Below are 115,343 nucleotides of genomic sequence, written 5' to 3'. Positions count from 1 at the left end.
CGACGGCCTCCTGATGGGGACCTTCACCGAGTACGGCGGCCAGCGCGGACACCGCCTGCAGTCGGCGGTCGGCGCTCACCGAGTGCGTGGGGGGACGTCCGGCACCGGGCTTCGGGCCGAGCACGGCCAGGAACGACGGGTAGGTGTGCCGCAGCCGTCGCCGGGTGATCTGCAGTTCGGTGGCTGTCTCGGGATCGGTCGCCTGCCCGGATCGGGCCAGGTGGCCGAGGACCTCCTGGGCCTGTTCGAAGCGGCCGTGCCAGAGCAGCGCCCGGGCCAGCGTGAGCGCGTCGGCACCGCGCAGACAGCCCTTGCGCATGGCGTCGACGAGTTCGCCGAGCCGGCCGGTGGACACACCGGGGTTGATGCTCCACTCGGCCCGGATCAGGGCGGCGGTGATGCGTGCCCGCCGGAGCGGGTCCACGCAGACGAGCCGGGCCAGCCGGAGGCAGTCCACCGCGCGGTCGGCCGCGGCTCCGCGCAGGGCGTGCGCCGCGGCGTCCTCAAGGGCGGGAAGCGCCCACGGCTCCTGCAGCACGCCGTCGTCGGCCGGCGCACCGGCGTGGAGCAGGTGTCCGGCGATCACCGCGGTGCCGGCGCCGCGCTCGTGGGCGAGGACCGCCGCGCGGGCGTGGAGCCGGGCGAGCTCGTCGGCGTCGATGGCGCCGGCCACCGCCTCGCGGGCCGTCTCGTGCCGGAATCCGTCGGTGGTGAGCAGTCCGCCGGCGATCAGCTCGCGCACCGCCTCCGTGGTCCGCGCCGGACTCAGGTCCAGAAGTCGGTCCAGGTTGTCGGGCCCGCCGAGCACCACGTAGCCGCTCAGCACCCGGATCATCTCCGGGCGGTGGCGGCGCAGGCAGGACAGTACGGCCTCGCGGTAGCGCGGTCCCGCCTCGCCACCGCCCAGGTGGTCGCGGACCAGTGCTTCGACGAGCAGGGGGTTGCCCCCGCTGTAGGCGTGCCAGTCCGTGGCCCGCTCGTCGGCGGTCCCCTTGCCCAGATGCTGGGCCGTCAGCTGCCACACTCCCGTGGCGGAGAGCTGCGTCACCTCGACACGGTGGCAGTTGGGCTGTCGCATCAGGTCGGCGCCGAAGCGGAACCCGGTGTCGCACCCGTGCCCGCCGTGGGTGAACGCGGCGAGCACCCGGGCGCTGTTCAGGCGCCTGGCCAGGTAGGCCAGGCATGTCAGCGAGGCCTGGTCGGCCTGTTCCACGTCGTCGACGGCGATGTACAGCGGGCAGCGTTCGGCCAGTTCCAGGAACACGGTGCAGAGCCCGTGCACGATGTCGTCGTCCGGCTGTCCGCCGGTGTCCCGGCGCTGGGCGGCGCGCACGCCCTCCTCGATGAGTGCCACGGCCCGCGCCCGGTCCCCGGAGTCCAGCGGCGCGTCGTCCACCAGCTGCCGCACCACCCCCAGGGTCAGGTGCCGCTCGTCCTTGGATCCCAGCGCCGACAACGGAAGCATTCCCAGACTCAGGGCGCGATCGGCGAAGTGGTGCACCAGTACGCTCTTGCCCGCCGCCACCGGTCCGTGGACCAGCACGGCACGTCCGTGTCCGTCCCGCGCCTGTTCGGCCAGCGCGGTCAGTAGCGCCAACGGTGCTTCGCGCTCCACCAGTTCCACCGCGAACTCCTCCATGGGTCGGTGCGAAAGAGGGAAATCCGTTCCTCGGCCAGGCCGTAGGTCGCATGCGTGCCACGCCGTCAGCGCATGCGTCTCCGCTTCGCGCCCCCGCCGTCGAACCGCGGGGGCCGGGAGAAGTACCGGTCGCCGTCGAAGGAGTCCCGCGCCGTTCGGTCGCGTGCCCCGTCGAGGGCCTGCGCGGTGGTCGTCATCTCGCCTCATGCCGTCAACACCCGCGGACCGGGCGTTCCGGTCGCCGACGTGACCCATGTTTCACGGCCTGCTCATCGACCGGCTATCAGCGCGCTATCGGTCGCCGCGGGAGGCGGCTGTCCGCCGTGGTGCGGGCGCGTACGGAAGGAATGCGGAACGACCGGCGTCGGGTGGTGGATTCCCGGCGGGAGTCAGCCGCCGACGAGGCGGGGAATCCGGGGGCGTTCGCGGAGAGGGTGTTCCGGGCGGCGTCGGCCCTGCCTTGGGGCGGGGCCCGCCGGCGCGGTGCGGGCGGGCGCGGAACGCGGCCAGGGATCACACGGCCCGGCCGCGTGATCCCTGGCTGTTCCTGGGCCGATGCGTCAGCCGGCCTGGCGCATCGCCTCGACGAGGCTCTTGGGGCGCATGTCGACCCAGTGTTCGTTGACGTAGTCCAGGCACGCCTGCCGGGTCGTACTCGGCAGGGCGACGGTCCAGCCGGCCGGGACCTCTGCGAAATCCGGCCACAATGAATACTGCTCTTCCGCATTGATCAGAACGCGGTATGAGGAATTCTCGTCCTCGAACGGATTACTCATGAGCCGACGCACTCCTTTGTTCCTGCCGAGATTGAGCTGCCCGCATTCTTGTAGCACGGCAAACTCCTGACAACCCCTACATGCCCGTACGCGATGCCGTCTCCCCCCGGCACCGCGTGGCGTTCACCGCACGCTCATCGAGGTGAGGACCGCGTCGACCGCGGCGACGCCCTTGTCCAGGTCGTCGAGACCGACCGTGAGTGCCGGGCGGAACCGTACGGCGCGTGGCCCGCCGGGAAGCAGCAGCACCCGGTGGGAGCGGCGCAGGCGGCCCAGGACCTCGTTGCGCAGCGCCGTGTCCGGCAGGTCGAAGGCCCACATCAGCCCCAGACCGCGGACGTCGCTCACCAGCGCCGGGTGGGCCGCGGCCAGTTCGTCGAGCAGCCGGCCGAGGTGCCGGCCCTTGGTCTCGGCCGCGTCCATCAGGCCGTCCCGCTCGATGATCTCCAGGATCCGGGTGGCCCGCACCATGTCCGCGGTGTTGCCGCCCCAGGTGGATCCGAGCCGGTCCGGCACGGCCAGTGCGCCCTCGGGCACCTCGTCGACCCGGCCGCCCGCCATCAGACCGCACACCTGGGTCTTCTTGCCGAAGGCCACCACGTCCGGTTCGAGCCCGAGCCGCTGGTAGGTCCACGGCGCGCCGGACAGGCCGCAGCCGGTCTGCACCTCGTCGAGCACGAACAGCACGTCGTACCGGTGGCACAGGTCCTGCATGCGCAGCAGGAACTCCCTGCCGAGATGCCGGTCGCCGCCGGCTCCCTGGACGGGCTCGGCGATGAAGCAGGCGATCCGGTCTCCGCGCTCGGCCAGGTGCCGTCGCGCGGCCTCGACCGCCTCTCGTTCGCCGCCGGGCCCGGGCACCGGAACGCGCGGCCACGTCCACGCCGGGTACCGGGCGGTCACCGTGGGCGAGGTGTTCGTCAGACTCAGCGTGTAGCCGCTGCGGCCGTGGAAGGCGCCCTCCATGTGCAGGACTTCGAGGGGGGCGGGGTCGGGTCCCCGTCTCTGCGCGCGCCAGTCGAAGGCCACTTTGAGGGCGTTCTCCACGGCCAGGGCGCCGCCGTCGATGAAGAAGAGGTGCGGCAGCCTCGGGTCGCCCAGGACCCTGCGGAACGCCTCCGTGAACCGCGCGTACTGCACGGTGTAGATGTCGGAGTTGGTCACCTTGTGCAGTGCGGCCCGGGTGAGTTCGGCGAGGAACTCCGGGTCGTCGGCCATGCCGGGGTGGTTCATGCCCAGGGGCAGCGAGCCGTAGAACGTGAGGAGGTCGAGGTACTCCTCACCGCCGCGCGCGTCGACCAGCGTGCTGCCGCGGCTGCGCTCCAGGTCCAGTACGAGGTCGAGGCCGTCCATGAGGACGTGCCGGGACAGTTCCTCCAGGGCGTTGTCCGCCGTGATCTCCATGTCACACCTCGCTACGCCGATAGTGCCGCAGGTCCAGCTCGTCGAGACTGGGCAGTACCGCGTCGGCCCCGGCCAGCTCGGCCGCCCCGGCCGGCTCCCAGGGCACGGCCACGCAGCGGAGACCGGCGGCGCGGGCTGCGCGGACCCCTCTCGGGGAGTCCTCGACGGCCAGCGCGCCGTCGGCCTCCACCCCGGCGCGTTCCAGCGCGAGCAGGTAGAGGTCCGGTTCGGGTTTGTGCCGGTCGGTGTCGTCGCCGGTCACCAGGAAGGCGAAGTGCCGGCGCAGCCCGAGCCGCCGCAGGTGCTCCTCCACCCAGGCGGCCGGGCTGCTGGACACGATCGCGGACGCCTCGGCGGTGCGCAGCAGCCGTTCGACGCCGGGCCGGGCCGGTGCGGTGGCGCACCGGGCGGCCCTGCGCTGTCGCTGCCAGGCCCACTCGTGGTCCCCGACCGGCCGGCCCAGCCGGGTGGCCAGGTCGTCCAGTGCGACCCTGGCTCCGGCCGAGTTGCCCAGCATCCCGGCCCGTGTCCCGGGGGTGAGGGGCACTTCGAGCCGGTCGTAGAGGTCCTGCCAGGCCAGCAGCGCGGCCCGTTCGGTGTCGCACACGACACCGTCGAAGTCCAGCAGCAGGAACGGCTCGGGCATCAGTGGTTCACCGGCCCTCGGTCCCCCGCGGTGAGCAGGGCGCAGTACCGGGCGAGGGCGTCGGTCCAGTGGGGCATGGCGTGGACGAAGGCGGCCGCGCGGGTGCTGTCCAGGCGGGAGTCGCGTGGTCTGCCGCCGACGAAACCGGCTTCGGCCATGGACATCGGCACCGGGTGGGCGGTGCCGAGGCGCTCGGCGAGGGCCATGCCCACCTGGTACCAGCTCGCCCGGCCCCGGTTGGCGATGTGCAGCAGGCCGCGGACGGCCAGTGCGCCGGGCAGCAGCCGTACCAGCGCGGACGCCAGGTCGGGGAGGTAGGTCGGGCTGCTGAACTGGTCGTCGATCAGTCGCGGCCTGCCGCCGTCGAGGAACTCCTGAGCGGCGGCGAGCACCTGGTCCAGACGCGGGTCGGTTCCGCCGTACAGCCAGGACGTGCGGACCACGAGGTGGTCGGGCACGGCCTCGACGATCCGCTCGCCGCCCAGTTTGCTCAGGCCGTACACGCTGACCGGGGCGGGTAGGTCGCTCTCGTTGTACCCGGCCGGCCCGGGTGCCCGGCCGTCGAAGACGTAGTCGCTGGAGATGTAGATCAGCCGGCTGCCGTGGCGTCGGCAGGCTTCCGCGACGTGATGGGTGCCGCCCACGTTGACGCGCAGGGCCGGCGCCGGGTCGCGTTCGCAGGAGTCCACCACCGCGTTCGCGGCGGTGTGCACCACGACGTCGGGCCGGAAGGCGTCGATCGAGTCCCGGACGGCGGTCTCGTCGCCGATGTCGAAGTCGGCGAGGGACACTCCGAGGACGGGCCAGTCGGCGGTCTCCGGCCGCGTCGCGAGCTCCTGGCGCAGTGCGGTGCCCAGCATCCCGTCCGCGCCGGTGAGGTAGACGCGCATCACAGGTGTCCGAACTCGGCGATCAGTTCGGGGACCGAGAGGCCGGAGCTGATCTTCTCGCGGATCACCCGTTCCCTGCTGATGTTCATCTTCGTGTGGGCGAGTACGGTCTCGGCCTCGTCCTGCGGTACGACCGCGATGCCGTTCTCGTCGGCGACCACGATGTCCCCCGGGTTGATCACCTGGCCGTCGATGATCACCGGCACGTTCACCTGGACCGGCTCGGTGCGGTCGTGCACGGCGGTCGGCGAGGGCCTCGGGACGGTGCTGCGGTACCAGACCGGGAAGTCGAGGTCGCGGATCTCGTCGACATCGCGGATGGCTCCGTCGACGATGCCGGCGGCCACACCGATCTGCCGCGAGAGGGTGGACATCAGGCCGCCCCACATCGCGGTGCGGGTGGTGCCGTGGCAGGCGACCACGATCACGTCGCCCGGCTGCGCCTGGGCCAGCACCGGCATGCAGTCGACCAGGTCGTCGATCGAGAGGTTGACGGTGAGGGCCGGTCCGGCGATCTTGTGGTGGTGCTTCACCGGCAGCAGCCCGCCGATCGCGCCGACCCGTCGCCGCGCGTCGGTGACCAGGCAGCTCGGGCTGTACTCGGCGAGGACCGCGCGGAAGCCCTCGACGGTCTCCAGGGGCGGGCGGTTCAGTTCGTTGCGGACAGTTTCCACGATGCTTCTCCCGTCGGTTGGGTGGTGAGGGTGCGGCCCAGGACGTCCGCGCCGATCTGGCGGGCCAGGTGCGCCGCGTCCATGCCGTGTGCGGCGAGCACCTCCGCGTCGGTGCCGCAGCGCGGCACCTCGGTGAGGCCGATGCCGCGGAAGGCGATCCCGTCCCCGGCGCCCGTCTCCAGCAGGTGGCGGGCGATCAGGTCGGCCTGCCCCCCGCTGCCGTACTGGTGCTCGACCACGAAGACGTGCCCGATGCCGGTCAGCAGCTCGCCCAGCCAGGCCGGGTCGATCCGGTTGTGCCAGGGCAGGTCGACCACGGTCAGCTCGATGTCCTGTGCGGCGAGCAGGTCGGCGGCGCCCAGCAGTTGCGCGAGGACCACCGGGCCGGCGCCGAACGCGACCGCCCGGCCGCCGGTACGCAGTACCTGTCCCCGGCCGACCACCAGGGGGGCCGGCGGCAGCGCGGCGAGTTCCTCGGGGACCGGTTGGCTGGAGAGCCTCAGATAGACGCTGTCCGAGGTGGATCGGCAGTGGCTCAGGGCGGCGGCGAGCTGGGCGGGGTGGGACGGTTCCAGGACGGTCAGACCGGGGACGGCGCTCAGCGCCGACACGTCGCGGACCGCCTGGTGCGAGTGACCGGGGCCGGCGGGCAGCAGCCCGGCGAGCGAGCCGACGTAGACCACCGGCCGCCCTTCGGTGGCGTTGTTGTAGATGTGCTCGTTGGGCCGCGCGTGCAGGAAGCAGGAGAAGGAGTGCACGAACGGCCGCAGACCGCCCGCGGCCAGTCCGCCCGCCGTCGAGACCATGTCCTGCTCGGCGATGCCGCACTCGACGAACCGGTCCGGGTGGGCCTCGCGGAACGGGATCAGGCCCGTGTCCAGCACCAGGTCGCCGTCGAGCGCGACGATCCTCGGGTCCTCGTGCGCCGCCTCGGTGAGCAGCCGGCCGTACAGCTCGGGCAGCCGTACCCCGGACGGTTTCACCGGCAGGTCCACGGTGCTCACGACCGGCCGGAGCGGCCGCAGGCCGCGCCCGCGGAGTATCTCGTCGGCGGTGTCGAGCAGCTCCCGGTGGGCGGAGTCGTGGTCCTGCGGGCTCGGGGCGCCGCTGTGGTGGCGGTAGCGCCATTCGCCGGGTGCCATCGAGGTGGCGGCGAACGTGGGGCAGCCGCCGCCCTTCACCGTGTCCGCGATGATCACCACGGGCCGGTCCGGGTGCTCCGCGGCGCGGAGGGCGAAGGCCTGCTCCAGCTGCTTGGGGGTGTGCCCGTCGCACCGCAGCACGCCCCAGCCGGCCGCGGTGAACTTGCCCGCCAGGTCACCGAGGTCGCTGACGTCGGTGACGAAGGTGTCGGACTGGAGGCCGTTGTGGTCGACCACGACGGTGAGCTCGCCCATGCCGTAGCGCGCGGCGCTGGGCAGTGCCTCCCAGTTCTGGCCCTCCTGCAGTTCGCCGTCCCCGGTCATCACCACGACCCGGGAGGTCCGGCCGGCCAGGCGATGGGCGAGGATCAGGCCCTTCGCCTTGGAGATGCCCATGCCCAGGGAACCGGTGTTGAAGGGCATTCCGGGGGTGCCGACGTCGGGGTGTCCGGGCAGTCCGTCGATCCGCCGCAGCCGGTGCAGCAGGTCCTCGTCGAGGTGCCCGAGCGCGATCATCGCGGCGTACAGTCCGGGCGCGTCGTGTCCCTTCGAGGAGAAGTACACGTCTCCGTCGGGTTCGAACGGCCGGTCGAGCTCCTCCAGCAGCAGCCAGCCGACCACGTCGGCGGCGCTGAAGCTGGAACCGATGTGTCCCGAGCCGGCACGCGCGATCATGTAGAGGGTGTTGATCCGGGTCATCGCCCCGAAGGCGAGGGCTCTTTCGTGCGGATCGACGACTTCGTCCAGGACGCGCGCGAATTCCGCGCGCGGTATCCAGGCCAGGGACCTGTCCATGGCTTCTCCTCGTGGAGGGGTCGGTGTCACCAACAGCCGAACCCGCCGTCCACGGCGAGTTCGGTCCCGGTGACATAGCGGCTCAGGTCGGACGCGAGGAACAGCAGCGGGCCGGTCAGATCCTCGGTGCGGGCCATCCGCCGCAGGGGGACGCGGGCGTCGAACTTCGCCCGGAAGACCGGGTCCTGCGCGCCCAGTACGCCGCCCGGCGACAAGGTGTTGACCCGCACCCCGGACGGACCCCACAGTGCCGCGAGGTACCGGGTGAGGGAGGCGACGCCGGCCTTGGACATGCCGTACGCGGGCGGTTTCAGGAACGGCGGTTCCATCGGCAGGTGCTCGTACATCCGGGGGTCGGGTGCGAGGCCGCCGTACATCGAGCCGATGTTGACGATGGATCCGCCGCCGTTGTGGACCATCCTCGACCCGAACACCTGGCACATCCGCAGCGTCCCCTGGGCGTTGACCGCGAGGACGCCGCCGGACACCTCGTCCGGGATGTCCTCGAAGCGCCAGCCGGCGCCGTCGGCCGACGGTGGACTGTCGATGCCGGCGTTGTTGACGAGTACGGTCGGCTCTCCGGCCCGTTCGAGGCAGTCGTCGAGCGCGCGGCGCAGGCTGTCGGTGTCGGTGATGTCCGCGACCAGCGGCAGGAACCGCTTGGGGTCGTGCCCGTCCAGCACCGCCCGGAGCTCCGGCCCGACGGTGTCCCGTACGTCCAGGCCCACCACATCGGCGCCGGCGCCCAGCAGGGCTTCCACCCACACCGCCCCGAGCCGTCCGCAGACGCCGGTGACGACGGCGACCGATCCGGTCAGATCAATCGCGGCCGGCATCGCCGTCCACCAGGTCGTCCAGGGTGATGTCGGCGTCGGCGGCCAGCGGCCGGGAGAGGCGGCGGCCCACGACGTCGGCGAGGCGGTCGGGAGTGAGCCCGTCGCCCGGGGACTTGATCGCCACGTCCTCCAGGGTGAGGCGGTGCCCCGCCGGCAGGTCCCCCTGGGTGACCAGCTTCTTGCCCATCTTGTTCATCGCGGGCCGTTCCGCCGGCAGGACCCGCTTCTCGTCGCTGCCCAGCGAGCGCCGTACCCGGCGCAGTCCGTCGACCAGTTCGGCGATGTCCGCCTGCTCCAGCGAGAACTTGTGGTCGCTGCCGGGCCGGGTGCGGTCGAGGGTGACGTGCTTCTCCACCACCCGGGCGCCGAGAGCGTACGCGGTCCAGGCGGCCCACGGGCCGATGTCGTGCCCGGAGTAGCCGATGACCGTGTCCGGGAACTCGGCCCGGTAGGTGCCCAGCACCGCCAGGTTCAACTCCTCCGGCTCGGTCGGGTACGTCGCCGTGCACTGCAGCAGCGCGAGGTCCGGGTTGATCGGCAGGACGGTGCCGCAGGCGCGCCGCACCGACTCCATGTCGGCGCCGCCGGTGCTCACGATCAGGGGCTTGCCGACCTTCGCCGCGTAGGCGAGGAGCGGTGTGTTCCTGATGTCGCCGGAGGCTATCTTGATCGCCGGCACGCCGAGCTCGGCGAGGAAGTCCACGCTGGCGAAGTCGAAGGCGGTGGCGATGAAGTCCACGCCCAGTTCGGCGGACAGCTGCTGGAGATGGGTGTACTCGTGCGTCCCGAACTCGAGGAACTCGCGGTGCGCTCCGTACGTCGGGCCGTAGCTGTTGCGCCCGGTGTAGGGGGAGTCGTACATCGCCTTGGTGTACAGCGAGCGGTTGTTCCGCTTCTGCAGTTTGACCGCGCTGGCTCCGGCCGCGGCGGCCTGGCGTACCAGCTCCTCCGCCTTGCCCAGGTCACCCTCGTGGTTGTGGCCGATCTCCGCGATCACATAGGCGTCGGTGTCGTCCGAGACGATCCGCTCGTTTACGGTCAGAGCTCTCATGGTTGTCAGGTCCTCTCCAGAAGGTCGGTCACCAGCGAAGCGAACCGGTCCAGACCGAGGTCGATCTTCTCCGGCGTGAGCGAGCTGCAGGACAGTCGCAACTGCCGCACTCCGCCCCCCGCCGCGTAGAAGTGGTGCATCGGCGTCCAGATGACCTTGTGCCGCTTGGCCGAGTAGGCGAGCAGGTCGTCGTCGGCGACGAACGGCACCGTGACGACCAGGAAGAATCCGCCGTCCGGTCGGTTCCAGGTCACCGGCGACGTCGTGGGGAACCGCGCCGCCAGCCCGTCGAGCAGGTGGCGCAGCCGCTGTCCGTACCGCGCGGTGGCGTCCTTGTTCGCCTCGCGCAGTGCGAAATCGCTCTCCAGCAACTTGCCGCCGATGACCGCCTGGGCGATCGGCGGGGTGTTGACCGTGATCATGCTCTTGATCTTCGAGAGCTCGTCGGCGAGGGTGCCGACGGTCTCCCCCGCCCGGACGACCGGTTGATCGGCCACCACGTAGCCGATCCGGGCGCCGGGCAGGGCGGTCTTGGCGTACGAGCCGAGGTAGACGACCCGATGGCCCTCGTCCAGTGACTTGAGCGTCGGTTTCGGGGGCGCGCCGTCGCCGAAGAAGCCGTACGGGTTGTCCTCGATGATCAGGATGTCCAGCTCGGCGGCCAGATCCAGCAGCCGGCGGCGGGTCGGCACATCGAGGCTGAGCCCGGTCGGATTGGCGAAGTCGGGCACCAGGTAGCACGCCCGGGGCCGCAGACCGGCCTCGCGCGCGCCCCGCACCTTGGCCGCCAGGTCGTCCAGGTCGATGCCCCCGGCCCCGCTGTCGACCGGCACCACCGGCATGTCGACCAGGCGGGCCGCACCGGTGATGCCCACATAGGCCGGTGACGTGGCGAGGAGCACGTCGTGCTCGCCGGCGCGCAGCGCGCGCAGCACCAGAACCATGGCCTCCTGGCAGCCGACGGTGACCAGGATCGACTCGGGGTCGACATGGATGTTCTCGTCGGTCGCGAGGTTGCGGGCCACCAGATCCTGGATCACCCCCTTCGTCCTGCCGTACTGGTAGAGCCGGTTGCGGGCCGTCTCGGCGCCCCGGGCCGTGCCGTCGGTGACGTGTTCGGTCCAGGTGCGCAGGTACCGGTGGACGTCCTCGACCGCGAAGCCGCCGGGGTCGGGCCGTCCGGGCGCGAAGGAGATCGCGTCCGGGTACTGGTCGGACACCTCGTTCAGCAGGTTCATCGAGAGCAGCGCCGGATCGGACAGCGACCCGTGCAGCTCGGCCAGGTCCAGCACCGTCCCCGGCCGTGCGGTCGAGGCGTGGGACGCCTCGGTCATGGCTCCTCCCGTTCATTGGTTCCGGGCGCCCAGCGCACGCCGAGCCGCCCGGCCGCGGCCACGTCCGGCACGCCGGCGAGGGCCATCGACACCTCGAGTTCGGTGCGCAGCAGTTCCAGCGCACCGGTCACACCGGGCTCTCCGCCGGAGGCCAGTCCCCACAGGACCGGCCGGCCGAGCAGCACCCCGGAGGCGCCGAGGGCCAGCGCGCGCAGCACGTCCGTGCCGCTGCGCACACCGCTGTCCAGCAGGACCTCGCAGGCGTCCCCGACCTCCTCGCGGATCGCGGGCAGGGCCAGGAGGCTGGGTACGGCGCCGTCCAGTTGCCGGCCGCCGTGGTTGGACACCACCAGGCCGTCCGCGCCGAGGTCCACCGCGCGCCGGGCGTCCGCCGGGTCGAGAACTCCCTTGAGCACCAGGGGCAGTCGCGTCCGCCGGCGCACCTGTTCCAGGTCGGACCAGGACAGGGTGGGGTCGATCACCGCGGCGGCGTGCCCGCCGACGCTCTGCCCGACACCGCGTTGCGCGTCGGCCAGGTTCACCGGTGCGGCGTGTGCCGGCACGGCGAACCCGTTGCGCAGATCGCGCAGCCTCCGGCCCATGAACGGAACGTCCACGGTGATGATCAGGGCGCGGGCGCCGAGGCGTTCGGCCTCGTCGATCAGCCACTCGGTGCGGGCCCGGTCGCGCAGCCAGTACAGCTGGAGGAACAGGTCGCCGTCGGCGCCGGCCAGCTCGTCCAGCGGTCGGCCGGCCAGGGTCGACGCCGTGAAGGGCACGCCGGCCGTGGCCGCCGCGCGGGCCACCGCCGGTTCGCCGGCCGGGTGCACCATCGAGTGGAACGCCATGGGCGCCACCGCGACGGGCATCGACGCGGGGACCCCCAGCAAGGTGGTCGTGGTGTCGGCGGTGTCCACCCCGGACAGGACCCGAGGGACGAGGTGACACCGGTCGAACGCGGTCCGGTTGGCGTTCAGCGTCGTCTCGCCGCCGCTTCCGCCGGCCACGAAGTCGTACACCTCGGGCGACAGCACGGCGCGGGCGCGCTCCTCGACGTCGGCGAGGCTGAGCGGATCCGGCGCCAGGACGCCCGGTCCGCTCGTCACGCCTGGTCCTGTCGTTCGACCGCCTCGTAGAGCTTGCGGATGTTGTTGCTGCCGAACGTGGTCGCGCCGCGACGTTCGATGATCTCCATGAAGTGGGTACGGCGCGGGTGCTCGGACCGGGTGAAGATCTGGAACAGCTCACCGTCGTGGTCCCGGTCGGCGAGCACGTTGTGCCTCCGCAGTTCCTCCACCGCGTAGCCGGACGACCCGAGCCGCTCCTCGAGGTCCTCGTAGTAGGAGTCGGGAGTGGCCAGGAACCGCACGCCGCGGCTGCCGAGGTCGGCCACCGCCTCCACGATGCCCGGCACCGCGAAGGCGAGGTGCTGCACACCGCCGCCGCCGTGCTTCTTCAGGAAGTCGTCGATCTGGCCCGGGACGGCGCCGCTCATGGGCTGCAGCAGGGTCAGCGTCACCAGCGTGTTCGGGCTCTGCACCACCTTGGACTGCATGGCCTGGGCACCGACGTGGATGTCCTCCTCGAACACCACCTGCCAGCCCAGTTCCCGCCGGTAGAACTCGACGGTGCCGTCCAGTTCGCCGGTCTCCAGGCAGACCGCGATGTGGTCGACGCGGAGCAGGTGGCGCCCGGCCGGCTCCGCGGTCTCCGCGGTCGCCTCGGTGGGCACCGGTTCGATGCCGGGCAGCGACCAGGGTTCACCGGCGGTCCGGCTCACGAAGGTGTGCGTCACGTCGCCGAAGGCTTCGAGCGCCGGGCGGTCCGACTCCGCCACCCGCAGCGCGATGTCGCTCACGCCGTCGCCGTGCCGGGCCGTGAACAGGGTGGCGGGGTGGTCGTCGGTGCGGCCCTCCAGGAGCAGGAGGACGACGTCGCGCTGTCCCACCGCCACGGCGGTGAACTCCGGAGTCTCGCCGGCGGCTATGACCTCGAAGCCGTAGCGGTCGACGAACTCGGCCGCACGGGCGTGGGCGTCACCGACGGAAAGTGTGATGTGGTCGATCCCGGCGTCGACGGCGGGCTGATTTCTGGTCTGGGGCGTGAACGACATGAATCCCCCAAGGCTCGGTAATCGGTTTCCACGGCGGGAATCAAGAATTGCCAGTTCCCGGTACCGCGACGGAAAAACGCTACGGACGGGCGGAGAAGAATGTCAATGCGCTCCGCCGCCGACCGCCGAACAGTGCGGAACAGGCCTTCCCGCACTTGGGTGTCGGGGTCTCCGCTATGGGGTTCATAGGGGTTGCGCAGGTCATCGTGACAGGTGAGTATGCGTGCGATCGAAGCTGCGGACAAGGAGCGGTACGTGCTGATTCATCAGGCACTCGACGAGCGCGCGGCTGAATATGGCGGCCACATTGCGCTGATTGACGACAACGGCCCGGTCACCTATTCCCAACTTGTTTCGACGGCCGATTCCTATGCCGCGGCACTCGTCGAGGCAGGGGTGGGACCGGGATGCCTCGTGCCGGTACGCATCACCCGCTCGGCCCGGATGGTGACCCTCCTCCTGGCCGTGCTGAAGACGGGTGCGGCGTACTGCCCCATCGATGTGAAGTGGCCGGACGAGCGGGTACGGGAACTGCTGCGCCTGCTGAGGGCGCCGCTGTTCATCACGGACACCCCGCTCGCCGGCGCTCCGTGCTGGACGCCACCGGCCACGCCCGCACCCGGGCACGGTCCGGTCCCGGCGGACATCGGGCCGGACGACCCGGCCTGTGTCTTCTTCACCTCCGGCAGCACGGGCACCCCCAAGGGGGTGGTGACTCCGCACCGGGCGGTGCTGCGGCTCTTCGACAGCGGCCCTCTGGCGGCCTTCGCCCCCGGGCGGGTGCTGCCGCAGCTCGCCCCGGTCGGGTGGGACGCCTGTGGGCTGGAACTGTGGGGCATGCTGTCCCGGGGCGGCACCGTGGTGCTGCCGGACGACGAGCACCTGCTGCCGGACACCCTGCGCGAGCTGGTCGAACGACACGGCGTGAACACCCTCGTCCTGGTCGCGTCCGTGGTGAACCTGCTGGTCCGGCTGGATCCGGACTGCTTCCGCGGGATCGACCTGATGTTCATCGGCGGTGAACGGCTGGCGCCCGAGCCGGTGCGCACGCTGCTGCTGAGCCACCCGGACACGACCGTCCACAACTGCTACGGCCCGGTGGAGAGTTTCGCCTTCGCCACCATGCACCACATCCGGCCCGAGGACTGCGACCGGCCGCACGGTGTGCCCATCGGGCGGCCGGTGCCGGGCACCGAGGTCCACCTGATCGACGGCGAACTGTGTGTCGCGGGAGCGGGTTTGGCCCAGGGATACCTGCACGACCCGGAACGCACCGCCGAGCGGTTCGTCACGGTCGACGTCCAGGGGGCGCCGACGCGGGTCTACCGCACCGGTGACCGCGCGGAACGCGACGCCGAGGGGGTACTGCACTTCCTGGGACGCGCGGACCGGCAGGTGAAGATCCGCGGCTACCGGGTGGAGCTGGGCGAGGTGGAGAGCCACGCCGCGGACCGCGCCGGCGTGCGCGACTGCGTGGCGGTGGCCCTGCCCGGCCGCGGCGGCGCCCACGAGCGCCTGGCACTGGCCTTCACCGGCGAAGCGGACCCGGACCGGGTGCGTGCGGAACTGCGCGAGCGGCTCCCCGGCCATCTGGTGCCCGATCTGGTACGCCGCCTCGACGAACTCCCCCACAACGCCAACGGCAAGGTCGACCACCGAGCCGTGACCGAACTTCTGCGCGTCCCGGCCCAGGAAAGGGGCAGACGATGACCACGAACACCGATACCACCGATACCGCTTGCGTCGAGACCACCGACAGGATCGTGCGGGACTACCTCACGCTCGTCGACGACAGCATGGTCGCGGTCCTGCCGCACGCCTTGCGCATCGCCGTCGAACTCGGCGTCGCCGACGTGATGGACTTCTCGACCGCACAGCCCGTGGCGATCACCGCGGACCTCATCGACGCCGACCCCGACGCCCTGAGCCGGCTGCTGTCCGCCCTCGCCACGGCCGGGTTCTTCGCCGGCGACCCGGGTACCGGCTTCCGGCTCACCGCTCTCGGCGCGCGGCTGCGCCGCGACGACCCCCGCAGCCTCTCCGCCTCGCTGGTCAACGCCGAGAGCCAGCTGGCCTGGCTGCGCGCCACGGACACCTTCCGTACCGGCGCGGCGTCCTTCGACGGCGGCGACGGCGGCTTCTTCGGGGTCAAGAACACCCGGCGCGGCGCGAACGTCGCGTTCCTGCGCCGGATGCGGGAACGTACCGGCCGGCTGTACCGGCAGGCGGCCGAGGCCGTCGACTGGTCCCGGTCGGAGACCATCCTCGACATCGGCGGCGCCGACGGCTTCCTCCTCGGCGAGATCCTCTCGGTGGCCCCGCACGCGGGCGGCATCCTGTTCGACCGCCCCTCGGTGATCGACGAGGTGAATCTCCGCGGCGGTGTCCCCGGTTGCCGTGCGGTGCCCGGTGACTTCTTCGCCGCCGTGCCCACCGGCGCGGACACCCACCTGCTGTGTAGCGTCCTGCACGACTGGACCGACGAGCAGGCGGTGGACATCCTGCGGTCGAGCCGGCGGGCGCTGGCGGCCGGCGGCCGGCTGCTGGTGATCGAGATGCTGGTGCCGGAGGACGGCACCCAGCACGTCAGCCACTGGAGCGACCTAGGGATGATGGTCCTCACCGGTGGACGGGAGCGCGACCGGGCCGGGTTCACCCGGATCCTGGAGGCGGCCGGCTACCGCACGCACCAGGTCCTGGCCATCCCGGAGTCCCCGTTCTCCGTGATCGAGGCTCGCTGACCGGCGATGGACATCGACCTGCTCGCACCGGACGTCTTCTCCGGATACCGGTACCTCGACCAGCTGGCGGAGCTGCGTACCCGTCCCGGGCTCACCCGGCATCCGGAACCGCACGGTCCTGGGTTCTGGGTGGCCTCCCGCTACGACGACGTCCTGGCGGTCCTGGGTGATCCTGCGACGTTCAGTTCCCGCGCCGGCATCAGGCTCGGCGGGTCCGGAGAGGCGGCCGACCTGGTCGCCGACCGGATGATGGTGGTCAGCGACCCGCCGCGGCACGGCCGCATCCGCCGTGTGGTGGGTGCGCCGTTCACCCCGGCGGCGCTGCGTCTCTGGCACGACCGGATCGTCGCCGGGGTCACCGACCTCGTGGACGAGGTCGTCGGGGCGGACGGCGGCGGGCCGGCGGACGGGTCCCTGGTCCGGGACGCCGTGGGTGATCTGGCCGAGCGACTGCCCAACCAGGTCATCTGCGCCATGATGGACCTGCCCCGGGCCGACTGGCCGTTGATCGGCCGGCTCACCACCGACGGCCTGGACTCCCCCGACCCGATCGACCGGCTGGACGCCAACGCGGAGATCTTCGGCTACTTCGCCGATCTGATCGACCGGCGCCGCGCCCGCCCCGGCGACGACCTGATCAGCGCCCTGCTCGCGGCCGGCGGCGACCTCACCGACGACGAGCTGATCCTCAACTGCAGCGGCGTGCTGACCGGCGCGAGCGAGACCGTCCGGTACTCGGCGGCCGGAGCGCTGCTGGTCTTCGGCGACCGGCCCGATCTGTGGTCGGAGCTGCGCGCGTCGCCGGAACTGCTGCCCACCACCGTCGAGGAGATCCTGCGCTGGACCAGCCCCGGCCTGCACGCGCTGCGCACGGTGACCCGTCCGGTGACGGTCTCCGGCACCGAGCTGCTCCCCGGCGAGCGGGTGACCGCCTGGATCTGCTCGGCCAACCGCGACCCGGCCGTCTTCGCCGACCCGGACGTCTTCCGGCCCGACCGCACGCCCAACCGGCATCTCGCGTTCGGCTGGGGGCCCCATGTCTGTGTCGGGTCCCGGGTCGCCCGGCTGGAACTGACCGCGCTGCTGACCGCGCTCGTCCGGCGGGTGCGCACGATCGCCCCGGCCGGCGAGCCGGTGTGGAGCACCGGCAACTTCATTCATGGACTGACACGTCTGCCGGTGCGGCTGAGCCCGGCGTGAGCCCGTCAAGGAGCTGATGGACGATGGACACCACCGCAGTCGCCGAGATCTGGCAGGAGGTTCTGGGCGTCCCGGTCAAGGACGACGACGACTTCTTCGCCCTGGGCGGTCAGTCGCTGGCCGCCATGGAGGTGGTGGCCGCGGTGCGCCGACGCCTCGGCATCACGGTCCGGGTCAGGGTCCTGCTGGAGCATCCCGTCCTGGCGGACTTCACCGAGCGGCTCGCCGCGGCCGGGGCGGCACCGGGTCGACCCTGAGACGCCGAACCACAGGACGGCGGGAGCGGATTCCTCGCTCCCGCCGTCCTGTGCGTGTGCCCGCCCGGCCCCACCGGTGTCCCGTGGAGGAGCCGCAGGTCGAGGACGCCACCGCCCGGGGCGGATCGGCCCGGAGGCGCCGAGCCGTCCGGGCCGGATCGGCCCGTGGAAGCCGTCGTACGTGCCGGGCCGATCGGCCCGGCACGTACGACACCGCCCGACTCCGATCGGCCCCGGGCCCACGACGTCGCCGCCCCCGCCCGGTACTCGGCGCGGGCGAGCCGGCCGTCCGCGTGGACCGGGCAGGGGCGACGCCGCGTCACGAGCGGACGAGCCGCTCCAGAACTCCGCGCAGGCTCTCCGCCAGCGTGGTCAGATGGGGCTGCTGCAGCATGGTGTGGTGGTCACCGGGGACCGTGTGGAGTTCGAACCCGTCCCGGGCGAGGAGGCGCCACGGACGCGTCTTCGGCCTGCGGGGCTGCTGCCGCGCCGACAGCAGCACCAGGCGGCCGTCGACCGGGCCCGGGCGATGGCGCAGCAGGGCGCGGGTGTTGGCCTCGAAGACCCCTATCCGTTCCCGCATGTCGTCACGGATGCCTTCGGGGACGAGGGCCGCGCGCTCCAGAAGGTCCAGCAGTGCCTCGTCCTGGCGGTCCGGTGACAGGCCCCTCAGCGCGACCCGGTCGTAGGCGGGTGCCGGGACGCCCGCCAGGCCGGCCAGGTCGTGGACGAATCCGCCGAGGAGATCGGCGCGGTCCGGCAGTTCCTTCCCCAGGTACGGCGGCATTCCCGTGTCCAGCATGACGACCAGCGCCACCTGTTCGCCCGCGGCGGTCAGCTGACCGGCCATCTCGGCGGCAACCACACCGCCCAGGGACCAGCCGCCCAGGTGGTAGGGGCCGTGCGGCTGGACGACGCGGATCGCGTCGACGTACTTCGCGGCCAGCGCGGTCAGCGAGGTGGTGACCGGGCCGCCGTCGAGCCCCGGGTCCTCCAGGCCGTACAACGGCTGCTCGGGGTCGATCAGTCGGGCCAGCGGCAGGTACGGCACCACGGATCCGCCGACGGCGTGGACGAGGAAGAGCGGCGGCCGGCCGCCGGTGGGTTTGATCGGCACCAGCGGCGACGGCTGGGGGCGGGTCCGGTGGGACGGTTCGAGCAGCATGGCGGTCATCTCCACGGTCGGAGCCGAGTACAGGTCGCGCATGTCCAGTTCGACGCCGAGCTGTCGCCGGATCTCGGCGCGCAGCCGGGTGAGGTCGAGGGACGTGCCGCCCAGGTCGAAGAAGCTGTCGTGGACGCCGATCCTGTCGATGCCCAGGAGACCGGACCAGACCCGGGCGACGGCGTGCTCGGTGGCGTCGCGCGGTGCGACGAACTCGCCGGCGCGGCTGGGCTCCGGTGCGGGCAGCGCGCCCCGGTCCACCTTGCCGTTGCGGGTCAGCGCGATGCGTTCCACGGACACCAGCGCGGAGGGCACCATGTAGTCGGGCAGGCGGGCCGCCAGGTGGGCGCGGATCCCGCCGAGGTCGCCCGTCTCCCCGGTCACCACATAGCCGACGAGACGGTCGTCCCGGACGGTCACGCACGCGTCGTCGACGCGGGGGTGCGCGGCGAGCACGGCTTCGATCTCGCCGAGTTCGATCCGGAACCCGCGGATCTTGACCTGCTGGTCGATGCGGCCCAGGTACTCCAGGCCGCCGTCGGCACGGCGCCGGGCGAGGTCGCCGGAGCGGTAGAGCCGGGCGCCGGGTGCGCCGCCGAATCGGTCGGCGACGAACCGCCGTGCGCTCAGGTCGGGCCGGTGCAGGTATCCCCAGGACAGACCGGCGCCGCCGACGAGGAGTTCGCCCGGCACGCCGATGGGTGCCGGCTGCCCGGCGCGGTCGACGACCCAGAGCGACAGGTCGGGTATCGGTTCGCCGATGGGGCTCGCGTTGTCCCGCAGGAGTTCCCGGGTCAGCGGGCAGTACGTGACGTGGACCGTGGTCTCGGTGATCCCGTACATGTTGATGAGCCGGGGGTGCTCCTCGCCGTGCCGGTCGAACCAGCGGCGTACCGAGTCGATGTCCAGCGCGTCACCGCCGAAGATCACGTACCGCAGGGAGAGTTCCTCCGGGTGCTCCTCGTCGACGGCGACCAGTTGTCGGAACGCGGCCGGGGTCTGGTTGAGGACCGTGACACCCTCCCGTGCCAGCAGCCGCCGGAAGTCCTCGGGCGAGCGGGTCTGCCAGGCCGGCACCACGACCAGCCGGCCGCCGTGGGCGAGGGCGCCCCACAGTTCCCAGACGGAGAAGTCGAAGGCGAACGAGTGGAACAGGGTCCACACATCGCGCTCGTCGAACCGGTACCAGTCCTGGGTGGCCCGCAGCAGCCGGACGACCTGCGCGTGCGGGACCGTGACGGCCTTGGGTTCCCCGGTCGAGCCCGAGGTGTAGATCAGGTAGGCCAGATCGGCGGCGGTCACGGTCAGGTCCGGCACCGGGAGGTCCCCGTCGGTGTCGGCGTCGAGCGGCAGCGCGGTCGCGGGGACCTCGGTCCCCCGCTGGGTGACCACGACCGACAGGCCCGCGTCGGCGGCCATGAAGGACAGCCGCTGCGCCGGGTGGTCGGGATCCAGCGGTACGTACGCGGCCCCGGCCCGCAGAATGCCCAGGATCCCGACGACGAGGTCGGTGTCCCGGCGTGTGCACAGGCCGACCAGGTCTCCCCGGGTGACGCCTCGGGCGGCCAGCCGGGCGGCCAGTCGCTCGGCGCGCCGGGCGAGCTCGCGGTAGGTCGTCCGTTCCTCGTCGGCGACCACCGCCACCGTGTCGGGGCGCAGCCGGACCTGTTCGGCGAACAGGTCCCACAGGGAGGCGTCGGCCGGGACCTCGCGCCGGGCGGCGCTCCATCGGTGCAGCAGCGCCGCCTCCTCCGGCCCGGGGAGGACGAACTCGCCCACGGTGGCGTCCGGGACCGTCACCGCGTGGGTGAGGACGCGGCCCAGGTGTTCCAGGAGGCGGGTGATCCGGTCGGTGTCGAACAGGTCGGTGGCGTACTCGGCCTGCAGCCTCAGTCCGCCGTCGGCGGTGACGGTGGCGTGCGCGGCCAGGTCGAAGCGGGCGACCGCGCCGGCCACCGGCAGCGGTTCGACGGTGACCGGGCCGAAGGCGGGCGCTGCCGTCGAGCCCTCGTCGGCGTGCAGGGTGAGGCTGATCTGGAAGAGGGGGTTGCGGCCCGGTTCACGGGCCGGGCGCAGCTCCTCGACCAGGGTGCTGAACGGGAGGTCCTGGTGTTCGGTGGCACCCTGGACGGCCAGTTCGCAGCGGCGTGTCAGTTCGCGGAAGGTCGGGTTGCCGGCGACGTCGGCGCGCAGCACGACCGTGTTGGCGAAGTAGCCGACGAGCGGTTCGAGTTCGGGGCGGTTGCGGCCGTAGAACACCGAGCCGATGCCGATGTCGTCCTGCCCGGTGTGCCGGGAGAGCACCACCAGGTACGCGGCCATCAGCACGGACAGCAGTGATCCGCGTTCGGTGTCGGCCAGTCGGCGCAGGGACGCGCCGAGACCGTCCTGGAGGTGGAGTTCCGCGGTGGCTCCGGGGTGTCCGGCGGCGGTGCCGCGCGGGCGGTCGGTCGGGAAGTCCAGCTGCGGCAGCGCGTGGAGCTGTTCGCGCCAGTAGCCGAGCTGTTTGTCCAGCTCGTCGTCGGCGAGCCGGGTGCGCTGCCAGACGGCGTGGTCGGCGGGCTGGATGTCCAGTGCCGGGAGGGTGCCGCCGGGATCGGTGTACAGGGTGGACAGTTCGTCGAGCAGGACGCCGACCGACCATCCGTCGGCGACGATGTGGTGGGCGCACAGCACGAGGACGTGCTCGGTCGGGCCGAGGCGCAGCAGTTCCGTGCGCAGGAGCCGGTCGGCGGCCAGGTCGAACGGGCGGGTGGCGGCCGCGGCGAGTGCCTCCGGCACCTCGTCCGGGTGTGTCGCGGTGACCGTGAGCGGCCAGGACGGCGGTGCGGGATCGGCCACCTGGACGGGTACGCCGTCCGCCGCGACGAACCGGGTGCGCAGGCTCTCGTGGCGGCCGACCAGTCGGCCCAGGGCGTGCGAGAGCCGGTCCACGTCGAGGCGGCCGCGGAGCCGCAGCGCGAGCGGCACGTTGTAGACCGGGGAGGCGGGGTCGAGCTGGTGCAGGAACCACAGGCCTTCCTGCTGGTGCGACAGCGGCAGCCCGGCGGCCCGGGCGGTCGCGGGGATCCGTCGGGTGCCGCCCGGTTCGAGGAGCCGGGTGGCGAGTTCGGCGACGGTGGGCGCCTGGAAGAGGGTCGCCACGCCGAGGTCCGCGCCGAAGGTGGTGCGGATCCTGTTGACGAGGCGGATCGCGAGCAGCGAGTGGCCGCCGAGGGTGAAGAAGCCGTCGTGCACGCCGACCCGCGGTACCTGGAGCACCTCGGCGAACAGGGCGCACAGGGCGCGTTCCCGGTCGTCGCGGGGTGCCACGTGGTCCGTGCCGGAGTCGGCCCGTTCGGGTGCCGGCAGCAGCCGCCGGTCGATCTTGCCGTTCGGGGTGAGCGGCAGCTGCTCGAGCAGGACCAGGGCGGAGGGCACCATGTAGGGCGGCAGCACCGAGGCGGCCGCGGCGCGGATGCCGGGGAGGTCCGGCTTCGGTTCGGCGGGCACCAGGTATCCGACGAGACGCTTGTCCCCGGGCCGGTCCTCGCGGGCGTGGACATGGGCCTGGGCCACGTGCGGGTGGCGGACCAGCACGCTCTCCACCTCGCCGGGTTCGACCCGGAAGCCGCGGATCTTCACCTGGGTGTCGGCCCGGCCGGCGAACTCGAGGGTCCCGTCGGTGCGCCACCGGGCGAGGTCGCCGGTGCGGTACATCCGGGTGCCGGGCTCACCGAACGGGTCGGCGACGAAGCGTTCGGAGCTCTGCCCGGCGCGGCCGGCGTAGCCGCGCGCCAGTCCGGCACCGGCCGCGTAGAGCTCGCCGATCACCCCGACCGGGACCGGCCTCAGCCGGTCGTCGAGGACGTAGACGTCGGTGTTGTCCATGGGTCGGCCCATCGGCACGCTGTCGGGCACCGTGTCCGGGTCGTGCAGGGACATCTGCACCGAGCACATGGTCAGTTCGGTGGGTCCGTACGTGGCGCGGACCCGCAGGCCGGGATGGCGGCGCAGGACCGCGCGGACCGCGGCGGGGCTGATCACGTCGCCGCCGGTCATCACCTCGCGGAGTCCGGCGAAGCAGTCGGGGTCCTCCTCCGCGATGACCTGGAAGAGGCCCGAGACCAGCAGGACGTCGGTGAGGCCGGCGGCCCGGACGACGGCGCCGTCGACATCGCCGACCGGGGCCACGACGACCTCTCCGCCGGAGAGCAGGGGCACCCAGATCTCACAGGTCGACGCGTCGAAGGCGTGCGGTGAGTGCAGCAGGGCGCGGCGGGGGCGTTCGTCCTGCCAGCACCGGTCGCGGGCGAAGGCGAGTACGCCGCGCTGGGTGGTGACGACCCCCTTGGGCGCGCCGGTCGAGCCGGAGGTGTACATGATGTACGCGGCCTGCTCGGGGTGCGCGTCGCCGGTCGGTACGGCGGCGTGGTCGGCCGCCGTGGCCCGGAAGCCGGTCACCGTCAGGGTGTCCACCTCCGTGCCGGTCGCGAGGTCGTGGTCGCGCAGCGCGTCGTCGACGAGGAGCAGGGCCGCCCCGGCCTGGTCCAGCATGTCGTGCAGCCGGTCGACGGGAGCGGTCAGCGGCAGCGGTACGAAGCAGCCGCCGGCCTTGAGCACCGCGAGCATCGACACGACGAGGTCGGCGGAGCGCTGCTGGAGGATCGCGACGCGGGTCTCCCCCGTGACGCCCAGCCGGCCGAGGCGGCCGGCGAGCAGGTCGCTCCGCCGGTCGAGGTCGGCGTAGCTCAGCGTGCCGTCGGCGTCGGACACGGCGGGCGCGGCGGGAGTGCGGGCGGCCTGCCGGGTGAACGCCCGGGCGAGTCCGACCGGTTGTTCCGGTCGGGTCGTGCCGTTCCACTCGTGCAGCAGGGTGTCGCGTTCCCCGGCGCTCAGCAGGTCGATGTCGCCCAGGGCCCGGTCCGGGTCGTCCACCACTTCTTCGAGCAGCCGCACCAGGCGGTGCGCGAACGCGGTGACCGTGTCCCGGTCGAAGAGTTCGGTGCGGTGGACGAGCTGCGCCGACAGTCCGAGGGGCGTTCCGTCCTCGGCGTACCGGTCGGTGAAGCTGACCGAGAGGTCGAAGTGGGCCGCGACGGTCTCGTTCCGCAGCTCCGTCACGGTCAGTCCGTCCAGGGTGTACTGCGCGGCGGCGTTGTTCTGCAGCACCAGCGCGACCTGGAAGAGCGGGTGCCGGTTGAGCGCCCGGCTCGGGTTGAGCGCCTCGACGAGCCGGTCGAAGGGCAGCTCGGGGTGGGCGAGGGCGGCGAGGTCGGTCTCCCGCGCCCGTGCGAGCAGCTGCCGGAACGTCGGGTCCCCGCTCGTGTCCAGCCTCAGCACCAGGGTGTTCACGAAGAACCCGATCAGGTCCTCCAGGTCCTCCTCGGCGCGCCCCGCGTCCATCGTGCCGAGCGGAATGTCGGTGCCGGCGCCCAGCCGGGTCAGCAGGCCCGCGAGGGCCGCGTGCACGACCATGAACAGCGAGGCGTCGGCGTCGCGCGCGAGGTGCAGCAGTCGTGCGTGCAGGGCGGCCGGGAGGTCCAGCAGGACCTCGCCGCCGTCGTCGCCGGAGACCTCGGGCCGGGGCCGGTCCAGGGGCAGGGGCAGCTCGTCGGGAAGGTCGGCGAGCCGTCCGGTCCAGTGGGCGAGGAGATCCTCGCCGTCCGGGCCCTCCAGGAGTTCCCGCTGCCACAGCGCGTAGTCGGCGTACTGAACGGGCAGCGGCTCCCAGTCCGGTGCGGCGCCGGCCCGGCGGGCGGCGTAGGCGGTGCACAGGTCGCGGCCGAGCAGCGCCGTCGACCAGCCGTCGCCGACGATGTGGTGGAGCACGATGTAGAGCGTGTGGGTCCGCTCGTCGGAGCGCAGCAGCCACACCTTCAGCGGCAGGTCCGCCGTCAGGTCGAAGGCGTGCCGGGCCAGCCGGTCCAGGGTCGTGGGCAGTCCGGCCGCCGGGACGTCGAGTTCGGTGAGGAACTCGATGACGTCCACGGTGTCGCGGACCCGCTGCCGCGGCTCGCCGTCGACCTCGGGGAAGACGGTACGGAGGCTCTCGTGCCGGGCCACCAGGTCGCCCAGGGCGGAGCGCAGGGCCTCTCGGTGGAGGGGCCCCTCCAACCGCAGGGCGAGCGGCAGGTTGTAGGTCCAGGATCCGGTGCCGAGGCGGTTGAGGAACCAGAGGCGTTGCTGCGCGAAAGACAACGGGAACACAGATCCTCCTGCGCCTGCGAGACATCGTCGGTCGTCGGCCGCACACGATAGGACGGTTCGTCGTCGAGCAACGTCGCCGCCTGCGAAAAGGCGGTGTCCCAAGGGGTTCCGGCGCCCTCTTTTAGGGGTTGTCGCACAACTTTTCGTCCGCCCATCATGGGCCAGCCCGCCTGGGACCACCGGCACACATCGATCATGGAGAGAGCCGCGATGCCGTTTTCGCCGGAGCGCCTGCCGACAGCCGATATCGAATCGCCCGAGTCCTTGCACGGTCTGGTGGCGCGGCACGCGGCGAGTCGCGGTGACGCGCCGGCGCTGCGCTGCGGCCGGGTCGAGTCGAGCTACGCCGAACTGGACGCCGCCGCGAACCGGTTGGCGCATGTACTGCGCGCTCGCGGGATCGGCGCCGAGGACGTGGTGGCGCTGGCGCTGCCCCGCTCGGCCGAGCTGATCGTCGCCATGCTCGCGGTCGGGAAGGCCGGCGGCGCGTTCCTGCCGGTCGACATCCATCACCCTGCCGAGCGCATCGCCTTCATGTGCGCCGACAGCGCGCCCCGCGTCCTGCTGACCACCGAGGCGGTACGGCCCGGACTGCCCGACACACCGGGCACCACTCAGTTGTCGCTGCCGGAGCTCCTGGCCGAGGCGGCGACGGCGCCGGTGACCGCCCCCGACCGGGTGGACCGTCCGCTGTCCCTGGCGTACGTCATCTACACGTCGGGCTCGACGGGCCGGCCCAAGGGCGTCGCGGTGCCGCACCGGGGAGTGCCGCCGTTCGCCGCCGACCTGATGGACCGGATGGCGACGGACTCCGACTGCGTGGTGTCGCAGCTCGCCTCGCCCAGTTTCGACGCCATGATCATCGAGGTGCTGATGGCGTTCACGCCGGGCGGCACCCTGGTCGTCTCGCCGCCCGAGACGCTGGCCGGCGAGGACCTGGCCGCGTTCCTCGCGGACCACGGCATCACCCACGCCTTCGTGCCGCCGTCGGTACTGGCGACCGTACCGGCGACCGAACTGCCGTCGCTGCGGGCCCTGATGGTCGGCGGCGAGGCCTGCGGCGCGCGCCTCGTGGACACCTGGGGCCGTGACCGCCGGATGGTCAACGGCTACGGGCCCACCGAGACCACCATGGCCATCACCCTGTCCGACCCGCTCGCGCCCGGGCCGGACGCGCCGCCGATCGGCTCCCGGTCCGGTGACACCCGTCTGTACGTCCTGGACGAGGCGCTGCGCCCGACGCCCCCCGGCGAGATCGGCGAGCTGTACAGCGGAGGCGGTGGTGTGAGCCGCGGGTACGTCGACCGCGCCGGTCTCACCGCACAGCGCTACGTCGCCGACCCCTTCGGGGCGCCCGGGACCCGGATGTACCGCACCGGCGACCTGGTACGGCAGCTGCCGGACGGCCAGCTCGCGTACTGCGGCCGGGCCGACGACCAGGTCAAGATCCGCGGACTGCGGATCGAGCCGGGCGAGATCGAGGCGGTCCTGGCCGGGCACCCGGCGGTGGAGCAGGCCCGGGTCCAGGTGCACGAGGACCCGCGCGGCGAGAAGCGGCTCGCCGCCTATCTCGTCGCCGTACAGGCACCGGAGTCCGAGGACGGCAACGCCGAGCGGCACGTGGACGAGTGGCAGCAGATCTACGAGACGTTCTACGACGAGTCCGACAGAGCGGCCTTCGGAGCCGACTTCACCGGCTGGAACTCCACGTACACCGGTGAGGGGATCCCGGTCGAGGAGATGGCCCGCTGGCGGGAGGCGATCGTCACCCGCGTACGGGACTTCGCGCCGCGGCGCGTCCTGGAGGTCGGCGTCGGATCCGGTCTGATCCTCACGCCCCTGGTCGGCGGGGTCGACGAGTACTGGGGCACCGACTACTCGGCGTCCGCGATCGAGGGGCTGCGCGACCGGCTCGCCGGCGAGGCGGAGACGATCGGGAAGGTCACCCTGCGCGTCCAGGCCGCCGACGTCACCACCGGCCTGCCCCGGGCCCACTTCGACACGATCGTCATCAACTCGGTCGTGCAGTACTTCCCCCATGAGCGCTATCTGCGGGACGTGCTGGTCAAGCTGCTCGACCTGCTCGCTCCGGGGGGCCGGCTGATCGTCGGCGACGTGCGGTGCCTGCCGCTCGTGGACAGCATGTGGACCGGCGTCCGGCTCGGGCAGCTCGACCACGATCCGGGGCCCGAGGTGCTGCGTCGCGAGATCGAGCAGGCGGTGATCCTGGAGAAGGAGCTCCTGATCGACCCGGGCTTCTTCGGCACCGTCGGGGCCGGCGCGGTCGACGTGCGGCTCAAGCGCGGCGCGGACCACAACGAACTGACCAAGCACCGTTACGACGTGGTGCTGCACAAGAACGGCACCGAGGCGCAGAACATGTCGGTGGTCCCGGCGCTGAGCTGGGGGACCGACGTACGGGGTCCCGAGGAGCTGGCCGCGCGCCTGGCCGCCGGCACCGCGCTGCGGCTCACCGGGGTGTGCAACGCCCGGGTCGCCGGTGAGGTCGCGGCCCTGCGGGCGGTGCGGGCGGGCGCGCCGGTGGAGACCGCGCGCGGCGCGCTCGAGGGACCGGGTGACCGGATCGACCCGGAGTACTGGCACGCGCTCGCCGCGGAGCACGGACGCGGCGCCGTGGTCACCTGGTCCGCGGACGCCCCGGACCTGCTCGACGTCCTCTTCCCGGCCACCGACGGCGCGCGGGCGCTGGACGGCGTGTATCTGCCCCGGACCACCGGCACCACCGGCCCGGCAGGCACCACCGACACCACCGACACCACCGGATCCGCCGCCAGCACGGCCGCCACCGGCACCGGCACCACTGCCGGCTTCACCAACGACCCCATCGCCACCCGCCGTCGCGGGCTGCTCGTCGCGGCGCTGCGCGACTGGGCCAAGGAGCGGCTCCCCTCCTACCTGGTGCCCTCCGCGTTCATGGTGCTCGACGCGCTGCCCCTGACGGCGAGCGGCAAGCTGGACCGGCGTGCGCTGCCCGAACCCGACTTCCGCGGCGACGTGTCCGGCCGGGCACCTCGGGACGCCCGGGAGAAGCTGCTCTGCGAACTCGCCGCCGAACTGCTCGACCGGGCCTGGATCAGCATCGACGACGACTTCTTCGACCTCGGGGGCCACTCGCTCCTCGCCGCACGTCTGCTCAACCGGATCCGGGGCGCCTTCGGGGTACGGCTCGGGCTCGACGCGCTGTTCGCCACGCCCACCGTCGCGGGTCTCGCGGCCACCCTCGCCGGGACCGCGGGACAGGAGGCGCCGGCCCTGGTCGCGGCTCCCCGGCCCGAGCGCGTCCCGCTGTCCTGGGCCCAGCAGCGCCTGTGGTTCGTCAACCGGATGGATCCGCTCGGCTGGACCTACAACCTCCCCGTGGTCCTGCGCCTGACCGGCACCATGGACCGGGCCGCGCTGGTCGCCGCGGTCGAGGACCTGATGGCGCGGCACGAGTCGCTGCGCACCGTCTTCGACGAGCGGGACGGACAGCCGTACCAGCGCGTGCTCGCCCGGGTACCGGCGGACGACCTGGTCCGGGTGCTCGACGTGGCCGAGCCCGAGCTGGAGCAGGCGGTCCGGACCGCCTGCCGCCGGCCCTTCGACATCACCGCGGAACCGCCGGTGCGGGTGTGGCTGCTGAGCAGCGCGCCGGACCGGCACACGCTGGTGCTCGTCCTGCATCACATCGCCGGCGACGGCTGGTCGATGCAGCCGCTGGCACGGGACCTGGCGACCGCGTACGCGGCACGGGTCGCCGGCCGCACACCGGACTGGCGGCCGCTGCCCGTCCAGTACGCCGACTACGCGCTGTGGCAGCGCGACCTGCTCACGACGGCGTACCAGGAGCAGATGACCGGATTCTGGCGGGACTACCTGGCGGAGCTCCCGGAGGAGCTGGCCCTGCCGTACGACCGGCCCCGCCCCGGCGGCGCCGACCACGCCGGCGAGCTGCTCCCGATGCGGATACCCGCCTCGCTCCACGCCGGCCTGGTGGCCCTGGCGCAGCAGAGCCGGACCACGCTCTTCATGGTGCTGCACGCCGCCCTGGCCACGCTCTACACCCGGCTCGGCGCGGGCACCGACATCCCGATCGGCACCGTGGTCGCCGGGCGCGGCGACGACAAGCTCGACCATCTGGTCGGCTTCTTCGTCAACAACCTGGTGCTGCGCACCGACACCTCGGGCGACCCGACCTTCCGTGAGCTCCTGGAGCGGACCCGGACCGACGACGTGGCCGCGCTCAGCCACCAGGAGCTGCCCTTCGACCGTATCGTCGAGGCGCTCAACCCGGCTCGCGCGCTCAGCCGGCACCCGCTCTTCCAGACCATGCTGGTCCTGCAGAACAACGCCGACGCCGACTTCGGTCTGACCGGTCTGGACGTCGAGGTGGTCCGGTCGACGCCGTCCGCCGCCCAGCTCGACCTCTTCGTCAACCTGACCGACACCTACCGGCGGGACGGCGCCGCCGACGGTGTCGTCGGCGAGATCGTCTACCGCACCGGGCTCTTCGACCCGGACACGGTGCGGTCGCTGGCCGACCGGTTCGTCCGCGTCCTCCGGGCCGTGGTCACCGACCCCGACCAGCGGCTGGGCCGGCTCGACGTCCTCGACGGCGAGGAACGCGACACCATCCTCCGGTCCTGGAACGACACCTCGCGGCCGCTGCCCGCCCTGTCGATTCCGGAGCTGTTCACCGCGCGCGCCGCGGCGACCCCCGACGCGGTGGCGGTCGACGGGCCGGTCTCCCTCACGTACGCCGAACTGGACCGGCGCGCCAACCACCTGGCGCACCGGCTGGTCGCGGCCGGCGCGGTCCAGGACCGGCCGGTGGCACTGCTCCAGGGACGGTCGGCCGAGCTGATCGTGTCCATGCTCGCGGTGCTCAAGGCCGGTGCCGCGTACCTGCCGCTGCCTTCGCCCGCTCCCGCGGACCGACTGCGCCGGATGGCCGAACAGGCCGGTGCCACCCTGCTCGTCGCCGGCGGGCCGCACGATCTGACGGGCATGACCGTGCTGGCGCCGGAGGAAGGCGAGGCCTCCGAGCCGCCCCGCGCGGCACCGCACCCGGACCAGGCCGCCTACGTGATGTTCACCAGCGGCTCGACCGGTACACCCAAGGCTGTCGTCCTGACGCACCGGAACGCGGCCGGGTTCGTCCGCGACCGGCTCTGGCGGGCCGGTGGCACGGTGCTGATGCACTCCGCCACGGGATTCGACGCCTCGGTGCACGAGATCTGGACCCCCCTGCTGACCGGCGGCACGGTCGTGGTGGCTCCGGAGGAGATCCTCGACGACGCCGGCCTCGCCCGCGCGGTCTCCACGTCCGGGGTGGACCGGCTCTGGCTCACCTCCGGTCTGTTCGCGGCCCTCGCGGAGAACCCGGACTGCTTCGCGGGGGTCCGCGAGATCCTGACCGGTGGCGACGTGGTTCCGCCCGCGGCGGTGACACGGCTTCTGGACCGGCACCCCGGACTGACGGTCCGGGCCCTGTACGGTCCGACCGAGACCACCACCTGCTCCTCCCGGTTCTCGATGTCCGGCGCGGAGTCCGTCCCCGGCCGGGTGCCGATCGGCGGTCCCATGGACAACACCCGCCTGTACGTGCTCGACGGACAGCTCCAGCCGGTGCCGGCCGGGGTGCCGGGCGAGCTCTACATCGCCGGTTCCGGGGTGTCGCGCGGGTACGCCGGACAGTCCGGCCTGACCGCCGAACGGTTCACCGCCGATCCGTGGGGACCGCCCGGCGGCCGGATGTACCGCACCGGTGACATCACCCGGTGGCGCGCCGACGGCACCCTGGACTTCGTCGGACGGGCCGACGCCCAGGTGAAGATCCGCGGCTTCCGCGTCGAACCCGCCGAGGTCGAGTCCGCGCTCACCTCGCTTGCGGAGGTCGGCCAGGCCTTCGTCACCGCCCATGTGGACCGCGGCGGCGAGCGCAGGCTGGTCGCCTATCTGGTGCCCGAGGGCGCGGCCCTGGACGTCGCCGCCGTACGGGACGAGGTCGCCGCCACACTGCCCGACTACATGGTGCCCAGTGCCCACATCGTCCTCGACCGGCTGCCGCTCACCGGCAACGGCAAGGTCGACCGGCGGGCCCTGCCGGAGCCCGAGTTCGAGACCGGCACCGGATACACCGCGCCGCGCACCCCCACCGAGGAGATCCTCGTCGAGCTCATGGGCGAGCTGCTCGGCAGGTCCCGGGTCGGCGCCCACGACAACTTCTTCGACCTCGGCGGCCATTCGCTCCTCGCCACCCGCCTGGTCAACCGGATCCGTACCCATCTGGGGGCGGACCTCGGCGTCGCCGACCTGTTCGAGGCCCCGACGGCGGCGGCGCTCGCCGCACGGATCGCCGCCGGTCTCGGAACGGACCGGGGCCGCAGCGCCCTGCTGCCGGCCGCACGGCCCCGCCCGCTGCCGCTGTCGTACGCCCAGGAACGCCTGTGGTTCCTCTCCCGGTGGAACGGGCTCGGCTGGCCGCTGGTGCTGTGCCTGGACGGAGCCCTGGACACGGAGGGGTTGCGCGCCGCGGTCGGCGACCTGCTGGAGCGGCACGAGACGCTGCGCACCCGTTTCCCCGAGGTCGACGGAGCACCCCGCCAGCAGGTCCTGGACAAGGCCGACCCGGACGAGGTGCTGCGGACGTCAGCGGTGGCCCCGGCCGACCTGGACCGGGAGCTGGCGGCCGCCGCCGGCCACCGGTTCGACCTCACCACCGACCTGCCCCTGCGGCTGCACCTGTTCCGCACCGGCCCGGACCGTCACACGTTGCTGCTGCTGATGCACCACATCGGCGGCGACGGCTGGTCCCTGGCCCCGCTGACCCACGACCTCGCGCAGGCGTACGCCGCCCGGGTCCGCGGCGACGCGCCGGCCTGGAGCCCGCTGCCGGTGCAGTACGCCGACTACACGCTGTGGCAGCGGGACCTGCTGGAAGGTCCGGCCGGGGAAAGGCTCTCGGCGTACTGGTCCGGGCAACTCGCCGGGCTCCCCCAGGAACTGGCCCTGCCCTACGACCGGCCCCGGCCGGACTCGTCGGACCTGCGGGGCGCCCTGCTCCCGGTCGCTCTGCCCGCTCCCCTGCACACCGCTCTGCTGGATCTGGCCCGACGCACCCACACCACCCTGTTCATGGTGCTGCACGCCGCACTCGCGACGCTCTACACCCGGCTCGGCGCGGGCACCGACATCCCCATCGGCACCACGGTCGCCGGGCGCAGCGACGACGGCCTCGACCATCTGATCGGCTGCTTCGTCAACAGTCTGGTCCTGCGGACCGACACCGCGGGGGATCCGAGCTTCCGCGAGCTGCTGGGCCGTGTGCGGGACCTGGACCTGGCCGCCTACGCCCACCAGGAGCTGCCGTTCGACCGGACCGTCAACGCGCTCAACCCGGCCCGCTCGCTGAGCCGGCACCCGCTCTTCCAGACGATGCTGGTCCTGCAGAACAACGCCGAGTCCGCTTTCGCCCTGCCCGGCGTGGACGTCTCGCCGGCGCCGGTCGAGGGCGCGCTGGAGGCGATCCGGGTCGGTCCGGTGGACTTCGACCTCAATCTGAGCTTCGTCGAGCACCACGGGGACGGCCGGGTGCCCGAGGGCATCACCGGCGAGGTGCGCTACCGCACCGACCTGTTCGACCGGGAGACCGTGGCCGCCCTGGTGGACCGGCTGCTGCGGGTGCTGGGCGCGGCCGTCGCCGATCCGGACGTACCGATCGGCCGGATCGACCTGCTCTCCGAGGCCGAACGGCGGTCCGCGCTGGAGGGCCGGCGGGACACCGCGCGGCCGGTCGTCGACGAGGACCTCGCCGTGCTGTTCACGCGGCGGGCCTCCGCGGCCCCGGACGCGATCGCCGCGGTCGAGGGCGACCGGTCGATCGGCTACCGGGAGCTCGACCGGCGCGCCAACCATCTGGCGCACGCCCTGGTGGCGGCGGGCTGCGGTCCCGACGATCCGGTGGCGGTGCATCAGCCGCGCGGTATCGACTACCTCGTGACCGTGCTGGCCGTCGTCAAGGCCGGTGGCGGCTATCTGCCCCTGCCCCGGTCCGCGCCGCTCGCCCGGCAGCAGCGGATGGTCGACCACATGAAGGCCCGCCTGCTCGTCACCGACGGCCCCACGGAGCTGACCGGGGTGACGGTCGTCGCGCCCTCCCCCGGCACCGAGGAGTGCGGCCCCAGGACGGTCACGCACCCGGACCGCACCGCGTACACGATGTTCACCAGCGGCTCGACCGGTACGCCCAAGGCGGTCAGTGTCTCGCACCGCAGTGTCGCCGAGTTCGTCACCGACCGTGCCTGGGAACGACTGCGCCCCGCAGACGCGCTGATGCACTCGCCGACGTCGTTCGACCCGTCCACGTTCGAGATCTGGCTGCCGCTGCTGACCGGCGGCCGGGTGGTGATCGCGCCCGAGGGCGAGCTGGACACCGAGGTGCTGGCCCGCACCATCGTCGACGGGAGGGCCACGACCGCGGTCTTCACCTCCGCGCTGTTCAATCTGATGGTGGCCGAGGCCGCACCGGCCCTGGCCGCGCTGGATCTCGTGTGGATGGCCGGTGACGTGGTGTCGCCCGCGTCGGTCGCGGAGCTGGTGGCCGGCGCGCCGGACACCGCGGTCGCGGCCGCCTGGGGCACCACGGAGACCACCGTCATCTCCTCCTGGTACCCGATCACCACGGTGCCCGCCCGTACGGTGCCGATCGGCCGGGCGATGGACAACACCTGGCTGTATCTGCTCGACGAGCGGCTGCGGCCGGTGCCGCCGGGGGTGTCGGGTGAGGTGTACGTGACCGGTACCGGCCTGGCCCGGGGGTACGCGCATCAGCCGGACGTGACGGCCGCCCGGTTCGTGGCCGACCCGTACGGTCCGCCCGGCGGGCGCATGTACCGCACGGGCGACCTCGCCCGCCACCGTGCCGACGGAGTGCTCGAGTTCGACGGCCGCGTCGACGCGCAGATGAAGGTCCGCGGGTACCGGATCGAACCGGCCGAGGTCGAAGCGGCCCTGACCGGACACCCGGACGTGGCCCACGCGACGGTCACCGGGGACGGCGAACGGCTGGTCGGCTACCTCGTGCCGGCGGATGTGGACGTGGCCGCCGTGCGGGCGCACGTCGCGGCGACGCTCCCGGACTACATGGTGCCGAGCACGTTCGTGACGCTGGACCGACTGCCGCTGACCGGCAACGGCAAGGTCGACCGGAAGGCACTGCCGGCACCCGGCCCGAGCACCTCCGAGACGGCCTACGTGGCACCTCGGGACGAGCGCGAAGCCGCGCTGTGCGCGATGTTCGCCGAGGTCCTGAAGGCGTCCCGGGTCGGCGTCCACGACAACTTCTTCGACCTCGGCGGCCACTCGCTGCTCGCCACACGTCTGCTCAACCGTGTGCGCACCCGGTTCGACGCGAGCCTCAGCGTGGCCGCGCTCTTCGAGTCCCCGACGGTCGCCGCGCTCGCCGAACGCCTCGGCCGGACGGCGAACCGCACGCGGCCGAAGCTTCGGCGGCGCACCGGCCCGGCGGGTCCCGCCGCCACGGCCGGACCCGGAGGGCCCGGCGGCTCAGGCGGCTCCGGCGGCTCAGGCGGCTCCGGCGGCGAGGAAGTGGATTCCCGGTGAGACCACGGACGGACATCCCGCGTGTCCGTGCGCACCGGAGCGGTCGGCACGCCCATCGACCCACCGGCGTGCCGGCCGGCGCGGCCCGCGACGGACCCGACCGGTTCGCGCTGCCGAAACCCCCCTCCCCCGGCACCCGTTGAAGGGTGACTCGTGGGAGGGGACCTCAGACCGGCGCGGCGCCGACGGCGCCGTGCCCGCCGGCCGGGAACCGTACCGGCCCGGCACCGTGGAACTCGAGATGATCGTCGAAATGGAGTGGGAGAGCGCGATGTCACACATCAGCACCCCTGAGACCGCAGCCGATCTCGCCGCCGTCGCCGCCCTGCTGGAGATGGCCGACCGGCTGGGCATCGTCCCGCTGCTGGAGCGCGGCGAGCCGGTCACCGTGACCGAGCTGGCCGTGGCCGCGGACGTGCCGGAGGAGGGCATGGGCCGTTTCCTGGGCGCACTGGTCGCCGCGGCGCTGCTGGAGCCGACCGGCGTCAAGGAGTTCCGGATCGCGGACGACTTCGCGGACAGGATCCACCAGTCCGGCTATCTCATCTGGTCGTTGCGGGCCAACCAGCCGTACGTCCAGCACCCGGCGGAGTTCCTGCGCGACCCGGTCGGCTCCGCCGCGCAGTACCGGCGGGACGGCCGTGAGGTGGCGGTCAGTTCCCGGTGGATCGGCAGCCAGGGCTTCTACCCCGCCGCGACCGAGGCGATCCTCGCCGTGCGGCCGAAGAGGATCGTCGACCTCGGCGCCGGTGCCGCCGGTCTGCTGATCGACCTGCTCGGGCGGCTGCCGGAGAGCACCGGCGTGGCCCTGGACATGAGTGGCGGCGCATGCCAGGAGGCGTCCCGCGCGGCGCACGCGGCGGGCGTCGGCGACCGTCTCACGGTGGTGGAGCGGCCGATCCAGTCCGTCGCGGACGACCCCTCGCCGGTGGCCGGTGCCGATGTGATCCACGCCGGATTCGTCTTCCACGACATCGTGCAGGAGGGCGACGTCTTCGACCGGGTGCTGCGCAGGTGCCGGGAGGCGCTGCGCCCGGGCGGCATCATGGCGATCACCGACGCCGTTCCGTTCGCGTCGGCGGAGCGCGAGCGCAGGTTCAGCTCGCTGTTCACCTATCTGCACGCCGAGTTCATGGAGGTGTCGCTGCCTCCGGAGGAGGACTGGCTCGCCCGTTTCCGGCAGGCCGGCTTCGACCGGGCCCGCTGCGTGCCGCACCGGTTCCCCGGCGGCAGGCTGTTCATCGCGGCCAAGTAGGCCGCGCCCGGCGGCTGACGGTCGCGCCGCCGCGGCCACGAGGCGCTGACGCCCCGCCCCGAGCCGCCCCACCACGGGCCTCACCACCATCCGCCCGGCATCCGTCCCAGCGCGGGCGGCCCCACGCAGCACATCACCAGAGGCTTCACCACGGGCCGCCCTCTCACGGGCCGCCGCGCCACGAGCCGGTCCGTACCCGGTCGATCCGGTGCACCGTCGAAACGGTGCACCGGATCCGTGCGTTCACCCCCGATCGGCGGGCGCGGACCCGCGCCCACTGACCGGACAGGAGCGCCTCCCGCCCCCGTCGGTGTGGCTAGGCCGGCTCCCCCGGGGGCTCCTTGGGCGCCCAGAACATCAGCAGGAACTCGACCGGCACGACGGCGTTCTCCTCGTCGTCGGGTCGGTTGAACTCTTCCATCAGCGCGGACAGGCGGGACCGGAACTCGCTCGCCCGCTCCGGCGACAGCCGGCGGTCCAGCGCCACGACCATCGGGCCGAGCGGATCCGGCTTCTCCGCGGCCTCGGGCTCCGACTCCGGCTGGAAGCGGCCGCTGATGATGTCCCGTACGAGCCGGTCGCGGAAGTCGTTCAGCGTCACGGCGAACGCGTCGGCGAGGTCGCCCGCGTTGCCGGGCGCCGCCAGCAGGTCACGGCTGAGCCGCAGCGCGAACTGCGCCACCTGGTACTGGCTCTCCTGGATCCCGGAGACCATCCGGGTCTGCGCCACCTTGATCAGGCCCGCCGCCTCGAGCACCTTGATGTGCCGGTAGAGCCGGGTGGGCGGCTGGTCCAGAAGCCGGGCGATGTCCTTCACCCTGTGCGGCGCACGCACATCGCTCATCATCGTGCGCAGAATCGCCAGTCTCAGCGGGTCGGACAGGGCCTTCAGCGTCTCCACGTCGTCCACCTCCCGGACGACCGTCACCGCGTCGGCATCGTCAGCCATGAACCCAACTCCGTTTCCTCGTAGCGAACCATTCACGTGCATGCTACCTTTCACGCATGAGTGAACGCTTACGTCAGAGTGATAGCGCGACTCTCGCCACGTCAGTCCCCCTGCGCCGTAACCGGCGCTTCCAAATTCTGTGGATCGGGGCGGCCTCGGCCAACCTCGGCCTCGAAACCGTGGAGGTCGCCTATCCCCTGCTGATCATGTCCCTGACCGGTTCACCGGCGCTGGCCGGACTCTTCGGCTTCGCCCAGATCGGCACCGCCCTCCTGGTCGGACTGCCGGCCGGCGCGGTCGTCGACCGGTGGGACCGCCGCCGCATCCTGTTGATCTCCGAAGCGGTCCGCGCACTCACTCTCCTGTTCATCGTGCTCAGTCTGATGGCAGACCGGGCGAACTTCGGCCTACTGATCCTCGCCGCGATCGTCCTGGGCGCCGGTACGGCCTTCGGCGCACCGGCCCGCATGCTCCTGATCCGCGCCGTCGTGCCGGACCATCAGCTCACCGCGGCGCTCAGCCAGGACGAGGCGCGCAGCGGAGCCGCCGCCCTCGCCGGACCGCCGCTCGGCGGCGCGCTCTACCTGGTCTCCCGTACGTTCCCCTTCGTCGCGGCGATCGTCGGCTTCGTGATCTCGTTCGTCTGCGCCCTGGTGATCCGCGTACCGAAGGCGGAACCGCCCACCGAGCCGGTGGAGAAGGAGCCGAAGAGCGCGCTCGGGCCGCTGGCCAACGCCTTCTCCGGGGTGATCGAACTCCTCGGCGACCGGCTCCTCCGCTCCGCACTGCTCCTGATCAGCATCTTCTACTTCAGCATCACCGCCGCGATCCTCATGGTGATGGTGACCCTGCGCGACCAGGAACACTCCCCCGGCACCATCGGTCTGGCCCTGTCCGGCACCGCCGTCGGCATGCTCGTCGGCTCGGCACTGGTGCCGCGGCTCAACCGTCTGCTCAGCCCCGGCGCGCTGCTGCTCTCCGCGTCCACGCTGACCACCCTCGCGGTGGCCCTGCTGGCGCTCCCGCTCGGCCCCCTCTGGGTCTTCGCCATGCTCACCCTGGCGGCGCTCGGGCTGCCGGCGCTGAAGATCCTCGTCGACATCATGATCTTCCGGCAGACCCCGGACCACCGGCGGGGCCGCGCCATCGCCGCCACCATCACCCTCATCGGCGCCGGATCCCCGCTCGGTTCCCTGGTCGGCGGCCTGGCCCTGCAGTTCCTCGGCGTCACCGGCGCCATCGTCCTGATCGCCGGAACCCAGGCCGCGATCACGGCGGCCGGGCTCGCGAGCCGGCACGTCAGGTCCGCCCGCTGGCCCGAATGAGAACCCGCCTCCTCACGAAAGCGAGCTCAGCCATGCTCAAGCAGCCCATCTTCATCGTCGGTCACCCCCGTTCCGGTACCAGCCTGGTCCGCAGTCTCATCGAACGCAGCGAGCACGTCTGGAGCATCGGCCGCGAGGGCAAGCCGATCTGGGAACGCGACAGCCTGCACCCCAGCCGGCGCGGCTGGCACTCCAACGCCCTGGACGCCTCCGACGCGACCCCGGAGGTGGCGGCCCGGCTGAACGCCGACCTGCTCGCCGCCGCGCGCAGGCCCGGTGCGGAGTGGTCGGTCGGCGACAAGCTCGACTTCCTCGACTTCATCAGCGCCCAGGGCCTCCAGCCGTACTACTACGACGTGCCGCTCAAGGCCCTCCAGGAGCGCTTCCCCGGCGAGCTGCCCGAAGGGCCGCCCACCACACGGGAGGGCGGCGAACTCGACGAGATCACGCCGTTCTGCTTCCCGCCGCGCGGCCCGCGCCCCACCGAGGCCGAACTCGCCGACGGGATAAGGCTGGTGGAGAAGAGCATCCAGTCCTGCTTCCGGATCCCCTTCCTCCAGGCCCTCTACCCGGACGCCAAGTACGTGTTCGTCGTCCGCGATCCGCGCACCAGCATCGGCTCCCTGATGGACGCCTGGCTCAACCCGCGGATGTTCTTCTCCTACCCGGTGCCGGAGCCGCTGCGCATCAAGGGCTACTCGGACGTGTTCCCGTGGGGCAAGGAGTGGTGGAACCTGAGCCTGCCGCCCGGCTGGCGGAACTGGGTGGACCTGCGCCTGGCCGAGGTCTGCGCCCAGAACTGGCTGGCCCACAACCGGGCCGTCCTGGACGCCGCCCGCAGCCTCGCTCCCACCGGCAACGCGGTACTCGTCCGCTACGAGGACGTCCAGGCCGACCCGGTGTCCACCATGGAGTCCGTGGCCGAGGCGGTGGACCTGCCCTTCGCCGACGCCTGGGGACGCCGCGACCTCCCCGTCGTGATGACCCAGACCGTCCCCGACCCGGACAAGTGGCGCCGTCACGAGTCCGAGATCCGCCAGGTCCTGCCGGTCGTCCGCGAGCTCGCCGAAGAGGCCGGCTATGACGGCATCTGAACGGCCCGGCCCTCGGCCGGCGTCGGCCGACCGTCGTACGATCACCGCCATGAAGGCGATCCAGGCCGGCCGGGCCGGCGGGCCCGAAGTGCTCGAACTCGTCGACCTCCCACGACCGACGCCACGGGCCGGCGAGGCACTGGTACGGCTCGCCGCCGCCGGGGTCAACTACATCGACGTGTACATCCGGTCCGGCCTCTATCCGAGGGAACTGCCGTACGTCCCCGGGCAGGAGGGCGCCGGTACCGTCGTCGAGGTCGGACCCGGGGTCCACGAGGTCGCCGTCGGGGACGTCGTCGCCTGGGCGAACCTGCCGGGCTCCTACGCGGAGTACGCCCTGCTGAGCGCCGACCGGCTGGTGCCGGTGCCGGACGGGCTGGACGCCGAGACGGCGGCCGCCACCCTGCTGCAGGGCATGACCGCGCACTACCTGTGCCACGACACCTACCCGGTGCGGGAGGGCGACACCGTCGTCGTGCACGCCGCCGCGGGCGGCGTGGGCATGCTGCTGACCCAACTGGTGCGGCTGCGCGGCGGAACGGTCATCGGCACCGCCTCGACCGAGGCCAAGGCGGAGGCCGCGCGCGCCGCCGGCGCGGTCGAGGTCGTCGACTACCGCCCGGGAGCACTGCTCGAGGCGGTACGGCGGCACACCGGGGGCCTCGGCGCCGCCGCCGTGTTCGACGGCATCGGCGGCCCGACGTTCGACGAGAGCCTCGCCTCGCTGCGTCCGCGCGGGGTCCTGGCGGTCTACGGGCAGTCCGGCGGCCCGGTGCCGCCGTTCGACCTGCAGCGCCTCAACGCCGCCGGATCCCTGTACGTCACCCGCCCGAATCTGGGGCACCACATCCAGGACCGGGCGGAACTGCTCCGCCGGGGGACGGCCGTACTCCGGCTGGTCCGCGACGGACGTCTGCACGTCAGGATCGGCCGGCGCCTCCCCCTGTCCGCCGCCGCGGCCGCCCATACGGCGCTCGAGGCCCGCACCACGATCGCCAAGACGGTACTCGTCTGCTCCCCGGCGACCCTGTGATCCGCGGCGGCCGTCGTACGACCGCACCGGGGCGCGCCTCGGTCGGGCGGCCACCGCCGCGCCGGGGTGCGGTCGCCGTCACCGGGGTGCGGTCGCCCTCACCGGGGAGCGGTCGCGGCGGCCACGAACATCGGCACGGCCATGAAGAGCCGGTCGGCCTCGGCCCGTGCGCGTTGATCAGCGGTCCAGCCGTCCGCCCGAACACGGGCGACGGCGCCGGAGGAGCAGGCCGCCTCGGCCAGTCCGGTGAGCATGGGCAGCATCGCCGGCCCGGTGAACACGAGGGTGTGCACCGCGACCGTCACGTCGTGGAAGCAGGCGTCCAGCAGCAGGTTGCGGTATCGGCGAGCCGCCCGCGGGCCGACGGTCAGGTCGGCGCGGGCGTGCACGACGGTACGGGTGAGGGCAGGATCGTCGGAGTCGATGACGCAGGTGTCCCAGTCCTGGCCGACCAGCACGATCCGGCCTCCGGGCGCGAGAACCCTGAGCGCCTCGGTCAACGCCCTTTCCGGTTCGGCCAGTTCGTGGAACACCTTGTCGGCCCGGTAGCCGTCCACCGAAGCGTCCGGCAGCGGCAGCCCGTACGCCCCCGCCATCCGGAAGTCCGCTCCCGGCCACCGGCCACGGGCGACGGCGATCATCCGTTCGCTCGGGTCCACGCCGACGGCCTCCACCTCCCGTTCGAGCAGTTCCGCCACGGCGCGTCCGGCTCCGCAGCCCACGTCCACCACACGGGTGCCCGGTCCCGCGCCGAGCATGTCGTAGGACAGATCCCTGAGTTCTTCGGCGCCCGGCAGGCGGTCGGCCTCGTCGAGCCGCGCGACGAGGCCGTCGCTCGGCCGGGGTGCCTCCTCTGTCTTCCTGGTCATGAACGACAGGCTGGGACGTGATGTCGGCATGAAGTCAAGCGAGCACGGGACACCTGTCGGCGGTGAGGGCGGACCGATGAGCATCGGTGTCCTCGCCGGACACTTCGGACTGGCCCCGCACGTCCTGCGTCACTGGGAGACGATGGGGCTCCTCACTCCCGCGCGCGACAGCGCCAATCGCCGCCGCTACCGCGCCGCCGACCTCACCCGCGTCGCCGTCATCCTCCGCGCCAAGGAGGCAGGGCTCCCTCTGGACACCCTTCGCGCGCTGCTCACCACCGCCGGCGCCGAGAGACGACGGAACATCCTGAACCGGGAGGCCAAGGCTCTGCGCTCCCGGATCTCGGCCGCGCGGGCTGCACTCGCGCTCGTCGAATGCGTCCTCGGCTGCGAGCACGAGGACTTCACCCGGTGCGCCCACTTCCGGCTGGTGGCGAACCCCCCGGGCGGCGCCGCGGATACACGGCCCGGCCCAGGCGGCGGCCCACCAGGGCGTAGCCGAGCAGAGCGCCGGTGGTGTTGAGCAGCACGTCGTCGATGTCGAAGGCGCGCCCGGTGATCAGGGCGCCCTGGACCAGTTCGACCAGGAGCATCGTCGCCACCGTCAGCAGGGCGACGTTCACGAACCCACGGCTGCGGCGGGACACGAGGGGCAGCAGCAGGCCGAAGGGCACACCCAGAAGGATGTTGCCGCCGAGCTGCTTGACGGTGTCCCGGAAAGCCGGCTGCCCGAGGTAGGCGCGGATCGAGTCCCCGGGTCTGAGGTTGGCGTGGGTGAGCGTCTCCGAGGCAGGCGACGGCTGGAGGGTCAGCCGGGCGAGGACGACACCGAAGGCCACCATCGCGGCGAGGGCCAGCACGACCACGCCCGCGCGCAGCCAGGGCCCGGGCCCCGTCCCCGAGGACCTCCTCACCTCCTCTTCCTTCCGCTTCTCCTGCCGCTTCTGTCTCTGTCTTTCCCGCCGGCTCTGTTCCTGCTTCCGACTCTGCCTCTCCTGCCGCCTCCGCTGCCACTCGGTCGTGACACGGTGCCATCCGATACGTGACGTCATGGACCCGACTCCGCCCTTCTCGAAGAGGATTGCGGGTGCCCCGGTGAGGGATCGGGGCACCCGTACTGCACATGGATCCCGGTGGCGAGCACGCTAAGAGGCGTACGCGACGGTGACCTGTTCGAAGCCGAGGGCGTGGAGCAGGCCCTGGAGCATCGACGTGGTGTTCCGCTCGGCACGGCTCGTCAGATCGCTCTCCTCGGCGGCGGCGCCGATGCGGTCGGCCGCGAGGATGTGGACCGCGCGCTCGTCGGCCGGGTTGTCGGAGAACAGGTCCCCCAGCCGGTCGACAAGGCCACGCTGCTTCGAGACGGTGTAGGAACCCTTGGGGTCCACGGCCGGCTCGGCGAGCCGCGCGTGCGGCAGTCGCAGGGTGGCCGTGCCGCGCTTCTCGTCGACGGTCACGCTGCCCGTGCCGAGGCCGCCGAAGTCCACGTACGCGGCCACACTGCCGCTCGCGACGAAGAGCGTACGAGTCCCGCGGATCGCGTCGGGCAGGAGCCTGGCGTCCTTCTCCAGGTCGACCACGACCTGGTAGTTGCCGACGGCTCCCTCGTACCGGTGCATGTCCTGGATGGATTTCAGCACCGCCGGGCCGGAGCGGTCGTGCGTGTCGACCCCGAACACGTCGTCAAGGCCCGGCAGGTGCAGGAACCGCCCCAGGAGGAAGAGGATCAGGGACAGTACGGCGCATACGACGAGCACGACGACCGCGGGCCGCCTGCGCCGGACCCGCGCGGGTTCCGTCGTTCCCTGCCGAGGCTGTTCTTCCGTGTCTACTCCCATGGGGCTCTGGTGCCCCGCGAACGGGTCGTCAGTCCCCACCCGTCTCGATCTGTGACGGGTGGGGACCGACGGGACGCATGAGTCCACCGTCGCGGAGGACCGGATCACGCCCGGAGCAGCCTCTCCGTGACCTCACGGTAGGTCCGCAGGGTGAGTCGGAGCTGCTCGGTGTCGGGGCCCGGCCCGTCCGGGCCGCCGTCGCCCTGCCAGCCCGCCCGCAGGGCGGCGCGCCGGTCCCGCAGGGCGGCGACGAGCGTTTCCTCCGCCGCGGCGAGGACCTCGGCCGCCTCCGCGACCGAGTCGTGGGGCGAGTCGACGAACCCCGCGAGCGCGCGGTGCAGGCGCCGGCCGAGAAGGTCGCGGTCGACGTCGTCGAGCAGCTGTCCGGCCGGGCCTCCGCCGTCGGCGCCGGACTCGTGTCCCGTACCGGACCGAGGTCCGCCGTCCAGCAGGCTGCCGTCGTGGTCACCGCGTTCGCCGGGGCCCGGGCCGCGGCCGTCGCCGGAGGCACGGCCCTCGCCCGGCCGGTCCGTCGTGTCCCGCCCGCGCGGCGCGGCGGGGGTCACGGCAGGAGCGTTCGTACGGCTCCCGCCGCTCCGGCCCGTGGCACCGGGGTCTCCGGACGGGACGGCGGGCTGTGCCGCCTGCGGCGGCACCGCCGGGGGCGGGGTGGGCGGCGGGGACGGGACGGGCGGCGGCGCGACGGGGGGTGTCGTGGGGTGGTGGCCGCTGCGCTGGGCGGGCACGGCCACGGAAGGCCCTCCCTGCCGGTCCCGGTTCTCGCGTGCCATCAGGCGCCACTTCCCTTCGGCTTGAGGAGATGCTGGTGGTCACGCCCGGACACCGGGCGTGTTCGGGCGGCTGCGGTGGCGGTCGGACTCCCGGCCGCCGTCAGTTCGTCGAACAGGGCACGTGCGTGGACCAGCGCCTCCCGGAGTTCCTCGGTCGAGGCGGACTCGGAGCGCGCCGCACGGCGTATCGTGCGCAGGCCCTCGACGTGGTGCGGATGGTGCACCGACAGAGCCGCGAGCTGATCCTCGGGCCGGTCGGAGTCCGGGAAGCCCCGGGTCGCCGCGATCCGCGTGAGCAGCTCGTCCGCGTCGGCGACGGACAGCCGCGGGGCGTCCACGAAGCCCTCCTGGAGCATGGTCCACTGGGCCGCGTAGTGCTCCCGGACCGCCGGCTCCAGCGGCAGGGGGCGGATGCCGCCGTGCCGCTCGACCCGCTCCCGCAGGTCGCGCCGGGCGGACTCGCTGTCGCCGCCGTGCAGCGCGACGGTGCGGTCGTACTCGGGGCCGAAGCGCCGCTGGAGGGAGCGTGTGCCACTGCCCGTGCCCTTGCGGGCCCGGAGCAGGACACCGGCCACCAGTAGCGCGGCTACCGCCGCCGCGAGGATGAGAACTACGGTCGTGGTCGACATGACTGCCTTCCTGGACGGTGACTGCTGGTGTGCTGTTCGTCACTGCTTGCTGGGGCGTCCCTGTCGATTCGGCTTGCCGCTTCTCGGAAGGTCAAACCCGAAGCGGGAGCCGGGGTGCCCGGGCGGCGGCGGGGCGGGGGCGGAGGGAGCCGGGAAGCGGGTCCGGCGTCGTAGCCTTGCAGTCTCCGCGGCGATCGGCGCGGCCGGGACGTCAAGGGGGTAGGAGAGCAGCATGGACAGCACCGTCTGGCTCGTCGTGGCCCTGGTTCTCGTACTCGTGGTGGCGGGATACGCCGCCGTTCTGCTCGTGCGCGTCTTCCGGGCGCGCAGACTGCTGAGGGACGCCGGTGTCCCGCTGCAGTCGAAGGCCCTCTTCTGGGCGGCGGTGGTGTACACGGTCTCGCCGGTCGATCTGGTCCCGGACCCGGTCTACCTCGACGACATCGGTGTGCTCCTGATCGCCCTGAAGGCACTGCACGCGGCGGCGGCGAAGGGGGAGAGCCTCAGGAGACTGCCCGCGGACTCGGGAAACCCGGGCGGCGGTGCGGGGAGGTCGTCGCTGGACGGGGCCTCCGGGCCTCGGGACCGGCGGGGACCGAAGTGAGGGGTCGGCCTCGGCTTGCGCGGCGGTGACATCCGTCGGATAGTCCGAACCATGGAGGCGCGCGAGGCGGCGCTCCGGCAGGCGTACAGCCACGCTCTCCGGTGGCTGGCGAGCCTGTCGGAACGCCCGGTTCCCGCCCGCGCTTCGGTCGACGAGATCGTGCGCGCGCTGGGCGTCGCCTTGCCCGACGGCCCCAGCCCGCCCGCCGACGTCGTCGATCTGCTGGCCACGGCCTGCGAGCCGGGGCTCACCGCGTTCCCCGGCAGCCGCTTCTACGGGTTCGTCGTCGGCGGTACCGAGCCCGCCGCGCTGGCCGCCGACTGGCTGGTCAGCGCCTGGGACCAGAACTGTGTGATGCGTGCCGTCTCCCCCGCGTACACGGCGGCGGAGGAGATCGCCGGCGCCTGGTTGCTCGATCTGCTGGGGCTGCCGAGCGACAGTTCCGTGGGTTTCACCACGGGAGCGACCATGGCGAACTTCACGTGCCTCTGCGCCGCGCGTGACGCCGTGCTGCGGGACGCGGGCTGGAACGTCGCGCACGACGGTCTCCAGGGCGGCCCACCGGTGCGGGTCCTCGCCGGAGAGTCCCGGCACATGGCGATCGACCTGGCGCTTCGGTACCTCGGGCTCGGCAGCCCCGATCTGGTGGCAGCGGACGATCAGGGGCGCATGCGTCCCGAGGCACTGCGGAACGCGCTGCCCGCCGGCGGGCGGGTGCCCACCCTGGTGGTCCTGCAGGCCGGCGACATCCATTCCGGGGCCTTCGATCCCTTCGACGAGTGCGTCCGTGCCGCGCGCGAGGCGGGCGCCTGGGTGCACGTCGACGGCGCCTTCGGACTGTGGGCGGCCGCCTCGCCGCGCTACGACCGCCTGACGGCGGGTTGCGCGGAAGCGGACTCCTGGGCGACGGACGCCCACAAGACGCTCAATGTCCCCTACGACTGCGGACTCGCGATCGTGCGTGACGGCTCCGCGCTCCGGGCGGCGATGGGACAGCGGGGCGACTACCTCATCCAGCACGAACACGGCGACCCCATCGACAAGGTGCCCGAGCTCTCCCGCCGGGGCAGAGCCTTCACCGTGTGGGCCGCCCTCAGGTCACTCGGCCGTTCCGGCGTCGCCGGGCTCGTCGAGCGGCTGTGCCGCCATGCCTCCGCGTTCGCCACCGGCATCGCCGCGATCGAGGGCGCGACGATACTCAACGACGTGGCGTTCACACAGGTCTGCGCCGGGTTCGGCGACGACGAGCGTACGGACCGGGTCCTCGCCCGGCTGCTCGACGACGGCACGGCGTGGATCAGCGGATCCACCTGGCACGGCAGGCGCGTGATGCGGATCTCCGTCAGCAACTGGTCGACCACCGACGAGGACGTGAGCCGCACCCTCGACGCGATCCGACGTGCCGCGGCCGACGCCTGACGGCAACCAGCGAACAGCAAACGGCGGACGGCGGGCGGCCGCGGCTGGGGCGCCTGTCAGCCCGGGCAGGTGCGCGAGGGGCCCTCCCCCGTGCGGGAAGGGCCCCTCTCCTGTCCTGGTGCGGCACCGATCAGCCGGTCGGCAGGTCGCCGATCAGCCGGTCAGCCGGTCGGCAGGTCGCCGATCAGCCGGTCAGCCGCCGGTGTTCGCCCGGCGCCGACGCCACCAGACAAGTGCGCCGCCCGCGACGATCGCGGCGGCCGCGATTCCGCCGATCAGGCCGACGGGGGTGCTGCTGCCGGTGTCGGCGAGGTCGCCGCCGGGGTCCTTCGGGCCGGGCGGCGGGGTGGCACCGGGCGACTGGCTGGTCGTCGGTGCCGGACCCGACGGGGTCGGTGTCGGCTTCCCCGTAGCGGTCGGAGTGGGGGCCGGGGTCGGCTCCCCGGTCCCGGTGGGAGTGGGACCGGGAGTGCCGCTCTCGGAATGCCCCGCGCTGTTCCCGCCGAACATCAGATAGCCCTGCTTGTTCGGATCGTCGGCGAGGGTGTCGACCGCGTACCCGACCGTGCGCGGCTTGTAGCGCTGCTCGGTGCGGAAGCGGACCGGGTTCATATTGGCCTTGGGCTGCTTGGAGAAGTCGACGCCGCCCACGGTGTAGACGTAGACGTCCTCGCCGTTGGACCACTTGTACTTGAAGGTGCCCTCCGTGAACGCCTTGTAGTAGCGCTCCCAGACCTGCTTGCCGGTCCAGTCCTGGTGGGGGGCGCGCAGTGGCCAGCGCTTCACGTCGTTGCTGTTGATGATCCCGCGGTACTCGGTGGGCATGTCGGCCGCGTTCTGCCGGACCCACTCGGCGGCGACGCGGGCGGTGTAGACGCGGCGCAGGTCGGCGTAGTAGTCGCCGTTGTTGACCTTCTCCGAGACCAGCGGGGTGATGTAGCGGTCGAGGACACGGTCGGACTGCTGCGTCTCCGCCTCGGTGAGGTCGCAGCCCTTGCCGCCGGGCGGCTGGGTGGTGGTCTCCTGCGGCACCGTGGAGAGCTTCAGCGGGGTGTCGAGGATGTGGATGCCGCCGTCCTGCTCGCGCACGACCGCGGTCTCCGGCTCGATCCAGTAGCGGAAACCGGCCCAGCAGGGGAAGCCGTCGCGCTTGGGCAGGGCGTTCATGAAGTCGCGGCCCGCGTCGGTCTCCGGGTCCATGGCCTTGAAGATGTCGTGCTTCAGCTCCAGGTCCGCTTCCAGGAGCACCCGACCCGCGTCGGTCCTGCCGAAGTCCGCGTCGATGATGCGGTTCGGCTCGTCGGGATTGAGGTTCACCCAGAACGTGGACGGGTCGAGGGCGAGCCAGGTGAAGAACGCGTCGGAGATCAGGTTGCCCTTCTCCTGGCCGCCCCATCCGGCCGCGTACTCGTCCTCCACCGACTTGGCGGAGAACGCGTAGTCCAGTCCCTTGCCGCCCTTGCCCTTGCCGATGTACCGGAGGTCGAGGGTGGTGAAGTCGATGCCGCCGAGGCCGCGGTTCATCAGGGACCGCTGGCCGGTCCTGCCCAGCCGGTCGAGCTGCTCCTTGAGTGTCTGCGGGTTCGCCGGGGACTGGTTGATGACCTGGTTGCCGGAGCCGCGCGAGCCGGTGGAGGTGCCGTTGCCCGGTGACATCGTCGTACCGTTCGCGCGGTACGGTCCGTTCTCGGTTCCCCTGGGCGGCACTCCCCTGTGGTGGGACTGGTAGTCGTAGGAGCGGACCCGGTCCCGGCCGAGGGTGTCCTTGCCCGCGCTGTCCTTGAGCTCCTTCATGAAGTTCTTGGCGTCGCGGGTCTGGTTCTCGGCGAAGACATAGGTGTACTTGTAGGAGCGCCAGCCGCTGTTCTTGGCCCAGGCCCGGTCCGCGGGCTTCTCGCGTCCGTCGGGGCTGCCGTTGGACTTGACCTCGACGATCTCCCGGCTGCGCTTGTTGTAGGCGTCCAGCCGGCGCAGGTGGCGTTCGCCGGTGTCGGGGTCCGTGAAGTAGAACTCCTTCTCGCAGATCCAGTCCGGGCCGGTCAGCCCCATCTCGCGCACGACCTTGGCCATGAAGGCCTTGCCCCGGGCGTCGTAGCCCTGGTTGGGGATGTAGACCTTCTTCAGGTAGTCGCCGAAGTCGGTCCACCGCTTCTGCGCGTTGAAGCGGGCGTAGATGCGCCTCGGGTCGCTGTGGTCGTACTTCTTGTAGTCGGTGCCCGCCGCCTCCAGCTGGGTCCGGGTGGGGTTGAGACCGTCGAACTGGAGCCCGGGGTTGGTGTAGTCGTAGGTGTCCCAGCGGTCCACCGCGCGGGAGGCGTCTCCCTGGGGCAGGCCGCCGGTGGGGACGTTCTTCACCCCGTACATCTGGTCGCATCGCTTGCCCGGCTTGAGCTTCGGCGCCGGGGCGGCTTCGGCGACACCGCCGACGGGCTGGCCCGCGACGGTGACGACGGTGGCACAGGCGAGTGCGAGCAGGCTGTTCCTGAGCGCGCGCCAGCGGCGCGCTATTCGTGCTGGCTTCACAGTGCTTTCCCCCGGGAGCCCCACGGGTCCGATACCGGCTGCACGGCGCCAGGGCCCCCGCTGCTCATGTGGGCGCCGCACAAGCGGTCCGATCCTAGGGCCTTACTTTGCCTGCGCAACGTGGTTTCAGCGGCGTGGGGTGTGTCAACTCCGTGCAGATTCCAAAATCTTGCCGTCATATGGAGGACTAGGATTAGCTGCTGTGAGCAATGAAATCTGGGAGTACGAGGACGACGACGAGTACACCGTCGCCGAGCGCATCGACACGGCGCACGCCGACAACCCCCGCCTCACGGCGTGGCTGGGCGAGCAGGAGGGCGGCTTCGACGACTGGAACCGCCGCAACGGCGGCGGATGGGACTTCGGTGAAGGCTCCCTCGACCGTCTGGAAGCCCTCGTCCGGGAACATGTGGCGTCCGCCGACGACCTGTTCGCCCGCGAACACACCCCGTGGATCCAGGTCGCCTGCTGGTACGTCGGCGAAGTCCACAATCGCACCCGCGGCACCCGGTGGCGGATGGACCCCGATCCCGCCTCCGGCCACCCGTGGTCCGAACGCCCCTATGTCATCGTGCCCTTCGAGCGCATCGACGACTACGAGGACCCCGAGGGCATCGACTACGACGCCCGACCCCGGCACCACCCCCTCAGCAGCTTCCTCACCCTCGTCCAGGAGGACCCCCCGGCCGGTCCCGCCTCCCTGCGCACCGAGCTGGACGACTACGAGGCCCATCGGAGGGCCCGGGGGTAGCCGACGGGCGGGAGGTCGGTGGTGAGGGCATCGGCGAGGAGGCCCGTGCCGAGCTCGTCGGGGTGGAAGGACGCCCCGAGGGGGTGGCCGTGTGGCGAGTGCCCGCCGCGCGCGTGCGACCGCGACCCCGGCCTCAGGCGTACGGTGCCCAGAAGGCCACGAGTCCGGCGGTGGCCGCGGCCGCCACGGTCACCTGGGTGAGAGAGATGCCGTGGCCCGTCCGCGCGGCGGGGAGTTCGGGAGCCGTCCGCGGGTTCTCGGCCGGTGGGGTCTCGTGGTGCAGGGGAATGCCGCGGTGCCAGAAGAGGCAGATCCGCCTCCAGCGTTCCCGCTCCGCTTCCGGATCGGGGGGCCGTTCCTCGCCGAGGGCTTCCAGGAGGTCGACGCGGTGCAGGTCGAACGCGACCCGGACGTGCTGCCCGTACACCACCGCGGTGTTCAGCGCGCCCCGGTAGGACGTCCAGGCCAGCAGGACACCGCCCCACAGACAGCCCGGCAGCAGGGCGGGCGGGCCGCCCCCGACCAGCACGTAGCCGGCGCCGAGCGCCGCGAAGGCGCAGGAGAGGGCCGCCCGGACCAGGAGTGCGGACAGGTCCGCCCGAGCCGTCGCCAGTGCGCCGAGCAGCCCTTCCGGGAGCAGCGGGAACAGCCGGGGCCAGACGAGTACGGCGTCGATTCCGTAGCGCAGCCGCGGGTACAGCTCCGCGGCCGTGAGGATGTTCCCCAGTCGGGTCGGTCTCACCTCGTGGGGTCGTGATCTCGGGGGGTAGAGGAGCTGGGCCGGTCCGTCGGCGGTCCTCAGCAACCGCTGCCGGTGGCAGCGGCGTCCGAACCGGCCGAGCGACCGGTCCGCGAGGCGGCCCCAGTACCCCTCCGCGCATCTCAGCAGGGCGGACTGGGCCGATTCCAGGACGGCGGCGACGAGCAGGACGGCGGTCAGGAACCCTCCCACCAGGAGTGCCTTGACCTCGACTGGTTGGGCTTTCCAGACGCGGAGGTCCGCGGCGGGGGGCCGTTCTCCGCCGACCAGCGCGACGACGACGAGCAGGGAGCAGAAGACCAGGCCGGGCAGCAGGGCGACGCGGACGAACCGTCGGCCGGCGAACTGGGCCGCCTCGCCGAGCGTCGTGGTGAACACCGGTCACCCCGTCCGGACGGCCAGCGGATGCGGCGTGGCCTCCGGCCCCGGTCCGGCGCAGACCGGCGGGAAGTCGGGGTCGTACTCGGTCAGGGTGGTGAGCAGGCCGCAGTGACAGACGACCCGGGCGACCGGGGTGGAGTAGGCGCCGGCGAGGACGGCGTCCAGGGGCGCCGGAATGTCGTTGCGGAGCGTGCCACGGGCCGCGAGGGCGACCAGATGGGCGGCGACGGTGTGCTGTTCCAGTACGCCCAGGGTGCGGCCGCCGTCGTGGACCAGGGCACCGTACGGGTTGAGGGCCAGCAGGTCGAGCCCGTCGCCGGTGCACAGAGCCGCCACGGTCATCGGTGCGGGCAGCAGCACGGCCGGCGGAAGACCGGACTCTCCGCTGTCGAGCCTGCCGAGGGCGGTGGGCCAGCCGTCCGCGTCCACCGTCATGACGTAGCCGCCGTCCGCCGTCGCCTCGGACAGTGGGGCGACGGGAGCCAGGGGCAGTCGGTCGAGAGTCATCGCCAGTCTCCTACGAGCGTGAAGGGGGCCCAGAAGAACGGGGAGGCGAAGGCGGGCAGGGCGTAGTCGGCGTCCAGCCGGCCGTCCAGGAACCGGACCTGTCGCCTCAGGTCGGTCAGGGCACGGCGTTCCTCGGTGCCGTGACCGGTCTCCGGCAGGAGCCGCGCGATCTCCTCCAGGGCCCCGGCCGAGTCACCGGCCCGCAGCCGCAGTTGGGCGAGGTCGTGCCCCAGCCGGGCGGAGACGGGCCGGTTGGCCGACAGGCTCCGAAGCCTCTCGCACTGCTCGACGGCGTCCTGGAAGCTCATGGCGCGCACCTGGCTCCGCGCGGTGGACAGAGCCGTCACGACGGGGCGGCCTCGTCCGAGTTCCCGGTAGAGGACGGCCATCAGCAGAGCGGTGGAGACGTCGTTGACGGCCCATTGGCTGACGATCACGCCTCTCGCCCCGGCCGACAGCAGTGCCCGGGCGAGGCCGATGAGTTCGTTGCCCTTCCGGTACTGCTGGGCTCCTGTCTCGCAGCCGCTCACGACGACCAGGGAGCCGTCGAGCCGTACGGAGAGGAAGTCCTCGACGGTCAGTCGCGCGTCGGCCAGACGGACCGCCGATCCGGCGGGCCGTGTCCTGTCGACGCCGTAGTGGCAGGCGAGGTGGACCACGTCGTACGACTCCGAGCTCAGCCGGTCGAGGAGCCGGCGACGGGTCGCGGACGCGCCCGTGTGCACTTCCGCGTCCGGCAGGAGGCCGCCGATGAGATGGGCCTCGGCCCGGGCGTGCGGCAGGTCGCCGTCCGGGTCGGCCATGATCAGCGCCCGTCGGACGCCCGCGTCCGGGTCCTGACCGAGCCGGTGCCGCAGCAGTGAGGCACTGGGCGTGACGCAGAGCGGATTGCGCTCGCCGAGCGGGGTTCCGTCCACTTCCACCGCGTGCAGGGGCAGATCGTGCAGGGGGCCGTCCGGCACGAGCCACAGGGTCTCCCCCGGCGCGCAGTGTTCCGCCACGGCCCGCAGCAGGGGCTCCAACGGCTCCCCCCAACGGGCCGGACCGTCCGGCGCGGGCGGCCGCAGCAGGTCGGGGTCCTCGTCCAGCGGCACCGCGAAGACGGTCGGCGCGGGCCGGTCGGCGCGCACCACCAGGATCAGCATCCGCGGTCCGCGGCGGACGAGTTCGCAGAGCACGACGTCCGGTGGCAGCACCGCGCGCAGTTCCTCGAAGGTGGCCGGTGCTCCGCGCCGGTGCCGGACATAGGCCGCGCCGAGCGGCCCGGTGGCCTCCAGTTCCGCCCAGACAGCCTCACGGTCCGCACGCCGGCGCCGCTGCAGGGCGGGGTGGATGTCCCGGGGCGCGAAGTCGGTTCCTCCCGGACGCGGAAGGACCCCCTCCCGTACCCGCCCCTGCTCCGTTCCCTCCTCCCGGTCGCGCAACTCCGCCAGCTGCATCGGGAGTTCATGGGAAACGGAGGAGCCGAAGACCTCCAGCAGGAGTCGGGACCGGCTGCGTTCGGCCAGCTCGACGGCCCGGGCCGGGGCGAGGGCGGAAGCCCGCCCGTCGACGACCAGCTCGATCAGCTGCGCGCAGGACGGGGTGAGGTCCAGCTCGATCCGGGTGTCTCCGTCACCGACGCGTTCCCGCATCCGCTCGACGAGATCCACGACGGCCAGCAGTTCGGCGGTCAGGTCCGCCCACCGGCGCTCCGCCTCGGCGATCCGGGCCAGCAGGCGACGGGCCTCCGCCTCGTTCGGCAGATCGCCGGTGGATCGGGCGGCGGCGACCACCTCTTCGGCGATGTCCCGGGCGGCGGGGGCTCCGGCCTCCTGGCATTCCCGGGCGCGCTGCAGCGCCTGCCGCAGATCGTGGGCGGCGGGCATGTCGTAGAGATCCAGGAAGGTGGAGTACATACCGCGCGCCCGGGCCAGGGCCGGAAGTCCCGGTCCGAGCGTGTCGGCCACGGCGGCGAAGCGCTGCTCGACCAACCGTACGAACGCGATCTCCTGAGGGTAGTGGCTGCCGAACGGCAGCCAGGTCGGCAGTTCGTCGAACAGTCCCGCGGCGCTGCGCAGGTCGAGCGGCATCATGCGGGCGGCGGCCAACCCCGACACCCGCTCGCCCGCCGCCGCCTTCAGCACCAGGGCCAGACAGGTCACCGCCCTGGGCAGATCGGGCCGGGCGGTGACCTGTGCCAGCTCTTCGAGGGCTTCCTCACGCCGGTTCAGATCCGATACGAGCACATCGGCGGCGAGGCAGCGAGCCGCCGCCGCGTTCCCGTGGAGACCGGCGGCGGCGTACAGCTCGGCGGCGTGGCGGCGGTTGCGGAGCGCGTAGTCGAACTCCCCCGAGGAGCAGCTCGCCTCCGCGCGGACCATCGCGGTCATCGCCGTGACGATCCGTGCCGTGGTCTCCAGTTCGCGGCGCTGGGCGTTGTCCCGCCCGATGCCCTGGCGGCAGAGCCGGCGCAGCGACTCGGCGGACGCCTCGGCGGCGCTGATCCAAGGCTCCTCCTCCGAGGCGGGGACGGCGCTCACAGGCCGCCAGAGCACCGGCACCAGCGGGTATCCCTTGCGGGAGGAGAGCAGTTCGCGGTGGCGCAACCAGAGTTCCCACAGCGCCAGATCGGGCTCGTGCGGTGGACGTGCCACCGTCTCCCACCACCGCTCGCGGGCGATCGTGAAGAGGCCCCGGGGGAAGCGGTCGCGGGCGGCCCGCGCCATCAGGAGCTCCACCGCTCCGTCCGCGCGCAGGGCCCAGTCGCCGGCCCGCAGCGCGGCGAGGGCGAAGCCGATCTCCAGGAGGGTCATGGCCGTCGCCGCGGGCAGCAGCACGATCGCGTCCGGCTGGACCACGGCGACCAGCGCGGGAATCCAGCCGTAGTAGAACCAGGCCCGGAGACGGCCGAAGCCCCGCACCGGGAGCGAAGACACTCCGCGCACCTGCGGCCAGGTGCGGAACTCGTGCAGGCAGCCCACGAGCGTGACCGCGGAGGCCGCCGTCGCGCACAGCACCACCTCCACCGGGGAGGATGCCGCCCGGCCGGGCGGCAGCAGCGCCGCGAGACCCGTCCCGGCCAGAAGGAGCGCGGCCTCCGTGCGGCGGCGGCTCAGCCTCGCCGCCCGGCCGATCGCCCGCATCCGCCGCTCGCCGATTCCCGCACGCACCAGGATGAGCACGGCGAGGAGCCATCGCAGGACGTCGGCGGCCGACCCGAGGTCCGGCCGGCCCGAGCCGACCACGATCGACAGAGGTACGGCGGCCGCGACCATCCTGACCAAGCGCCACCGACGATCGGACGAACCGGTGGGCTCCGCCTGGATGTCCTCGTGGCGCCAGAGCCGCTCCCCGTCGCGCAGCCGCATCTCACTCGTCCCCCGCACGGTTGTGGATCGACAACCAGGCTAGGGGCCCCCGACGCCGGGAACCGGGCTCCGGAGCACCGTCACCCGATCGTGGCAACCGCGGTCCCGGCGCGGTGGACGCGATGTCCGGCACGGCCGTGGAACGGCCGGGCCGGACGGGGACGTGTCAGGGCGTCACGCTTCGCGGGCCCCCTCGTACATGGCCTCGACGACCTCGGCGTACTCGCGCTCCACGAACGGCCGCTTGACCTTGAGGCTCGGGGTGAGTTCACCGTGCTCGACGTCGAGGTCGCGCGGCAGGACGGTGAACCTCTTGATCGTCTGCCAGCGCTGCAGGTCGCCGTTGACGCGCTGGACGAAGCCGTCGATCAGGGCGTGCGCCTCCGGCGAGGAGACGACCTCGGCATAGTCGCCGCCCGTGAGGCCCCGGGCTGCCGACCAGGGCATGATCGCGGCCTCGTCGAGCGTGATCAGGGCGGTGCAGTAGTTGCGGCCGTTGCCGATGACCAGGATGTTGCTGACGTACGGGCAGACGGCCTTGAAACGGCTCTCGATCTCCGTGGGTGCCACGTACTTGCCGCCCGAGGTCTTGAACAGGTCCTTCTTGCGGTCGGTGATCCGGACGAAGCCGTCCTTGTCGATCTCACCGATGTCGCCGGTGCGGAACCAGCCGTCGCTCTCCAGCACCTCGGCGGTCTGCTCGGGCAGGTTGTGGTACCCGCGCATGACGCCCGGCCCCCTCAGGAGGAGTTCCCCGTCCTCGGCGACGCGGACCTCGGTGCCGGGCAGGGGCCGGCCGACCGTGCCGACGCGGTAGTCGTCGGGCGGGCTGACGGTGCAGGCCGCGCTGGTCTCCGTCAGGCCGTAGCCTTCGAGCACGGGCACGCCCGCGCCGGCGAAGAAATAGCCGATCTCCGGGGCGAGCGCGGCGCTGCCCGAGGCACTGCCGCGCAGTGCGCCGCCGAAGGCCGCGCGGATCTTGCCGTACACCAGCTTGTCGGCGATGGCGTGCTGCACGGCGAGTCCCAGCGGGATCCTGCTCGTTCCCGTCGCGACCCGTTGCTCCTGGCCGGTCCTGGCGTAGTCGCGGGCGACCTTCGCCGCCCAGAGGAAGATCTTGTACTTGGCTCCGCCCTCGGCCCGCGCCCTGGCGGCGATGCCGTTGTAGACCTTCTCGAAGATCCTCGGCGCGGATGCCATCACGGTGGGGCGGACGGCGGGCAGATTGGTGACGATGCGGTCGATCCGCCCGTCGACCGCGACCACGTGACCGGTCGTCAGCTGACCGGAGATCAGGGCCTTGCCGAAGACGTGGGACAGCGGCAGCCACAGGAACTGCACGTCGTCGGGACGCACGAGCCCGGTGACCTCCTGGACCACGCCCTGGTAGGACCAGCAGTCGTGCACCAGGCGCACGCCCTTCGGGCGGCCGGTCGTTCCGGAGGTGTAGATCAGGGTGGCGAGCTGATCCGGCCTCACGGCCGCGACGGTCGTCTCGATCGCGTCCGGATGCTCGGCCAGGTGGGCCGAGCCCCGCCTCTCCAGCTCGGCGAGGGTCAGCACGTCCACCCCCGTGATCTCGGGTATGTCCCCGTCCGCGTCGAAGAGGATCGCGTGGTCCAGCCCTGGCAGGCGTTCCGTGTGGGCGGCGACCTTGGCCAGCTGCTCGGCGTTCTCGACGAAGATCGCCCTGCTGCCGGAGTCGGCGAGGATGTACGCCGTCTCGTCGGCGTTCGTGCTCGGGTACACGGCGGTCGCGGCGGCTCCCGCGCACATCACGCCGAGATCGGCGAGGATCCACTCCACCCGGGTCGAGGAGGAGATGGCCACCCGCTCCTCGGGCCCCAGTCCGAGCGCGAGCAGACCGCCCGCGATCGCCTTCACGCGCTCCCCGGCCCCCGCCCACGTCATGGAGCGCCACTCCTCGGTGCCGGGAGCGCCGTGGTCGGCCGCCACGGGGTAGCGATAGGCCTCCCCGTCCGGCGTGGCCCGGATCCTCGAGAGGAAGATGTGCGCCACGGACAGCGGGCGGCTTTCGAGAAGGTGCTGTGCGGAACTCATGTCGACCCCCGGCTCAGTGCGCCCGCCAACGATTCATTGACCGGCTGGTAACTTGCGGGCAGTGGTGAGGCTAGGGGCAAATACCCCGGCGCGTAAGGGGAACAGGAACGAAAGTGCCACGACGGCCGGAGGCTTCGGAGTCCGGCGTTCAGGCGGAGGCGTCCGGCGTTCAGACGGAGGCGTCCGGGCCGGAGGAGGCCTCGTGTCCGGTGAGCACCGTCTCGCGGAACGACGCCACCACGGGCCGCAGGTCGACCCGGTGCCAGGCCGCCCAGAGCGGCACCGATCCGCCGTACCAGGGGAGTTCGCGCACGACGACGCCTTCGGTGGCGCCGCGCATCATGCTCCGCTGGATCAGCGCGAGGCCGAGGCCCGAGGCGACGAGGCCCAGCGCGGTCAGCGGATCGGCCGCGTCGAGACGGATGTCGGGAGTGAAGCCGGAGGAGGTGCACGACGCCACGAAGGTGTCGCGCCGGCCGGGTTCCCGGGGATCCCCCACCGCGATCCACGGCTCACCGTCCAGCTCGTCCGGCGTCGGCTCCGCGCGATCCGCGAGGGGATGGTCCGCGGGCAGCGCGAGCAGCAGCGGGTCCCGCAGCAGGGCCGAGGCGTCGAGGTCCGGATCGTCCTCGGGCGGCGGTGTGCGCACCAGGGCGATGTCCAGGCTCCGCTGGCGCAGGCCCTCGAACTGCTCGGCCGTCTCCTGGTCGTACAGCGCCACGTGGATCCCCGGCCGCTCCTCACGCAGGGTGCGCAGGGCCGTGGGCAGGACACCCGTGTGCATGGCCTCGGCCACGTAACCGATGCACAGTCCGCCCTCCTCGCCCCGGCCGAGCCGTCGGCCGAGGTTCTCGAGCCGGTCGGCGTGACGCAGCAGGGCGCGGGCCTCGGTCAGGAAGACATGGCCGTCAGAGGTCAGCCTGATGCGCTGCTGACTGCGCTCGAAGAGCGTGAGGCCCAGGTTCTTCTCGAGCTGGGCGATCTGTCTGCTGAGGGGCGACTGGGAGATGTGCAGCCGCTCGGCGGCGCGGCCGACGTGTTCGGTCTCGGCGACGATCACGAAATAGCGGAGTTGTCGCAGGTCAAGCATGTGGGACCTCAAAGGTCTGAAGTGAGTCCGAGTGAGTCTTGGACAGTCTCATATGGAGATCCTAGCCTCGGAGGCACAAGGCAGACGCATCGGCGGTTCAGCAGACGAATCGCCTGATCTGGCACTAAAACGCATCTCCCCTCATGAAAGGGTCTTCCGTGACTCTCGCATCCCTCCTTCCCGGCTCCCTCGGCTTCGGCACCGCGCCGCTCGGCAACATGTTCCGCGCCATCCCCGACGAGGAGGCCGCCGCCACCGTCGAGGCGGCCTGGGACCGGGGCATCCGCTATTTCGACACCGCCCCCTTCTACGGCGCGGGACTCTCCGAGATCCGTCTGGGCGAGGTCCTCGCCCAGCACCCTCGTGACGCGTTCGTCCTCAGCACCAAGGTCGGCCGCCTCGTCCTCGACGAGATCGAGGACCCGGCCGCCCGTGACCTCGGGGAGAAGGGCGGCCTCTTCGAGCACGGCCGCCCCAACCGGATGGTCAACGACTACAGCGCCGACGCCACGCTGCGCTCCGTCGAGGACAGCCTGAAGCGCCTCAGGACCGATCGCCTCGACATCGTGTGGGTGCACGACGTCGCTCAGGACTTCTACGGGGACGAGTGGCTGGCCGCCTACGAGACGGCGCGGACCGGTGCCTTCCGTGTCCTCCAGCGGCTGCGCGAGGAGGGTGTCATCAAGGCGTGGGGCCTCGGCGTCAACCGAGTGGAGCCGCTGGAGCTCACCCTCGACCTGGACGAGCCGAAGCCCGACGCCTTCCTGCTGGCCGGCCGCTACACGCTCCTGGACCACGACCGGGCCCTGGAGCGGCTGCTTCCGGCGGCCGCCGCCCAGGGTGTCGACATCGTCGTCGGCGGCCCGTACAGCTCGGGAATCCTCGCCGGAGGAACGCACTTCGAGTACCGGAAGGCCCCCGCCGCCGTCGTCGACCGGGTCGAGCGGATCAAGGCCGTCGCCGCGCGGCACGGGGTGGGCATCAAGGCCGCCGCGCTGCAGTTCTCCCTCGCCCACCCGGCCACCGTCGCCGCGATCCCGGGCGCCACGAAGCCCGGCCGTATCGCGGAGGATGTCGCGGCGCTCGGCGAGACGGTGCCCGGCGCGTTCTGGGACGACCTGCGCGCGGAGGGCCTCGTCGCGCGGAACGCTCCCGTCCCCACCGCCTGACCCGCTCCACCCACTCCCACCGCTCCACCGCTCCACCGACGGCCTTCACCGACCACTTCCACCGACAACGCCTCAGGAGATCTCCGTGGCCACCACGACCGCGTCCCTCGACGTCCCCGCATCCCCCGACCGCACCTGGCAGCTCATCGGCGGCTTCGACTCCCTTCCCGACTGGCTGCCGTACATCCCCACCAGCACGCTCGGCGAGGGCGGGCGCGTCCGGACCCTCGTGAACGAGGACGGCGGCGTCATCGTCGAGCGTCTGGAGTCCTTCGACAACGACGCGCGGAGCTACGGATACTCCATCCTCAGCGCCCCGTTCCCCGTCACCGGCTACCGCTCCACCCTCACCGTGCACGCGGTACCCGGGCAGGACACGGCCCGGGTGGAGTGGTCGGGCACGTTCACCCCGGACGGCGTCGGCGACGACGAGGCCGTGGCACTGTTCCACGGCATCTACCGGGACGGCCTGGCCGCGCTGCACCGGACGCTCGCCGGGGAGACCGCCCGGCCGTCGTGATCAGGTCGACTCGCGGACCACGAGTTCGTTCGGCATGATCACCGGCTCCTTCGGGCCGCCCTCGATGAGACCGAGCAGCAGCCGGACCGTCGCCCGGGCCTGGTCGGCCATCGGGCTGCGTACGGACGTCAGCGCGGGAGTGGTGTAGGCGGCGGCCTCGATGTCGTCGAAACCGACGACGGCGACGTCCTCGGGGACACGCCGCCCGGCCTCCCGCAGGGTGCGCAGTGCTCCGATCGCCATGAGGTCGTTGCTCGCGAACACCGCGTCCAGCGCCGGGTCGTCGTCCAGGAGCTGCCGCATGGCCTCCGCTCCGGAGACCCTGGTGAAGTCGCCCAGCGCGACGATCGACCGGCGCCCGGTGTCGCGCAGAGCGGCCCGGTAGCCGTCCAGGCGTTCCCGGGACTCGTAGAGCTCCAGCGGGCCGGTGATGACGGCGATCCGGCGCCGGCCGCGCTCCAGCAGGTGCCGGACCGCAAGCGCCGCGCCGCTCGCGTTGTCCAGCCCCACGTACGGGACCTCCGGCGCGTTGGTGCGGTTGAACGAGACCGTGGGCAGGCCCGTCCTGGCCAGCGCGGCCGGCAGCGGATCCGCACCGTGCAGGGCGATCAGCATGACGCCGTCCACGTGCCCGCCGGCGACGTACTGCTCCACCCGGGCGCGGCTCCGGTCGGACTCGGCGAGCATGAGGACGACCTGTTTGCCCGCGGCCTCCAGTTCCCTGCTGACGGCGCGGACGACCGTCGCGAACAGGGGATCGTCGGAGACCACGCCCTGCGGGGGGTCGGAGACGACCACGGCCACGGCGTCGGTCCTGCGGGTCACCAGGTTCCGGGCGGCGGCGTTGGGCACGTATCCGAGCTCGCGCACGGCCCGCATGACGACGTCGCGAATCTCCGGTGCCACCGTCGACTCGCCGTTGACGACGCGGGAGACGCTCGACTTGGACACCCCCGCGCGCGCGGCGACCACTTCCAGCGTGGGTCGTTTCATCCCAGTCCGTTTCGGTCGGCGGTGCCCGGGGGCCTCGGGGAGCGTTTTCCGACGAGGATGTCGTCCGGGCGACGGTCGTGTCAACGCCACTTCTCGGACACGCCGTTGCAGCGGATCGCGGTGATCGCCCGCTGCGCACACCGGAGTTCTTTGCCCTGGCAGGACGCGTTCCGGCCTGCCAGGAGCCACCGTCCCCGCCTTCCGAGAAACCGCTCCATCGAGCAACACGGCGAAGTCCACAGCGTTTCAGGCCCGTGAACCAAGCCCTTGACAGTCGTTCCGGACCGGCCCATTCTCACCCCTCAGGGAGCGCTCCCCCGACTTCCCCCCTTCCTGAGGAGCCGCCGTGCCTCCACTGTTCCGCCGCCTCGGTTTACTCGTCGCCGTCGCGGCCACCCTGCTCAGCCTCACCGCACTTCCCGACCCACCCGCCCACGCCGCCGCCGTCTGCGGCAGCGCTGACGCCGCTCGCGGCAGGCCCGCCACGGCGTCCAGCACGGAGGGCCCCTTCGGCGCCCAGAACGCCGTCGACGGCGATCCCGGCACCCGCTGGTCCAGCGAGTTCTCCGACGACCAGTGGATCCGGATCGACCTCGGCTCCTCGAAGAACGTCTGCGGAGTGGCACTCGCCTGGGAGGCCGCCTACGCCAAGGCCTTCCGGATCCAGGTGTCGAACGACGCCGCCACCTGGACCACGGTCCACGAGACGACCACCGGTACCGGCGGCACCCAGGACCTGACCGTGACCGGCACCGGCCGCTACGTCCGGCTCGCCGCGACCCAGCGCGCCACCGGCTACGGCTACTCACTCTGGTCGTTCGCCGTGCGGACCACCGAAGGCGACCAGCCCGGCGGCGGGGACACCCTCCTCTCGTACGGCCGGTCGGGCGCGGCCTCCTCCTCCCAGGCCGACTCCAACTGCTGGGAGTGCACCCCGGCCCGGGCGTTCGACCGAGACCCCGCCTCCCGGTGGGCCACCAGCCCCACCACCGGCTGGACCGACCCCGGCTGGATCTCCGTCGACCTGGGCGCGACCGCCCAGATCCACAAGGTCGTCCTCCAGTGGGACCCCGCCTACGCGAAGTCCTTCCAGATCCAGGTCTCCCCGAACGGCACCGACTGGACGCCGATCTACTCGACCACCGCCGGCACGGGCTTCAAGCAGACCCTGACCGTCTCCGGCACCGGCCGCCACGTCCGGATGTACGGGACGGAGCGCGCCACCGCCTACGGCTACTCCCTGTGGGAGTTCCAGGTGTACGGCACCGGCGGCGCGCCGATCCCCGCCCCGCAGCCGCCGGCCGATCCCGCGAACCCGCCCCGGCTCGTGTGGAGCGACGAGTTCGACGGCGCCGCCGGGGCCGGGCCCGACCCCGCGAAATGGCGGGCCGACCCGGGCACCGGCCAGAACGCCGAGCTGCAGTACTACACCGACCACCGCAACGCCGCGCTGGACGGAGCCGGCCACCTCGTCATGGAGGCGCGCAAGGAGGCGACCCCGGGCCAGGGATGCCCGCCCGACCCGCTGACCGGCAGCACCACCTGCCAGTACACCTCGGCCCGGATGAACACGGGCGCCACCTTCCAGTTCACCTACGGACGGGTCGAGGCCCGCGTCAAGGTGCCCAAGGGCAACGGCCTCTGGCCCGCCTTCTGGATGATGGGCGGCGACTTCCTGACCGGCCGGCCGTGGCCGTACAACGGGGAGATCGACATCATGGAGATCCTCGGCAAGGACGTGAAGACCGCCTACTCCACCGTCCACGCCCCCGCCTACAACGGCGCCGGCGGGATCGGCGCTCCGTACCGGCTGCCCCAGGACGCCGACTTCTCCGACGACTTCCACACCTTCACGGCCGACTGGACCAGCAAGGGAATCGTCTACAGCCTCGACGGACGGACCGTCCTCACGCTCGACAAGGAGCAGGTGGAGCGGACCCGGGGGCCGTGGATCTTCGACCACCCGCACTACATGATCCTCAACCTCGCGGTGGGCGGCGACTGGCCCGGCCCGACCGACTCCACCACACCGTTCCCCTCGAAGATGCTCGTCGACTACGTGCGCGTCTACCAGTAGCCGGCCCTCCACCCCGCACCCCACGTCCGTAAGGAAGTGACATGCGCAGACATGCCTTACCCCTCTACACCCTCATGGCGGGGGCGCTGGCGGTCGTCCTGGCCGCCGCCCTCAGCATCACCCTCGCCTCCCGGCCCGCCTGGGCCGCCACCGTCCTCGTCCAGGCCGAGTCCTTCGCCGCCCAGTCCGGCGTGGTCGTGGAGGCGACCTCGGACACCGGCGGCGGACAGAACGCCGCCTACCTCGCCGACGGCGACTGGATGCGCTTCGACGGCGTCGACCTCGGCGCCGCCGGCCCCCTGACGGTCTCGGCCCGCGTCGCCTCCGCCACCGGGACCGGCACCGTGGAGCTGCGTACCGGATCGCCGACCGGACCGCTCCTCGCCGGACTCCCCGTCTCCTCGACCGGCGGCTGGCAGAACTGGGCGACCCGGACCGCCGACGTCGCCACGCACCTCACCGGACCGCAGACGGTGTTCGCCCTGCTCCGCGGCTCCACGCCGGGCGACTTCGTCAACATCAACTGGTTCTCCTTCGGCAGCGGTGACGGCGGCACCCCCGGTTGGGTCGCCGTCGACCAGGCCGCGTGGAACGCCCAGCTCGCGCGGTTCCGGGCGATGACACCGGCCGCGGTTCCGGCCGGCACGGTCCGCGTGCCCGAGTTCAACGCCACCTGCGCCTACAGCCACTCCGAGCCGGACGACCCGATCGTCGTCCCCGGCCTGCCCGGCGCGTCCCACATGCACAGCTTCTTCGGCAACCGGAGCACCGACGCGTTCACCACGCCCCAGAGCCTGCGGGCCCACACCGGCACCAGCTGTACCCCCGCCGAGGACCTGTCCGCCTATTGGATCCCGACCCTCTACGAAGGAGGCCGTGCCGTAGAACCCGAAGGCGTCATCGTCTACTACGGCTCCCGGCTCCCCGACCCCTCCGCGACGGTGCCCTTCCCCCAGGGCTTCCGCATGATCGCCGGCAACGCCAAGTCGCAGGTGCCCACCCCGGCCGGCTCGGTCAACCAGTTCTTCTGCGCCGGTGAGGGCGGCGAGATCGGCCGCAGCGCCGACGGCAACTGGCCGGTGTGCGCCCCGACCGCCAAGCTCGTGTACCAGCTGCTCTTCCCGGACTGCTGGGACGGCAAGCACCTCGACAGCCCCGATCACAAGTCGCATGTGGCCTTCACCTACAACGGCACCTGCGGCGGCGACCACCCGATCGCCATTCCGTCCGTCTCCTTCGTCATCGGCTACCCGACCAGCGGCGGCACGGCCGGCTTCTCGCTCTCCTCGGGCCTGGCGTCCTCCATCCACGGCGACTTCTTCAACGCCTGGGACGACGCGGCCCTGGGACAGCGGGTGAAGGACTGCATCACACAGAGGGCCAAGTGCAACTCCGCCGGAACGTTCTGACCCCGCGGACCGCGGCGGCACTGCTCGCGGCCGTGCTGGTCACCGGCTGCACCCAGCAGCCGGTGGCCGGCCCGCCGCGCGCGGTGGCCTTCAACACCACCGACACCGCCTGGATCCAGCTGATGATTCCCATGGACGAGCGGGCCCTGCGACTCGCCGCCCTCACGGCGGACCGGACCACCGACCCGGCCCTGACCGGGCCGGCGACCACGTCGGAATCGAAGCTGAAGGGCGAACTGGAGCGACTGCGCGGCCTCCTGGAGCTTTCCGGGGTTCCCGACACCCGCCCCCACGAGGGGCACAACATGCCGGGGATGGTCCCCCTCGACACCCTCGAGAAGGCCGCCACGAGCACCGGCGAGGAACTCGGCCGGCTCTTCCTGGACGGCATGCGCGCCCATCTGGCCCAGGTCCGGTCGCTCTGTGCCGGCGAACGCGCCTCCGGCTCGGCCGACGACGCGAAGGATCTGGCCGAGGCCGTCGAGAGGAGCGCCGGCGAACAACTCGCCCTGTTGAACACGGTGCCACGCTGAGCCGCGGGCGGACGAGCGACGCACCCCGCGACTCGTCCGCCCGCCGCTCGCCCTCACGCCCGCGGACAGGCGGTGCCCATACCTCGGGACGATCCGTCCACCATATGGGCAAAGGTTTGACCGGCTTGTGCGCTCGCGGCTATGTTGCGCGCCATGCACCGATCCGCGCTTCTCACCACTCGAGGTCATGTCGACCTGAAGCGTGTGTGCTCTGCCGCATGTCAGCGGTCGTGAACCACGGCGTGGGCACGGAGCGGGGTTTCCCCTCTCCGACCGGGATCTGATTCCCGTTCTCCGTCCGGAGTCCGGCTCCGGACGGCATCTCCCCCTCTCTTCGTGCCCCGCGCCGCGCGCCCCCTGAAAGTGGCGTTCCCTCCGATCCTCGACGGAGCGCCCCCGACGGCTCCGTCCTGCCGCTACGGCGACCTCCGGAGCCGGTCGTCCGCGCCGCCGCACAGGACCGGGAAGGCCCCCCGTGGAGAGTTCATCACCCACCGCAGTTCGACGTTCCGCGCCCCTGCGACGCGCGGACATCCCGCCCTCGGTCCCGGCCGCACGCCGTGCGTCGGGAGCCGGGGCGGTGATGGGGGCCATCCTCGACCACGGGCCGGTGGCACGGAGCACCGTGGCCCGGCTGACCGGGCTCTCCCCCGCCGCCGTGAGCGGCCACTGCGGCGTACTGCTCGGCCGCGGGCTGATCCGTGAGCGCCAGGAGACCACGGGGCCGCGCGGTCTGGGCCGTCCCCATGTCCCGGTGGAGGTCGACGCGGGCCGGTACCTGGTGGCGGGCGCTCATATCGCCGTCACCCACGCGACGTTGTCGCTGATGGACCTGAGCGGCCGGATCGTCGCCGAGGAGCGGCGTCCGCACGACGTGACGGATCCCGGGCGGGTACTGGGGGGTCTGGCGGAGCGGCTGCCCGGGCTCGTGGCGGCGCACGGCGCGGGCAGGACCGTCCTCGCCCTGGGCGCGGCCACCGGGCACTGGGTCGACCCGGAGGCGGGCGTGGTGGTGCGGCACCCGCAACTGGGCTGGCGCGATGTGGCCGTACGGAGCGTGCTCGCCGAGGCGACCGGGCTTCCCGTTCATGTCGACAGCCACGCCCGGGCGTTGGCCCGGGCGGAGCAGCTGGTGGGGCAGGCCGGAACACGTGAGAGCGCGGTGCTGCTCTTCGTGGGGGCGGTGGTGGACGCGGCCTTCGTGTCGGCGGGCGCCGTGCATCAGGGCCCTCGTTCGGGAGCCGGGAACGTCGCCCATCTCCCCGTCGGCGCCGGTGACGGCGGCTCGTCGTCCTGCGTGTGCGGTGTCCCCGGGTGCCTCCAGGCCGAGGTGTCGGAGCCCGAGATGGTGCGGCGGGCCGTGGCGGCGGGGCTGCCGGTGACCTCCTTCCCCGCGCTGCTGGAACGGGCGCTGGCGGGGGACGCGACGGCGCGGGAGCTGTTCCTGCGTCGCGCTCGGCTCGTGGGACGGGCGGCGGCCGTGCTCCTGGACATGTTCGACCCGGAGGTGCTCGTCGTCGTCGAACCGGGCGCGGGGCGGCTGCCCGAGTGCCTCGCCGCGCTTCGGGCCGAGGTGGCCGAGCGGTCGTGGGTCTGTGACGACCCCGAACACCGGGTCGTGCCGAGTTCGTTCACCGGGTCGGTACTGGCGACGGCGGGGCCCGCCGTGGCCCTGGGCGCGCTCTACGACGATCCGCTCGGGCCCTGGCCGGCGCTGCCCGCCGTCTCCTGACGGAGGCGGGGCGGCGTGGACGGGGCGAGCAGGCGGGCTCGGGGGAGCGGGCAGGGGCGCGGCCCGCGCGTCGCCCGAAAGTCCGACTTAATTCAGAGAGTTGCATTGTTGACCGGGCCGGAGCGCAGATCGGAAAATGGATTCATGAGCAGCAGGCGAGGGATTCCGCAGATCGTGCCCACCACGGCACGACGCTGTCGCCCCCTGCCGCTCTCCCTCCCGGGAACCGACTGTACCGACCGCGCCGACGCGTTCCGCGTCGGAAGGCACGCCGGAAAGCGCTGTTGACGCTTTCCCGCAGCTTCCTGTGAACAGGCCCTGATCCGCCCTCGCGGGCCCGCGGCCGCTCTTTTCCGTGTTCTTCCGAGTCGTCGCTGCTCCCTTCCCTTTCTCGGGATGCCCTTTCTCGGGATGCCCTTTCTCGGGATGCCGGCCTGACGTTCCCTTTCCCCGCGTATCCCCCTGTCGTCCCGCCATGCCCTTCTTCGTCATGGAGGAAATGTGTCCGTCTCCCTGTCCTCGCACCCCGCGGCGGATCTCGCCCCCGACCGTTTCAAGCAGGCTTTCCGCGCCTATCCGGCCGGGGTCGTCGTGATCGCCACCGACGCCGGCAACGGCCCCGTCGGCTTCACCGCCACGTCGCTCACCTCCCTGTCCCTGGCTCCCCCGCTCGTCTCCTTCGGCGTCGCCACGAAGTCGTCCTCCTGGCAGCACGTCGAGCGGGCCCGTACCGCCGTCATCCACTTCCTCGGGTCCGACCAGGAGGATCTGGCCAGGCGCTTCGCGACCAGCGGCATCGACCGCTTCGCCGCCCCCACCTCCTGGCGGCGCCTCCCCGAGGGGGAGCCGGTCCTCTCGGACGTCGCCGGCTGGCTCCGGGTCGGCATCGAGGACCTGGTGCCCGCGGGTGACCACCGGATCGTGGTGGCCCGTGTCCTCGAGTCGTGGCAGGAGCCGGGCCGACGCCCCCTTCTCTTCCACGACGGCGCCTATCTCTCCATCTGAATCCCGCCCCTGTCCCCACATCCTCCCCGTCCCTGCCGCACTTCTTCGGAACAGGATCACCATGTCACCCATCCCCGCCCCATCCCGTCTGGGCCGCAGAGGATTCCTCGCCCTCGCCGGCGGGACGGCCCTCGGTGTCGCCGGATGCGCGCCGCCGCCGAATCCCACCGCGCATTCCACCTCCGTGAAGGCTCTTTCCACGGCTCCTCCGCCTTCGGGTACGTCGCTTTCCGTTGCCGTACGCACCTCGCGCATCCAGTTCGCCGAGTCGGGGCTGCTGAAGGAACTGCCGTTCACGGTCTCCGAATGGCCGAACCTTTCGGCGGGTCCCGACATCATCCAGGGATTCCGGGCGCGTTCCATCGATCTGGCGACGAATGCCGGAATCCCTCCGATCCAGGCCCACGCCATCGGGGTGTCGGCCCGCATCGTGGCGGTGCAGCTGCGCCGGAAGCCGACCTATGTCTTCGCCACGGCACCCGGCTCCCCCATCCGGCAGGTGGAGGACTTCCGGGGCAGGAAGGTCGCGTTCTCACAGGGCCAGGCGCAGGGCGTCGTCGTCCTGCGCGCCCTGAAGAAGGCCGGACTGTCCACGAAGGACGTCCAGTTGGTGGCACTGCCGAGTACCCAGTTCCTGACCGCTCTCCAGTCGAAGCAGGTCGACGTCGCCCCGCTGGGCGAGCCGACGCTCACCAAGTACCTGGCGCAGTACCGCAAGGACGGCGCACGGGACGTGCGCACCGACGTCGTCGACCTGCTGACGGTGCTGTGGGCTCCGTCGGAGGTCCTGGACGATCCCGCGAAGGCCGCGGCGGTACGCAGCTTCGTTCCGCTCTGGGCCCGGGGCTCGGTATGGGCCTGGGAGAACACGAACCGCTGGATCGACGCGTACTACGTCAAGGACCAGGGGGTCAGCCGCGAGGACGGCAAGCGCATCGTGACCTCGCTCAACAAGCCGCATTTCCCGGCGCGTTGGGACGAGGCGATCCGCTGGGAGCAGGAGACCGCGGATCTGCTGGCCGAGGGCGGCTTCGTCCCCCGCTTCGACGTGACGCAGCTCTTCGACCGGCGTTTCGAAGGCCTGGCGGCCCAGGCCGTCGACGCCCGGTACCGGGAGGGAACGACATGACCGAGGCACTGACCCCCGCGCGTACCTCCCGCGGGCTCGACGTGGCCGACGCCCCCCGCACGGCGCGCGTGACGAAGCCGTTCACCCCTCCGGAGGCCGGCGGAACCCTTCCGCCCGGCACCGGCGGCGGCACCGGTCGCAGGGCGGGCAAGGGCGGTGACGGCAGAGGACGACGCCTCGGCCCGGGCCGCCCGGTGCCCTTCGGCCGACTGCTGGGGCCGGCCCTGCTCCTCGCCGCCTGGTGGGCCGCCTCGTCCGCCGGGGTGCTCGACCCCCGCATCCTGTCCCACCCGTGGAGCGTGGTCTCCACCGCCGTGGAACTGGTGGCGGACGGCCGGCTCCAGGGCAACGTGCTCATCTCCCTCCAGCGCGCGGGGCTCGGCCTCCTCTTCGGCGTCGTCGCCGGCGTCGCACTGGCCGTCGTGGCGGGTCTCAGCCGCACGGGTGAGTACCTGGTCGACGGGCCTCTGCAGATCAAGCGGGCCATCCCGTCCCTGGCGATGCTGCCACTGCTGATCCTCTGGCTCGGCATCGGTGAGGACATGAAGGTCACGGTGATCGCCCTCGGCGTGGCCGTGAACATGTACATCAACACGTACGCGTCGCTCACCGGCATCGACAGCCGCCATGTGGAGCTGGCCGAGGTGCTGCGGCTGAGCCGGTGGCGGTTCGTGCGGAAGGTCGTGATCCCGGGTTCGCTGCCGGGGTTCTTCGTGGGCCTGCGCCTCGGCGTGACCTCGTCCTGGCTCGGCCTGATCGTCGTGGAGCAGATCAACGCCACCAGCGGCATCGGCTACATGATGTTCCAGGCCCAGCAGTACGCCCAGTCCGACGTGATCGTCGTGGGCCTGGTGGCGTACGGAGTCTTCGGCTTCGCCTCCGACGCCCTCGTCCGCGCCATCGAGAGGAGGGCCCTGTCGTGGCGACGCACCCTGGCGGGCTGACCAAGGCACCACCGGCCGTCCGCACCCGGCGACTCGTCCGCCGCTTCGGCGAGCGCACCGTGCTCAAGGACATCGATCTGGACCTCGCGCAGGGCGAGTTCACCGCGCTGCTCGGGCGCAGCGGTTCCGGCAAGTCGACGCTGCTGCGCGCGGTGGCCCGACTGGACCACGGCGTGGAGGGGACGGGTGAACTCGTCGTACCCGAGCGGGTGTCGCTGTCCTTCCAGGACTCGCGCCTGCTGCCCTGGCTGCGCGTGCTGGACAACGTGGTGCTCGGACTGCGCGGCCCGGGCACCCGGGAGCGTGGCCTGACCGCCCTGGAGGAGGTCGGGCTCGCCGGACGCGACCGGTCCTGGCCGCACGAGCTCTCCGGTGGGGAGCAGCAGCGGGCCGCTCTCGCCCGGGCGCTCGTCCACGATCCCGAACTGCTGCTGGCCGACGAGCCGTTCGGCGCGCTCGACGCGCTGACCCGGATCAAGATGCACGGTCTGCTGCGCGAACTCTACGAGCGTCACCGGCCGGCGGTGCTGCTGGTCACCCATGACGTCGACGAGGCGGTCGAGCTGGCCGACCGGGTGCTCGTCCTGGAGGACGGCCTGATCTCGCTCGACATGCCGATCGACCTGCCCACGCCCCGCAGCCGACGCGATCCCCGGTTCCAGGAGTACCGCGACGCCCTGCTCACCGCGCTCGGCGTGACGACGCCGTCCGCCGCCCCGCACGACTCCCCGAAGGAGAAGCCCCATGTCCCGAACGTCTGAGCACGCCTCCGGCCGCACTCCGGCCGGTACGCCCGTCCGCAAGCATCTCCACCTCAACGCGTTCCTGATGTCGGTGGGGCATCACGAGGCGGCGTGGCGGCTGCCCGAGAGCCCGGCCCGGGGCGGCACCGACATCGCGCACTACCAGAACCTGGCCAGGATCGCCGAACGGGGCAAGCTGGACTCGGTGTTCCTCGCCGACAGCCCGGTGCTCTTCGGGGACCCGGGGCGGCGTCCGTCGAGCAAGCTGGAACCGACCGTCCTGCTGACGGCGTTGGCCGCGGTCACCGAACGGATCGGGCTCATCGCCACCGCCTCGACGAGCTACAACGAGCCCTTCAACCTCGCCCGCCGCTTCGCCTCGCTCGACCATGTGTCGGGCGGGCGCGCCGGCTGGAACATCGTCACCACGGCGGGGGCGGAGGCGGCCCGCAACTTCGGCCTCGACGACACTCCCCTGCACCATGACCGCTACGAGCGCGCGGCCGAGTTCGTCGAGGTGGCCACCAAGCTGTGGGACAGCTGGTCGGACGACGCCGTGATCGCCGACAAGGATCGCGGCGTGCACGCCCTGGCCGACCGGGTGCGCCGGGTCGATCACCGCGGCGCGTACTTCCGCGTCGACGGGCCGCTGAACGTACAGCGTTCGCCGCAGGGGTACCCGCTGCTCGTGCAGGCGGGGTCGAGCGAGGACGGCAAGGAGTTCGCCGCGCGGTACGCGGAGGCCGTGTTCACCGCGCAGCAGACCCTGGAGGACGGCATCGCGTTCTACCAGGACGTCAAGCGTCGTGCCGTGGCCTTCGGCCGCGACCCGGACGGCATCAAGATCCTCCCGGGGATCGTTCCGGTCATCGGCGACACGGAGGCCGAGGCGCGGGAGCTCGACGCGGAGCTCGACCGTCTGATCTCCCCCGAGTACGCCAAGCGCCAGCTCGCGCAACGGCTGCGGATAGCGCCCGAGGATCTCGACCTCGACAGCGAGCTGCCCGAGGAGGTGCCCACCGAGGACGAGATCGAGGGCGCCAAGAGCCGCTACACCCTCATCCTGGAACTCGCCCGGCGCGAGCGCCTGACGGTGCGCCGGCTCATCGGCCGACTGGGCGGCGGGCGTGGCCACCGGACCTTCGCCGGAACCGCCGAGCAGGTCGCCGACACCATCGAGCACTGGTACGAGAGCGGTGCCGCGGACGGGTTCAACATCATGCCGGCGGTGCTTCCGTCCGGTCTGGAGCTGTTCGTCGACCGGGTGGTGCCGATCCTCCGGGAGCGCGGTCTGTTCCGTTCCGAGTACGAGGGCACGACCCTGCGCGAGCACTACGGCCTGCCCCGCCCGGCCAACCAGTACTTCGACGCGCCGACGGCCGGGGCCGAGGTCGGCGCGGGCGAGAGTGCCGACGCCGGTCGTTCCGCCGCCGCGCTGGTGGACGCACGGTGACCGGTTGTCCCCCACCGGCCCCGCGGGAGCAGGTCCCGTCGGAGCGGTCACCGCGGGAGCAGGTCCCGTCGGAGCCGGTCCCGTCGGAGCCGGTCGCCGCCGCGGCGGCCGGCCCCGGCGGGCCCCGGCCGCCCGGCTGGGCCCGGCGGCTCCTCGGCTACTGCCTGCGCCACCGCCGTGATCTCGCCCTCGCGTACGGCGCCGCGGTCGTCGCCGCGCTGGCGACCGCCGCGCTGCCGCTGGTCCTGCGCCATGTCGTCGATGCCGTCTCCGCGGACACGGCCGGGTCGCTGACGCCGTGGCTCGTCCTGCTGGTCTCGCTCGGCGCCGTCCGCTTCGGTGCGAGCTTCACCCGGCGCTACCGTTCGGGGCGGGTGTCGCTCGGCGTCCAGTACGACCTGCGCAACGACGCGTTCGCCTCGCTCGTGCGGCTCGGCGGGTCCAAGCAGGACGAGCTGCGGACCGGGCAGGCGGTGAGCCGTTCGATCTCGGACATCACCCTGATCCAGACGTTGCTGCAGTTCCTTCCGAACCTCACGGGCAACATCCTCATGTTCCTGGCCTCCGTGGTCCTCATGGCGCTGCTGTCTCCGCTGCTGACCGCCGTGGCCCTGGTCGTCGGACCGTTGCTCTGGATGATCGCCTTCCGTAGCCGTCGCGACCTCTTCCCGGCGAACTGGCACGCCCAGCAGGAGGCCGCGGAGGTCGCCTCCGCCGTGGAGGCCACGGTCACCGGCGTGCGGGTGGTGAAGGGCTTCGGTCAGGAGCAGCGAGAGCTGGCCGGTCTGGACGGTCGCGCGCGCCGGCTGTTCGCCTCCCGTATGCGGGTCGTGCGCTACACCAGCCGCTACAACCCGGCACTGCAGGCCGTACCGGCCCTGGGCCAGGTCGCCGTGCTCGCGCTCGGCGGCTGGATGGCCCTCGACGGCCGCATCTCGCTGGGCACGTTCCTGGCGTTCACGACGTACCTCGGCTCGTTCGTCACTCCCGTCCGGCAGCTGGCCACCCTGCTCACCGTGTGGCAGCCGGCCAGGGCGGGCGCCGTCCGTGTCATGGAGGTCATCGACGAGACACCGGGGCTCGCCGAGGCGCCGGACCCCCTGGAACTGCCCGCCGAACCGCCGGCCGTCTCCTGGGAGGACGTCACCTTCACGTACGGCGGCGGGAATCCGCTCCTGCGGGGCTTCTCGCTGGACATCCGGCCGGGCGAGACCGTCGCGCTCATCGGCCTGGCGGGCTCCGGCAAGTCGACCGCGGCGGCACTGCTCCCCCGCTTCTACGACGTGGACGGCGGCCGCGTCCGGGTCGGCGGCCACGACGTACGGGAGCTGTCCCTGGACTCCCTGCGCTCCCGGATCGGGTTCGTGTTCGAGGAGTCGTTCCTGCTCTCCGACACCATCAGGGCCAACATCGCGTACGGCCTGCCGGACGCCGGGGACGCCCGGATCCGCGCGGCGGCGCGGCTGGCCCGCGCCGACGAGTTCGTCGAACGGCTGCCGCACGGCTACGACACGGTCGTGGGCGAGCAGGGACTCACCCTCTCCGGCGGACAGCGGCAGCGGATCGCCCTGGCCAGGGCACTGCTCCGCGACCCGGCCGTGCTGGTCCTCGACGACGCCACATCGGCGATCGACACGAGGGTGGAGGCGGAGATCCACGACGCCCTGCGGACGGCGGCCCATCGGCCCACGACCCTGATCGTGGCGCATCGGCGTTCCACTCTGGAGCTGGCGGACCGGATCGCCGTACTGGACGACGGCCGGGTCGTCGACACCGGCACCCTGGACGAACTCCGCTCGCGCTCACCGCTGCTGCGCTCCCTGTTGTCCGCCGCCCCGGAACAACCGTCCGCGGCGGCGGAGGAGACCACCGCCCCTGGCGCCGCCGGATCCCCGGCCGTCGCCGACACCGACACCGACGTCAGGGCAGCGGTCACGGCAGCGCTCTGGCGGCGGGACGAGGACGGCGCGTCCGACGACGAGGGCGGCGAGGCCTCGGTCCGCGCGGCCCAGGCGTTCGCGGAGGCCGCGGCGACGGCCGGACCGGGGCGCGGCGCCCCGGGTGGGGGCGGGCTGCTCGGCTCCGCACCGCCGAATCCGGAGGTACTGGCGGGGCTGGCCCGGCTGCCGCTGCCGAAGGCGGACCCCGGACTGCCGGTGGACGTGGTCGCGGCGGCCGAACCGGATCTGGGTCTGGGGCGGTTGCTGCGCCCCTTCCGGACGCCGTTGCTCCTCGGTCTGCTCCTGGTCGCGCTCGACGCGCTCGCACAGATCGCCGTACCCGTGCTGGTCAGACACGGGGTGGACGACGGGGTGGCCCGCGGCGCCGGGGGCGCCCTGCTGGCGGCGGCCGGCGCCGCGCTCGTGGTGGCGGCGAACTGGGCCGTGGGCGTCCTCCAGGTCAGGACCACGGGCCGGACCGGCGAGCGCCTGCTGTACACCCTGCGGGTCAAGACGTTCGCGCAACTCCAGCGGCTCGGGCTCGACTACTACGAGCGCGAGCTGGGCGGCCGGATCATGACCCGGATGACGACGGACGTGGACGCCCTGTCCACGTTCATGCAGACGGGGCTCATCACGGCCGTGGTCAGCGGGCTGACCGTGGTGGGCGTGCTCGCCGCGCTGCTCGTGATCGACGCCGGCCTGGCCCTCGTCCTCGTCGCCGCGGTACCGGTACTGGCCTTCGCCACAGCCGTGTTCCGCCACCACTCCGTACCGGCCTACCGGGAGGCCCGGGAGCGCGTCAGCATCGTCAACGCCGCGCTCCAGGAGAACGTCGCCGCCATCCGGGTCACCCAGGCCTTCCGCCGCGAGGAGCACAACGCGCGGGACTTCGCCCGGCTCGCGGGCGACTTCCGGGACTCCCGGCTCCGCGCCCAGCGGTACATGGGGATCTTCTTCCCGTTCGTGGAGTTCCTCGGCACGCTCTCCGCGGCCACCGTCCTCGCCGTCGGCGCGGGCCGGGTGTCGGCCGGGGAGCTCACGGCGGGCACGCTCATCGCGTTCCTGCTGTACGTGGAGCTGTTCTTCGCCCCGATCCAGCAGCTGTCCCAGGTGTTCGACGGCTACCAGCAGGCGGTCATCGGCCTCTCCCGGCTGCGCACGCTCATGCGGACCCCGACCGGGACCCCCGGTGCGGACCGGCCGCTCGGCGTGGACCGGCTGCGCGGCGCGATCGAGTTCGACGGCGTCTCCTTCTCCTACCCGGGAGGCCGGGAGGTGCTGAGCGATCTGCGGCTGAAGGTCGCTCCCGGCGAGACCGTCGCGCTGGTGGGCACGACCGGAGCGGGGAAGTCCACCGTCGTCAAACTCCTCGCCCGCTTCTACGACCCCTCCGCCGGCCACGTCCGGGTGGACGGGGACGACCTGCGCGAGCTCGATCTGACCGCGTACCGGCGCCGGCTGGGTGTCGTGCCCCAGGAGCCCCACCTCTTCAGCGGAAGCGTGCGCGACGCCATCGCGTACGGCCGTCCGGACGCCTCGGACTCCGACGTCGAGGCCGCGGCACGGGCCGTCGGCGCGCACGACATGGTCGCGGCGCTGCCCCGGGGCTATCTCCAGCAGGTCGGCGAGCGGGGCCGTAACCTGTCCGCCGGCCAGCGTCAGCTCATCGCCCTGGCCCGGGCCGAACTCGTCGACCCCGACGTGCTGTTGCTGGACGAGGCCACGGCCTCGCTCGACCTGGCCACCGAACGGCGGGTGACCGCGGCGACGGCCGCGCTGACCCGTCGCCGTACGACCGTCGTGGTGGCCCACCGGCTCACCACCGCCGCGCGCGCCGACCGTGTCGTGGTCCTCGACGGCGGCAGGATCGCCGAGACGGGCACGCACGAGGAGCTGCTCGCCGCCGACGGCCCGTACCGCCGGCTGTGGGACGCCTTCCGGGACGGGCCCGCGCACACCGTCCCCGCCGACCACCACCCCGGCGACCCGGCCCCCGCCGGTCCCCACCCCACCGATCACCTCATGCAGGAGAGTGCACGATGACGCAGTACCGCAACCTGGGCCGTACGGGCGTGAAGGTCAGCCCGCTGTGCCTGGGGACGATGATGTTCGGCGCCCGCGGCAACCGCGACCACGAGGACTCCGTACGGATCATCCACCGCGCCCTCGACGCGGGCATCAACTTCGTCGACACCGCCGACGTCTACTCCGCCGGCGAGTCCGAGACGATCGTCGGCAAGGCCCTGGCCGGCGGCCGCCGGGACAACGACGTCCTGGCCACCAAGTTCCACGGCAGCCTCGGCGAGGACCCCAACGAGCGGGGCAACTCGCGCCGCTGGATCATCAGGGAGGTCGAGAACAGCCTGCGTCGCCTGGGCACCGACCGGATCGACCTCTACCAGGTCCACCGGCCCGAACCGGACACCGACTTCGACGAGACGCTGGGCGCCCTGACGGACCTCGTGCGCCAGGGGAAGATCCTCTCCATCGGGACGTCGACGTTCGAGCCGTCCGCGATCGTGGAGGGCCAGTGGCTCGCCGAGCGCCGCGGTCGGGAACGTGTGGTCACCGAGCAGCCGCCGTACTCGCTGCTCGCCCGGGGCATCGAGCGCGAGGTCCTGCCGGTCACGCAGCGGTACGGACTCGGTGTGCTCGCCTGGAGCCCGCTGGCCGGCGGCTGGCTCTCGGGCCGCTATCGCAAGGGGGTGGCCCAGCCGAGCTCCAGCCGTGCGGACCGCCAGGCCGAGCGCTTCGACATCGGGTCCCCGGAGAACGCCGCCAAGCTCGACGCGGCGGAGGCCCTGGCCCAGCTCGCGGAAGAGGCGGGCCTGACCCTCATCCAGCTCGCACTCGCCTTCGTCCTCGAACACCCGGCGGTCACCTCGGCCATCATCGGCCCCCGCACCTTCGAGCAGCTGGAGAGCCAGCTCGGCGCGGACGAGGTCCGGCTGAGCCGCGACGTCCTGGACCGGATCGACAAGATCGTGCCACCGGGCACCAACCTCTCCACGAGGGACGCGGGCTACACCCCGCCCTCACTCACCGAACCGGAGCTGCGCCGCCGCGGCCACTGACGGCTGCTGACGGACCGCTGACGGGCCGCGCCCCGGACGGGCGCGGCCCGAACGGCATGCCCTGGACGGGCGTGGGCCGGAAGCGGGCGCGTGCGGTCGGGCCTGGTCCGGTCGGGCGCGGTCCAGGGTGTGGCTCCCGGCTCCGGGCGACCCCGGACGGCATGCTGATGGCCCGTTCCGCGGAAGGCCGGCGGGCAGGGCGACACGGCAGGGCAAGGGGATCGAGTGGCGGAGCACGCGCGGTCGGGGGAACCCTCGGAGGCGGAGGCCGGAGCCCTGGCGGAACGGCTCAAGGAACGCATCTACGCGACGATCACCATGATCGCGGTGATCGTGGGCCTGTCCTTCGGCGACCCGGGGCCGGCCGGGGCGGCCGCGACGGTGCTGACCACGGCTCTCGCGCTGTGGCTGGCCGCGTTCACCGCGGACCAGCAGGCCCACCGCACGGTGCACCGCGCCTTCGCCACCGGCCACGAGCTCCGCCGGATGCTGTACGTCAGCAGCCCGCTCCTGACCTGTGCGGTGGGCCCGGGCGTGATGATCGCCCTCTCCGCACTCGGCGCCATGAGTCTCCGGACGGCGCTCCTGACGGCGGTCGGCCTGGCCGTCGCCTCGCTGTTCGCGTGGGGCTTCGTCGGCGGACTGCGCATGGGCGGCGGACGGCTCCTCGCGGGGCTCGCGGGGCTCGTCGACGCGGCGCTCGGCGTGGCCATCGCGCTGGTGAAGGTGAGCGCGGGCCACTGACGCGAGCGCCTGCGACCGGCGTCCACGCTGCCGGACCTCCGGCCGGCGGCAGCCCCACGTCGTCGCACTGCGGCCCAGGCCCTTTCCCGTGCATGGAACCTCGGCGCGAGCAGCCCCTTTTTCGGCCAAACACACCGCTGGGCACGGTCCCGGGATCGCGGGGGTCGATGTACCCGGCACGAACGCGCATTCGCCCGGTCATGGGATTCGCGCCGCGTCCGAAACACATGTGTTCGACACGCCGAGCAGGCTCGTTGAGCCTCACGACACCCCACCCCCTTGTCGTCGGAGGCTTCCGTGTATCCCCTGCCCACCCCCCTGGCACCCCTTCCCCCCGCCGTCCGGCCCCGGCCCGAAACGCTCTCCGCCGCCGTGCCGCCCGACCGCCGGGCCACCGGTGCGTTGCGTGCCTCAGGTCCGGATACGAGGTGGGGGGCATGACCGACACCGACACCGGCACCGGCACCGGCACCCCCGGCGCCGCGCCCTCCACAGCCGGCGACGGCGCCTCACCCTCGGAGCAACTGCTCTTCGGCGGTGAACTCACCTACGACTTCGGGTGGGGCGCCCACAACGGCGCCTGGCTCAAGCTCAGCCTCCGGGCGATGGCGCTCTCCCTGCCCCGGCAGGTCGCCGTCGCCGTCCGGCTGGCCCGACGGGCCGACCGGCGGGCGCTCATCACGGTCGCCGTCGGCGAGATCGCCCGCGGGATCACCCAGGCCGTCTCCCTGATCGCGGTCAACGCCCTGCTGGTCGAGCTGCTCGCTCCCGGCGACATCACGGGCAGGCTGAGGGCGGCCCTGCCCTCGCTCACGCTGGTCGCCCTCCTCGCGGTGTGCGGTTCGGCGTGCAAATCGGCCTCGACGGCGGCGACGGGAATCCTGGAACCCAAGGTCCAGCGGGCGGCCACCGAGCGCTATCTCGGCCTGGTGGCACGGGTGGAGCTGGAAGCGATCGAGGACGACGCCTTCCACAAGCTGATGGACTCCGCCCAGTGGGGCGCCGAGTCGGCCAGGCGGATGGTCGTTTACTGCACCGCCGTGGTCACCTCGGCGATCTCCCTGATCGCCGCGGCCGGCGTCCTGACCGTGCTGCACCCGGCGCTCCTTCCGCTCCTGATCGGCATGGCGCTGCCGAGCGCTTGGGGATCGCTGACGATGGCCCGCCACCGGTACGTCAGCTGGCACCGCTTCGTCCAGCATGTGCGGGCCGCCCAGTTGATCAGCCGACTGCTGATCGACCAGCAGGCCGCGGCCGAGGTCCGGGTCCACGACGTCGCGCCCTTTCTCCTGCAGCACTTCCGGCAGATGGCGGAGACCAGCGAAAGGGAGCAGACCCGGCTCGCCTGGATCGGCGCCCGTACCGGCCTGTTCGCCGACACGGCGCGCGGGTTCGCCACCGTCGCCGCCTACGGCGTCCTCGGGCTGCTGCTGTGGCAGGGGCGGATGGATCTCGCCGTCGCCGGTACCGCGGTCCTGGCGATCCGTACCGGATCGGCGAGCATCACCGATCTCGTCCTCCGGGTCACCGATCTCCAGGAGGAGGCGCTGTTCGTCGCCGACCTGGAGACCCTGTGCGACGAGGCCGTGCGCCGTGCCATCCCCACCGGAGGGCGCGACCTGCCCGGGCAGCCCGCCGAGATCCGGTTCGAGAAGGTGACCTTCACCTACCCCGGGGCGGACGAGCCGTCCTTGCGGGAGGTCGACCTCGTCATCCCCCGCGGCAGGACCGTCGCACTCGTGGGCCGCAACGGCAGCGGCAAGTCGACGCTGGTGCGCCTGCTGAGCGGGGCCCGGCTCCCCGACGCGGGTCGGGTTCTGTGGGGGGAGGTGAGCACCGCCGAGGCGGATCGCGCGCAGATCTTCGACCGGGTCGCCATGGTCGCCCAGGACTTCTACCGCTGGCCCTTCACCGCCCGCGTCAACATCGGCATCGGCAGGCCCGGCGCGATCGACGGCAGAGGTGTCGAGGCCGCCGCCGCGTACGCGGGGGCCGACGAGGTCGTCGGAGGCCTTCCGCGCGGTCTGGACACCCTGCTCGCCCGCGGGTACAAGGGCGGCCAGGAGATCTCCGGAGGGCAGTGGCAGAAGATCGGTCTCGCCCGGGCCCGGTACCGCGACGGCGCCGTCCTGATCGTCGACGAGCCCACCAGTGCGCTCGACCCCGCTGCCGAGCAGCGGGTCTTCGACCAGATCCACGAGCTGGCCGGCTCGGGCCAGACGGTGGTCCTGATCACCCACCGCCTCCACAGCGTGCGGCACGCCGATCTGATCTACGTCCTCGACGAGGGCCGGGTCGTCGAGCACGGAAGCTTCGCCGAGCTCATGGATCCCGCCGTCGGCACCGGCGCGTTCCGGGAGGCCTACGCGTTGCAGGCCCGCCAGTTCGTGACCCCATCGGTGCCGCCCCAGGCGACGGGGGCCGCGAGCGAGCGGGGCGGTCGTCCCGGTGAGGGGCAGGCTCTCGCATGAGCGCCGTACGTCGTGGGCGGGTCGCCTACGGAGACACGGTGCCCCCGTCCGCATGGGTCCCGGCCCGGTCCGGGACTCACACCACGAACTCGCGAGGTCCTGAGATGCCGCCTTCCCTCCTCCCCGTCCGTGCCCTGGTCAGCGCCTACCTCGACCGGCACCCCGGCGAACGACGGGCCCTGGCCGGGCTGCTCGCCGCCCTCGACGCCGAAAGCGATCCGACCGACCGCTCCACGCTGCCCGGGCACATCACCTGCGGCGCGGTCGTGATCGATCGCGAGCTCCGCGTCCTGCACATCGGCCACAGGGCCTCCGGGCTTCTGCTCACTCCCGGTGGTCATGTCGAGGCCGCCGACGGGACGCTGTCGGCCACGGCGCTGCGGGAGGTCGAGGAGGAGACCGGGATCCCTCCCGGCGCCCTCAGCGTCACCTCCGCGTTCCGCGACGGGCCGATCGACATCGACGTCCATCGCGTCGACGCCGGGCCCGACGGTGGCGAACCGGCGCACCACCACTACGACTTCCGCTTCGTCTTCCGCCTCGCCGCCGGCGCCGTTCCCGAGCTCGTCCTGCGGACCGAGGAGGTCACGGGAGCGGTCTGGCTGCCGTTCGACGAGGTCACGTCCCCCACCCTGCGGGCCAAGTTGATGTCCTCGGGGCTGGACGGGACGATCACCCCGCTCGACGCGAGCGCGATCATCCACGACGGTCGCGGCCGGTACCTGCTGCATCTGCGCGACGCCAACAAGCCCTGGATCCGGGAGCCGCAGGACGGCACCTTGGGGGACACGATCCGCCGCGAACTGCGGGAGGAGGCCGGTCTGACCGTCGAGGACCTGCGGCCGTACGCGGCCGAGGAGGTCACCGGCACGGACGGAACGCGGGTGCCGATCCAGGTGTTCACCGGTCGATGGCGCGGCGACCCGTCGGCGCTGCCGCTCACCGAGGGCGTGCTGCTCGCGTGGATCCACCCGGAGAAGTTCCCGTTCCTGACGATGCCTCCGTCGACGAGGGAGCTGCTGGAGCGGCACGCGGCCGAGCACCCGCCGGGTGGCAGCGCCGGGACATCGGGCGGGAGCGGCTCGGCGGGGGCCCCGTCCGGCACCGTGCCGCATGTGGTCGGCGTGCACCTCTATCTGGAGCGCGGCGGGCAGGTCCTGCTGGGTCTGCGTCATCCCGACTCGGCGTACGGGGGCGGCTCCTGGCACGCCCTGGCGGGCCACTGCGAGGCGGAGTCGGCGACGGCGTGTCTGGTGCGGGAGGCGAACGAGGAAGCGGGGCTGGTGATCGACCCGGGCGACCTCGAACTCGTCCACACCGTCCACTTGGTGGACCGGCCCGGGGAGCCGCCGCGGATCCAGCTCTTCTTCCGGGCGCGCCACTGGGAGGGCACGCCGGAACTGCGGGAGCCCCACGCATGCGTCGCCTGGCGGTGGTGGAGCGCCCAGGACCTCCCCTCGCCGATCGTTCCCTACACCCGCGCGGCGATCGAAGGCATCCGGGCCGGTCGCCCGTACACCGAGACGGGGTGGCCCCGCTGACCGACCGCCACCACACCTCGGCCCACCTCGCCTCACCACCCGGGTCCACCCGACGGCTCCCCGCCCGTCCCCGCCGTGCGCTTCCCCGACCGGCCTCCCCTCCCCCGCCCCCTCGAGGACGTCCACGCCCGCTGGGAACAGGCCGGTCGGCCGACCGCGTACCGGGTCGAGCTCTCGGGCGGCGGCCCTCAGCACGTCGTCTCCGGCGCCGGGCCGAAGGCACTGGCCTGGACGCTGCCCCCGATCGGCCTCGCTCCCCACGGGACGCCGTGACCACGCCCGTTCGACACCGTCAGACGAGGAGAGGCTCGTTGGAGTACGCAGTTCGCCACGAGGGCAACAGACACCACGCCCGGGAACGGGGGTACCGGTACCTCGAGGACCGGTTGCGGGAACGGTCCGCGGCGCACGTCGCCGACGGGGAGGGCAGGTGAGGAAGGTCGGACGACCCCGGAACGAGAGCGTGTTCACGGCGCCTTCGGAGCGCGACGAGCAGGTGAGGATGCGACGCGCCCACGCCTCCGCGGCGCGCGCCTTCCTCGTCACGGTGTCCGGACCGGAGGTGTGGGGGTGGCAGGGCCGCACCCTCGGCCGCCGGGCCGGGACCGACTGGCTGCGTGTCGTCTCCGCCCCGGTCGCGAAGCAGGGCGGCAGGCTGTGGGAGGGCACGGCGCTCGCCGACGCGCTGGTACCCCGCTCCGTCCCCCGGCCCCGGCTGCGGGACCTGTGCGACTGGACCGGGGGTGATCACGCGTACCGTGCCGAACTCACCGAGTACGTCACCGCGCCGGCGGTCACCGGCGGCAGCCCCGCGCTCGACCGGAACCCCGTCCGCCCGGACGTCTGGTGGACGGACCTTCGATCCGCGCTCAAGACGCTCGCGACGGTGCCGACCGACCGGGAGTCCGCACGGCAGCGATGGATCGACGACATCTTCCGCCGCTTCCTCGGCATCGACCCCCTCCACATCCGCGATCACACCACCGGCCACGCCGACGTCCACTGGGCGAACCTCACCTACGCGCCGCTGGTCATCCTGGACTGGGAGGGGTGGGGACGGCTGCCCGTCGGCTACGACATCGGCCTCCTCCACGCGTACACCCTCACCGCACCCGCCACCGCCGCCCGCATCCGGCGGGAGTTCGCCGACGTCCTCGACACGCCCGCCGGGCGGGCGGGCGAGCTGGTCGCGCTCGGCCGGCTCCTCCAGGCGTGCAGCCTGGGCGTCCACCCCCGCCTCACCCCGCTGCCGGCCCGCCGGGCCGAGGACCTCACCGGAACTCCCGTCCCCCTTCCCTGACCTGCCCGCCCGCCACGCCGCCCTTCCACCTGTCCGTCCGTCGCAGATGACGCGGACGGACGGACGGCACGGACACTTTTCCGATCGGAGAGAGATGACGACAACCCCCTCCACCGCCTCCACTCCCGACAGGTCTCCGGGCCCGGAGCCGACCGACGAGGAGTACGGGATCCTGCGGGCTTCAGGTGCGCTCTGGGCAGGGTGCTCGGTGCTGATCACCGACCGGCACGGGCAGGTCCTGGTGCAGCACGTCGACTACCTCGACACCTGTCTGCTTCCCGGTGGCGCCGTCGACAAGGGAGAGTCGCCCGCACGGGCCGCCGCCCGCGAACTGCAGGAGGAGCTCGGTGTCGCCCTGACCGTCGACCGGGGCCTCGCCGTCGACTGGGTCTCCGTCGGGAGTGTCGGCGCACCGGCGTCCATGCGGTTTCCCGGCGAGCTCCTGCATGTCTTCGACGGGGGCACCTGGAGCGACGAGCAGATCGCCGCCATTCGGCTGCCCGAGCGCGAGATCACCGGCATCGAGTTCGTCGAACCCGCCGGCCTGCCCGGTCTGCTCGCGCCGCGCGACGCCCGCCGCGCCCTCTCGGCGCTCCGGGCCCGCGTCAACGCCGGTGGCGCCGTGCTCCTCGAGGACGGCCGTCCGATCGCCCCCTCCGTCCTGGACACCGCGGGCATCCTGCGAACGTCCCGGGCCCGACACCACTACCCCTTCCATGCCGCTCCCGTCCCGGAGCATCTTCCGGTCCGCCAGTCCTGGGTCTGGGCCTTCGCCCCGGACGGTCGTGTCCTGGTCCTTCTCGAACCCGACACCGGAGCCGCCTGCCTTCCCGGCGGTACGCCCGAAGCCCGGGACCACGACGACCCCGAGGCCACCGTGCGCCGAGAGGCGGCCGAGGAAGCCGCCGCCGAGCTGACCGACGTCGTGAGCGTCGGATACCTGTCGGATCCCGAGGAACCCTCCGCCCGCGTCCGCCACGTCGCCGCCCTCGCCCGTCTCGGCGCGCCGCCCGTGGACCCTGCCACCGGCCGCACGCACATCCGCGTCCTGGCCACGCCGGAACAGGCCCTGCAGCTCTTCGACTGGGGCCCTTCGGCCGGCGCCCAACTCGCCGCGGTCCACCGGGCCCGCGCAGCCCTGGGTGTCCCCGCCGCCCAGCCACAGCCCGTCGCCGAACTCGCCGACCCGGTGGTCTGGGACCGGATGACCGGGTGACCGGGTGACCACGTGCCCCGGGTGACCGGGGCCCCGGACCGGACCACGGCTCACACGGTCGCGTCGGAGACCCGTATGCCCACCGCCCCTGCCGGACGTCCGGCAGGGGCGGTGGGCATCGGGCCGACATCGCGGCCGGGGGCGGGTCGTCAGCGGGCGCCGAAGACCTGGGTCCAGTAGGGCCCGCCCTCGGAGTGGATGCCGACGCCGATCTCCTTGAAGGAGCAGTTGAGGATGTTCGCGCGGTGGCCCGGGCTGTTCATCCACGACTCCATGACCTGTTCCGGGCTGCTCTGGCCCATGGCGATGTTCTCGCCGTAGGTCGACCACGGGTAGCCGGCGGCCGTCACCCGTTCCCCCGGGCCGGCGCCGTCGGGGTTGGTGTGGTCGAAGAAGTCGCGCGCGGCCATGTCGTCGGAGTGGCCCTGGGCGGCCTTGGTCAGGGTGGCGTTCGCGGTCAGCGGCCCGCAGCCCGCCTTGGCGCGCTCGGCGTTGACCAGAGCGACGACCTGGTCGACGGCCGAGCTCTGGCCCTGGTCGTTCTGCGGACCCGCACCCGTACCGGAGCCCGCGTCGGTACCCGTGCCGCCGTTGTTGCCGCCGTTGCCGTTGTTCGTGCCGGTACCGGTCGACGGTGAGCCCTGCGTGGGCGCCTTGGTACGGGGCGGGGTCGTCTTCACCCGGGCGGGCGTGGTGGTGCGGGCCGGGCGCGGCTGGGCGGTGGTGGCCCGCGCGCTGGGCGATGCCGAGGCGGAGGCACGCGCGGAGGCGGACGTGGAGGTGGGCGGCGAGGCGGTGGGATCCGTCGGCGCCGCCGACGGGGTGCCGGAGTGGGCGGACGGGTCGTGGGAGAGGGGAAGGTCCAGGCCCGGGGCCGTCAGACGGCTCGCGTCGAGGCTCTCGTCGTCCCCGCCGCGGCCGCCGCTCATCGAGAACGCGCCACCCGTCACCGCCATGACCACGACACCGGCCGCGATGACGGCCCGGCGCCGGCCCCGCTCCTGCGTCTGGCGACGACGCCGCAGGGCGGCGCGTGAACCGTGCCTCCCCGGCGCCGGGGAGGTGGGGGTGTGCCGGGTCGTGTGGGGTCGGACGTGCTCCGGGGACGAACCGGCCAGGAGGTACGGCTCCGTCAGGTCGGCTGCCGGGGCGTACGCGGCCGACTCGGTGACGTCGAGCATCTCGGTGGCGTCGGACGTGCCGTAGGGGTCCGCGTGGCCGGCGCTCGCGTACGGGTCCGGGGCGCCCTGCGGGGTGGACATGTACGTGCCGTGCCGGCCGGGTATGTAGGTGGCCGCGGGCATCGGCGTCACGGATTCCCACGTCGGCTCGCCCGCCTGGGCCGTGGCCGCGGGCGTCGTGACCGCCAGGAGCGTCTCCGCCGGGACCAGTCCGTTCCAGCGCGCGGAGCAGTGGGCGCAGCCGAGGGTGTGGTGGGCCAGGTGGTCGCGCCACGGGGCGGAGGGGCGGTGGTCCCAGCCCGCCGCCTGGTGGCTCAGGGCGCGGCAGGAGGGGTTCCCGCCGTTCAGGGTGCCGACGACGACCCGGGCGGCGTCGAGCCGTGCCCGTACCGCTTCGAACCTGGCCGCCGTCTCCTCGACCGGCCACCGCAACGCGGCAGCCGTCTCGTAGCGGGAGAGCTCGCCCGAGCACTCCAGCGACCACAGGGCCAGCAGTTCGCCGTCGTCCGGGTCGAGCCAGCGCGCCGCCTCGGTGATCTCGTGGGCCTGCCCCGTCGCCTGCGGCGACTCGCCGCTCATGGCGTCCCCGTACGCCCAGCCGGCCGGCTGGGCGTGCCGGTGCCGCCGTATCCCGTCCACGGCGATCGCGACCAGCCAGGGCCGGAAGACTCCGGGGTCGGTCAGGGTGGGCAGCCCGTCGATGGCGCGCGTCATCGTCTCCCGTACGACGTGCTCGACGTGCTCGGCACCGTGGCGACCGTTCATGGCGACGGCCACGGTGGTGTGGACCAGGGGCAGGTGGGCGGTGATCAGCTGGTCCCGCGCCCAGGGGTCACCGTTCCGCGCCGCCAGGACCAGCTCTGTGTCCCGCTCGATTCCTGTGCTCTGCCGCACGCCGATCGTCCCGTCCGTTGGAGATGTTTGCGCTTGGGAGAGCCTGGTGCGCGCCATCGATAACGGAAAGCGGGAAACGGAGAAAGTGATGTGGGTCACGCGTCGCACCCGCGGCCGGAAATACGCCCTGCGACACCTCGCATTACGGCGGCCCCGCACCGACACCGTGCGGGCCGCGCGCACGGACGACAGCGGGGGCGAGCCGGGATCCGGCAGCGGGGTCACCCGGTCTGGCCTCGTTCGAAGTACGCGGCCAGCTCGGGGTCGAGGGGCGGTACCGCGCGTGGCGTGCCGCCCGTACGCAGGGACTCGGTCGCGCGGACGCCCGCCGCCACGGACATCCGGGCGGCCACGGGTGAGGTGTCGGTGAGGCCGCCGTCGCGGGCGAAGCGGACGAACTCGTCGATGAGGAGGGGGTCCGCGCCGCCGTGCCCCGCATTGTCCTCCACAGTGGGTACGCGGTACTCGGCGTCCGGCTCCGCCCGGTAGCCCGAACGGCGGGAGTTCCACACCCTGACCGCCCCGCCGGGGCCGTCGCCGAAGTTCTCCAGGCGGCCGGCGTCGCCGATGACGGTGTAGTTCCGCCAGTAGTCGGGCGTGAAGTGGCACTGCTGGTAGGCGGCCAGAACGCCGTTGTCCAGGCGCATGTTGACCAGCGACACGTCCTCGACGTCGATCACCGGGTTCAGCCCGCGCTGGGTGTGCGGCGGCCAGTGGCCGTCCTTCGTGTACCAGTCGTCCGTCTTCGGTTCGCCGGGGGCACGACGGTGCGGGTTGTCGCCGTAGACCATGAGGTCGCCGAGCGCCTGTACCCGCTCCGTGTACCCGTCGGCGAGCCAGTGCAGGACGTCGATGTCGTGGGCGGCCTTCTGGAGCAGCAGTCCGTTCGTGCACCGCTGTTCGGCGTGCCAGTCCTTGAAGTACCAGTCGCCGCCGTAGCCGACGAAGTGGCGGACCCAGATCGTCCTGACCGCGCCGATCTCGCCGCGTCGGATGATGTCGCGCATCAGCCGGACCACGGGCATGTGGCGCATGTTGTGTCCGACGTACAGGCGGGTGCCCGTCTCGCGGGCGGTGCGCAGCACGTTGTCGCAGCTCTCGATGTCGACGGCGAGGGGCTTCTCGACGAAGACGGGCTTGCCCGCCTTCAGGGCCTCGCGGGCCAGGTCGGCGTGGGTGTGGTCGGGCGTGAGGACGAGGACGGCGTCGACGTCGGGGTCCTCGACGACCCGACGGTGGTCGGTGCAGATCCGCGCGCCGGGAAAGGCCGGGGCCGCCTCCGCCCGGGCCCGGGGATCGTGGTCCGCGAGGGCGGTGACCCGTGCGCCGGCGCCGGGGCGGTGCGCCGTCCGGGCGATCGAGCCGCGCAGTCCGTAACCGAGGACACCGAGTCGGAGGTCGGGCATGGTCGTTCCCTTCTTGGGCGTGCGGGCGCGCACCTGCCGACCGACGCCGGTCCCGCGCGCGCCGTCGACCGCGGGCGCCGCGGGAGGGCCGGACCGGCCGCAGGCCGTAGTGTTGCCGCGATCACCCTACGCACGACGACACACGGGGCACGCATGACCATTCACCGTCCGGGAAAGCCCGGGGACCTTCCCTCGGGCGAGGCGCTCTGGGCACGGTGGGCGCTGCTCGCCGCCGTCGCGGCGACCACCGAGCAGGAACAGCGCGCGAGCGGCTACCGCACCGGCCTCTGGATCGACGACGAGGGGCTCCACCACGACGACTCCGGCTGCACCTGGTGGACGATGTCACGGATGGGCGAGGGCCGGTTCGTGCTCTACGGCGAGGACGAGTCGAGCGGTGTGAAGTGGCACAAGCCGTCCATCGACATGCTGGCGGGCGGCCCCGACTGGCTCCCGTACGAGGAGCTCCGCGACCGGCTCCAGGGCTACGAACTGGGCTGTGTGTACTGGTACGAGGACGGGGCCTGGGCCCGCGCGCCGTATCCCGAGGATCTCGCGGACGACGGTCTGGACTGCGGCATGAGCGACTTCGTCGACCGGAGTCAGGTGCTGGGTGAGCTGTCGTACCACCTCGACGACACCCTCGGCGGGCCGAACGCGGACAGCCTCCTGGCCACCGCCGAGGAGCACCGTCTGGAGCCGGAGCTCCTGCTGGAACGGCTGCGCCCCGTCAACACGGACCATGAGCCGAGGGACCTTCCGGCGGTCGCCCGGGCCCTCGCCCTCGCGGGCCTCTCCGGCTCCGCTGGTCTCCTCGACGAGGGGGAGCAGAGCCGATGACGCCGAAGGAGGGTCAGCGGGTACGGCTGACGGTCGAACTCGAACTCACGGGACAGCTCACGGTGGCCGTGGACTCCCCGGCCGGGGAGCCCGGTGCCGTCGTGGGCTCGCTGCGCCTGGCCGCGGGTACCGAGGGAACGGTGGAGGAGGTGCGCGAGGACCGGCAGGAGAGCCAGGAGGTGCGCGAGTACCTGCGGCTCAAGTCGCTCCTCGACGACTTCGGCCATCAGATGCCCCCGGGGAGCAGGACGCAGCTGGAGGAGCAGATCGGGTCGCTGGAGCCCGCCTGGATCGCCTACCGGGACGGGGGGATCCCGGTGCGGGTCCGCGTCCGGCTCGACAACGGGTTCGTCCTCCACGACACGTCCGGGGACCTGTTCGCCCCAGCCTGACGCACCCGTACGGGGAGGTGGTCGGCGGAAGCCCTCGGGTGGTCAGGGCCCGGTGCGGTCGGCGCGGTGCTCGGATCGTCCCTTCTCCGGGACGTGCCGCAGTCCTTCGTCCGGCCGGTTCTTCCCCGCGTTCCTCCGACCCTCGTTCGCCCCGCTTCCCGAACCGTGCCCCGACCCGGTCTCCGGTCGTTTCCTCGGCCCGGTCTCCGGGCCGCTCTTCGGCCCCTTCCCCGGCCCGTGCTTCGGTGCCTGCTCACCGTGCTGCCCATGGGCCGGGGGCGTCGTGGGCCGCTCGTCCGGGCCCGCGGGGCCGGTCGTCGTGCCGGGGGGCGTCGTACCGAGGTGCGGCGGGACGGTGGGGCCGTCGTGCCCGGGGGCCGGCGTGGACGGGACGGGAACCGGATCGTTCCCGAACGGAACCGGCAGGTCCACGGCCGCGACGGCCACTCCGCCCACGGTCACGCCGACGAGGAGCGCGGCAAGGGCCGGTCCGAGGGAGCGCCGGCGAAGTCGTCGCCGCGCGCCGGGGGTCCAGTCGTCGCGGCGGCGCGTACGGCGGGACGCGTGCAGGCCGGCGTCACGCGCCGCCCGGAACGCGGCGCGGGCGCCGTCCTCGGCCGTACCTCCCGCCGCGTCCTCGGCCGTACCTCCCGCCGCGTCCTCGTTCCTCCCGCCCGCCATGTCCCGGCCGCCGCGCGGCGCGGCCTGCGGAGACTCCTCCAGGCCCGCGTGACGATGCTCGTCGGGCATCACGTCACCTCCCCCTTCCGTTGATCTCCCGCGCCAGTCGCTTCAGGCCCCGGTGCGCGGCGGACCGGACCGCACCGGGTCTCTTGCCCAGGACCCGGGCGGCCGTCGGCCCGTCGAGGCCGACCACGACCCGGAGCAGTACGGCTTCGGCCTGCTCGCGCGGGAGCCCCATGACGAGCGCGAGGGCCCGCTCCGTGGACAGGGCCTCCACGGCCTCCCCGGCGGTGTCCGCCGGGGAGGGCAATTCGATGACGTCCTGGTCGAGCAGCGCGGGGCGCGGACGGGACCGTACCCTCCGCAGATGGTCGAGGGCCCGGTGCCGGGCTATCGTCGCCGTCCAGCCGCGGAATCCGACCCCGTCGCCGCGGAAGCGGCCGAGGTCGCGGGCGATCTCCAGCCAGGCCTCGGAGGCCACGTCCTCGGCGTCGTCGCCGACGAGGCCCTTCAGATAGCCGAGCAGCCCTGGGTACACCGTGCGGTACGCCTGGGCGAAGGCCTCTTCGTCGCCCCGCTGGGCCCGTGCGACGGCCGAGCCGAGTTCCGCGTCGCGTGCCGCGGTGGGCGGGTGCCCCGTCCCCTCGTCCACACGATCCTCTTCGATGCCCGTACCTGCGCGTACGTCCGGTCGTCGCGGTATACCGGAATACCTTCATCCTGTCAGACCGTCAGGATCTTCCCGTGGCGCGGCCGTCGGGGGCGCGGACGCCCCGTGTGCGGGTTCGGGGCGGCCGCCGTCCGTGGAGGGTGAGGAAGTAGGTCTGCAGGGATTCCTGCGGTCCGAGCTCGAAGCGGTTCACGGTGCGGCCGAGCGGATTCCACACCCGGCCGTCCGGCATCCGCGAACCGACGGGGTGGGCGAAGACGGACCGCAGGAGGTGCCCCGGGGGTATGTCCACCCAGACCGCCCCCGCCTCGTGTGCCAGCACCTCGCCGACATAGGCGCCGATGCCGAGCAGCGGCCCGGCCACGTCCTCCCGTCTCGCGCCGCCCCTCCGCAGCCCGTCGACGAGCCGGTCGACGACACGAAGGCTCGCCGCGGTGTAGTCCAGCGGCAGTCGCGCCTTCGCGGTCGCACGCTCCACGAACGCGGATGCGTGACGGCCCATGTCGTCCGCGCGCAATGTCGGGATTTCGCGGTCCATATGTGATCACCCTTCCCTCTCGAAGCGGCGTCCCTCGCCGGGTGATCAAGCGGAATCGGGGGCGGAAACATCACGGCCGTCCCACGTGACACCGGTCACAGGAATTTCTCGCGAACAGCCGAAAGGGAACTCAAATGTCTTTATTGTGCATAAGGTTGACGTGACATCGGGCCGTGACATCGGGCCGTGACATCGGGAGGGGCGCCCCTTTCATTCCCTCACCGCCTCGGATTCGGCGCGCCGACTTCGTCACGCGTTCGCAGGCGGCACATCCCGGCGAGATGCGCCGTTCACGCCGGTCGTGGCCCCACACGGACCGGCGGCCCGGGGGCGGAGAGACCCCCGGGGGCACGTCCGCCGACGGCGCCGCCTCGCGGCTGTTCGAGGCGTGCGTCGGACGGTCGGAAAGCAGCCAATCTCCGCCTCGGGCGCACCTCCTCGGCGATCTTTCGGTGGTGACGGCTCGTTCCCGCCGATCGTCCGGATAGCGGACAGGCGATGTCATGACCTCACCACCATCTCCCCCGGCCCACCCCGCCCGCGTCGCGCTGCACGCCTCGCACCGAGCCGTCAACAGCGCGGCGGCGGATGTCCGGAAGGACGCAGGCACCGTCCCTTCTCCGCCGCGCCCGCTGTACCTTCCTCCTGACCCCGCCTCCGACCACCGGGGTCACTCCCCACGCACGCACCCCTCACGATCGCCCCCACCCAGGCCGCTCCCTCGGCCACAGCAGCCCAGCGCGTCGCCCCTCCCCCTCTGCCTTCCCCCGGTGGTTCGCCATGCCCGCTGCACCCGCCCGGCCCCCGACCCCTCGCACCCGGCCCCGGCCGCACGACTCCATCCGGCACGAGTGGACGAGGAAGGCGAGAACACGACGGTGCGATTCCAACTGCTCGGGCCCCTGAGCGTCACCGACGGGCGGGACGTCGTGGTGCTCCCGCCCTCCAAGCCGACGGCGCTGCTCGCCGCGCTGCTGCTCCGCCCCGGAGCCGTCGTCTCCGCCGACCGGCTGCGCGACGTCGTCTGGGGCGAGGAACACCCCACGACGGCCAAGACCGCCCTGCAGAGCTGTGTGCTGCGGCTGCGACGGCTCTTCGCCAAGTACGGCATCGAGAACCAGGCCGTCGTCGCGGTGGCCGGCGGATACCGCATCGACGCCGACGCCGAGACGCTCGACCTGCTCCACTTCCGCCGGCTCGTCGAGCGGTCCGCCGCGGCGGACGAGGAGTCCGAGCTGTACGCCCTGCGGTCCGCCCTCGCCCTGTGGCAGGGATCCCTGCTCTCCAACGTCCCCTCCGACCTGCTGCACCGGGACGAGGTACCCCGCCTCGCCGAGGAGCGGCTGAGGGTCCTGGAGCGGCTGTGCGACATCGAGTTGGAGCACGACCGATGTCGCGAAGCCCTCGTTGATCTATGGGAGGTTACGCGCGTATACCCCGCCCACGAGCGCTTCGCCGAGCAGCTGATCGTGGCCCTCTACCGGACGGGACGACAGACCGAGGCCCTGGCGGAGTACCGCAGGATCAAGGGTCATCTGCGGGAGCGGCTCGGGGTGGATCCGCGGGCCGAACTCCAGCGTCTGGAGCTGGCGATCCTCCGGGGCGAGGACCTCGGCCCGGCGGGCGGGGCACGTGGGGGCCGGGGCGCTCCGGGGCGCGTGGTGTCCGTGCCCGCGGCGTCACCGGTCGCACCGGCCCCGGCCGCGGTCCCGCCGTCCCCGGCACCCCTCCCGACTCCTCCGAACAGAACCGTTCCCGCGCCCGCGCCGTCAGCCGTCGCACTCGCACCGGTCACTCCCCCCGCACCCGCACCGGGGTCCTGGACGCTCCCCACCGTGCCGGGCTTCACCGGCCGTGAGCAGGAAGTGAGCTCCCTGGTGGAGCTGTTGACGACCTGCGACACGGGCGTGAGCTCCGAGCGTGCTCCCTTCGCCGTGCTCTCCGGCGCACCCGGCATCGGCAAGACCGCCCTCGCGCTGCACGTCGCCCACCTGGTGAGCGCTCACTTCCCGGACGGCTGCGCCCTGGTGCCGCTCACCCACCCGGACGGCACCCCGCGCGGGGCGGAGGAGGCCGCCGACGAGCTCCGTCGCGCACTGCCCGCAGGACCGGGCACGGGCCGCGTCCTTCTCGTCCTGGACGACGTCGTTCACCCCGATCAGGTACGCCCCCTGCTGACCGCCTACGCGTGCGGCGCCGCGATCGTCACCAGCCGGATGGGACTCGCCGCGCTGGTCGCCACACACGGCGGCACCGTGCACCGGCTCGGCGCCCTGGACCCCGAGCAGTCACAGGCGCTGCTCACCACGGTCCTCGGCCGGGAGCGGGTCGCGGCCGAACCCGGGGCGGCGCTGCCTCTCGCGACCGCGTGCGGGCACCATCCGCTCGCCCTGCGGATCGCCGCCGCCCGGCTGCTCACCCGGCCGCGGCTGCGCCTCGCCGACTACGCCGGCTGGCTCCGGCACGACCCCGTCGGCCGGCTCAGCCTCGCCGACGATCCCCTGATGTCCGTACCGCAACGGCTTGACGAGGCCCTGAAGCGGCTGCCCCCGGCGCTGGCCGAGGCCCATCTGCGCCTCTCCGCCTCGCCCCACGAACCGCTCACCGCCGCACGGGGCGCAGCCGTTCTCGGCCTTCCGGAGGAGTCCGCGGAGCAGGTCATCGAGCGGCTCCTCGACGCGGGATTCCTCGAAGAGGACCAGCCCGGCGCCTTCTGGACCCACGACCTGCTGCGCGCGCACGCGCGCCGCACGGCGGGCTCGCCGTCCGGCCACGCCCCGGCGCTCCTGCGCCCTCCCCGGCACGGGGAGTTCCCGCAGAGGGACGGCACGAGGCCGGCCGCCCTGCGCTGACGGCGGACCCCGGCCGCGCCGCCCCCGTCTCCCGCACCGCCCGCGTCGGCCTCGCCGGCCCGGCAGGCCCGTCCTGCCGATCCCCGCACGCCGACAGCTCCTCCCGCACGTCGACCACCACGCCCCACGCACCACTCCCGCACCACCCCCGCACCGTCCCGAGCAGCAGCCCACCACCCCGGGCTCCGTCTCGCCCCGCAACGAGAGGTGTGACGCACGCATGACCCTTACGTCGTACGCGGAGATCGCCGGAACCCGGCCCCGAGTCCGTCGCGATGTCCTGTTCACCCAGACGCCCGGCGGCGTGATCTTCCACAACGCCGACGGCGGGTTCCAGCTCACCGCCAAGTCGGGCTACCGGTTCGCCACCCTCCTCGTGCCCTACCTGGACGGCAGCAGAGCCGTCGAGGAGATATGCCAGGGATTCGGCGACGTCCAGAAGGCGATGGTGGGCGAGCTCGTGCAGGCGCTCTACGCGCGCGGATTCGCCCGTCCCGTTCCGGCGCCGGAGGAACCGGCCGGCCCCCCGGCGCTCCTTCCGGCCGTCTCGGAGAGATTCGCCCCGCAGATCGCCTACATCGACCACTACGGCGACGCGGCCGAGACCCGCTTCGCCGGCTTCCGGGCCACCCGGGTCGCGGTCCTCGGCGACGGTCCCGTGGCCCGCTGGTGCGTGCTCTCCCTGATCCGGAACGGCTGCGCCACCGTCGGTGTCGAACCCTCGCTCGCCGAGGGCGGCGGTGTGGTGACGCCCGGGGAGTTCGCGGCCGTCCGGGCCGAGGCCGCCTCCCTCACCGATGAGGGCTGCCCCGTCGAACTGCCGCTGCTGCCGGGGCCGGACACGCACCGGGGCCGGCACACGGAGGACCCGGGCCGGGAGAGCCGGAGCGGGGAGGGGTGGGCGGCGTACGAGGGGTACGACGTGGTGGTGGCCGCCGCCGGGCCCGGCGTTCCGGGCGTCGTGCTGCCGCTGCTGCGCGAGGGCGTGCCCCAGGGCCGTACGCTCCTGCCCGCCTGGACGTTCGGCGACTCGGCCGTGGTCGGCCCGACGATGACCTCCGACTCGGCGGCCTGCTGGTCCTGCGCCGCCCTTCGGCTCGGCGCCGCCGGCGGTGCGGCCGCCTCGGACGCCGCCGAACTGTGGAGCGGCCTGGCACTCGGCACCGGCACGCCCGGGACCCGGCCGACCGGACCGCTCGCCGCGATGCTCGGCAACCTGCTCGGGTACGAGGTGTTCCGTCTGGTCACCGGGGCCCTGCCGGCCGAGACGCGGGACAAGGTGCTCGTCCAGTCGATGACCAGCCTCGACGTCGCTTCGGAACCGCTGCTCGCCCACCCTCGCTGTCCGTTCTGCTCCACCACCGCGGGCCTTCCCGAACCGGTCGACCTGGCGTCGGCCCCGGCGCGTCCGGCGTTCCTGCCGACGGTCGCCACGGCCCCCGACGACGATGCCGCCCAAGGGCCGCTCGCCGAACTGGAGCGGCGCTCGGCGCTCGTGCGCCCGTTCACGGGTGTCTTCACGTCCTACGCCGACGAGCCGCTGACGCAGACACCCCTCAAGGTGGGTTCGGTCGTCCTCGGGCTGGGCGCGCGGGGCACCCGTACGATCACCGCCTTCGACGTCCACCACACCGCCGGGGCCCGGCTGCGGGCGCTGAACGCGGCGGCGGCGGTCTACGCCGAACACGTGGTCCCGGCCCCCGCCTTCGGTGGACCGCTCGACGCCCTGCCCGCGGTGGCCCCCGACACGCTCACCGTCGCGTCGGGAACCGGTGGCTCAGGCGGCGGCGTCGTCTGGACCCCGGCCACCTCGCTGGTCACCAAGGAGGCCGTACGCGTGCCTTCGGGCGCCGTGCGTCCTTTCGGTCAGGACAACGCCGACCGTCGCTTCGAGCCGACCCGGGCCGGGTCGGGGGCCGGGACGGACCTGCCGGAGGCGGCGGCCGCCGGTCTGCTGTCGGCGCTCGCCCACGACGCCCTGGGGCGCGCCGTCCGGGGCGGCGGCGAGGTCGCCCCGATCGCGCCCGAGGTCTTCGGCGAGGACCCCGAGACGACGTTCCTCCTCCGGTCGACCGCCCTGCTGGGGCTCACCGTCGAGCTTCTCGACCTCGGCGAGCGGGCGCACTCCGGCGCCTCCGTCGTCCTGGCGAGGACGACGGGCGGCACGAGCGGCGCGGGCGGTGTCGGCCGCTGGGCGGTCGGAGCCGCGCTGGACCTGACCTCGGCCGCCGTCGACGCGGTGCGGGACCTCCTCGGGGAGGCCCAACTGGCCGGGGAGGGCGTGGAGACCGACGACGGCGATCCGCTGCTCCGGGACCTGGACGCGGCGCTCGTGCGGGTCACCCGGGGCGAGCCCGCCGCGGGGCCGGACGCGCCCCTGGAGTGGACGCAGGTCCTGGAACGCCTCGCCGCCGCCGACCGGGACGCCCTGGTGGTGCCGACGCACACCGCCGACCTGCCGTCCGCGGGCATCCACACCGTGCGCGTGCTGCTCACCCGGGCGGTCTCCGATGAGAGCTGAGGGCATGCCCGCGGGGAGGGCGGGGGTCGGGACGCCACCGGCAGGCGTGGGCATGGATCCGCCCCGGGGGACGGACACGGCTCCGCCGGAAGGCCCGCTCGCGGCTCCGCCGGAAGGCCCCGTCGTGGCTCCGCCCGACGACTCCGCCCGCGCCCGGTCCTCCCTGCGGTTCGCCGCCGCCCTGCGCGCGGCACTCGACGAGATCCGGTCCGTCCCGGGCGGACCGGCCACGGCGCTGACCGTCGCCCCCCTGGGCGTCCGGAACGCGTACGCGGGCGCGTACCCGGACGCGAGGGCGTACCCGGACGCGAGCGCGTCCGGCGGCACGGAGACCGGCCCTGCCTCGACCACCGCGGCGGATCATCGACTCCCCGTGCACCTCTACGGTCGTCAGGTCCTCATCGGCCCCTGGCCCGCGGCCGACGGCGCGCGCGGCTGTGCGACCTGTCTGGAGCGGCGCTGGCAGGGGGTGCGTTCCGTGCCCCTGCGCGAGGGGCTCGAACTCGGGGCCGAGACCCGGTCGGCGGGCGACTGGCCGTACGGAATCCCCTTCGCCGCCACCGCCGTGGCCGCCCTGGTGGCGGGGCTCGCGGAGCGGACGCCCGAGTCCGGCCCGTATCCGCGGGTCCGCCTCCTCGATCTGGACGCGATGACCGTACGGAGCCATCCGCTCGTACCCGACCCGGAGTGCCCCTCCTGCGGGACGCCCGAGCCGGACACGGCCGAGGCCGCCGTCCTGACGCCGGGGCCGGCCCCCAAGTACCGGCCCGGGGTCTTCCGGGTGCGCCGGATCGAGGACTACCGGCTGCCCGTGGACGCCTTCGCCAATCCGCACTGGGGGGCGATCGGCCCCTCGGTCGTCTACGACGTCGCCTCCACCACCACCTCGGCCACCGTCGGCTGCTTCTCCTCGCGATCCGGCGAGTATCTGCGCGAGACGTTCTGGGGCGGTCACGCCGACACCTACGCGCGCAGCCAGCGCATCGGGGTCCTCGAAGGGCTCGAACGGTACGCGGGGATGCGCGCCAGGACCCGCAGGGCCCGCCTCGTCGCCTCCCTCGACGAGCTCGGCCCGAAGGCCGTGGACCCGCGCGAGACCGGTCTGTACGCGGACGCGTTCCACCGCGACAACCCGCGGGTGCGGCCGTTCGCCACAGACCGGGAGATTCCCTGGGTGTGGGGCTGGTCGCTGCGGGACGCCGAGCCACGCGCGGTGCCGGAGATCCTCGCCTACTACCACGCGCCGGGGCTGGAGAACCGGTTCGTGCAGGAGAGCTCCAACGGCTGTGCGTCGGGCGGCAGTACGGAGGAGGCCGTCTACTTCGGCCTGATGGAGGTCATCGAGCGCGACGCCTTCCTTCGCGCCTGGTACGGACAGGTCCCGCTGCGCGAGATCGACCCGTCGACGAGCGTCCGGGCCGGCACCCGGCACATGGTGGACCGGCTCGCCATGTACGGCTACCGGGCGCGTTTCTTCGACACCCGCGGCGACCTCCCCGTGCCGGTGGTCACCGCGTGCGCCGAGCGCGTGGACGGCGGTGTGGGCCGGATGTGCTTCGGGGCCGGAGCAGGGCTCGACCCCGAGTCCGCCCTGGACTCGGCGCTCTGCGAGATCGCCACCGACGCCGTCAACCTCGTCGGCCGGACCCGGCGCGACGAGGCCCGGCTGCGGGCGATGGCCGCCGACTTCACCCGGGTCACCACCCTCCACGACCATCCCCTGGTCTACGGCGTCCCCGAGATGGGGCGGCACGCCGACTTCCTGCTGCGGCAGCCGGAGCCCCGTCCGCCGCTGGCCGTCGCCGACCTGGAGTGGCCGGACGCCGACGGCGCCGCCGTGGCCGCGGACCTGCGCGAGGACCTGCTGCGCGCGGTCGGCGCCGTGACGGCCGCCGGCTTCGACGTGGTGGTCGTCGACCAGACGCTGCCCGAGCAGCGCGCCCTGGGGCTGCACACCGTGAAGGTGCTCGTGCCCGGACTGCTGCCGATCGACTTCGGCTGGTCGCGGCAGCGTGCCCGGCACATGCCCCGGATGCGTGCGGCCCTGGGCCCCGCCGGTCTCAACCCCGCGCCCCATCCCTTCCCGTAGCGGCGTCACTCCCGCACTCCGTCCGAAAGGAGCCGACCCCATGGGGTACGCCCACGAGTACGCCGAGGCCGTCCTGCACCGCGGCCGCGTCCCGATGGAACCCGCCGACTTCGTCCCCGACTGGCCCGACGGCCCGCGCAGGGGGAAGTTCTACCCGGGTGCGGAGTCCCTCGCCCTGCCCGACGGGAACGACCTCCCCGCCGCGCCCGCCCGGACCGGCCTTCTCCCCCCGACCGGCGCGGAGGAGGGTCCCCGGCGTGGCGCCGGTGCAGGCGGATTCACGCTGCCCCTGCTGTCCGCGATGCTCAAGGACTCGTACGGGCTGACCGGCCGCCGACTCGGCATCCAGGCCAACAGCGACCTGTCCGGGCTGCCGTTCCACACCCACGCCAACTGGTCCCGCGGCACGGCGGGCGGCGGCGGGCTCTATCCGGTCGGCGTCCACTGGGTGTCGGGTCCTGCCGGCCCCCTCACCCCCGGCGTCCACTACTACGACGTCCAGCGGCATTCCGTACAGCGGCTGCTGACCGGGGACGTGACCGACCGGGTGCGGGAGGCACTCGGCGCGGACGCGCCCGCCGAGGCGCTGGAGACCGACCAGTACCTGCTCCTCGCCGTGAAGTACTGGCAGAACACGTTCAAGTACAACAGTTTTGGCTACCACGTGGTCTGTACGGACGTGGGGACGCTCGTCCAGACCTGGCGGATCTGGGCCGCCGCGCACGGGCTGCGCACCGCGCCCGTGCTGTGGTTCGACGAGCCCCGGTTGAACGGGCTGCTCGGTACCGTCGGCGAGGAGGAGAGCGTCTTCGCGGTCGTGCCGCTGCGCTGGGAGGGCGCCACCGCGCCGCGCACGGCGGAGATGACCGGCCCCGACCCGGCCGTGCGGCACCGTGACGTCGAACGCTCCCGTACCGTCCTGCGGTTCCCCACCGTGCTGGCGATGCACGCGGCGACGGTGGCCGGGGCCACCGACCGGCCCGCACCCGGCACCCTCGCCCCGGCGGCCGCCCGGCCCGTTCCCGAGGGCGGCACCCGGGTCGCCCTGCCCGCCCCCGCCTTCCCCGACGTGCCCGTCCGCCACGTCCTGCGGAGCCGGCGCAGCAGCTTCGGCCGCTTCGACGCGGCACGGCCCGTGACGCCCGGTCAGCTGTCCGCCGTGCTCGCCGCCTGCGCGGCGACCTCACTGGGCGAGGAGACCGCTCCGGGCGGGGAGGCACCACGACAGGTCCGCCTGTACGCCTTCGTGAACCATGTCGCGGGCACGGCGCAGGGGGCGTACGTCTACGACCCCGAGGCGGGCGATCTCTCGCTCGTCGTCCCCGGGGCTCAGGGGGCGTTCCTCCAGCAGAACTACTTCCTCGCCAACTACAACCTGGAGCAGGCCGGCGTCGTCCTGGTGCCGACGGTGCGGACCTCTGCCGTGCTCGACGCGGTCGGGGACCGGGGGTACCGGCTGGCCGTCGGTACGGCGGGCGCGGTGGCGCAGACCTTCTACCTGGCGGCGTCGGCCCTGTCGCTCGGCGCCGGGGTGGCGCTGGGCTTCGACAACGTGTCGTTCGTCGAGCGGCTCGGACTGGAGGGTACCGCCGAGGCGCCGCTGCTGATCATGGCGCTCGGCAACGAGCGCCCCGGGCCCGCCGACTTCCGCCACGAGATCGCCTGAGGGGAGATCCGCGATGACACTTCCGACCACCGGGACACCGCTTCGGCGCACCGCCACATGGGAGGTGGGCCGGCGATTCCTGCTCCGGGCCGCCGGTCTGCCCGTGGAGACGGTGCACGGTCTGCGCTGCCCGCGCACCCGGGCCTGGGCCGACGAGGTCCTGGCCCTGGAGGAGCGGCTGGCCGCGGGGGGCGCCGCCCTGAGCGACACGCTGCACGCCCTGGTCGAGGCCGCCGACGCCGTCGGCGACGAGTCCCGCCGGGCGCTCCTGTCCCTGCGCCGCCAGATCTTCAACAACCGGCTGCCCGCCGCCCCCGGGGCGGCCGTACGCCTGGTGACCGGTCTCGACACGCCGGCCGGTACGCGCGTCTCCGCGTGGCTGGACGAGCGTGTCAGGTACGACGAACTCCTCGCCGAGGGACCCTCCGTACTCGAGGAGGAACTCCACGCGGCGCGCGGCGCGCTGCGGTCGGCGCTGTACCGGGAACCGTTCCGTCACGGGCTGCTCCTGGCCTCGCCGACGCTCGACGGCCGGCTCGACGCCTATCTCGCCGGCGCGAGCGCCGACACGGGCACGGGCCCCGACACGGGGGCGGGCAGCGGCAGCGGCAGCGGCAGCGGCAGCGGCAAGAGGATGCGCAAGATCGAGCGGGCGGCGCTCACGTATCTGTACCGCACGGCGTGCAAGACCAGCCCGTTCAGCACCTTCACCCCGGTCGCGACCGGCGTCTTCGACGGCGTTCCGGGCGACGACGACGGCGCAGCCGTGCGCCTCGGGGAGAAGTGGACGGGGCATGTGCGGCTCAATGTCGTCGCCCTGGGGCGCCTGGCCGAGCTGATCCTCGCCGATCCCGTGCGCCGTCAGGACCTGCCCGTCGTCCTGTCCCCGGGCTGGGGACGCGACGAGGACCGGATCCGCTACGTACGCCAGTGGGTGACGAGCGGCGACGACGACGCGTCCGTCACGTTCGACTCCGTCCGCGACCGGCTGTTCTACCTGCGCGGCAGCGGCACCCTGGAGCGGCTGCTCGCGTTCCTGGACGGCCGCGCGGGGCTGCGCCACCGCGATCTGGTCGACTGGCTGCGGTCCGAGCACGGCGCGGACCCGGCCGAGTGCGAGCGGTACGCCGCCGCGCTGCTCCAGCTCGGCATGGTGCAGGTGCCGTGCCTGCGCACCGATGTCCACAGCCCCGACCCGTTGCGCTCCTTCCAGCGGGCGCTGCGCGAGCTGGCGGCCCCCTGGGCCGACTCCGTGGCGGACGCCCTGGACGGCCCCGTCGCCTGCCTGGCCGCGTATCCCGACGCCGACCTCGCCGAACGGCGCGTTCTGCTGCGGACCCTGCGCACGCGACTCCTCGACATCCAGCGGGAGTTGGGGGCGGTCGAGCCCACGCTGCCACGGACGCTGCTCTACGAGGACGTCAGTGCCGGCGAGGACCTGCGCTGCGGCGCGGGGCTCCTCGCGGGTGGGACGGGCCGGGCGCTGCGCGCCGTCGAGGGCGTGCTGCCGATGTTCGACCTCACCCTGCCGCACCGCATCACCCTGCACGGATTCTTCGTGGCCCGGTACGGGCGGGGCGGGCGCTGCGACGACCTGCTCGGCCTCGTGCACGACTTCCACGAGGACGTCTTCGACCAGTACGTCTCGTTCACCGCGAAGCGCACGGCGTTCGACGAGAACGGCGAGTACGTCCCCGAGGAGAACTGGCTGGGCCGGCCCGAACTGCGGAGCCTCGACGATGCCCGTCGCCGTTTCGTCTCGGGGATGCGCGCCCTGTGGAAGGACCACGGGGCGGACGACGAGCTGCGGATTCCCGCCGAGCTGCTCGCGGCCGTGGCGGAGCAACTGGAGCCACTCGTGGGCGACTTCGTCCCGCAGAGCCATCATCTCCAGGTGACCCTGCCCACCCGGCAACCTTCACCGGAGCCCTCCCCGCCCCTCTCGCCGGAGTCCGCCCCCGGGCTCACCACGGAGCCCTTGGGCAGCAGCGTCGACGCGGAGCTCCGGCCCCGGGCCCGGGTGGTCCTCAACCGCTCGTACGGCGGACTGGCCTTCCCCTTCAGCCGTTTCACCCACGCGTACGACGGGGTGCCGGAGTCCGGGCCGTCCGAGGAGGCCGGCCTATCGGCGCGGTTGCGCACCGAGCTGCGCGCACGGCAGCCGGAAGGGGCGGTGTTCGCCGAGCTGACCGGTGGCCCGGTCACCAGCAACCTGAACCTGCACGGCAGGATGACGGACTATCAGATCGTGTGTCCCGGTGAGACGGCCTCGGTGCCGGAGGAGGCCAGGCTGCATCTGGACGACCTGTATCTGGAACACGACGAGCAGGCGGACCGCCTCGTGCTGCGGTCGCGCCGACTGGGCCGCGAGGTCGTGCCCGTGTATCTCGGCTATCTGGTGCCGGTGGCCCTGCCCGAGATCCCCCGCACCCTGCTGCTCCTGTCGCCGAGCACCATGACACCGACCGACGTGTGGGGCGGTGTGCCCGAGGGCGCGGCCGTCGACGGTGTCACCCGCAGACCCCGCGTGGTACACGGAGACATCGTCCTCAGCCGCCGCAGCTGGACCGCCGACGCCGCCGTGCTGCCGGTCCGCCGACCCGGCACGGACGAGGCCGCCCGGTACCTGGAGTGGCGGCGCTGGAGGCGCGCGCACGGCCTGCCCGACCAGGTCTTCGCCACGGTGCTGCGCGACGGCCGCCGGGCACTGGGCGCCAAGCCCGTGTACCTGGACTTCGACAGCCCGCTGTCGCTGACCGCGTTCGACGCCCTGGTGGACCGGGAGCCGGGCACCGGGGTGACGCTGCGCGAGATGCTCCCGGGCGAGGACGCGCTGCACCTGACGTCCGCGCAGGGCCGCCATGTGGCCGAACTGGCCGTGGAGACCTTCACTTCCCGCCACCGCACCGAGGACGGCCCGACATGCCGGAACTGATCTCCCCCCTCCCCTCCCCCTTCTCCGTCCCCGGGCCTCCCCCCGCTTCCGCCTCCTCCCCCACGTCGGCGACCGCCCCTCCCGGCTCCGGGGCGCGGGAACCGGGGGCGTGGATCGCCCTGCACGTCTTCTACGCCGCCAGTCCCCGCCCGATGCTGGTGGACTGCGTCCGGCCGCTGGTCGCCCGGCTCACCGAGGAGGGGCTGATCACAGGCCACTTCTTCATCAACTACTGGCTGGAGGGTCCGCACGTGCGGCTACGGCTGCGCCCCGCGAGCCCTGCCGCGGCACCCGAGGTGAGGCGGCGGGCAGGGGAGGCGCTCACCGCCTTCCTCGCGAACCGTCCCGCCCTGTACGAGGTCGACTCCGGCTTCCTCAAGGACTTCTACAACGCCCTGTTCGACATCGAGTTCCCCGGTGAGGACCGGGGGCGGTTCATGGGCGACGACGGCAGGATGCGGCTGCGGCCGAACAACACCTTCAGCGAGGAGCCGTACGCCCCCGAGTACGCCAAGTACGGCGGTCCGGCCGGGGTCGAGCTCGCCGAGTGGCACTTCCGCCACTCCAGCGACCTGGTCACCGACGCCTTCCGCACCATGAACCTGCATCTGCGCACCGTGCTGCTCGGCACCTCCGCCCAGCTGATGATGGTGATGGCGAGCTGCTTCCTGTCCGAGGAGGACCGGCTCGCCGACTATCTGGACGGCTACTACGAGTTCTGGCACCGCGCCTTCCCCGGGACCGGGTTCATCGGCTCGAAGGAGTACGAGCGGAACTACGCGGAGATGGCGCCCGCCCTGGGTCGCCGATTCACCGCCGTCCGGTCCGCGGTCGCGACCGGCGAGCTGGGACGGCTCCCCTCGTTCCTGCGGGGCTGGGCGGAACACTGCCTGGAACTCCGGTGTCGCATCGAGGAGTTGGCTGCCCGCGGTGATCTGCTCTTCCCGGTCCGGGAGGGCCCCGCCCGCGAGGACACCGGTCAGGCGCGCTCCGAACCGGTGGACGCCCCGCCGGTGGAGGCGCTCACGCATGTGCCGGCGGTGCTCCCCCGACTGCTCTCCCCGTACATGCACATGACCAACAACCGGCTGCATGTGACGATCCGCGACGAGGCCTATCTCTCCTTCGTCCTCGGCCAGGTCCTCAGGGAGCGGCCGCACACCGGGGCTTCGGACAGTACGGCGGACGGGGTGGCCGACGGCCTGCCGGCGACGGACGCGGACGACTCGACGGCCAAGGAGCAGGACGGCCGCGCGGTGCAGGTGCCGGACGGCCGCGCGACGAAGGCGGCGGACGCGTGACCGCCACCTCGGCACGGGCCTACCGTCCGGCGCTGCGGCCCGGTGTGCTGCTCAGCCCGCCCCTGCTGCGCGGCCCCCGTACCGTGCATCTCGTCAAACACCCCGGCACCGGGGCCGCGTTCGAGGTGGGGATCAAGGAGCACTTCCTCATCTCGCTCCTCGACGGGACGCGGAACCTCGACGACGTCGCGCCCGCGTACGCGGACCGGTTCGGCCGTCGGCTCGGCGAGGAGCAGTGGAACCGGTTCCTCGGCCTCCTCGGCGCCCGGGGTCTGCTGTCCGGCGCGCCCGAACCGGCCGCCCCGTCACCCTCCCCGAAGCCCCCCAACACCTTCTGGCGCGGCAACCGGCCCCTGGTCGCGGACGCCGACGCGACCACCGCGCGGCTCCACCGCGCCCTGCGGCCTCTTCTCCGTCCGGCCGTCCAACTCCCCCTGCTCGCCGCCGTTTCCCTCCTCGTGGGAGCGCTGGTGTGGAGGTCGGGCGCACTGCTCGACGACACCGCCGAGCTGGTGCGGCAGCCCGTCGCGCTCATGGGCGTCGCCCTGTTCCTCTGGATGAGCATCACGCTCCACGAACTGGCGCACGGCGTCGCCGCCCAGCACTACGGGGGCCGGGTCACCGAGATCGGGCTGCGCTGGCGGTTCCCCGCCGCCCTGCTCCACTGCACGGTCGACAACTACCTCTTCCTGCCGGGCCGTCGGGCCAAACTGGTGGTCGCCGGGGCGGGCGCCCATCTCAACATGGTCCTGCTGCTCCCCTTCGGGGTCTGGTGGTTCCTGCTCCCCGCCGGCGCGCCCGAGCGGGCGCCGCTCGGCGGTCTGCTGGTGCTGGGCACCGTCCAGGCGCTCAGCAACCTGGTACCGCTGCCGCCGCTCGACGGCTACCGGATGCTCGGCCACGCCCTCGGCACCGCCCATCTCGCCCCCGAGACCAGGACCTATCTGGCGCTGCGCCGCAGTGGCGGGGCCGAGCCCCTGGCGGGCTATTCGGCGCGGGCCCGGCGGATCTACACGGTCTACGCGATCGGCTCGGCGGTCCTGGTGCTCCTCGTCGCGACGGCCACCTGCGCGTTCGTGCTCGTCCTGATCGGCTGACCGGTCGTACGTCGGGCCACGGCTCCCGTCCCGACGGCCCCTCCGCCCCCCTCTCCTCGTCCGCTCCTCCCCTCCCCTCCCCTCCCCGACCAGAAGGATCCGCGCACCACATGAGTGAGGTACAGGCCATGCCAACCACATCCGCCGCCGCGGGCGGTTCGCCGACCGCCGCCGTCCAGGTCCGGGGAGTCTCCAAGCGGTACGGAGACCGCCGGGCGGTGGACGACGTCTCCCTGGAGATCCACCGGGGGGAGTTCTTCGGTCTGCTCGGTCCCAACGGTGCGGGCAAGTCCACCCTGATCGAGATCATGGAAGGGCTGCGCCGGGCCGACACGGGTACGGTCGCCGTGTTCGGCGAGTCGCCCTGGCCCCGCAACACCGCGCTGCTCCCCCGCCTCGGCGTGCAGACCCAGAGCTCGGCGTTCTTCGTCCGGCAGACCGCCGTCGAGCACCTGCGCACCGTCGCCGCGCTCTACGGAGCCCCCCGGAGCGCCGTCGACTCGACCCTGGAGTCCGTGGGCCTCTCCGAGCAGCGCCGGGTCCAGGTCGAGAACCTCTCCGGCGGGCAGCGGCAACGCCTCGCGATCGCCTCCGCCCTCGTCCACGGCCCCGAGCTGATCTTCCTCGACGAGCCGACCGCCGCCCTCGACCCGCAGGCCCGCCGCGCCCTGTGGGAGGTGCTGCGGGGGCTGAAGGCGGAGGGCCGCACCATCGTCCACACCACCCACCACCTCGACGAGGCGGAGGCGCTCTGCGACCGGATCGCCATCCTGGTGGACGGCCGGATCGCCGTGACCGACTCCCCGCACAATCTGGTCGGCGCCTCACGCGCCCCGAGTCGTCTCATGCTTCCCCTGGGCCGTCTCGACGAGGAGCGGGCGGCCGCCATCGAGGGCGTCGAGCGGGTCACCGTCGAGGGCGGCTCCCTCGTCCTGGAGACCCACGCGGCGGGACGGGTGCTCGCCGCCGTCGACCGGATCGCCGGTCTCGACGGCGTCCAGACCCGCACGGCCAGCCTCGAGGACGTCTACCTCGACCTGACCGCCCGCCTCACCGGTGCCGGACGCTCCGGCCACCCGAACGCCGAGACCACGGAGCCGTGACCATGAGCGCCTACGCCGCACTGACCGGGGCGGGCTACCGGGCCCAGGTCCGCGACAAGACCACCCTCTTCTTCACCTTCGCCTTCCCGCTCCTCTTCCTCGTCGTCTTCGGCCTCATCTTCCGGGGCCAGGCCGTCGAGGAGAGCGGTCTGTCCTACCTCTCGTACACCGCGGCCGGCGTGCTGTCCTGGGGTGTGGCGAACGCCGCCGTCTTCGGCATCGCGTTCACCCTGATGCAGTGGCGCACCGACGACATCCTGCGGCTGATCCGGATGTCCCCGGCCCCGCTCTCCGCCGTCATCGGCTCCCGCTACGCCATCGCCCTGGTCGTCGGCGCCGTCCAGTCGCTGCTCTTCGTCGGGGTCGCGATGCTGCCGGTGTTCGGTCTGAGGCCGGCCTCCGGCTGGCCGCTGCTGATCCCGGTCCTGATCCTGGGCATCACCACCTTCCTGCTGCTCGGGGTGATCATCGGGTCCTTCGCCGACACCCCCGAGTCCGTCGCGGCCGTCGCCAACTTCCTGATGCTGCCGATGGCGTTCCTGTCCGGGTCGTTCTTCCCGCTGGACTCCATGCCGTCCTGGCTCCAGAAGGTCTCCCTCGCCATGCCGCTGCGCTATCTCAACGACGCCGTGTCCCACGCGCTCGCCGGCCGCGGCGACTCCTCCGACGTGTGGACGGGCTGCGCCGGACTCCTCGTGTTCGCCCTGGTCTTCGGCGCGGTCGCGGTGAAGACGTTCCGCTGGACCAGGTCGTCATGAGCACCGCCGAGCGGACCCTTCCGCTGCCGATGGAGCAGGCGTGCGCCGGGCTCCGGTCCGCGCTCGCCGGGCGCCTCGGCCGGGACCTGCCCGTCGCCCCGGTCGGTGCCACGGACGCCGCCACCCCGCACGGCGGCCGGGGAGCCCCGGACCCCTGGGCGGCCGAACGCGCCGGGGCCCGCGTCCACCTCACCGCCTCCGCCGTGCTCGTCGGCCCCTGGGGCGGCGACGGGACGGCCCCCGCCTGCGGACGCTGTCTGGCGCTGCGCTGGCAGCGGCTGCGCAGCCGCAGCGAGCGCGACGCGCTGGAGACCGGCGGTCCGGAGGGTCCTCGTCCGGCCGGGGTGTGGCCGCTGTTCACCGACCATGTGTACGACGCGGTCGCGGCCCTCTGCGCTGTGGTCCTCGACGGCCCCGGCGCCGAGCCCCCGGCTGCCGACCCCGCCGACCGGGCGCTGCCCCAGGTGTCCCGTCTCGACCTGGCGACCCTCGCGGTCCGCACGTACCCGCTGCTCGCCGATCCGCTCTGCCCCGACTGCGCCCCGGACGCCGTCCCCGCCGGGCCCCGCGCGATGGACCTCGTCGAGCGGCCGAAGCCCGACCCGGGTACGTACCGGCTGCGTCCGGCGTCCTCGTACCCCCTCCCGCGCGAGGCGCTGGCCAATCCGGTCTGCGGCGCGCTCGGGGGCGGCACCTGGATCAGCGTCACCTCGCCGACGACGGCTCCGGTCGCCGGAAGCGTCTTCGTCCGGGGGTACGCCGGTCTCAACGACGTCACCTGGAGCGGCCAGGAGAACACCTTCGCCACCAGCCGCACCCTGGCCTTCCTCGAGGGTCTGGAGCGGTACGCCGGAACCCATCGGCGCGGTCGGCGCACTCCCGTGACGGGGTCCTGGAACGAGCTGCGGGACGACGCCGTCGACCCGGCCCTGTGCGGTTTCTACGACCCCCGCACCTACCGGGACGATCCGCTGGTCGACCCGTTCGACCCGGACCGCGCCATCCCCTGGGAGTGGGGCTGGTCGCTCCGCGACGAGCGCCCGGTCCTGGTGCCCTCCCGGCTCGTGTACTACAGCGCCGGTCTCGCGTCCGACAACTTCGTCTTCGAGTGCTCCAACGGCTGCGCCATCGGCGGCAGTGTCGAGGAGGCGGCCCTCGGTGGACTCCTCGAACTCGTGGAGCGTGACGCCTTTCTGAACGCCTGGTACGCCGACGCCCGGCTCACCGAGATCGACCTGGCCACGGTCGGAGGGCCGACGGCCGCCGCCATGGCGGAGCGCGCCGCGCTCCAGGGGTACGACGTCCACGTCCTGGACAACCGCATCGACCTGCCCGTGCCCGTGGTGACGGCGGTGGCCGTCCGCCGTGACGGCGGCCTCGGCACCCTCTCCTTCGCGGCGGCGGCCTCACTGGATCCCCGGGCGGCCGTGGAGGGAGCGCTGTCGGAGGTGCTCACCTACATCCCGCACCTCTCCCGTCAGACCCGGGAGCGCAGAGCCGAACTGGAGGCCATGGCCGAGGACTTCCACCGGGTCCGTCATCTCAAGGACCACGCCCAGTTGTACGGGCTGCCGCGGATGGCGGAGCACGCGCGCGGCTATCTGGAGCCCCTCGCGGTGCGTCCCTTCGACGAGGTCTACCGGGACTGGGAGGCGACCGGGCGGCCCCGTACGGGCGACCTCCGGGACGACGTCCGGGCCGTGACGGAGCTGCTGGCGGGGGTGGGCCACGATGTGATCGTCGTCGACCAGACCACCCCCGAGCAGGAGCGGATGGGGCTGTGCACGGTCAGCACCCTCGTACCGGGTCTGCTGCCGATCGACTTCGGCTGGAACCGGCAGCGGGCGCCGCTGATGCCCCGGCTGCGCACGGCCCTGCGCCGTGGCGGTCACCGCGCGACGGACCTCGCCGAGGACGAGATCCGCATGGTCCCGCACCCGTTCCCCTAGCGGAGCGGATCCGCGAAGCGAACCGGTCGAACCGAACGCACCGGATGAACCGGACGAGTCGCACGAGCCGTACCGGAGCGGCCGGCTCGGCCGGAAAGGCGGCGCAACGCGAGGCGCCCGGTGTCCGAGGAAGCGGACACCGGGCGCGGCTCCGGCCGGGAGGCGGCCGTGGGGCGGTCGATCAGGCCGAGCAGGAGGTGGTGCTGGTGGTGGAGCTGCAGGTCGAGGTCGAGCTGGTGCTGGTGGAACCGGCGAGCACGACCTCGCTGGCGTCCGAGTAGTCGGAGATCTCGAAGGTCTCGGCCTCGAGCTCGAGGATCTCGTCGGCGAGCGTGCTCAGGTCCTTGTTCATGGCGCCTCCTCTTGACCACGGTCCCGCACGGGACCGACCGGGGTGTACGTCCCTCATTCCACCGCTCCCCGCTCACCGTTCGGCATGTCTCCCGCACGCACATCGCTGGCACGCGACGCCAGCGGCCCGCCCACTCCCCCGGAGCCCCGTGTGAACCGGTCCAAACCCCTCCGTCCCGCCCTCGCGTCCGCCGGGCAGGCGGTGCGTCCCGCCCTCACCCTCTACCTGGACGTCCACCGCTCACCGGAGGTGTCCGGCGAGGAGCGCCGCACGGCCGCGCTGTTCGCGGACCGGCTCGCCGCCCTGGGCCTGGAGGTCACCCGCGGCATCGGCGGCCACGGTGTGGCCGGTGTCCTGCGCAACGGCGAGGGGCCCCGGGTCTACGTACGGGCCGAACTGGACGCGCTGCCCCTGACGGAGCGGACCGGACTGCCGTACGCGAGCGGGAACGGCGCCATGCACGCCTGCGGCCACGACCTCCACCTCGCCGCCGCCGCCGGAACGGCGGACCTGCTGGCCCGGACGGCCGCCGACTGGCGGGGCACCCTCGTCGTCCTCGGCCAGCCGGCCGAGGAGACGCTCACGGGCGCCCGCGCCATGCTGGAGGACGGACTGTACGCACGCTTCGGGCGCCCGGACGTCGTCCTCGCCCAGCACACGGCACCGCTGCCCGCCGGGATGGTCGCGCACGGCACCCCGTACGGCCCGCTGACCGCCGCGAGCAGCGCCCTGGACGTCGTCCTGCACGGGCGCGGCGGGCACGCCGGAACCCCCCACCTCGCCGTGGACCCCGTGGTGACGGCGGCGGCCGTGATCACCCGCCTCCAGACGATCGTCTCCCGTGAGAGCGCCCCCGCCGACCAGCTCACCCTCACCGTCGGCACCCTGCGGGCGGGCACGGCGGTCAACGTGGTCCCGGACACGGCCGAGTTGGGCATCGGGCTGCGGGCGCTCACGGACGCCTCCCTCGATCGCGCGCTCGCCGCGGTGGAGCGGATCGTCCGCGCCGAGTGCGCCGCCTCCGCCTGCCCGCGCGAACCCGGGATCACGACCGTGTCCCGCACCCCGGCCCTGTGGGGCGATCCGGCCGCGACCAGGGCCGTGCGCGACGCCCACACCGCCCTGCACGGCCCGGAGCGCGTGGCCGACTGGCCGTCGTCCATGGCTTCGGAGGACTTCCCGCTGTACGGCGGCGCGGGCGTGGCGCTCCACGGAGAGAAGGACGTTCCGCTCGTCTACTGGATGGTCGGGACCGCGAGCCCCCGGCAGTGGGCGGCCGCGGCCGGGCGCCTCCCGCCCAACCACTCCCCTCTCTTCGCGCCCGACGTGCGCACGGCCCTGCCGGCCGCGATCACGTCCCTCACGGCGGCGGCCCTCGACCGGCTGGCCGTCGCCCCGGGTGCGGAGCCGGCCGGACGGGGCCGGGCGCTCACGGAGTGACCGGCCGGCGCTCGTGCGGGATCTTCTCACCGGCCTCGATCGCGAGGGGCAGCCGGTTCTCGGCCGGCGGCAGCGGGCAGGTCGCGAAGTCGGTGTACGCGCAGGGCAGGTTGGTGGCGCGGTTGAAGTCGAGCACCACCTCGCCGTCGGGTCCGGGCGCTTCGACCCGCAGGTTGCGGTTGGCCGCGTAGGTGGTGACGCCCGAGGTCGCGTCGGTGAAGAGCACCGTGAAGGTGCCGGGCGTGTGCCCGTTGAAGGCGGTCAGGCTCAGCTCCCGGCCGTCGAGACGGAAGACGACCCGGCCCGGTGCGTCATAGACGTGCCGCAGTCCCTCGACGCTGGCGCCGACGGTGGTCGGACGCGGCTCGGCGAAGGCCTCGTACCGGCCGGTGACCAGCCATCGGGGATCGGGCGCGTAGGCGGGTGTTCCGGCGAAGTCGACCCGCAGCGGGTGGTCGGGGTGCCGCGGCCGGACCACGTCGTGGCCGCCGCGCTTGGCGACCTCGATGACGGTGTCTCCCCAGACCGCGTCGACGCCCTCCCGCTCCGGGATGACGCCGAAGCCGTGCCGTCCCCGGACCGCGATGCCGTCGACGACGAGTTCCGTCCCCTCGTCGAGGGCGACGGTGACGCCGTCGGGTCCGGTCGACCAGGCTCCGGGGACGTCGGGGAAGCGCTGCGGCTCCTCGGAGAGCCAGTGCAGTCCGGTGATGGCGAGGAAGCCGTGCTCGGAGGCGAGCCGGGCGTCCTTGGTGCGGTGCCAGTCCTCCCACTCGGCGGCGAAGGCCGCCGGGTCCGGAACGCCGGGGGCTCCGGTACCGGTCGCGGTCTTGGTGTCGGCGTCGGGTGTGGAGTGCGTGTCGGACGGCGTGCGGGTGTCGGGTGCGGTGTGGGTGTCGGATGTGGTGTGGGCGGGGGCGTCGGGGACGTTGCGGGAGCTCATCGGTCCTCCTCGGATCGGGTGCGCGCATCGATGTGCCGGCTGGGGAGGGAGGCCGCTCGCGCCCGTGTCGACGGGCCCGGACGGGGGCGTCGAAGGGTGGGGCTCGGGGTGACGGGGGCTCGGTGGTCGCGCGGGGCGACGGCCGGCTGCCGGGACGAGGGCCTCGGGGTCAGCCGGAACAGGCCGTGGTCGTGACGCGCACGTAGTCCACGTGGCGGCGCATCACGAGCAGGGTCATGGGGTCAGCAAAGCACAACTGCCGTGCCCCGGGCCAGAGATCCCCGGTTCGGGATCCCCTGCCCGGGGCACGGCGGACGCTCCTTCCGGCCGCGCGACCGTGGCCGGGTGCGCGGCTCAGCGGCCCTGGAGGGCCTTGACGTTGTTCCCGAAGGTCCAGCCCTTCGACCCGTCCCAGTTCGCCGACCAGGTCATCAGGCCCTTGAGCGCCCCGCCGTAGTGGTTCCACGCCTGGGCGACGGCCGAGGGCGCCATGTGGCCACCGCCCGCGCCCGGCTGGGCCGGCAGGCCGGGGACCTGCTTGTCGTACGGCACCCGAATGGTGGTGCCCTGGATCACGAGCCCCCTGTTCAGGCAGTCGGTCTGCGCGACGAACCCGGCGACGGTGCCCGCGGAGTAGGAGTCGCCCGAGCAGCCGTACATGCTGCCGTTGTAGTACTGCATGTTGAGCCACCACAGTCGCCCGTTGTCGGCGTACTTCTTGACGATCGGGAGGTACGCGCCCCAGATCGACCCGTAGGCCACGCTGCCGCCCGTGACGTAGGCGGTCTCCGGCGCCATCGTCAGTCCGAAGCCCGCGGGCATCCGGGCGAGGACGCCGTCGATGATGTGCACGAGGTTGGCCTGCGACGTGGAGAGGGTGCCGATGCTGCCGCTGCCGACCAGGCCGGTCTCGATGTCGATGTCGATGCCGTCGAAGTTGTACTTCTTCAGGATGGGCACGACGGTCTCGACGAATCGGTCGGCGACGGCACGGGAGCCGAGGTCGATTCCGGCGGCGGCGCCACCGATGGACAGCAGGAGGGTCGCTCCGGCCGCCTTGGCGTTGCACATCTGCGCGGGGGTCCCGACACGGACGGTGTTGTCCATGCCGTCCTCCCAGAGCACCGTCCCGTCCGAGCGGATCACCGGGAAGGCGGCGTTGATGACGTTGTAGCCGTGGGCGGCGAAGCGGGGGTCGTCGATGGGCGCCCAGCCGAAGGGCGGGTGGACGCCGTTGGCCGCGCCGTCCCAGTTCTCCCAGTACCCCTGGAGCACTTTGCCGGCGGGCTTCGGCTTCGGCGCACAGGTGTCCGCCGCGGCGGCGGAGGGGGTGGCGGACGGGGCGGCGGTGGCGGGGGCGGTGAAGGCGGCGGCCGCGAGCAGGGAGGCGAGACCCGCTCCGAGGACACGGGCGATGCGAGAGCCTGGCATGTGCGTGCTCCTGGGGACGTGGGGGGATGGTCCTGGGCATGGCGCGCGCTCCAGCAGACCGTAGGTTGGTCCAGACCATTCGTCAACCTCCCTCGCACACAAGGCTGTTGGGCTACCTCGACTCGTCCCCCTCGACGGCACGCAGGGAGCGCAGCAGTTGCCGCAGCACGGGGCCCGGCGGACCCGGCCGCACGGCGAGCGAAGTGGTCACGGCGAGGCCGGTGAGCGGCCGGACGGCCACCCGAGGGACCCGCGGCACTCCGCGCACCTCGTAGAAGAGGGTCCACGAGGGCGCCCGCGCCGCGCCGATCGCCGTGAGGGTGGCGCGGAGATCGGTGAACGGAGGTCCCTGGACGGGGCGGGACCCGGCGGCACGCAGGGCGCCGGCGATCAGCTCGTGGAAGCAGGGGTTGTCCCGCAGCGGGAGGCGGGCCAGCTGTGCGAGGCGCAGCTCCCGCTCGGCCGCGAGCGGATGACTCTCCGGCAGTGCCACGTACAGCGGATCGCTCCACAGCGGGAGCAGTTCGAGCCCGGGCGCGCTCGGCACCGCCCGGACCAGGGCCGCGTCCAGTTCTCCGGCGCGCACCGCGGCCAGCCGACGGGCGACCGGCAGCCTGTGCAGGCGCACCTGCAGACGCGGTGCGCCGGTGGCGAGTTCACCGAGGACCCGGTCGATGCGGTCGCCCGGGCCGTGGATGGCGGCGAGGCGCAGGATCCCTTCGTCGCCCGCGGTGATGTCGGCGGCCACCCGCGCGGCCTGTTCGGCGGCCGCGAGGACGGCCCGGGCCTCGGGCAACAGCCGTTCACCCGCGCCGGAGAGGCCGACCCGCCGGGTGGTGCGCTCGAAGAGCACGACACCCCATTCGTGTTCGAGCCGACGGACCTGCTGGCTGACCGCCGACTGGACGATGCCGAGGCGTTCGGCGGCCTTCCCGAAGCCGCCCTCCTCGGCCACGGCCACGAAGTACCGCAGCCGGCGCAGCTCCATGAGTCCGTCTCTCTCGTTCCTCGCACGGCCCGTTCGTCACGAGCGGTGATCGCCGTCCTGGACAACCGCCCGCTGTGCCCCCGGACGGCGGTACGACGACCGTGAGCGCCGGCGGGCCGGTCTCCGTACCGCCCGGGGTGTCGCGTTCCTCCGGTGCGGCACCCGGCGCGACCGCGGAACCGCTCACGGTTCTCACGCCGGGTGTCGACAGCTTCGGCCGTCGGGCCGATTGAGGGACCGGTCCGTACGAGGGACCGGCCCAGGTGCGAAATCAGGCCGTGTGCAGCGTCAGCCCGTAGCGGCCGAGGATCTCGTTGACGGGCTGGAACCAGGTCTCGCCGCCGGAGGAGCAGTTGCCCCAGCCGCCGGAGGTGACACCCTGGGCCTGGTCACCGCTGATGAAGGCGCCGCCGGAGTCGCCGCCCTCCGCGCACACGCTCGTCTTCGTCATCTGCTGCACGGCGCCCTGGCTGTAGTTCACGGTCTCGTTCTTGGCCAGGACCGTGCCGCAGTGCCACTTGGTCGTGGAGCCGGAGCGGCAGATCGACGCGCCGACCGGGGCCTCGGCGGAGCCGCGCACGAGGCGGTCCGGCACCGCTCCCCAGCCCAGCACGACCGGGACCGTCCACCAGCCGCTGTGGATGCTCACGTACGCGTAGTCGTTGCCGGGGAACGAGGAGCCCTGGAAGGTGCCCATGGCGGAACCGTCCCAGCCCCGGACGGCCGCTCCGGCCTGGCCGCAGTGCCCGGCGGTGACGAAGCCGCCGTGCACGGAGAAGCCTATGGAACAGCGGACGTTGCCGGTGTAGTACGGGTCTCCGCCGACGGTTCCGGCGGCGTACGTACGGGGTGCGGTCGCCGTTTCGGCGACGGTGACGGGGCCCGCCTCGCGCGCCCGCTCGACGAAGGCGCGCACGGCGGGCGCGTTGCGGTCGGCGCGGACGACGGTGACGACGACGCTGTTGGAGCGGGAGTCGACGTGCCAGCCGGCGACGCCGGCGGGGGCGGTGCCGGTGTCGAGCCGGGCCTTGGTGCGGTCGAGTTCGCGGGCGGTGTGGCGGACGAGCCGGATGTCGGCGCCCAGTGCCCTGACGTCCGCCTCCTCGTCGCGGTCGGTGAGGGCGACGACGAGCCGTCCGGTACGCGCGTCGAACCAGGCGCCGCCGTAGGAGCCGCCCGCCGTCTTCTTCGCCTCGGACTCCACGCGGGCCGCCGCTCGTTCGGCCGCGAGCCGCTCCTCGGCCTGCTGTGCGGTGAGGCCGAAGTCCTGCCTCATCGCGTCGAGGAGCCCCTCGGAGGCGGCGGGGGCGGCGGGGACCGCACTCGCGGGGGCCGCGTGGGCGGCTCCGAGTCCGACGGTGAGCAAGAGGGCCGCGACGGCGGCGCGCAGGGCGGAAGTGCGTTTCACAGGTGCCTCCTAGTGGGGGAGCAGGCGCTGAGAGCGCTCTCAAGCGAGTGCGGCAGTCACGTTAGCGAGACCTTGCTTGTCAGGTCCATACCATGCACGCATTTTCGGCCGGAGGATCGAGAGGCCCATCCCGCCGCAATCACTTGGCGCAATCACTTGCTGCAATGCTTTGCAAGATCTTGCCGATAGCGTCGGCGGCTGCTT

82 protein-coding genes (1 of these 82 cut by a window edge) are annotated in these 115,343 nt (G+C 72.8%); 45 read left to right on the top strand and 37 right to left on the bottom strand.

The genetic code is table 11. The features are described 5' to 3' along the window. The 13 genes from IE311_RS04280 to IE311_RS04225 all read right to left on the bottom strand — a co-directional run. Window positions 1–1,639, bottom strand: the 5' portion of a protein-coding gene (locus IE311_RS04280) for a helix-turn-helix transcriptional regulator (protein ID WP_229901714.1). It extends 1,142 nt beyond the left edge of the window; 1,639 of the gene's 2,781 nt are visible here — the first part of the coding sequence; its start codon is at window positions 1,637–1,639; its stop codon lies beyond the left edge, outside the window. A gap of 65 nt (window positions 1,640–1,704) precedes the next feature. Then, window positions 1,705–1,836 carry a hypothetical protein gene (locus IE311_RS37035; protein ID WP_268257170.1) on the bottom strand — a complete coding sequence of 44 codons (132 nt, stop codon included), beginning with the start codon at window positions 1,834–1,836 and terminating at the stop codon, window positions 1,705–1,707. A 363-nt stretch (window positions 1,837–2,199) separates the two neighbouring features. Beyond that, window positions 2,200–2,415 (bottom strand): MbtH family protein, encoded by a 216-nt coding sequence (locus IE311_RS04275; protein ID WP_189830163.1) that lies wholly within the window; start codon window positions 2,413–2,415, stop codon window positions 2,200–2,202. A gap of 123 nt (window positions 2,416–2,538) precedes the next feature. Further along, complete coding sequence (gene lat, locus IE311_RS04270) at window positions 2,539–3,819, bottom strand: L-lysine 6-transaminase (protein WP_189830162.1); 1,281 nt, start codon at window positions 3,817–3,819, stop codon at window positions 2,539–2,541. 1 nt (window position 3,820) lies between these two features. Next, a complete protein-coding gene (locus IE311_RS04265) occupies window positions 3,821–4,465 on the bottom strand; it encodes an HAD family hydrolase (protein WP_189830161.1) in 645 nt (214 codons plus the stop codon). Continuing rightward, complete coding sequence (gene rfbD / locus IE311_RS04260; protein ID WP_189830160.1) at window positions 4,465–5,355, bottom strand: dTDP-4-dehydrorhamnose reductase; 891 nt, start codon at window positions 5,353–5,355, stop codon at window positions 4,465–4,467. Before rfbD ends, IE311_RS04265 begins: the two co-directional genes overlap by 1 nt. After that, window positions 5,355–6,029, bottom strand: a complete 675-nt coding sequence (locus IE311_RS04255; RefSeq protein WP_189830159.1) for an RraA family protein — start codon at window positions 6,027–6,029, stop codon at window positions 5,355–5,357. Before IE311_RS04255 ends, rfbD begins: the two co-directional genes overlap by 1 nt. Then, entirely contained in the window at window positions 6,005–7,966 is a 1,962-nt protein-coding gene (locus tag IE311_RS04250; protein WP_189830158.1) for a transketolase family protein, read from the bottom strand. The genes IE311_RS04255 and IE311_RS04250 overlap by 25 nt, the downstream gene beginning before the upstream one ends. Before the next feature lie 26 nt (window positions 7,967–7,992). Continuing rightward, a complete protein-coding gene (locus tag IE311_RS04245; protein WP_189830157.1) occupies window positions 7,993–8,802 on the bottom strand; it encodes an SDR family oxidoreductase in 810 nt (269 codons plus the stop codon). Then, the gene (locus IE311_RS04240; RefSeq protein WP_189830156.1) at window positions 8,786–9,853 is read right to left on the bottom strand and encodes an N-acetylneuraminate synthase family protein; all 1,068 of its coding nucleotides are present in this window, start codon (window positions 9,851–9,853) and stop codon (window positions 8,786–8,788) included. Before IE311_RS04240 ends, IE311_RS04245 begins: the two co-directional genes overlap by 17 nt. 5 nt (window positions 9,854–9,858) lie before the next feature. After that, window positions 9,859–11,187, bottom strand: coding sequence for an aminotransferase-like domain-containing protein (locus IE311_RS04235; RefSeq protein WP_189830155.1), 1,329 nt, complete (start codon window positions 11,185–11,187; stop codon window positions 9,859–9,861). Next, the gene (locus tag IE311_RS04230; RefSeq protein ID WP_189830154.1) at window positions 11,184–12,293 is read right to left on the bottom strand and encodes an alpha-hydroxy acid oxidase; all 1,110 of its coding nucleotides are present in this window, start codon (window positions 12,291–12,293) and stop codon (window positions 11,184–11,186) included. The genes IE311_RS04235 and IE311_RS04230 overlap by 4 nt, the downstream gene beginning before the upstream one ends. After that, window positions 12,290–13,300 (bottom strand): VOC family protein, encoded by a 1,011-nt coding sequence (locus IE311_RS04225; RefSeq protein ID WP_189830153.1) that lies wholly within the window; start codon window positions 13,298–13,300, stop codon window positions 12,290–12,292. Before IE311_RS04225 ends, IE311_RS04230 begins: the two co-directional genes overlap by 4 nt. Window positions 13,301–13,519: 219 nt before the next feature. Here IE311_RS04225 and IE311_RS04220 point away from each other — a divergent pair, with 219 nt between their 5' ends. The 4 genes from IE311_RS04220 to IE311_RS04205 are packed head-to-tail and all read left to right on the top strand — an operon-like array spanning window position 13,520 to window position 17,498. Beyond that, window positions 13,520–15,010, top strand: a complete 1,491-nt coding sequence (locus IE311_RS04220; RefSeq protein ID WP_189830152.1) for an AMP-binding protein — start codon at window positions 13,520–13,522, stop codon at window positions 15,008–15,010. Further along, complete coding sequence (locus IE311_RS04215) at window positions 15,007–16,041, top strand: methyltransferase (protein WP_189830151.1); 1,035 nt, start codon at window positions 15,007–15,009, stop codon at window positions 16,039–16,041. Before IE311_RS04220 ends, IE311_RS04215 begins: the two co-directional genes overlap by 4 nt. A gap of 6 nt (window positions 16,042–16,047) precedes the next feature. Continuing rightward, window positions 16,048–17,241, top strand: coding sequence for a cytochrome P450 (locus IE311_RS04210; protein ID WP_189830150.1), 1,194 nt, complete (start codon window positions 16,048–16,050; stop codon window positions 17,239–17,241). Between the two features lie 23 nt (window positions 17,242–17,264). Next, on the top strand, window positions 17,265–17,498 hold the full coding sequence (locus IE311_RS04205) for a phosphopantetheine-binding protein (RefSeq protein ID WP_189830149.1): 234 nt from the start codon (window positions 17,265–17,267) through the stop codon (window positions 17,496–17,498). A 319-nt stretch (window positions 17,499–17,817) separates the two neighbouring features. On the opposite strand, the gene IE311_RS04200 is transcribed toward IE311_RS04205, so the two are convergent. Then, window positions 17,818–24,852: an amino acid adenylation domain-containing protein gene (locus IE311_RS04200; RefSeq protein WP_189830148.1), complete on the bottom strand. Its 7,035-nt coding sequence runs from the start codon at window positions 24,850–24,852 to the stop codon at window positions 17,818–17,820. Window positions 24,853–25,062: 210 nt separating this feature from the next. On the opposite strand from IE311_RS04200, the gene IE311_RS04195 reads away from it, so the two are divergent. After that, complete coding sequence (locus tag IE311_RS04195; RefSeq protein ID WP_189830147.1) at window positions 25,063–34,476, top strand: non-ribosomal peptide synthetase; 9,414 nt, start codon at window positions 25,063–25,065, stop codon at window positions 34,474–34,476. A 241-nt stretch (window positions 34,477–34,717) separates the two neighbouring features. Then, window positions 34,718–35,731 carry a class I SAM-dependent methyltransferase gene (locus IE311_RS04190; RefSeq protein ID WP_229901713.1) on the top strand — a complete coding sequence of 338 codons (1,014 nt, stop codon included), beginning with the start codon at window positions 34,718–34,720 and terminating at the stop codon, window positions 35,729–35,731. A 316-nt stretch (window positions 35,732–36,047) separates the two neighbouring features. Here IE311_RS04190 and IE311_RS04185 read toward each other — a convergent pair whose 3' ends face one another. Next, window positions 36,048–36,680 carry a winged helix-turn-helix domain-containing protein gene (locus IE311_RS04185; RefSeq protein WP_189830146.1) on the bottom strand — a complete coding sequence of 211 codons (633 nt, stop codon included), beginning with the start codon at window positions 36,678–36,680 and terminating at the stop codon, window positions 36,048–36,050. A 56-nt stretch (window positions 36,681–36,736) separates the two neighbouring features. Between IE311_RS04185 and IE311_RS04180 the strand changes: the two genes are divergently transcribed. Genes IE311_RS04180 through IE311_RS04170 form a run of 3 tightly spaced genes read left to right on the top strand, consistent with a single transcriptional unit; the run spans window position 36,737 to window position 40,132 of the window. Next, window positions 36,737–38,005 carry an MFS transporter gene (locus IE311_RS04180; RefSeq protein WP_189830145.1) on the top strand — a complete coding sequence of 423 codons (1,269 nt, stop codon included), beginning with the start codon at window positions 36,737–36,739 and terminating at the stop codon, window positions 38,003–38,005. A 32-nt stretch (window positions 38,006–38,037) separates the two neighbouring features. Further along, entirely contained in the window at window positions 38,038–39,099 is a 1,062-nt protein-coding gene (locus IE311_RS04175) for a sulfotransferase family protein (protein WP_189830144.1), read from the top strand. Between the two features lie 49 nt (window positions 39,100–39,148). Further along, a complete protein-coding gene (locus IE311_RS04170; RefSeq protein ID WP_189830143.1) occupies window positions 39,149–40,132 on the top strand; it encodes a quinone oxidoreductase family protein in 984 nt (327 codons plus the stop codon). A gap of 98 nt (window positions 40,133–40,230) precedes the next feature. On the opposite strand, the gene IE311_RS04165 is transcribed toward IE311_RS04170, so the two are convergent. Continuing rightward, window positions 40,231–41,001, bottom strand: coding sequence for a methyltransferase domain-containing protein (locus IE311_RS04165; RefSeq protein WP_189830142.1), 771 nt, complete (start codon window positions 40,999–41,001; stop codon window positions 40,231–40,233). Here IE311_RS04165 and IE311_RS04160 point away from each other — a divergent pair. Continuing rightward, complete coding sequence (locus IE311_RS04160) at window positions 41,000–41,524, top strand: MerR family transcriptional regulator (RefSeq protein ID WP_308439791.1); 525 nt, start codon at window positions 41,000–41,002, stop codon at window positions 41,522–41,524. The two genes, IE311_RS04165 and IE311_RS04160, sit on opposite strands and share 2 nt — an antisense overlap. Here the strand turns inward: IE311_RS04160 and IE311_RS04155 are convergent. The 4 genes from IE311_RS04155 to IE311_RS04140 form a co-directional block, all read right to left on the bottom strand. After that, window positions 41,406–42,053 (bottom strand): VanZ family protein, encoded by a 648-nt coding sequence (locus IE311_RS04155; protein ID WP_373313744.1) that lies wholly within the window; start codon window positions 42,051–42,053, stop codon window positions 41,406–41,408. The two genes, IE311_RS04160 and IE311_RS04155, sit on opposite strands and share 119 nt — an antisense overlap. A 93-nt stretch (window positions 42,054–42,146) precedes the next feature. Continuing rightward, the gene (locus IE311_RS04150) at window positions 42,147–42,839 is read right to left on the bottom strand and encodes a DUF4230 domain-containing protein (protein WP_189830140.1); all 693 of its coding nucleotides are present in this window, start codon (window positions 42,837–42,839) and stop codon (window positions 42,147–42,149) included. A gap of 104 nt (window positions 42,840–42,943) precedes the next feature. Continuing rightward, window positions 42,944–43,630: a hypothetical protein gene (locus IE311_RS04145; protein WP_189830139.1), complete on the bottom strand. Its 687-nt coding sequence runs from the start codon at window positions 43,628–43,630 to the stop codon at window positions 42,944–42,946. Further along, complete coding sequence (locus tag IE311_RS04140) at window positions 43,630–44,259, bottom strand: hypothetical protein (protein WP_189830138.1); 630 nt, start codon at window positions 44,257–44,259, stop codon at window positions 43,630–43,632. Before IE311_RS04140 ends, IE311_RS04145 begins: the two co-directional genes overlap by 1 nt. Before the next feature lie 232 nt (window positions 44,260–44,491). On the opposite strand from IE311_RS04140, the gene IE311_RS04135 reads away from it, so the two are divergent. Both IE311_RS04135 and IE311_RS04130 read left to right on the top strand, forming a co-directional pair. Further along, window positions 44,492–44,863: a YkvA family protein gene (locus tag IE311_RS04135; protein WP_189830137.1), complete on the top strand. Its 372-nt coding sequence runs from the start codon at window positions 44,492–44,494 to the stop codon at window positions 44,861–44,863. Window positions 44,864–44,914: 51 nt separating this feature from the next. Continuing rightward, window positions 44,915–46,282 (top strand): pyridoxal phosphate-dependent decarboxylase family protein, encoded by a 1,368-nt coding sequence (locus IE311_RS04130; RefSeq protein ID WP_189830136.1) that lies wholly within the window; start codon window positions 44,915–44,917, stop codon window positions 46,280–46,282. Window positions 46,283–46,474: 192 nt separating this feature from the next. Here IE311_RS04130 and IE311_RS04125 read toward each other — a convergent pair whose 3' ends face one another. Further along, window positions 46,475–48,805, bottom strand: coding sequence for an LPXTG cell wall anchor domain-containing protein (locus IE311_RS04125; protein ID WP_189830135.1), 2,331 nt, complete (start codon window positions 48,803–48,805; stop codon window positions 46,475–46,477). A 202-nt stretch (window positions 48,806–49,007) separates the two neighbouring features. Here IE311_RS04125 and IE311_RS04120 point away from each other — a divergent pair, with 202 nt between their 5' ends. After that, window positions 49,008–49,556, top strand: a complete 549-nt coding sequence (locus tag IE311_RS04120; RefSeq protein WP_229901711.1) for a hypothetical protein — start codon at window positions 49,008–49,010, stop codon at window positions 49,554–49,556. 133 nt (window positions 49,557–49,689) lie between these two features. Here the strand turns inward: IE311_RS04120 and IE311_RS04115 are convergent, their stop codons facing one another. From IE311_RS04115 to IE311_RS04095, 5 genes are all read right to left on the bottom strand, one after another. Further along, window positions 49,690–50,694 (bottom strand): hypothetical protein, encoded by a 1,005-nt coding sequence (locus IE311_RS04115; protein ID WP_189830133.1) that lies wholly within the window; start codon window positions 50,692–50,694, stop codon window positions 49,690–49,692. A gap of 3 nt (window positions 50,695–50,697) precedes the next feature. After that, window positions 50,698–51,204 (bottom strand): hypothetical protein, encoded by a 507-nt coding sequence (locus tag IE311_RS04110; RefSeq protein WP_189830132.1) that lies wholly within the window; start codon window positions 51,202–51,204, stop codon window positions 50,698–50,700. Then, window positions 51,201–54,554, bottom strand: a complete 3,354-nt coding sequence (locus IE311_RS04105) for a CHAT domain-containing protein (RefSeq protein WP_189830131.1) — start codon at window positions 54,552–54,554, stop codon at window positions 51,201–51,203. The genes IE311_RS04110 and IE311_RS04105 overlap by 4 nt, the downstream gene beginning before the upstream one ends. A 174-nt stretch (window positions 54,555–54,728) precedes the next feature. Then, complete coding sequence (locus tag IE311_RS04100; RefSeq protein WP_189830130.1) at window positions 54,729–56,615, bottom strand: AMP-dependent synthetase/ligase; 1,887 nt, start codon at window positions 56,613–56,615, stop codon at window positions 54,729–54,731. A 169-nt stretch (window positions 56,616–56,784) separates the two neighbouring features. After that, window positions 56,785–57,705: a LysR substrate-binding domain-containing protein gene (locus IE311_RS04095; protein ID WP_189830129.1), complete on the bottom strand. Its 921-nt coding sequence runs from the start codon at window positions 57,703–57,705 to the stop codon at window positions 56,785–56,787. A gap of 158 nt (window positions 57,706–57,863) precedes the next feature. On the opposite strand from IE311_RS04095, the gene IE311_RS04090 reads away from it, so the two are divergent. Both IE311_RS04090 and IE311_RS04085 read left to right on the top strand, forming a co-directional pair. Further along, window positions 57,864–58,874: an aldo/keto reductase gene (locus IE311_RS04090; protein ID WP_189830128.1), complete on the top strand. Its 1,011-nt coding sequence runs from the start codon at window positions 57,864–57,866 to the stop codon at window positions 58,872–58,874. Between the two features lie 85 nt (window positions 58,875–58,959). Continuing rightward, complete coding sequence (locus IE311_RS04085; protein WP_189830127.1) at window positions 58,960–59,394, top strand: SRPBCC family protein; 435 nt, start codon at window positions 58,960–58,962, stop codon at window positions 59,392–59,394. Here the strand turns inward: IE311_RS04085 and IE311_RS04080 are convergent, their stop codons facing one another. Next, window positions 59,395–60,387: a LacI family DNA-binding transcriptional regulator gene (locus IE311_RS04080; protein ID WP_189830126.1), complete on the bottom strand. Its 993-nt coding sequence runs from the start codon at window positions 60,385–60,387 to the stop codon at window positions 59,395–59,397. 346 nt (window positions 60,388–60,733) lie between these two features. On the opposite strand from IE311_RS04080, the gene IE311_RS04075 reads away from it, so the two are divergent. The 17 genes from IE311_RS04075 to IE311_RS03995 all read left to right on the top strand — a co-directional run bounded on the left by IE311_RS04075 (window position 60,734) and on the right by IE311_RS03995 (window position 83,701). Then, window positions 60,734–62,464 carry a discoidin domain-containing protein gene (locus IE311_RS04075; RefSeq protein ID WP_189830125.1) on the top strand — a complete coding sequence of 577 codons (1,731 nt, stop codon included), beginning with the start codon at window positions 60,734–60,736 and terminating at the stop codon, window positions 62,462–62,464. A gap of 41 nt (window positions 62,465–62,505) precedes the next feature. Further along, window positions 62,506–63,873 carry a DUF1996 domain-containing protein gene (locus tag IE311_RS04070; protein ID WP_189830124.1) on the top strand — a complete coding sequence of 456 codons (1,368 nt, stop codon included), beginning with the start codon at window positions 62,506–62,508 and terminating at the stop codon, window positions 63,871–63,873. Further along, entirely contained in the window at window positions 63,849–64,406 is a 558-nt protein-coding gene (locus tag IE311_RS04065) for a DUF305 domain-containing protein (RefSeq protein WP_189830123.1), read from the top strand. Before IE311_RS04070 ends, IE311_RS04065 begins: the two co-directional genes overlap by 25 nt. A gap of 580 nt (window positions 64,407–64,986) precedes the next feature. Further along, window positions 64,987–66,138: an ROK family transcriptional regulator gene (locus tag IE311_RS04060; protein WP_308439790.1), complete on the top strand. Its 1,152-nt coding sequence runs from the start codon at window positions 64,987–64,989 to the stop codon at window positions 66,136–66,138. 501 nt (window positions 66,139–66,639) lie between these two features. Beyond that, window positions 66,640–67,143 carry a flavin reductase family protein gene (locus tag IE311_RS04055; RefSeq protein WP_189830122.1) on the top strand — a complete coding sequence of 168 codons (504 nt, stop codon included), beginning with the start codon at window positions 66,640–66,642 and terminating at the stop codon, window positions 67,141–67,143. A gap of 61 nt (window positions 67,144–67,204) precedes the next feature. Continuing rightward, window positions 67,205–68,272: an ABC transporter substrate-binding protein gene (locus IE311_RS04050; RefSeq protein ID WP_189830121.1), complete on the top strand. Its 1,068-nt coding sequence runs from the start codon at window positions 67,205–67,207 to the stop codon at window positions 68,270–68,272. Continuing rightward, window positions 68,269–69,216: an ABC transporter permease gene (locus IE311_RS04045; protein WP_189830120.1), complete on the top strand. Its 948-nt coding sequence runs from the start codon at window positions 68,269–68,271 to the stop codon at window positions 69,214–69,216. Before IE311_RS04050 ends, IE311_RS04045 begins: the two co-directional genes overlap by 4 nt. Beyond that, the gene (locus tag IE311_RS04040) at window positions 69,192–69,977 is read left to right on the top strand and encodes an ABC transporter ATP-binding protein (RefSeq protein ID WP_189830119.1); all 786 of its coding nucleotides are present in this window, start codon (window positions 69,192–69,194) and stop codon (window positions 69,975–69,977) included. Before IE311_RS04045 ends, IE311_RS04040 begins: the two co-directional genes overlap by 25 nt. Next, entirely contained in the window at window positions 69,961–71,412 is a 1,452-nt protein-coding gene (locus IE311_RS04035) for an LLM class flavin-dependent oxidoreductase (protein WP_189830118.1), read from the top strand. Before IE311_RS04040 ends, IE311_RS04035 begins: the two co-directional genes overlap by 17 nt. A 164-nt stretch (window positions 71,413–71,576) precedes the next feature. Then, the gene (locus tag IE311_RS04030) at window positions 71,577–75,398 is read left to right on the top strand and encodes an ABC transporter ATP-binding protein (protein ID WP_229901739.1); all 3,822 of its coding nucleotides are present in this window, start codon (window positions 71,577–71,579) and stop codon (window positions 75,396–75,398) included. Continuing rightward, window positions 75,395–76,429, top strand: a complete 1,035-nt coding sequence (locus IE311_RS04025; protein WP_189830116.1) for an aldo/keto reductase — start codon at window positions 75,395–75,397, stop codon at window positions 76,427–76,429. Before IE311_RS04030 ends, IE311_RS04025 begins: the two co-directional genes overlap by 4 nt. Before the next feature lie 225 nt (window positions 76,430–76,654). Then, window positions 76,655–77,173 carry a hypothetical protein gene (locus tag IE311_RS04020; protein ID WP_189830115.1) on the top strand — a complete coding sequence of 173 codons (519 nt, stop codon included), beginning with the start codon at window positions 76,655–76,657 and terminating at the stop codon, window positions 77,171–77,173. 437 nt (window positions 77,174–77,610) lie between these two features. Continuing rightward, on the top strand, window positions 77,611–79,644 hold the full coding sequence (locus tag IE311_RS04015; protein WP_189830114.1) for an ABC transporter ATP-binding protein: 2,034 nt from the start codon (window positions 77,611–77,613) through the stop codon (window positions 79,642–79,644). A gap of 104 nt (window positions 79,645–79,748) precedes the next feature. Next, entirely contained in the window at window positions 79,749–81,185 is a 1,437-nt protein-coding gene (locus tag IE311_RS04010; RefSeq protein ID WP_189830113.1) for an NUDIX domain-containing protein, read from the top strand. Window positions 81,186–81,260: 75 nt separating this feature from the next. After that, window positions 81,261–81,458: a hypothetical protein gene (locus IE311_RS04005; RefSeq protein WP_229901710.1), complete on the top strand. Its 198-nt coding sequence runs from the start codon at window positions 81,261–81,263 to the stop codon at window positions 81,456–81,458. A gap of 229 nt (window positions 81,459–81,687) precedes the next feature. Next, window positions 81,688–82,485 carry a hypothetical protein gene (locus tag IE311_RS04000; RefSeq protein ID WP_229901709.1) on the top strand — a complete coding sequence of 266 codons (798 nt, stop codon included), beginning with the start codon at window positions 81,688–81,690 and terminating at the stop codon, window positions 82,483–82,485. Between the two features lie 94 nt (window positions 82,486–82,579). Then, the gene (locus IE311_RS03995; protein ID WP_189830111.1) at window positions 82,580–83,701 is read left to right on the top strand and encodes an NUDIX domain-containing protein; all 1,122 of its coding nucleotides are present in this window, start codon (window positions 82,580–82,582) and stop codon (window positions 83,699–83,701) included. A gap of 149 nt (window positions 83,702–83,850) precedes the next feature. Here IE311_RS03995 and IE311_RS36545 read toward each other — a convergent pair whose 3' ends face one another. Both IE311_RS36545 and IE311_RS03985 read right to left on the bottom strand, forming a co-directional pair. Further along, window positions 83,851–85,776, bottom strand: coding sequence for a CAP domain-containing protein (locus tag IE311_RS36545; protein ID WP_229901708.1), 1,926 nt, complete (start codon window positions 85,774–85,776; stop codon window positions 83,851–83,853). 221 nt (window positions 85,777–85,997) lie between these two features. Then, the gene (locus tag IE311_RS03985) at window positions 85,998–87,182 is read right to left on the bottom strand and encodes a Gfo/Idh/MocA family protein (protein WP_189830110.1); all 1,185 of its coding nucleotides are present in this window, start codon (window positions 87,180–87,182) and stop codon (window positions 85,998–86,000) included. A 153-nt stretch (window positions 87,183–87,335) separates the two neighbouring features. Here IE311_RS03985 and IE311_RS03980 point away from each other — a divergent pair, with 153 nt between their 5' ends. Next, a complete protein-coding gene (locus tag IE311_RS03980; RefSeq protein ID WP_189830109.1) occupies window positions 87,336–88,022 on the top strand; it encodes a hypothetical protein in 687 nt (228 codons plus the stop codon). Beyond that, window positions 88,019–88,414, top strand: a complete 396-nt coding sequence (locus IE311_RS03975; RefSeq protein ID WP_189830108.1) for a hypothetical protein — start codon at window positions 88,019–88,021, stop codon at window positions 88,412–88,414. Before IE311_RS03980 ends, IE311_RS03975 begins: the two co-directional genes overlap by 4 nt. 42 nt (window positions 88,415–88,456) lie before the next feature. Here IE311_RS03975 and IE311_RS03970 read toward each other — a convergent pair whose 3' ends face one another. The 3 genes from IE311_RS03970 to IE311_RS03960 form a co-directional block, all read right to left on the bottom strand. Further along, a complete protein-coding gene (locus tag IE311_RS03970; protein WP_189830107.1) occupies window positions 88,457–89,164 on the bottom strand; it encodes a hypothetical protein in 708 nt (235 codons plus the stop codon). Between the two features lie 4 nt (window positions 89,165–89,168). After that, window positions 89,169–89,750 carry an RNA polymerase sigma factor gene (locus tag IE311_RS03965; protein WP_189830106.1) on the bottom strand — a complete coding sequence of 194 codons (582 nt, stop codon included), beginning with the start codon at window positions 89,748–89,750 and terminating at the stop codon, window positions 89,169–89,171. Window positions 89,751–89,829: 79 nt separating this feature from the next. Further along, window positions 89,830–90,306 carry a hypothetical protein gene (locus IE311_RS03960; RefSeq protein WP_189830105.1) on the bottom strand — a complete coding sequence of 159 codons (477 nt, stop codon included), beginning with the start codon at window positions 90,304–90,306 and terminating at the stop codon, window positions 89,830–89,832. Window positions 90,307–91,184: 878 nt separating this feature from the next. Here IE311_RS03960 and IE311_RS03955 point away from each other — a divergent pair. The 10 genes from IE311_RS03955 (at window position 91,185) to IE311_RS03910 (ending at window position 108,577) form a co-directional block, all read left to right on the top strand. Beyond that, window positions 91,185–93,158 (top strand): BTAD domain-containing putative transcriptional regulator, encoded by a 1,974-nt coding sequence (locus tag IE311_RS03955; RefSeq protein ID WP_229901707.1) that lies wholly within the window; start codon window positions 91,185–91,187, stop codon window positions 93,156–93,158. Window positions 93,159–93,378: 220 nt separating this feature from the next. Continuing rightward, window positions 93,379–95,679, top strand: coding sequence for a TOMM precursor leader peptide-binding protein (locus IE311_RS03950; protein ID WP_189830103.1), 2,301 nt, complete (start codon window positions 93,379–93,381; stop codon window positions 95,677–95,679). 52 nt (window positions 95,680–95,731) lie between these two features. After that, entirely contained in the window at window positions 95,732–97,768 is a 2,037-nt protein-coding gene (locus tag IE311_RS03945) for a TOMM precursor leader peptide-binding protein (protein WP_189830102.1), read from the top strand. Window positions 97,769–97,808: 40 nt separating this feature from the next. Then, entirely contained in the window at window positions 97,809–99,434 is a 1,626-nt protein-coding gene (locus tag IE311_RS03940; RefSeq protein WP_189830101.1) for a nitroreductase family protein, read from the top strand. 13 nt (window positions 99,435–99,447) lie between these two features. Next, a complete protein-coding gene (locus IE311_RS03935) occupies window positions 99,448–102,369 on the top strand; it encodes a lantibiotic dehydratase (RefSeq protein WP_189830100.1) in 2,922 nt (973 codons plus the stop codon). Further along, window positions 102,357–103,670, top strand: a complete 1,314-nt coding sequence (locus IE311_RS03930; RefSeq protein ID WP_189830099.1) for a lantibiotic dehydratase C-terminal domain-containing protein — start codon at window positions 102,357–102,359, stop codon at window positions 103,668–103,670. The genes IE311_RS03935 and IE311_RS03930 overlap by 13 nt, the downstream gene beginning before the upstream one ends. After that, window positions 103,667–104,767: a metalloprotease gene (locus IE311_RS03925; RefSeq protein WP_189830098.1), complete on the top strand. Its 1,101-nt coding sequence runs from the start codon at window positions 103,667–103,669 to the stop codon at window positions 104,765–104,767. Before IE311_RS03930 ends, IE311_RS03925 begins: the two co-directional genes overlap by 4 nt. A gap of 110 nt (window positions 104,768–104,877) precedes the next feature. Beyond that, entirely contained in the window at window positions 104,878–105,870 is a 993-nt protein-coding gene (locus IE311_RS03920) for an ABC transporter ATP-binding protein (protein ID WP_189830097.1), read from the top strand. Window positions 105,871–105,872: 2 nt separating this feature from the next. Continuing rightward, a complete protein-coding gene (locus tag IE311_RS03915) occupies window positions 105,873–106,628 on the top strand; it encodes an ABC transporter permease (protein ID WP_189830096.1) in 756 nt (251 codons plus the stop codon). Beyond that, window positions 106,625–108,577: a TOMM precursor leader peptide-binding protein gene (locus IE311_RS03910; RefSeq protein ID WP_229901705.1), complete on the top strand. Its 1,953-nt coding sequence runs from the start codon at window positions 106,625–106,627 to the stop codon at window positions 108,575–108,577. The genes IE311_RS03915 and IE311_RS03910 overlap by 4 nt, the downstream gene beginning before the upstream one ends. Window positions 108,578–108,758: 181 nt before the next feature. Here the strand turns inward: IE311_RS03910 and IE311_RS03905 are convergent, their stop codons facing one another. Further along, complete coding sequence (locus tag IE311_RS03905) at window positions 108,759–108,929, bottom strand: thiazolylpeptide-type bacteriocin (RefSeq protein ID WP_030757923.1); 171 nt, start codon at window positions 108,927–108,929, stop codon at window positions 108,759–108,761. A 150-nt stretch (window positions 108,930–109,079) separates the two neighbouring features. Between IE311_RS03905 and IE311_RS03900 the strand changes: the two genes are divergently transcribed. Next, window positions 109,080–110,369 carry an amidohydrolase gene (locus IE311_RS03900; RefSeq protein WP_229901704.1) on the top strand — a complete coding sequence of 430 codons (1,290 nt, stop codon included), beginning with the start codon at window positions 109,080–109,082 and terminating at the stop codon, window positions 110,367–110,369. On the opposite strand, the gene IE311_RS03895 is transcribed toward IE311_RS03900, so the two are convergent. From IE311_RS03895 to IE311_RS03880, 4 genes are all read right to left on the bottom strand, one after another. Then, a complete protein-coding gene (locus IE311_RS03895; RefSeq protein WP_189830094.1) occupies window positions 110,359–111,312 on the bottom strand; it encodes a DUF1684 domain-containing protein in 954 nt (317 codons plus the stop codon). The genes IE311_RS03900 and IE311_RS03895 overlap by 11 nt on opposite strands. 354 nt (window positions 111,313–111,666) lie before the next feature. Further along, the gene (locus tag IE311_RS03890; RefSeq protein ID WP_189830093.1) at window positions 111,667–112,743 is read right to left on the bottom strand and encodes a chitinase; all 1,077 of its coding nucleotides are present in this window, start codon (window positions 112,741–112,743) and stop codon (window positions 111,667–111,669) included. 112 nt (window positions 112,744–112,855) lie between these two features. Next, window positions 112,856–113,731 carry a LysR family transcriptional regulator gene (locus IE311_RS03885; RefSeq protein ID WP_189830092.1) on the bottom strand — a complete coding sequence of 292 codons (876 nt, stop codon included), beginning with the start codon at window positions 113,729–113,731 and terminating at the stop codon, window positions 112,856–112,858. A 271-nt stretch (window positions 113,732–114,002) separates the two neighbouring features. Beyond that, complete coding sequence (locus IE311_RS03880) at window positions 114,003–115,139, bottom strand: S1 family peptidase (protein WP_189830091.1); 1,137 nt, start codon at window positions 115,137–115,139, stop codon at window positions 114,003–114,005. Between the last annotated feature and the right edge of the window lie 204 nt (window positions 115,140–115,343).

The sequence above is a fragment of the Streptomyces zaomyceticus genome (assembly GCF_014656215.1).
GTDB lineage: Bacteria > Actinomycetota > Actinomycetes > Streptomycetales > Streptomycetaceae > Streptomyces > Streptomyces zaomyceticus.
The sequence above is the reverse complement of the archived record's forward strand: the minus strand, read 5'-3'. Positions and strand labels throughout refer to the sequence as shown.

Excerpts from the sequence above, each read along its gene's own strand:
- IE311_RS37035 (WP_268257170.1), bottom strand. The coding sequence starts at position 1,836 with ATGACGACCACCGCGCAGGCCCTCGACGGGGCACGCGACCGAACGGCG.
- IE311_RS04275 (WP_189830163.1), bottom strand. The coding sequence starts at position 2,415 with ATGAGTAATCCGTTCGAGGACGAGAATTCCTCATACCGCGTTCTGATC.
- lat (WP_189830162.1), bottom strand. The coding sequence starts at position 3,819 with ATGGAGATCACGGCGGACAACGCCCTGGAGGAACTGTCCCGGCACGTC.
- IE311_RS04265 (WP_189830161.1), bottom strand. The coding sequence starts at position 4,465 with ATGCCCGAGCCGTTCCTGCTGCTGGACTTCGACGGTGTCGTGTGCGAC.
- rfbD (WP_189830160.1), bottom strand. The coding sequence starts at position 5,355 with ATGCGCGTCTACCTCACCGGCGCGGACGGGATGCTGGGCACCGCACTG.
- IE311_RS04250 (WP_189830158.1), bottom strand. The coding sequence starts at position 7,966 with ATGGACAGGTCCCTGGCCTGGATACCGCGCGCGGAATTCGCGCGCGTC.
- IE311_RS04245 (WP_189830157.1), bottom strand. The coding sequence starts at position 8,802 with ATGCCGGCCGCGATTGATCTGACCGGATCGGTCGCCGTCGTCACCGGC.
- IE311_RS04240 (WP_189830156.1), bottom strand. The coding sequence starts at position 9,853 with ATGAGAGCTCTGACCGTAAACGAGCGGATCGTCTCGGACGACACCGAC.
- IE311_RS04235 (WP_189830155.1), bottom strand. The coding sequence starts at position 11,187 with ATGACCGAGGCGTCCCACGCCTCGACCGCACGGCCGGGGACGGTGCTG.
- IE311_RS04225 (WP_189830153.1), bottom strand. The coding sequence starts at position 13,300 with ATGTCGTTCACGCCCCAGACCAGAAATCAGCCCGCCGTCGACGCCGGG.
- IE311_RS04220 (WP_189830152.1), top strand. The coding sequence starts at position 13,520 with ATGCGTGCGATCGAAGCTGCGGACAAGGAGCGGTACGTGCTGATTCAT.
- IE311_RS04215 (WP_189830151.1), top strand. The coding sequence starts at position 15,007 with ATGACCACGAACACCGATACCACCGATACCGCTTGCGTCGAGACCACC.
- IE311_RS04210 (WP_189830150.1), top strand. The coding sequence starts at position 16,048 with ATGGACATCGACCTGCTCGCACCGGACGTCTTCTCCGGATACCGGTAC.
- IE311_RS04205 (WP_189830149.1), top strand. The coding sequence starts at position 17,265 with ATGGACACCACCGCAGTCGCCGAGATCTGGCAGGAGGTTCTGGGCGTC.
- IE311_RS04195 (WP_189830147.1), top strand. The coding sequence starts at position 25,063 with ATGCCGTTTTCGCCGGAGCGCCTGCCGACAGCCGATATCGAATCGCCC.
- IE311_RS04190 (WP_229901713.1), top strand. The coding sequence starts at position 34,718 with ATGATCGTCGAAATGGAGTGGGAGAGCGCGATGTCACACATCAGCACC.
- IE311_RS04185 (WP_189830146.1), bottom strand. The coding sequence starts at position 36,680 with ATGGCTGACGATGCCGACGCGGTGACGGTCGTCCGGGAGGTGGACGAC.
- IE311_RS04180 (WP_189830145.1), top strand. The coding sequence starts at position 36,737 with ATGAGTGAACGCTTACGTCAGAGTGATAGCGCGACTCTCGCCACGTCA.
- IE311_RS04175 (WP_189830144.1), top strand. The coding sequence starts at position 38,038 with ATGCTCAAGCAGCCCATCTTCATCGTCGGTCACCCCCGTTCCGGTACC.
- IE311_RS04170 (WP_189830143.1), top strand. The coding sequence starts at position 39,149 with ATGAAGGCGATCCAGGCCGGCCGGGCCGGCGGGCCCGAAGTGCTCGAA.
- IE311_RS04160 (WP_308439791.1), top strand. The coding sequence starts at position 41,000 with ATGAACGACAGGCTGGGACGTGATGTCGGCATGAAGTCAAGCGAGCAC.
- IE311_RS04165 (WP_189830142.1), bottom strand. The coding sequence starts at position 41,001 with ATGACCAGGAAGACAGAGGAGGCACCCCGGCCGAGCGACGGCCTCGTC.
- IE311_RS04155 (WP_373313744.1), bottom strand. The coding sequence starts at position 42,053 with ATGACGTCACGTATCGGATGGCACCGTGTCACGACCGAGTGGCAGCGG.
- IE311_RS04150 (WP_189830140.1), bottom strand. The coding sequence starts at position 42,839 with ATGGGAGTAGACACGGAAGAACAGCCTCGGCAGGGAACGACGGAACCC.
- IE311_RS04145 (WP_189830139.1), bottom strand. The coding sequence starts at position 43,630 with ATGGCACGCGAGAACCGGGACCGGCAGGGAGGGCCTTCCGTGGCCGTG.
- IE311_RS04140 (WP_189830138.1), bottom strand. The coding sequence starts at position 44,259 with ATGTCGACCACGACCGTAGTTCTCATCCTCGCGGCGGCGGTAGCCGCG.
- IE311_RS04135 (WP_189830137.1), top strand. The coding sequence starts at position 44,492 with ATGGACAGCACCGTCTGGCTCGTCGTGGCCCTGGTTCTCGTACTCGTG.
- IE311_RS04130 (WP_189830136.1), top strand. The coding sequence starts at position 44,915 with ATGGAGGCGCGCGAGGCGGCGCTCCGGCAGGCGTACAGCCACGCTCTC.
- IE311_RS04110 (WP_189830132.1), bottom strand. The coding sequence starts at position 51,204 with ATGACTCTCGACCGACTGCCCCTGGCTCCCGTCGCCCCACTGTCCGAG.
- IE311_RS04105 (WP_189830131.1), bottom strand. The coding sequence starts at position 54,554 with ATGCGGCTGCGCGACGGGGAGCGGCTCTGGCGCCACGAGGACATCCAG.
- IE311_RS04100 (WP_189830130.1), bottom strand. The coding sequence starts at position 56,615 with ATGAGTTCCGCACAGCACCTTCTCGAAAGCCGCCCGCTGTCCGTGGCG.
- IE311_RS04095 (WP_189830129.1), bottom strand. The coding sequence starts at position 57,705 with ATGCTTGACCTGCGACAACTCCGCTATTTCGTGATCGTCGCCGAGACC.
- IE311_RS04080 (WP_189830126.1), bottom strand. The coding sequence starts at position 60,387 with ATGAAACGACCCACGCTGGAAGTGGTCGCCGCGCGCGCGGGGGTGTCC.
- IE311_RS04070 (WP_189830124.1), top strand. The coding sequence starts at position 62,506 with ATGCGCAGACATGCCTTACCCCTCTACACCCTCATGGCGGGGGCGCTG.
- IE311_RS04050 (WP_189830121.1), top strand. The coding sequence starts at position 67,205 with ATGTCACCCATCCCCGCCCCATCCCGTCTGGGCCGCAGAGGATTCCTC.
- IE311_RS04045 (WP_189830120.1), top strand. The coding sequence starts at position 68,269 with ATGACCGAGGCACTGACCCCCGCGCGTACCTCCCGCGGGCTCGACGTG.
- IE311_RS04035 (WP_189830118.1), top strand. The coding sequence starts at position 69,961 with ATGTCCCGAACGTCTGAGCACGCCTCCGGCCGCACTCCGGCCGGTACG.
- IE311_RS04025 (WP_189830116.1), top strand. The coding sequence starts at position 75,395 with ATGACGCAGTACCGCAACCTGGGCCGTACGGGCGTGAAGGTCAGCCCG.
- IE311_RS04015 (WP_189830114.1), top strand. The coding sequence starts at position 77,611 with ATGACCGACACCGACACCGGCACCGGCACCGGCACCCCCGGCGCCGCG.
- IE311_RS04010 (WP_189830113.1), top strand. The coding sequence starts at position 79,749 with ATGCCGCCTTCCCTCCTCCCCGTCCGTGCCCTGGTCAGCGCCTACCTC.
- IE311_RS04000 (WP_229901709.1), top strand. The coding sequence starts at position 81,688 with ATGCGACGCGCCCACGCCTCCGCGGCGCGCGCCTTCCTCGTCACGGTG.
- IE311_RS03995 (WP_189830111.1), top strand. The coding sequence starts at position 82,580 with ATGACGACAACCCCCTCCACCGCCTCCACTCCCGACAGGTCTCCGGGC.
- IE311_RS03985 (WP_189830110.1), bottom strand. The coding sequence starts at position 87,182 with ATGCCCGACCTCCGACTCGGTGTCCTCGGTTACGGACTGCGCGGCTCG.
- IE311_RS03980 (WP_189830109.1), top strand. The coding sequence starts at position 87,336 with ATGACCATTCACCGTCCGGGAAAGCCCGGGGACCTTCCCTCGGGCGAG.
- IE311_RS03975 (WP_189830108.1), top strand. The coding sequence starts at position 88,019 with ATGACGCCGAAGGAGGGTCAGCGGGTACGGCTGACGGTCGAACTCGAA.
- IE311_RS03970 (WP_189830107.1), bottom strand. The coding sequence starts at position 89,164 with ATGCCCGACGAGCATCGTCACGCGGGCCTGGAGGAGTCTCCGCAGGCC.
- IE311_RS03960 (WP_189830105.1), bottom strand. The coding sequence starts at position 90,306 with ATGGACCGCGAAATCCCGACATTGCGCGCGGACGACATGGGCCGTCAC.
- IE311_RS03950 (WP_189830103.1), top strand. The coding sequence starts at position 93,379 with ATGACCCTTACGTCGTACGCGGAGATCGCCGGAACCCGGCCCCGAGTC.
- IE311_RS03945 (WP_189830102.1), top strand. The coding sequence starts at position 95,732 with ATGGATCCGCCCCGGGGGACGGACACGGCTCCGCCGGAAGGCCCGCTC.
- IE311_RS03940 (WP_189830101.1), top strand. The coding sequence starts at position 97,809 with ATGGGGTACGCCCACGAGTACGCCGAGGCCGTCCTGCACCGCGGCCGC.
- IE311_RS03935 (WP_189830100.1), top strand. The coding sequence starts at position 99,448 with ATGACACTTCCGACCACCGGGACACCGCTTCGGCGCACCGCCACATGG.
- IE311_RS03930 (WP_189830099.1), top strand. The coding sequence starts at position 102,357 with ATGCCGGAACTGATCTCCCCCCTCCCCTCCCCCTTCTCCGTCCCCGGG.
- IE311_RS03920 (WP_189830097.1), top strand. The coding sequence starts at position 104,878 with ATGAGTGAGGTACAGGCCATGCCAACCACATCCGCCGCCGCGGGCGGT.
- IE311_RS03915 (WP_189830096.1), top strand. The coding sequence starts at position 105,873 with ATGAGCGCCTACGCCGCACTGACCGGGGCGGGCTACCGGGCCCAGGTC.
- IE311_RS03910 (WP_229901705.1), top strand. The coding sequence starts at position 106,625 with ATGAGCACCGCCGAGCGGACCCTTCCGCTGCCGATGGAGCAGGCGTGC.
- IE311_RS03905 (WP_030757923.1), bottom strand. The coding sequence starts at position 108,929 with ATGAACAAGGACCTGAGCACGCTCGCCGACGAGATCCTCGAGCTCGAG.
- IE311_RS03895 (WP_189830094.1), bottom strand. The coding sequence starts at position 111,312 with ATGAGCTCCCGCAACGTCCCCGACGCCCCCGCCCACACCACATCCGAC.
- IE311_RS03890 (WP_189830093.1), bottom strand. The coding sequence starts at position 112,743 with ATGCCAGGCTCTCGCATCGCCCGTGTCCTCGGAGCGGGTCTCGCCTCC.
- IE311_RS03885 (WP_189830092.1), bottom strand. The coding sequence starts at position 113,731 with ATGGAGCTGCGCCGGCTGCGGTACTTCGTGGCCGTGGCCGAGGAGGGC.